The following is a 115343-nucleotide window of genomic DNA, read 5'->3' on the forward strand; positions in this document are numbered from 1 at the left end:
TGATTCCAAGAAAGCTACATTCAAGTCTTTCTTCTATAAAATTTCTCACAAAACAAAAACACCTGTTGTCTACTGACAATCAAGTGTTTTAAGGTATACATATATTCGAAGTTCAATAATACAATGGGAAGTTTCATATTTTTGGATAGTATCAAATTATTATTACTTCAAGATTCCAAATCCGAGCATATCTTTACCTGTATACAAAATTAAAGATTATTATTTTTTATCTCCATAAACCACTCATCAGCAATATGGCTAGCTGTTTTAATTTCATCATTCGTATATACTAAATCATACTTGTATTCGGCTTTGAAGTTTCCACTTTTAACATCATATATTAATTTCATTTCAGTTGGCATGTCACGCTCATATTCTTTGCATAATTCTTCAATTTTCTCAATATTTTCACATATAATGCGCAATACCATAGACTGTCTTTTGGTAGACACATCGTATCTTACGTCTTCATCTTCCAATGCATCATTTACTTTATGACGTTCTACATACTTATTGTTAATGCAATAAAAGAAACTTCCCGAAATAATTCCTTCCTCACGCGAAGCATAAACGTACACTTTATCCGCCCTATCTTCAACATATTCCATACATATAGATATCATATCTGCCTGCAATTCACTAAATTTATCTTCAAATTCTTTCATACTACTTTTTCACTCCTTAAATCAATTTTTAATAACTCTGAAGTCCGCCTTACCATCAATCGAGTAATTAACTATAAATTCCTTCGGACGCATATCATTGCCATGATAAATTATTTCAACATCAACAGTTACTTCTTTGGGAGGTATTTCCTTTAAAGCTGCAGCCCACATATCTTCAATCTTCTTATATTGCTTCAAATTAACATCAGATAATTGCGATACCAAATTATCAATTTTAGGTGACCCTCCAAACCTATCACCTGCCAAATGCCCTGCATGGTCTTGACCTTTTACTTTACCGGGTGTATTTTTGCTGTGTGACAATCTCTCTTTTCTCTCTGTTAATTGTAAATTTTCTGTTTCAAACTTTGAAATCCTTCCTACATTATCTGTTTCATAAAAGTAATCATACTCTCCTGTGTTATATCTAATATCAGGCTTTAACCTATTTTTTCTTCCGTTTGTAAAGTGTTGTCCTTTATCTACTAATGTTTTAACTTCACTTACTCCAGAACTACCTTTACTAGTTCCCTTACTACCTTCACCCTTCGCCGTTATCTTCTGCGCAAGATCCTTTATCGTCGTCTTATCAACCGAGATATTTTTGTAAGTATTTCCAGTTGTATCCGCGACTGTCCTAACCTTAACTCCAGTTGGCACTTCCACTTTCCCGATGGCCTTGCCCATATCCTTGATCGAGTCTTGGGCTTTCTGGACTTGATTTTGCACAAATTCCTTGCTGTAGGGGATGAACTTTGTCCCGTTTGCCATTTTGTCTGCGACCTTGGCTGCCCCGGCAACTCCGGCGATACCAAGGGCGTTCATCAGGCTGTTTTGACGCTGTTCATCAGTGAGTTCGTTTCCGAACATGTCCTTGCCGGTGACAGCTTCGCCGAGACCGTTGGCGGCGGTTAATCCATATAGACCGTATTCGGTTTGCTTGAGGACATCCAGCCCTTTACTAGATTTATAGGCGTCCAATGCATGGTCTGCAGCGTTGAGTCCCTTCACGGTTTTGTAGACGGCACTTCCACCCTTGATCGCACGCCCTGCCCAGCCGACGATGGGGATGAATCCGGCCGCGGCCATCGCGCCCGCGGCGATTCGTTCAGCTTCGGAAAGTTTACGGCCCGTTACGGGATCGACTCCCGTTGTCGCTCTTACTGAATCATAATACCCAGTGATTTCCCCTGTAAAGGTTTTTGTCGTGTCCCAGGCTTTTTCATACCATGGGCGGTTCTCGAGTTCTTCCATTTCCTGTTCGAGTTTCCGCGCTTCCTCTTCTTGCTTCTTGAAGTCCCGGTATCCTTGCATATTCTCGGCCACTTCATCCTTCACTTGATAAGCTTGGCTCGCTTGAAAGGCACTTTGGTTGAAGTTCATCGGGGAAACGGTACCATCCTGACTGGTGGCTTCAAGTAAGGCCTGGAAAAGGCTAATGGCTACACTTTCCTGGGCTTCGGTCACTTGGTATTCTTCTACTAATTTATTATCTACTTCGTGCACTTTCTTGATGGTATCGTTCTTTTCTTTTTCGGCCTTTTCCATTTTCTCATGGAAATCTTCTTGTTTGAACACCGTAAGCGGAAGGATATCATCAATGTTTTGAAAAATCTTCTGAAGATCGTTCGCCTGCTGGTTCACCATGGACTTGGCGTTAGAGAGACCGTGGGTCACTTCCCCCTCTAAAAACGGCACCTCGACCACGGTCTCACCGGATAGGTCGGCGTCTTCCAAGATGGCCGGAATGCCTTTTAGAAAGCTGATCTGTGTCGCGAATAGTTCGATCCAGGCATTGGCCACCTCTACTTGTGCTCGATAAAAGTTCTTGATGGCCGTCGCCCCGGCTCCCGCCAGCTCTTCATCCAAATCGACGATTCCCTGAAATTCCTTTTTCAGTGTCTCTACTTGCCCTTTCAGGTCTTCATATTGCTTGGCCCGTGACTTGACTGCTGACTTCAGAGGTTTGGCTTCGAAGATTGTCATAATGGCTGATACCCCTGTACAGTATGGGTGATGGCTTCATCCTGCTCTTTCAGTAAATCCACGTTGGCCCGGGTGTCTTCCAGATTCTTTTTGACGATCGTCAGGTATTGATTGAAGGTCTTTTCCAGATTGGTCTCCCGTTCTTCCCATTTCGATGTGAAGCTCAGATCGTTATTGCCGAGCTGATCGGCCGGCAGTGCTCCGATTGTCGTCCCATCCACGGCCGTTTTTACCTGGCTTACTTGTTTTGTCACGACTGCATGATTCAGTTTAATTGTCGTCATTTAAAACACCCACTTCTTTAAATCCGATACTTTACTTTCCACTTGGTCAAGGAATTCTTCCCCTTTACTCAACAGTTCGCTCGCTTCACGGGCAGCTTTTTCGGCGGCCGCCATCGCAGCTTTTTGAATCTCCAGGAAGGTGATTTTCTGTTCAATTTTCGCTTGATAGTCATCATACTCATCCTGAACGATTGTCAGCATGACCTTGTATGCACCACTTCTTGACTCGTTAAAATCCGTTGCACGATTACCAGTCCAACTTTTTCCTAACTCGGGTTTTTTTATTTCTTTGATTTCTATAAGACTTGCTTCCTGTTCATTGTTGATTTGTGTTTTCGCCTGCTTCAATCGGCTAATTTGCTCTTCCAAATTAGCTATTCCACTAGAAAATGCCGAGCTATAATCGCTTATTACATCTACAAGTCCCAACAGGATCACCTCATCATTCGTTAACGGCTTTACCATTTGTCATATTTTTCATATTTTCTTATTATAAGGAATATAGTCCGAGAGATAAATAGGGATAAGTATGCTATTTATAGCTCCCGTTAGGAAAATGGATGCACTCATTCCATTTCAAGTTCCAGTCTTTTTACCCTTATTTTACCAATATTAAACAATTAGAGTTTAAAAAAAGTAATGAAGAGCCTATGATCGCGATTTTTAACGGTTTTCCTTCTATTAATATGTAAAAAACGCTAGCCCTCTCGCATACTTGTCCAAACCAATATGCGCAATCCACATAGAATGATTATAACTACTTATATAGAAAGGAATGAAACAAATCATTGTTGGATAAAGATGCTCATGATTCTCCCACTGGCCCAAAAGGGAAAATAATAACTGGTCATACAAAGGAGTTTCAATCAGACACAATTGGTTTTCTTACACGGCTAGCTAAAGAATATGGGGACGTTGCAAAACTTCGGTTGGGGCCTTTCCAAAACGTTTACCTCATTTCAGATCCGGATTTAATTAAACAAATCCTTGTAACCAAACAAAAGTCGTTTTTGAAATCAAAAGACTTCGATAGCTTAAAGCCGCTCATTGGAGAAGGGCTCATTACGAGTGATAAAGATTTTCACATGCGCCAGAGAAGGCTTATTCAACCATCTTTCAAAAAGACCCATATTAGCAATTACGCACAAGATATGATTGATATAACCAAGGAATATATCTCAACCTGGAAAAACGGGGAAGAAAGAATAATCACCGAGGACACGATGAGCCTTGCTCTTGGTATAGTCAGCAAGACCATGTTCAGCACGGAACTCAAAGATGGATATAACCTGATTGGGGAGCCGATAGATGAAGTGATGAAGGTTGCTGTCAAAAGAATGAGGAATCTCTTTCAATTGCCTCTATGGATTCCAACAAAAAGCAACCGGGAATATAAAAAGGTGCTCGAACGACTGGATACCGTGATATATAGCATAATTGAAGGACGTAGAGAAGATGCAAAGAGTCATGAAGATATGTTGGGAATCCTGATGGAAGCCCGAGATGAAGTGGATGGTTTAGGGATGTCAGATCAGCAAGTACGCGATGAAGTAATGACGATCTTCCTTGCCGGTCACGATACGACCGCTACCTTACTTTCCTGGACATTCTACTTACTATCGCAGAATCCTGAAGTGGAAGCTAAGCTTTTCCATGAAATAGATACCGTAATCGGAAACCGCACCCCCACTCCTGATGATTTCATGAAATTATCCTACACGCAGAATATTGTCTGGGAATCGCTTCGCATCTATCCACCACTCTACGTCATATCACGGAAAGCTGCAGAAGATGTGTCCATCGGAAACTACCATTTCAAAAAAGGCGATATGTTTTTGTTAAGTTCCTATGTGATGCATCATAATCCAGAGTATTTCGATCAACCCGATTCTTTTATACCTGAGCGGTTTGAAAACAACTATTTGAAAACCATCCCTCCATTCGCTTACTTTCCATTTGGTGGTGGCCCGAGGGTGTGCATCGGCAATCACTTTGCTGTGATGGAAGCCGTGCTGGTCCTAGCCTCCATTGCCCAGCAATATCGAATCAAACTCGCACCTGACCATCATGAAGTAAAACCCCTGCCCTTGCTTACACTCAGACCAAAGAGTGGATTGAGGATGATCGTGGAGGAAAGAAATAATGGATAAGGAAAGGTCATGTCAACGACAGTTGGATACCATTGTCGGTGATATGACCTTTCGTTTGGACTGCTCCTTATATGAGGACACTTCTGGATTGTTCGTTTTTTGTCGAAAAATCGATATATTGCCGATATCCACAGATAAAAGTTCGGTTTGCGTAGATAAATCGTAGAAACCGAAGATAAAAGTCCGAGATGGGAAGATAAAACACATTATGGATCGAGCCGAATTGTGTGCGGAAGAATTTTTACATAAAACGAGGGCGGGAACTCATGTTAAGATCATCAATGAATGGAAAGAGGCTGTGACAAGATGTCACAGCCTCTTTCCATTCAAAAACTAAATTCCATTAGCTTTCTATGTTTTTCATTTAATCTGGTTACGGTATGTTCATAGTCTTTGATTTTTTTAGATAATGATATCTTACGCTCGTTAATCATTCGTTTTACTTCCGATGGGCTGGGCCCTCCTTGGATGTTGCGGATCTCGACAAAGTATTCTGGAGAGATAATTTTTTTCCACTCAGCATCTGTCAGTCTTACTCCAACGAATTCTTTAATAATTTGATTAATCTCGTCTACTTTCCAGTCATAGAGCTCTTTTTGCTCTGCAATAGTTACCTTGGCGATATGGCTGGCGATCGAATGGGCTTTTCTAAATGAAACTCCATATTCCCTGGAAAGTGTGTCCGCAAGCTCGGTGATTGTAATACTCGATTTAGCGGCCATTTTCTTGGTATATTCGTCATTCACTTTCAATGTTGTAATGACCGCATACATTAGCTTAAACACTCGATTTGCATTGGTGAACGAACGATACAAATGCGGTTGCAGATCATCCTCGGTATCCACAATATCACCAAACGGCGTATTATGAATCATGTTCATTGCGGCAAGGGCATCCCCGTATGCGGAGCTTGCAATGGAACGAGAATGTTCAATCGACACCGGATTACGTTTTTGCGGCATAATGCTGCTCACCTGCACATAAGGATCTGCCACATAAAAGGTGCCAAATTCTCTTGTAACATGCTGAAGGAAATCTTGAATCCAGCGGCCGGTATCAACCATACACGTCATCAAGGCAGTCGCTGTTTCAAGCAGATAATCGGCCCCCCCGATTGCATCATAGGAATTCTCAACAATTCTATCAAACCCAAGTAAATCACATGTTCGATCCCGGTTGATTGGAAAGCCAGTCGTCGTCAGAGCTGCAGCACCAAGTGGAGATTGATTAACATTTTCATAGGCAGACCAGAGACGGCGGATGTCACGCTGTAAAACATCATAAATAGCGAGAAAGTAATGACCAAGCGTTGTCGGCTGTGCCGGTTGCGTATGTGTGTAGCCTGTAATATACGTGGCGTTGTGCTTTTCTGCTTGTGCCAAAATAGCTTCGCTTAGAGAATAGGCACTGCCAAGCAGCTGTATGAAATGATTACGCAGCACAAGGCGGTACATCGCAACCCCCATATCATTCCGGCTCCTGGCAATATGAATTTTGCCCGCCAACTCTACACCAATTTCTTCACCAATCTTCGCTTCCATCATAAAAAACAAATCCTCAAACTGCGGTTCATAAAGCAGCATCCCTACATCCGTCTGTGCAACCTTATTAATTCCTTCCAACATCACTTTCGCTTCACCATCAGGAATGATCGCTTGTTCAGCAAGCATAATGACATGAGCCCGATGAATATCGAACATGACATGAAATAAGAAATCACGTTGATCATTAAAGACTGGCATGAGCAGTTCTTCGACATACGTTTTTCCAGGAAACGTCTGCCCTTCATTCTTTAAAAATTCATCTAGTTTATTCAATGTTTCAACCCCTTTATGTCAAAGATCGTTCAGCTTTCACTCCGAAGAATTTGTTTGAGATAAATAGGACGAGAGCAATTAAGGTAATTTGTATCATCCCATATGCAGCTGCCTGCCCCATATTAAACATCCGAAGTTGATTCATAATTTCAATTGAAATTGGCCGATTCGAGAGGGTATACAATAAGACAGACGTTGGAAACTCACCCACAGATTCAACAAAGGCAAGCAAAGTACCTGATAATACGCCAGGCATAATAATCGGCAGAATCACTTTTCTGAATGTATAAAACCATTTTGCACCAAGACTTCTCGATGCTTCCTCAATCGAATCATCCAACTGCTCAAGCACCGCATTTGTCGAACGAACAACGAGCGGAATATGACGAATAAAATAAGCCAGAGGCAGAATCCAAAACGTGCCGACCAAAATCTGGCCAAAACTGAAAATACTTTTTTCATTAAAGGCGAATACCAAGTTCATCCCGATAACCGTCGCAGGCAATGCCCAAGGTATCATTACCAAGATATCAATGAAGCTTTTCCCGACGAATTTCCGTTTCACCAGTACATACGAAGCAATCACACCAAAAACCAAATTTCCTGCAGTCGCAATCACCGCAAGCAGCAAGCTGTTCTTTAACGGCTTGAAGATATTCGGGTCCTCAAACAACAGACGGAAATTTTCAAAGTTAAAAGTTGACGGGTACGTTTGCCAGGTCCATGTACCATCAGGTACCAATGACAGTAGTAAAATCGTAAAATGCGGCAGCAACAAAATAATGACTCCAATCACTCCAACTGTAGCCATTACCCATTTCATCACCGGGTTTCTCACTTCACTGCGATGCGCCCCTATTCCTTTAGACGCCATTCGATAATCCTTACGATTTTGATACCAGCGCATCAAGAGTAAGAAACCAATCGAAACAACTGAGAGAATCACGGATTGAGTAGCGGCAATTTCCATATCCCCGTTAATTTTCGAGAAATAGATTTGTAAGCTCAATACACGGTACCCACCTGCAAGAAGAAAAGGTGCACTAAACGACGCCATGGAAATCATGAATACCAGTAGTGAGGCACCAACAATTGCCGGTGTCATTAAAGGAAAAGTCACCTTCCAGAATACCTTAATCTTACTTGCACCCAGATTAGATGCAGCCTCTTCGAGAGAAGGATCAATCTTATTAATGGCCGCTGAGACCATCATATAAAAATACACATACATCGTATAAGCATGAACAATCAAGATTCCCGAAACGCCGCCAATCTGGAACGGTACTTTTTCAAGTCCAAATAAATCTTTAACCAAATTGGGAATAAGACCTGATTCACCATATAAAAACATAAAGGCCATTACGCCGACAAGTGACGGCAGTACAATCGGCATAATGGCTGCAGTCGCAAACAGCCCCCTCCCAGGAAATTGATACCTATTAAAAATGATTGCCAGGGGAATTCCAATTAATCCACTAGCTAACACACTTAAGACGGATATATATACCGAGTTCCATAACGCTTCTAAATTTGTTTTGGATTCTTGGCTGAAGAAGTCCTGATAATTTCCTAGCGTCAGACCCCCATCACTTTGCAAACTTTCAAAAAAGGTCCGCAATGATGGATAAAGCACATATGCCACGAGTACCAGGACAACCGGAATCAAAAGCATAAACGTTAAACGATGCTCACGGTTTTTCATCATACGCCGTCACCACTCACAACCGGGAGTACCCGAATATGGGCTGGCGGCAGTTCAACCCACACATCATCCCCTACCTTAAAACCATTTGCACCCTGATTATTCAGCATATTTGCCTGCAGCAACAACTCATTCATCCGAACACTAACGTTAAACGTGGAACCAAAGAACTCAACCTTTTCAATACTTCCTTTAAAAACATTCTCACCGCCGATATCGCTTCTGTGAACAGTAATCGCTTCCGGACGGATTGAGGTTACAAGTCCACTATCGCCAACCTTGAAATTCCCCATCACGTTCAGTCGATTATTATGTACTACGAGTTTCATTTCATTAGAGGATTGAGTTAACCCCACACTCAGTTCTTCCTGATTCATTGCTTCAATCCGAGCCGGTAATAAATTACTTTCACCAATAAAGCTTGCAACAAAATCATTCACCGGCGCATTATAGATTTCGGATGGTGTTCCCACTTGATGGCAAACACCATAATTAAAAACCGCAATACGGTCACTCATCGACAGAGCCTCTGCTTGGTCATGTGTGACATAGATGGTCGTGATTTTATACTCACGCTGGAGTCTAAGAATCTCGCTTCTCATTTCATCGCGAAGTTTTGCATCAAGATTACTTAACGGTTCATCCAGCAAAAGTATTTCCGGTTCAATTACGAGGGCCCGTGCTAATGCTACACGCTGTTGCTGCCCACCGCTCAACTGACTCACTTGACGATCAGAATATTTGTCCAGCCTTACCTTCTGAAGAACATCCTGTACCCGCTTTTTCAATTCAGCTCCAGGTATTTTCCTTACCCTGAGCCCGAAAGCCGCATTTTCAAAGACCGTCATATGAGGAAAAAGGGCATAGTTTTGAAAAACCATGCCTGTATTTCGTTTCTCCGGAGGCACACGCGTCATATCCTTATCACCAAAGCGAACAACACCTTTCGTTGGATAATAGAATCCAGCAATCATCCGAAGCGTTGTCGTTTTACCACATCCGCTTGGGCCAAGAAACGTAAAAAACTCCCCGTCTTTGATTTCCAGATTTAATTGATCCACTGCAATGGTCTTGCCGAACGCCTTTTGGACATTTTCTATTTTTATCGACGCCATACCATTCCACTTCCTATTCTTTAATTTCTTTATCTCCACTCTTAATGTTTTCGTCCCAATATTTCATCCACTCGTCGCTTTTTTCCTGAAAGACCTTCCAGTCAATATCCATGCTTTTGATTTCCGTATCAGTAATCCACTTCGGAAGATCGGTTACATCACTTCTCGTTGGAATCCGGTAGAACTCTTCAGCTAGAATTTTTGCAGCCTCAGGTGAATTCACAAATTCATAAAATGCTTCAGCGGCTTTAGGATGAGGTGCATCTTTCACTACAGCAATTCCTTCTGTTAATACAGGCGTACCGCTTTCTGGAATCACAAAGTCAAACGGGTAGTTTTTATTTTCCATCAGCATGACAACATCTGGCATCGCCCAAACCGACAACGCACCTTCACCTTTGGCGACTTTGTTATACATCATTTCTGGATTGGCTGAATATTCCTTCGTATTTTTATCAAGCTTCGTTAACCATTCATATCCTTTTGTTGGATCATCACTATCTTTAAAATCACGGTAAATCATCGCCGAAAAAATGGTTCTCATTGTTCCAGAAGCAAGCGGGTAACGGATAATAATTTCATCCTTCCACTTTGGATCTAGTAGTTCATCCCAATCCTTTGGAACCTCCTCTACACTCAGTTCTTTGGTGTTGTACATGATTACTTCCGGTGTTTGACTAGTTCCTGACCAATTCCAGTCTGGATCGTAAAAGCTGTCATCCAGATTGGACGCATAACTTGGTTTATAAGGTGCTAATAACGTTTCATCCTTAGCTTGATCGAAGCTCGTTGATGGTGCCCCCCACCAGATATCAGCTTGGGGATTATTTTTCTCCGATCGTACCCGGTCGAGAATTTCCTGAGATCCCATATCGAGCCATTCTACATCTACCCCGCTGTATTTCTCTTCAAATTGTTTCTCGAATTTTGAAAGAATGTCCTTACCGTGCGGGGAATAGACAACGATTTTCTCCTCTAGCTTATCTTTTTTGTCTTCTGTTTTTCCCACTGTTTTTTCATCTGAATTACAGGCACCAAGCACCATTACAGCTGACAATGTCATAGCCGTCAATATCGATTTCTTTTTCATGTTCATCAATAAAAATCCCCCTCATATTGATAATGTAGTATACTGTCATGCTCATGCAAAAATAGTGAAACGGCTCCTAAGACGCCCGCATTTCCCCCCAGTTGTGAAGTTTTCAATGTGACTGTGCTTGGCAAATAATGCGTGATCATGCTTCGCAGCTTCGGCAAGATATAATCTGCGGATTTAAAAACACCACCTCCCAAAATGATCACTTCTGGATTGAGCAAGCTCGCTGCATTGATAATTCCATAAGTCAGATGCTCAATTACTTCTTCGATGACGGCTTGAGCCAGCTTGTCGCCATTTTTCGCTAATGAAAAAGCCTCCTCCCCTGTAAGTTCTTCATTCTGAGCTTGTTCGTAAAGAGGATGGTCGGGTTGTTTCTGAATAGCCTCTGTTAGGTTAAGGCCAATCGATTTCCCGCCAGCCACACTTTCTAAGTATCCATAACGTTGGAAAATGGGTCTAAATGAAGATTTCATATCATTTTTATTCGTCACCATATACCCAATCTCACCAGCCGCACTAGTTGCGCCACGGTACAGCTGATTATTAATAATAATGCCACTGCCAATTCCAGTTCCAACGGCAATAAATAAAACATTCTTCTTATTTTTTGCATTCCCAAGCCACTGCTCACCTAGTGCTGCCGCATTCACATCATTATCAATGTATATTGGAAAAGAAAAATAACGCTTTGCTTCTGTAAGAAAGGGATATTGAACCCAGTTCAAGCTCGGCGCATCAATGATGAGACCGCTCTTTGATTCAGTAATCCCTGGTATACCAACACCCATTCCAAGAATCTCATGCTTTTTAATATTGCTTCTCTGGATCATCTGTTCAATCTCAGAAGCAAGCTGACTGAGTATGCCCGAGTGTAAATAGCGGCTCGTCTTAAACTCACTTTCAGCGATAATCGCCCCTCTTAAATCACATAAAATCGTCTTAACCTTTGTCCCGCCAATATCTGCACCGAGGATATACCATGCTTTTGCATTGAAATACAGCTGTATCGGTTTTCGTCCTCCTTGTGAAGTAGACTCACCGTTTCCTTTCTCGATAACCCACTTTTCAGAGATCAGCTCATCAACCAGCAAAGATGCGGTAGGTTTTGATATCTGAACCTTTACTGCGATTTCTGCTCGTGAGATTGCTTCATGATCGTGGATACATTGAAGGACTCTCTTCTTATTCATCAATTTAAGATTCATAGGTGTTTTATTACTCCTCATCACATCACGGCCTTTAATTTGGTTAGTAAAATTTACTAATTAACTACAATATAAAATAGGTTCCAAAAAATTACAACTAATATTTTAAATATTCTAACTACTTTTAATTTATGCATAAGATATTCCGTTTATTTCATCCGTTACTCATTTACAATATTATCCTTATGTGGTATTAAATTAAATAAGGGGTTATCTTTCGTTAGTTAGGAAGATTTACTAACCTGCTTAATATCAGCAACTTAAGGAGGAGGAAAAATCGGTAGTTAGAAAATTTTTAAAAAATGATTAACAATTGAAAGGGGTGCACGAATGAAGAAGGTTTTCTTGATTATGTTCTCGATTTTGTTGGTTGTTACAATGGCTCCTATTTCCAGTCAGGCGAAGACTGACACACATGATGTTGATTTATGGAATGTTGTTAAACCGTTAGAAACGACGGTTACTTTTTTAAATTCCGGGGCTCATCCAGATGATGAAAGAAGCGATTTCCTAGCCTACCTCTCACGTGGTCTTGGGGTAAAGACATCAAGTTTAATCGCTAACCGTGGGGAAGGTGGACAAAATGAAATCGGCGATGAATTAAACGATGCCCTTGGAATCATCCGCACTCGTGAAATGATTGAAGCAGCGAAGATTAATGGCGTGAAAGCATACCACCTAAGCGAAACTACCTCTGATCCTATCTTCGACTTCGGCTTTTCCAAAACTCCCGAAGAAACGCTGGCTAACTGGGGAGAAGAACTGACCTATGAACGATTGATTGCGTTTATCCGCACCTACCAACCCGATATCGTGATGCCTTCCTTCCGCGATGTTGACACACAGCATGGACACCATCGTACGATGGCCATTCTAACTGAACGTGCCTATAAGGATGCAGCTGATCCTAAGGTTTTTCCTGAACAATTGAAAAAAGGCTTATCTGTTTGGCAAATCAAAAAGCTATATCTACCGGCTGAATCGGCTGCAACCGCCACAACTTCTATTGAAATCGGAATGTTTGATCCAATCTACAACATGACGTACCCACAGCTTGGCGAACAATCACGCTATCTTCATAAAAGTCAGGGGATGGGCTCAGATATCCCGGCCGCTCCTAGGCAAACCCACCTTGAATTAATCCATAGCATAGTCAAAGCAAAGAACAACAATGACCTTTTTGCAGGCGTCCCTTATAACCTGACTGAATGGGCTCAAACGCTGCCTTACAGTGAATACTCAGTCAGAGCCAAGTTAAAATCATTGCAAAAAGAGCTGGATGGCATCGTTGCCGCCTACCCAAATTCCAACAGTGTCTATACAAAATCACAGAAAGCATTAAAAAATCTTACTACTTTAACTAAACTTACTAAAAAATCAAAACTCTCTAAATCCGTAAAGGCAGATTTGCTTCATAAGCTTTCCACAAAAGAAGAACAGCTTCAGCAAGTTAGCTTTGTATCCTCGGGACTTGAAGTAACAGCAAAAGCAGCAGCAAACGTTTGGACCAAAGGGGAAAAAACAACGGTTACGGTCAGCATGAAAAACACTGGCAAACAAACATTGAAAAAGGCGCAAGCCACACTAAAAATCCCAAATGGTTGGAAAGCGACTACCAAAACAAAGCCAACTAATTTAAAGCCAGGCAAATCCTTAGTTTATACGTATACACTGCAAATCCCAGCTAAGGCCAAAGATTATCACGCCTACGATGCTCCTGCGGTCACAGCTTCCATCAGTTATGAATCTGGCAGCACAAAAACCGTTCATATCGAAGAACTTGCAGGCACAACTGCAGTGCTTCCGGATGTTAGCTTGACTCTGTCTCCTGAAGATATTACCGTCAACACAGCAGATGTTCAAAAAGAAATCCCAGTCACACTAAAGGTAAAGAACTATAAACAAGGCAAAACGAAAGCATCAGTTAACTTAAAGGTGCCATCAGGCTGGAGTGTGACTCCGAAAAAGGCAGATGTTTCCTTCACAAAACATGCTGAAGAAAAAAGCGTGAAGTTCAAGCTCGTGCCCCCTTCTGATATTAAAGAAGGCAGCAAGAAAATTTCAGCAGAAGCCCACGTCAATGGAAAAGCATTCAGCTCGACTATTCAAGAAATACACTATGACCATATCGGTACCTTTTATTATCAATACCCGGCACAAGTTAACACCGTAGCGTTTGAGTTATTAAAGCCTGACAATCTAAAAATCGGCTACATTAGCAGCGGATTTGATAAAGTTGATGAGTACCTGACTAATGCAGGTCTTGACATTACAAACCTAAGCGAACGTGATCTCGCAACCGGCGATTTGAGTAAATACGATACGATTGTAACGGGAATTCGCGCCTATCTATCTAGACCTGATTTGAAGTCGAATAATAATCGCCTCATGAAGTATGTAGAAGACGGAGGGCATCTAGTTGTCCAATACCATAAGCCTTCTGACGGCTGGGATGCTAAGACTACCGCACCTTATGAACTTAAACTTGGTGATGTATCGATTAAATGGCGCGTAACCGATGAAAAGGCGAAAGTTACTGTTTTGAAGCCCGACTCTCCGTTGTTCAACTATCCGAACAAAATTACCGACAGCGACTGGGATAACTGGGTTCAGGAACGCGGCCTCTACTACCCAATGAAATGGGACGAACGCTTCGAAACCTTTGTCAGCATGGCTGACCCTAACGAAGCTCCATTTGATGGCGGTATCCTAATGACCAAACACGGAAAAGGTACCTATCTTTATACCAATTTAGTCTTCTACCGCCAAATCCAAAACCAAGTCCCAGGAGGATACCGAATCTTCACGAACCTACTCAGCTACGACGTCAATAAATAAACCAAAGACGACAGACTCCTCATAGGGGAAACTGTCGTCTTTTTTAGTGTTGAAGAACCAGCAGGGGTGTGAAAATACTTCACGTATTAGATCCGAGTGAAGTTTCCAATACCTTTCCATAAGGTCTTTTACCTGTTTACCATTCTCTTTAGACGTCAGCATTTCCAGCAATAGAAAAGAAACATCAAACCGTACCATAATAAGTGGGCATGAAAAAGGCGCTCCCCATAGGAACCGCCCCTCATCGATACTATTGCATTATTTAAAGCTGCGTTTCAGGAATGCTTTCGTCCGGTCATGCTGTGGGTTCGTCAAGACGTCGTCCGGGTAGCCGGATTCGATGATTTCCCCATTGTCCATGAAGATGACCCGATTGGCCACTTCTTTGGCGAATTCCATTTCATGTGTGACGACGACCATCGTCATGTGCTCTTCAGCCAGGTCCTTCATTACTTTCAACACTTCGCCTGTCAATTCAGGATCCAAGGCGGAAGTCGGTTCGTCGAACAGCAGGATTTCAGGGTTCATCATCAGAGCCCGGGCGATCGCCACCCTTTGTTTTTGGCCGCCGGATAGCTGGGCCGGAAGTGCCGACGAACGGTTGGAGAGCCCGACCTTTTCCAATAGCTCCGTGCTTCGTTTCTGGATGACGTCATAGGATTCCTTTTTGGCCATCTTTGGCGCGATTTCAAGATTTTCTTTGACCGTTAAGTGCGGGAACAGGTTGAAATGCTGGAACACCATCCCCATTTTTGAGGTGATTTGCTTGAGTTCTTTCGGATTCGAGTAAACCCCATCCTTCACCATATATTCCCCGGCGACAGCGATGCTGCCACCATTTATTTCTTCAAGATGGACGAGGCTGCGGAGCATCGTGCTTTTCCCGGATCCCGAGGGACCGATCACGGCGACGACATCGTTCTTATTCACATCCAATGTAATCCGTTTTAGTACATCTAGCTTGCCATATGACTTTTTGAGGTTGGACACTTCAAGGATAGCCACATTCACCACTCCTTCTATTCGATTTTGTATCGTTTTTCGAGCCATTTAAAGAACATCGTTAATACGAGTGTGATCAACAGATAAATGATTCCTGCCAAGAAGAACGGAACGATCGTAAAGTCACGGTTCACCGCAGTCTGGGCAAAGTGTAACAATTCCGGTACAGCCACGGCATAGAGCAACGCGGTATCTTTGACCAGTGTCACCGATTCATTCGACACCGCAGGAAGTGCGACACGGAACATTTGCGGCAGGATGATTTTTCTCATCGTTTGCCACCTGTTCAAACCGAGCACTTGAGCCGCTTCGTACTGACCTTTCTCAACAGCCAACAGACCGCCGCGGAAGATTTCGGCATAATACGCTGCGTAGTTCAGGATGAAGCCTAAACAAGCAGCGACGAAACGATCCAATACCATGTATTCGCCAATCACGGGAATCATCGGCAATCCGAAGCAGATGAATAACAATTGTAGCAATAGCGGCGTACCGCGCATCAAGTATATGTACGCCTCAGCAAGCCAGGCGACAGGCTTGAATTTACTCCTGACAAGCAGGGTTAGCAGGAAGCCCAGTGGAATGGAAACGACAATGGCAATCAAAAACAAGAGGACCGTTATTTGGGCCCCTTCCAGCATGGGCTTCAGAATAGAAGTAAGATAATCTATGGACATGAATCGATTCCCCCAAAAACAAAACAGGGTTCCCAAAAGGAAATCCTGTTTGCCTAATATTTGTTCGTTCTTATTTTAATACCTTATTTTCGCCAAACCATTTCTCAGAGATTTTAGCGGCTGTGCCATCTTCATTCATTTCATCCAGTGCTTTTTGAAGGTCTTTCAGAAGATCTTCCTTACCTTTTTTCACGCCTACTCCATATTGCTCCGGAGAAAGTGATTCATCCAGCACCTTGAATGTAGCTTCTTCTTTGGACATATAATAATCAATGACCACTTCATCGATGACGACGGCATCCAAGCGGCCAGCCTTCAGGTCACTTAGGGCCAAAACGTTATCGGAGTATTCCGTGATCGTCTTGACCTCGGATTTAATCGGATTAGCATTCAATGCATCTGATGCGGAAGAAAGCGATTGAAGACCGACCACTTTCCCTTTTAAATCATCAAGTTTAGTCAACTTGGAATCCTCAAGAGTCACGACCACCTGTGCATTTTCCAAATAAGGTTTTGTGAAAAGGACCTTTTCCTTACGCTCATCCGTAATGGTATACCCGTTCCAGATAAGGTCGATACGTCCACTACTTAACTCGGATTCTTTCGTTTTCCAGTCAATTGGTTGAAATTCAGCTTCTACACCCATTTTTTCAGTGGCTGCTTTGGCATAATCGATGTCAAAACCGGTAATTTCATTATCCTCATCACGGAATCCCATCGGGGCAAATTTATCATCAATTCCAATCACTAGCTTGTCTTCTTTTTCCTCGGAATTGGAGGAACAGGCTGCAAGAAGTGAAAACATTGCGATTATCGTTACTATAAAGATACTTGAACGTTTCATTTCAGAAAAACCACCTTTGGCTGATTGTTGTTTTCTACGCTTTAGTTTACTAATGTACTAAAGTTAACATACCCTAAAACTGATTGTCAACGGAATTTTTTAGGATGTTAGTCCCTCCTCGAAACCAAGACCATTCCCCCACTCCTGCCTGATTTCTCTGTATCTTCACGTTCAAAATCTTAAACTTCTTGCAAAAAGTATGGAAAAACGGCAACAAGAGTTTTACTATTATTCTTGGGTATATATTCAATACCTATTTTGATTGAGCTAGATAGGAGAAGAGTGAGCATGAACAGACGCGAAATAATCGTGAAAGAGTTTAAAAACAAGCCGTATAATAAGCAGTATCTCCTTTCTTTCCTAGAATCGTTGGGTTACAAAGACATAGAGGTTACGTTGACGGATGATAAGAAGTATTTGAGATACTATATGAAAGAATCGGAAGAGGCCAGAACTTTATTCATCAAGTGTGACCCGGCTGGAACAATCAACCAGATATCTTTATATAAAGGAAATCTTAAACAGTTTAAATCCGCTCCACTCGGCTATGGGTTATTATTACTCGCCATTGTCGTTGTGGCTATCGGCACATGGCTCTTAATGACGAGATTTTAACCATAAAAAAGGCAGGCACCGATTCAGGAGCCTGCCTTTCTTTTGCATCAATCCACATCCCGGCCGCGAGAGCTGACCCAGATTTCATACCATTGCTGCCTGTCGAGCTTAAGCGATAGGCTATTCACCGCTGATTGAATGCGTTCAATCCGTCCGGATCCCACGATTGGCATGATGCCAGCCGGATGCTCCATCAGCCACGCATACATGACTTCATCTATATCGTTCGCCCCGATCTCAGCCGCGGTTTTCTTCAGCGCGTCTCGCACCCTGATTGCCTTTTCCGTTTCACTGGTGAAGATAAGTCCCTGATTGAGCGGCGACCAGGCCATTGGCGGCATCCTCTTCTCGATGCACTGGTCCAGTACGCCATTCTCGAAGTTGTCTCGGTACATGACGGAAAGCTCTACCTGGTTCGTCACAAGCGGCATGTCCAAGGATGCCTGAAGCATGTTCACCTGTGATGGAAGATAGTTGGATACGCCAAAATGCCTGACTTTCCCTTGATTTTTCAAAAGTGTAAAGGCTTCCGCCACTTCATCGGGATCAAGGAGCACATCCGGGCGGTGCAACAACAGGACATCAATATAGTCCGTGTTCAGTTCCTTTAAGGATCGCTCGGCCGACTCGATGATATGCTCCTTGCTTGAATCATAGTGATTGAGCGAGAAGCCATTTTTTCCATTGGCAAGCTTAATGCCGCACTTCGTCACGATTTCGATTCGGTCCCGAAGGTCGGGTTTTGCCTGCAGCACCTTGCCGAAAAGCCCTTCGCATGTGTAATCACCGTAAATATTCGCGTTATCGAATGTAGTGATGCCCAACTCGAGACATTGCTCGGTCAGAGTTAAGAATTCCTGTGTGGACTTATTCCAGTCCGCCGCCCTCCAGTGCCCGTGGACAATCCTTGAAAAAGACAAACCTTCTTGCAGTGTAACTCGTTCCATAACCGACACCTCTCCCTATTTATTAGCCTTTCACCACTCCGGCCGTCATGCCGGCGATGAAGTACTTTTGCAAAAATACATAGATCATGACCATTGGCGTTTTTGGTGATTTTACCTTTTGCCTTCCATTCAACATTAACTCTTAAGTATTTTTCTTGCAATTCCATGCCTTTCCATCGGGCCGGATAGTTGGATTAGGATTCCTGAATAAAGGGTAATTTCATGGTAAGGTTTACGTAAAGAACATCAATAATCATGAAAAGAGGGATGACGCTGAAATATCTAATCGTACTAACCTTTATGATGGTGATGATGACTGCTTGCGGAAATGAAGAGAAAGAGGCGGTACAAAAACAAAATCCTGAACAAACGGTAGATGTTGAAACAGATAAGAGCCAGACGAAAGATCCAAATACTGAAACAGACAAAGAGCAAACCGATGAGTTAGATACAGAAACAAAAGAAGCGGATAAACCGAATACGAATGTAGCAAGTGACAGCAAAGCTAAAAAAGCAGATTTCCAAAGCATCATTCCAAGTGACTGGGGCATTAAGCTACCAACAGATTTCCCTGCGACCAAAGGAAAACATGTAACGGCTATCGCGTCTTCCACACAGAATAAAGCGACTTTTACATTTTATAACACAGACAAACAACTAGAGATCAACGATCCAAAGATAAAAGAAACGGGTCAATTAGTTGGCAAGTTGGTCATGACTCGATATGAAACGGAAAAAGCAGCAAGTGAGGAAATCGATCAAACCGTTTTCACAGATGGTGAAGCTGTTGATTTAGGGCATGGTATAACGGGGTATCAAGATGCAGGAGCAGGCTCATTATATACAAGTTGGAATGAAGGACGCTGGGCCATTATAGCCCGTTCCACAACGGAAAAGTCGGAAGAAAGCGTAGCGACAGCGAAGGAAACGGTCGAATTTTTGGAAACGCATATGATGCCAGTTCCTAAGAAGTATGGGCAATTGCATGTCGATGCAAACGATACAGGAAGCCTTGCATCATGGCAAAAACAAAAGTTTGTTTATACGCTAACAGATTTTCGTGACAACACGCTTAATTGGCTGGTTACCTTTAAATAAACACACTTCTATTGAACTATAGAAGGCCGCCAATTGGCGGCCTTCTTTGTACGAGACTAAATATAATTTAAAAAGCTGCGGTCCAGCCTGCATCTGCGGTTATGACTGTTCCATTTACGAAGCTTGAGTCGTCCGAACCCAGGAATAGGGCCACTTTCGCAATTTCTTCGGATTGGCCTGCACGGGGGATGACGGATTGCGGGATCTTCGTACGGCTTGAACCAAATTCATTCAGATTTTTCATACCGGCCGTAATATTGGTCATAACGGCTCCGGGTGCGATCGCATTACAGCGAATCCCTTTATTGGCATACATAAAGCCTGTATTTTTTGTGAATCCGACCACCGCGTGCTTTGAAGCCGTATATGCAGCTCCGGCATGCGCTCCATTCAGTCCACCTGTAGAAGCCGTATTGACGATGACACCTTGTCCTTTTTCCAAGAAGATCGGCAAGGCCTTACGGGTGGCACGCATGACCCCTTTTGTGTTGATGTTAAAGATTCGATCCCACTTATCATCATCGATATCACCCGCTGGTTCGAAGCCATCCATGATTCCTGCGTTATTGACCAGGATATCTAATGTGCCATATTCAGATACGGCCGTATCGATCATATGATCAATATCCGCTTGTTCCCCAACATTTACTTTTATCGCTTTAGCCGTTCCGCCATTACTTCCGATGGCATCTGCGACCTTTTTCGCACCATCCATATCAAGGTCTGCGAGAATGACTTTGGCGCCTTCTTTAGCATACAACTCCGCAATTGCTTTCCCCATACCCGATGCTGCACCTGTTACCACGGCTACTTTATCTTGAAGTTTCATATCTATACCTCCTATTAAGTATTCGTTTCACATAAATATCGGAAACGTTTTTCAACCAACAAATGAATGCGTTCATAGCTTTTCCAACCCTCATACTTTTCATGTACTGTACCTCTGGGTAACCAACGAACAATTTTCTCCTATGTAAAAAAGGGGAACCGTCTCCAGTTCCCCAAAAGAATAGAACCTTATTTCTCAGGCATGATTATGCGAGCTGTTCAATCACGATGGATGCACTTAGGACAGCTGCAGATCCTGGACCGCTTATTGTATTGTTCAGTGTAGTACCCCCGTCAATATTACGTAAAGTAAGAACGGTACCAGCAGCTAATGGCACGATAACTTGTCCGCTATATGTTTGGTTACCAGATCCACTGCCATAATTGGAACCAGCTATTTGATCATCTCCAGCGAATAAAGCGAATGCTGACGTACCTTGTTGTGGATTTACTTCATACGTGATGAGGTACGTGCCTGTTTGCGAAATCGTAATCTCTGCGCTCCCCGGAGCATGAACGACAAACCCTGGAGGTACGATGCTTCCGTTTGTATTAAACGTGACTGATTCACCTTCATCAAGAGTTTGAGCTGTTGTGTCATAGATAAAAGCGAAGCCAGGTATTGTTCCCGTTGCTCCTGTTGCTCCTGTTGCTCCTGACGCTCCTGTTGCTCCTGTTGCTCCTGTTGCTCCTGTTGCTCCTGACGCTCCTGTTGCTCCTGTTGCTCCTGACGCTCCTGTTGCTCCTGACGCTCCTGTTGCTCCTGTTGCTCCTGACGCTCCTGTTGCTCCTGTTGCTCCTGTTGCTCCTGACGCTCCTGTTGCTCCTGTTGCTCCTGTTCCTCCACCTGTTGGCCCTGTTGGCCCTGTTGCTCCCGTCGCTCCTGTTGCCCCTACCCCTCCAGAAACACTAACTTTTACATTTTGTTTGATAATTTGTGAGCTTCCTTCACACCGACATTTTTTGTGCCCACAGTCCTTGCACGTTTTTGATTTGCAACGACAAAACCTATGGCCACATTTACTACATTTACTCAATCTCTTCACTCCTTTAATCGTTTCTCACTATCTTATGAGTGAAGTAATCTATTGGATTGGACAAACTTTCTATCTCTTCGTAATAAAGAAAACCCCTCTTTTTGAAAAAAGTAGGGGTTGAGTTAGATCCAAGCTACCCATGCAAACTTCCTTTTAGCCAAGGGCGCCCTCGATGCGGTCCGATTGGGATTTGGATGAGCGTCGTTTTTTCATGCAGTCCTTTTTTATAAATATCGTCACATACGTTCACATCGAACCCAAGCAAAGTATGACCTCCCATATCCAAGGCTGTCGCTACTAGAAGCAAGCGTTGGACGAGCATTCCCGCTTCCATCTGTTGGATGCGGTATCCCCTATAGCCTAGTTCCCTTTTGCGGTGATCCCGATTTCCTGCCACATGCAGGCAGATGGGGACTTGGAGTAAATTTACATTATCCAGTGACATGGCGTATTGCAACCGAATTCGCTGATCACCTTGTTGCACAAGCCGTAATGTATGACTCTCTCTATCATAAACATAAGCGCCATCTGAAATATCTTCCACTTGATTCAAACAAGCATAGATGGAGACGCCGTGTTCTTGCTTCACATCCACATCATTGGTATACGAAAAAGATGCCGACGCCTCTTGCAACAGCGTAGCGAGCTGAACCTTGCTCACCTTCCCTAAAACGAAATCCATCTCCGGAGAAAACCGCTTATGGCAAACAGTAGCCAGGTCGTACGATAGCCGCTCCACTGCCGGCAAATCTATACTCCCCATCCCTTTTCCACTTCTCGCTTCCTTTGCTTCGATTCCCTGAAAGGAACGGGTCGTGTTAATCATGGATGCCTCGTTCATTTGAATCAACATCGGGTACTCAATGATTTTCTGTGACCGTTCGTAGTGGGTATGTGATAGTGCAGGCAGCTCTTTACATAATTCAACCGCCGTGACAGCACGCTTTATTTCCTTTTCAAATGCCACTCCTTTTGTAGCTTCCACAGATAAAAGAATGACGGCATACGTGCTTTCTTCTTGTTCAGATAATCCAAGCAAGTGATTGATCGCCCGGTCCAGGAATTGAAAGGACACGCCAGTCGAGAAGCCGAACTTCTTCGCCACCTCCAATAATTGGCCCATCAGGACACCTGCATCCAATCCTTGCAGGCGATAGGAAAAATCGTGGTACTTATAGAAGTTCTTCCAAAACATCGTCGACACGAAGACCGTCCCAAAGCACGTCGTCATATCGCAACGGCCACCAAGGGCCTGGTCCAGATAGTCATCAAAATTACCTTCCCGCACTAATGCCAAACGATGGTGTGCCACATCATAATGGTACACGCCATCAGGCAACTCCTCGATTTTCAGGTAGATGTACAGTTCGTTTGGATACAATGCTCCTCCTGAAGGGGCAAAACGGCGGAACGACTGCATGAAGTCCATCTGTTCCGGGTCGTTCATGAACTGGCTCACTTGAGCAAGGCCGAATACATACCAAAGAAAGTGACCGATCCCCTTGAAATCAGGCTGGGATGATGGTTGGCAAGCTTCCAATGTCAGCGGCACTTCCGGTGAAAAAGGGAACACAGGCAAGTCGCGGTACAGTTTATAGGAAAGTGGCGCATCCTCCCAATCCACTTCCCAGTCAGGCGGTCTGACCTTCGCTGTGTCAAACTGAAGATTATGCAAAAATTGATCTAGGTTCATCCCCTGCCTCCTTACCACCGCTTATGGAAATGGATGCGGATCTTGATTAAGCTGTTCGATTGTCAGCGGCTGCTTCGCATATCCCAGTTCCACGGGGACCTGCAAAACCCTATCGAGTCCTGTAACGCGGGTCAGATGATGACCGAATGTCATCGGCAGCATGCCCGGTATCAGCACTTTCACGCAATGTAACCCGTTCTTTTTCAGTTCCGGCGTCGTTTGATCCACGACAAGCACATCAAGGCCATGCTGTTGCAACTGTAAAAGCACATCCTGTAGGTCATCCATTAAATCGGCATGCTTCTCCCCGGCCAAGAATTCCTCGTCGAATGTACGCAACGGCCGTCGATCATCCAGCAAAAAGTGCAACCGTCCTTCCGCTTGCCGTAACCCAAACAGCATGCCATGGTCATCCATCTGCTGGACGAGGTAAGGGTCAGCGAGCATCTTCTCATACTCTTCCTGATTGGCCTCGAATTTATCGTCAAGGGTCAGCATCATGCCCGCCAACTCATGAATCGCACTTTTCGCCGCCCGGACCGGATCCAAATGGGCACCACCCGCACAAATGAGGTTCAATCCTTTTCCTTTCCTGTTTTTCGCCATCGCCCAGACACTTGGGATGCCATGTTCCATCGTCGCGTTATACAAATGGATGTCATATCCCGCCGCTGCACGTGCCCGGTCCATCATCAATGCCAGTTCTTCGTCATTCGCCGAATACGGGTCAAGGCGGGGAAGCGGGAGCTTGGCGTACCAGGTCAATAGAAAGGAATCGCGTTCCACCACTTCGAAAATCCCGTACAATATCGCCTCTTCCAAACTGCCTCCTAACGCGCAGCCATTGGACGTTTCATAAACAAACCCCTCCCCACAGCCCAAGCTATAATAAGCCACCAGCTCTGGAACCAAAATGGGACGCTCCTGTAAAAAAGAATAGCTCCAAACCCAGTTGATTGTGGCATCCGGATGAAAACGCTTGAAAGGAAAACCAGGCATTTCATACATTTCATCGGTGTGGACGCCAAGCTTTCTGGGATCCAGGGCCTCATCTTTCAGATTATTGTAGCTGTCATGGACAACGGTCCGCTTTCCCCGGGGTTCAAGGCCACAGTACCGCTCCAATCCTTCCAAAATCGCCGTCATCTCGCTAACCGCGTAGGAATTCGTCCGCCCCGCCGTCCCTTCATCCCCCATGAACAAGGGAAGATTCACACTGACATCGGCAAATGGCGGCACAAGATCGACCATCTTATTATTCAGAAAGCCCATCCGGGGATCGAGATAATCCTTGGCCAGCACCTGACTCAGCTCAGTCATTGAACGGGTTCGGTAGCCATTGGGGTCCACCTTTGGACTTGGTTGTAACGAAATACGGGCTGCCCTTGAAGTATCATCGGGAATGGGACTACAGACCGGGCAGACTGGATCCGCTAAAAAAGGATGCCAGGAAATATTCAGGGTCTTCATGTTGATCAAGGCTACCGCATATTCCGATTGGGCCCCAGTCCCTTCCGTCACCCCCTGCACCTCTTCTCCAATCAGGTAAGCCATTTGTAACAGTCCCATGCGTGATGCCGCAGGGTCTTCTTGCTTCCCCCCATTCTCCCGCAATTGCTTTTGGATGGCCCACATTTCTTTCCGGTCGCGCCCTGCCATGAGATGCCGTAAATCCGCGCATTGCGAGCACCCTTCCTTCTCCATCCGCACTAGTGGCCCAACCATCCCTTCACCAAATGACACAAAGCCCCGTAACCATGGAATGTCGAGGACTTCCTCCGCCTTTAGGTGGGCAGAAGGATCCCAGGCATCCTGCAGCACGAGAGCCAGTTCAGCCGTTTCGGGTATCTCTGTCAAAAAGTCGACCTGGTGAATGATTTCGTATTGGACTGACAATATTCCGTACACCAGGTCCGCCAACACTCCTTCTCCGACCATCAAGATGACAGGCTTCACCTTGATCCCTCCTCTCGCAGCAACACACCAAATACCCCTGCCAGCTCCTCTTTCAAAACAGGTTCCAGTTCCAGTTCGAAGGCCAATAGCCGCTTTTTGTTCCAATCCAGCACTTGCATGGCCTCCTTCAGCACCTCGGATTCCCTTGATTCTTCATACGACGCAATCCTAAGTGTCAACGGTGTCCTTTTTTCCATAAACACGGATGATGCTCTCAACCCCTGTTTCTTGTAGCCCCCCTTTTCGTTCTGAATGGCCATGAGAGCCTGCTGTAGGGCATTCCGTAAAGCCTGCGTACTATTCAGCCCTACACATCCGTACCACTCATCCCCCGTACCGACCCATACGACAGGGAAACCGAACACTTCCTCCCCTAACGCAATCTCGGGGTCACCTGCCATTCTCGTCAACGCCTGCAAGTAATACCGGCAGCGCTCATCGTCTATGACCTCCAACTGAATTCGACCACAGGCGTGCTTTTCGTTGCTTCGCTTGGTTAATTCCTCATCCAAACACTTGTACAACCCCCGGCACATACACTCCGCGAACGTCTCTCCCGTACCAACTCCGACGAATCCTTCTACACCTACTCCATCCCATTGAGGTAAAGTCGGACCAAGATGGCTGACCGTTTCCGAGGCATACACTTCGACTCCCGTTAAGCCCGCTTCCCTCCTCGCTTCTTCATGCAACAATTCCGAGCAAATGATCGCTGGCAACAACTCAGCTGGACCCATAGACATCGGATCAACCACTTGGACACGGCATTGAGCTAACGGCAGTTGCTTCAGCTCTCCTTCTTCCCAGCTATGGAAGATGCCCGATTGGCTGGAAGTCATTCGGCTGAAGGACATAAACAACTTACCCCGTTCGCATTGGCTTGATTGCTGGTTCAGTCTCAAGTCGAAATCCGTCACCCATCTTGCAGCCGCCGTGCCCGTAACAAATGGATGGGGCAAAAAGGTGTGCCAGCTCCCTTCCAAGGTTTCCATATCAAGCAGGTAAAATTGATTGCTCTGATCCGATTCACTCACTCCCGTACTTCTTTTGAATAACTCGAACGCCAATACATTTGCGAGGAGCGCACCCGCCGTGGAGGAAAAAGAGGTAACCTCTTGATCAGTAATCAGGGAAGACTGATGTAAACGGCGCCAGGCAGACTCCCAGCAAGAAAGCGATTCCCCGTTCACCATCGGACCGGCAAGACCGATTTGGTTCAGGCTCAGTGCAGGGAAAAACATCTTCTCTTCTTGCCTGCAGGCCGCGTGCAGCGCCCGCAGTTCCTCCACCTCTCCCTCTTGTGCCACGGACACGATATAATCATATGGCCGGATTATTTCCTGCCAAGCTCTTTCTCCTTCCTGATTCCGGAAAACCTCCTCCACCGCCACATCCTCATCCGTTTGACGGAAATGGGCAACAAGTTCCTTCAATCGATTTCTATTCGTCGATTCCGAATCCTTTATATGAATATGAAAAGCAGGCAATCCAGATTCAAGCAACGCGGATACCAGTGATACGAAAAACGGACCTGAGCCAATCGCCAATACTTTCAGCTGACGATAATCCTGAAAACGACGGGCTCCTGAATCGCCGACACTATCCAAAAATGCAATCTGGGACGCATACTTATCCACAATCCGATCCGTCAATTGGTGTGGGGCATCTTGACTGACATCCCGAACGAACCCGTTCTTGTACAGAACTTCGGCAATCTCCATAACCCGATTCCGGTATGGGCCAGGCAATCCATCCGTCAACTCACTCAATGCATGTTCCCCGTTAAACATGGGGATCAACTGATCAATCCATTGAACGATGGTACGACCTTCCATACGGAATGAACTTACATTATTCCGAAAATACACTCCCCCATTTGGTTCAGGGAGATAAAACGTATCCCTATTCACTTTCAGACGCATAGAAGGGGTCAAATTCTTCATCTCGAACCTCCTAACCAACAAGCTTTACTTAGCTATCCCTCTAATCGTATGTATGACAATTTGTCTCTTATGTCTAATTCCATGGAGAAAAGCCCCTGCAGGCATTCTGCAGGGGTCGGTTCTTCTCTGAAAATCGATTAGCGACCGCAACGACCGCAGCGTCCACACCCTCCGCAACGTCCACATCCGCCACACCCTCCGATGCCTCCGAAGAAAAAGCATCCGAAACAACCAAGGCAACCAAAACACCCTAACGGGATAAGACGGGAATCTTCCATGGAATGCTGATGCTGAAATTGATTCGGATCCCAAGGGACCGGCTGACTGGCCTGGAATTGTGGGTCGACATTCAACATTTGAAGCTGATTTTGAAACTCATTCATGTATAAAACCTCCATATTTAAATTAATCAAAAATAACGAAGGAGTACGGAAAAAATGGCCTATAGATTTTCCCTATCCTCCAAGTACTCTCTCCACACAAAATATGTACTCGGAATGGGTATTGCTACTGATTCAGATGCCCATTTTCATGCGTTCCCCCGAAATCTTCACGGAATATTTACTTATCAAAGGCGAACAGCAAAGTAGTGCACGAGCCATCAACGAATCTATTTATCTCGAATTCATTGACCCACTTTTGTTAAATCTTTACAATGATTCAAGAAAGATATTTTGCACTTGATAGAGAAAGGAAAATGAGAAGATGCGAAAAAGACATAAGATAATTAGTTTCATACTGACCATACTGCTCGTCCTGACAAGTGTTTCCGGAGTTGTGACGGGAAACGAACAGGAGTCAAGGAAACTGGATCCTTCCGCTATTGATGAGTTTATGGCAAATGAAATCGAGCGGCTCAAGATTCCGGGAGCTTCATTGGCCATCGTAGAGGGAGATCGGGTGGAATACGTGCAAGGATATGGTGTGGCCAACCAAAATGGAACTGAAATGACTTTGGAAACCCCCATCGTTCTTGGGTCCGTCAGTAAATCATTTACGGCACTTGCCCTTATGCAGGTAGTGGATCAGGGAAAAATACGAGTACAAGATCCCGTGCAATTGTATATCCCCTGGTTTCATCTTGCCGATAAGGAGGCTTCTGGGAAAATCACGATTCAGCACTTACTGAATCATACGAGCGGTCTTTCCACATATGACGGCCAAGTGGCGATCTCACAGGGAGATAAGACATTGAAAGAACATGTCAAAGGCTTGGCAGACATTGAATTGAAGCACCCTGCCGGTGACCGCTATGAATATTCGAATCTAAATTATGACATCTTAGGTTTAGTCATCGAGGAAGTGACAAATCTATCATATAAAGACTATCTAAATGAATTCGTATTCAAGCCGCTTGAAATGAAGAATACCTACGCTGACCCTAAGGATGTTCCAAACCATGCCATAGCGGGCGGTTATCAGACGGTATTTGGATGGAAGCTACCGACCAAGCAATTGAAACACGAGGGATCGGTTCCTTCCGGTTACATCATTTCTAGTGCGGAAGATATGGCAAATTATATGATCGCCCAATTGAATCATGGCACATTCAATGGAAACCGCATTTTATCGAAGAATGGCATGAACACCTTGCATCAGCCATCATCATACATAGGGGATGATACGTACTACGCAATGGGATGGGAAGCGAAGGACGATGAAATCTCCCATAACGGATGGACAGAAAACACCTATTCAAAAGTGATTGTAGACGGGCAGTATGGCATCAGCCTGCAGATTAATTCAATGGATTATTTCAACCTCAATGAATATGATTCAATCATAAGCGGAGTGAACAAGCTCGTACATCATGAAGAACCCCCTAGCCCCACTGACCATCCATTTATGAAATATGCAGTGATTGATCTGATTATATTGGGGTTCGTGACCCTGATTGTGTGGTCGATCTATAGAATATTCAAACCTATACCACGAGAAGTACACGGATTCCTGCGTATTCTCCATATGATGTTCCTCGTCATGGTGTACTGGCTGCTTCCGTTAAGTATTTTGATCGGATTCCCTTATCTATTCGGTCCTTTATCTACGGTCACACTATTTGCTCCTGGGATCGGTCACCTATTATTTGGACTGCCTTTGCTCCTCTTGATCGTGGGAATCGTTACGTTGGGGAAAGGCATACGAGCTGCACGGAAAACCACTTTGAATGCATGAAAAACGATGGTTGGGATTCACACCATCGTTCCACAAAAAACCTTTCGTACTAATAATATATATCAAAGTAAAAAATTTCCGTTATCCGAAAGGTTCGTGATATAATCATTTATCGCTAAAAAGCCAAATAAACTGATGGATTTTTCCGAAAATTCATTCATTGAGGGAGTGAACGACATGGAGAACAAAGAACAGACGATTTTTGCCCATAAGGGAAACACGATTGAAACAGAAGATAGAGAGATTACGATCCTTACTAGATTAGAAGAACCGCTCATCGCCGTTTTGGGGAATGTGTTAAGTGACGAAGAGTGTGATGAATTAATCAGTTTGTCCAAAGATAAACTGAACCGTTCCAAAATCGGGGATACACGCGAAGTAAATGAGATGCGGACAAGCAGTAGCATGTACTTTCAAGACAAAGAAAATGACCTCATCACGACCATTGAAAAAAGAGTTTCTTCTATTATGAATGTACCCGTTGAACATGGGGATGGTATTCAAATTTTAAAGTATACCCCTGGTCAAGAGTATAAGGCCCATTATGATTTTTTCGCCTCTTCCAGTAAAGCCGCGAAAAATAATAGGATCAGCACGATCATCATGTACTTGAATGATGTGGAGGAAGGCGGGGAAACGTTCTTCCCTAAACTAAATCTCTCCGTATCCCCCCAAAAGGGAATGGCCGTGTACTTCGAGTATTTCTATAATGATCAACATATAAATGAACAAACCTTACACGGTGGAGCACCGGTCATAACAGGAGAAAAATGGGTAGCGACACAATGGATGAGAAAACAGAAACAGAACTAGACAAAAACATCCATGCCAGTGTGCCTTCAAGCTGTAAGTAGAGGTAAAAGGTAGGCTTTTGGGGAAAGCATCCTCCCAAAAGCTGAGAACAAACCCCTCTCTTCAGTCTTTTTTTATTTTGGTTCTATTACCGATGAACGAACGGTAATAAAAGAAGGGATCAATATTACATGGGTTGCTGTTGGAGCAATCGAAATTAGAGAGGAGAACATTCCTATTATTTTAAAGAGAAAACTATTGACTGCTTTTCTTAGTAGTTTGTTATTTGCATTGGTCCTTTCATCGCTTGGTGGCTTTGATTTGAATGCATTTATGAATTTATATTATTTAAATCTTATGATTGTCATTATCTACGGAGTGATCACTTCCTTCTTTAGTGACTGGCTGAGTAGGCAGATTTCTAAAAAGGCTTACACTCGTGAAATTCTCTCCTTCTTATTTCACTGTTTATTCGGATTCGTCTTACAAATCCTAAGTCTTGTTTCTGCCATCTCATTCTTTATTGTTGACCGCCTATTAGCAAAAGTGAAAATTGGATGGCTATCCGTTATCATAGCCTTTGTCATCGTCGTGCTAGTATTTATCCTTATGATGAATAGGTAGACCACTGACCTGGCTAGTCGGTAAAACGATGACTTTCCCTAACGAAGGCATTCGTTCCATAGGATTCATCAAAGAGGACCACTTATTCGGTGATCTTTTTTATTTGTTCAAAAATCCCCTTGTGTTCCGAATCGTCCACTCCTTCGAGAATCATTTATGACTTGTGTGCTGTTCCTCCTTCACATCCATCACCAATGTATCGAATAATTCACCATCCGAATAAACCAAAATGGCCCATTCACCCGCATCCGGCAACATGACATTCGAAGATACACTCCCATCGGCTCCATTCACGGCACTACTCCCCGTCAAGCTTCTGGACCACTCTCCATCAATTAATATGGAATGGATGGTTGACGTGTTCCGATGATATCCGACGAATGTCGCTACGCCCTTATCCATTCCCCAAAAGTGCCACAACCATTTCTCCACTTTATTTGCCTTTAATTCAGGCCCTATGATGCCAAGCCTGTTTTCGTTACCGATTACCTTGGCGTTTGTCGATGTACGAAATTCGACAGCTTTCCGCTCCCAGTCAATTTGATCTAGGTCTTTATCCGTTACGAAACTTGGAGTCTCATCAATCACGCTTACCTCGTCTGTTTTCTCCGGTTCTTGCACCTTGGATGAGGTACATCCACTAATCACGAGTAAACACACTAAACAAGCTATATAAGCGATTTTACTTTTCAAAAAAGCTCCCCCTACCCGAAATATTTTACATATAATACCATTATACACAAAAGCGAAACAGTAACCATACTGTAAAAACCAGACTTACATACATATACACTCATGCTTAGCACCAGCCACATAATGGAGACTTTCCTAATGTTTAGTATCGTAATTTTTTATTGACTTTAAAAAAGGATTCGAGTAGACTGATGAAGCGGTTCAATTAAAGTACTCAAATTAAAGTAGTTAAACCAGAATACATTTAAAGAAGGATGGATGCAACAAATGAAGTTTAAATATAAACATTTCTTAAAGACACAAGGTTCCATTGCTGCCATTTTCATGGGGATTTTCTATGGCCTTTGTATGCTAGGCATTTTCTTACCTGGTTATTCGGCCATTCCAGGAAATATCGATCAATTGCCGGTTGCCATCGTCAATGATGATGCTGGTGAATACGGAGACAAGATTGCCAGCCAATTGAAAGAAAACTTACCGTTTAAAGAAATCGAAACAGATGTAACAAATAAACAAGCGTTAAAAGATCTAAATAAGAACGATTTAGCGCTAGTCGTACACATCCCGAAAACATTCTCTGCGGATATGCAAAATGGCGAAACGTCATCAAGCATTGACTTTACAGTGAATGAAGCAGGACCAACCGTTGTTTCCTCAACTATGACTTCCGTCGTAACGGAAATTAACAATCAGTTGAGCGCACAATTCTCACAACAAACCGCTCAAGGCGTATTGATGAACTTCAATTTACCGGAAGAAAAAGCGGCTGAAATGGCGAAACAAATCGAAACGGCGTATTCAGGAAACATCGTCACGATCAATGAAGTGCCAGATGGCATGCACCACAATATGTTACCGATGTTCTTGACGATGGCAGGATATGTAGGTGCCATGATCGGTGCGATGCAATTAGTGACCTCATTCAGACAGAGCCGTGGAAAAGCGAGCAAGACACGACTATTCATGTATGTACAAATGACTGCCTTATTGGTTGCCGTTGTTTCATCATTCGTTGCCCTAGGCATCACTTATTTAGTGAATGAACCAAGTGGAGATCTATTCCTCAGCACGCTAGGTCAACAAATCTTGAACTATATGGTATGTTTCAACTTTACAGCCATTTTGGTATTCTTGGTTGGAGATGGTGGTATGGTGTTAAACATCCCGATCTTATTAACACAAACCATCGCAAATGGTGCCACCGTGTCACGTGATATGATGTATGCGCCGTATGAATGGATGAGCCACATTTCACCTATGTATTACTCAGTGCAAGCATACTTTGCCAACCTATATAGCACCACGAGTCCAAGTCCGTTTATTTGGTCCATGGTAGCCGTCGGTCTGGGTGCCATGTTCATCAACATGCTCATCGTGGCCTTTGTCCACAAAAAAGTCCCAATGGATAATCAAGTGGTACAACCGGAAACGGAAGCTGCAAAGACCGCTTAAATTCCCGCTTCGTTTGCTATAATAAGGATAACCATTTTCTGAAGGAGCTTAGAGATGCCCATTCAAGTTTTCATATTGAGCAAACTGATGAAGGATAATAATTATCCATATAAATTAAAAAAGCAGCTGTCTGAACCCATCCCTTTCGATCAACTGGGTGGGCTGACGGAAAGTAAGCTGTATTACCATTTTGATTCGCTAGTCAAACAAGGCTTAATCGAGATAGTCGAAATCATTAAAGAAGATCATCGACCTGATAAACAAGTATTCGGGATTACGGCTAAAGGCCGTGAAGAACTTCCGAAGAAAATCTACAAGTTGTTTGAAAATGCCAGTTCCATTAGTGATATGGTGGTGGGACTTGCATACCTCAAATATGTAGACCGTGATAAGGTAGTCGAAATCCTGAAAAACAACAAAAAGAAGTTCCTTGCAAAGTGGGAACAAATTGCGGATTTTGAAAAACAGATCAAGATGGAAAAAGACCATGATAAAGAAAAGCTAGTGGAATATTTAGGTGAATACTTTTCATCCAGATCAGATCACACCATTTACTGGCTTGATGAGGTAATTAAACGGATTCAACAAGGGGAATTATAAAGAAAAAACTGTACCTTCATTGTTAGACACACCTAACAATCGGAGGTACAGTTTTTTTTTCATTGAACAAGCCGTGCGCTCCTTTCAAGGAGTACGCACGGCTTCTTTTATTTCTTCGGCAAATCTACATTCGTGAACTGATCGACGGGAACAATCTCTTCTTCCATGTCCATCACGTTCAAGATGACCCGGTCTCCTACCTTGGTCAAGACTACATCGGACAATCCTTGAACGGAAGGATCAATCGAGAACCTTTTGCTGCTGCCCTCTACGATAAGATAGAACACATACCCACTCGAAAGATTGGCATCGTTGATTCTGATGACTTTCCCTTTGACCTCTTTCATTTCAAATCCTTTTTGGGGCGTCACTCCATTGACTTTCCCTAAGGAGGCGATCAGTTTCTTATAGTTCCGGAATGCTTCATCTTTGTTCTTCCCGAAAGCTACTTGAGGATTGTCGCTATTGGCATACACGATGGCCACCCCTTGGAACTTGCTTCCTTTTGTAACGGGGATTACATAGGTCGGTGCCCCGTATATCGTATAGAACACGCCATTGGTCGCTTTCCATCCTGGATATTTGGATAAGAATTCACTCGCATTGGCATTCGATTTTGCTTCTTTACCGGTTAAAACGGATGTCACGCCTTTATAATATGTCATTTCACCCGTCTTGGCGTTGAACACACCGTAACCTACCAGCGTTTTCGAGTTCCCTTTTGATTTGGCCCTCGTGAAATCGACGACATAAATCAACTCGCCTTTATCATTAAAGGTGACTTGCATATTTTCCTCATTCGGAATCAAGACATCTTTTTTCGGACCGATGAGTGATTGGTTTTTCCACCCGTGAACATATTTTCCCCAATAGCTCCAATATTCCAGAGCCGTTTCCTCAGTGAAGGTTCTGTCCACCCATTTCGGTTCTTTTCCTAATGGATAGAAGGTCGTGTCACCCGTTTCCGGATTCACCACTACCACCCCATCCACGACGGACCCACTTCTGTATTTCAAGTAATGGCCAACCGAAGCTACAAAGAAAGGCTTGCCTTCTTCATCTGGCTCCAGGTATGAATCGTAGATGACTTTGGTTGGATACGCCTTATGAATCTGTCTATCTACATCATAATCCAAATACTGTGACGGGGCATACAGCATCTTCCCTTTCACCGTGCTCGCACCTTTATCGGTCGCTATGGCCGAAATCAAGTTATATCCTGGCGTGTATTCGGCTTTTCCAGCTTTCAGGAATCCGTCCATTTCAATGGGAGAAGTATACGTCAATTCGCCATTGATATTGGTCAGGCGGTATTCGCCTTCCGTGAAATATGAGGCATTCTGGATTTTATTAATGGCAGCATCGCCCTTTGCATCGGCCATCTTCACCGTCACGAGTGGCATCGTTTTAATATCTTGGACTTCCTCTAGTTTATTCTTCTTTACGACATCGGCCAATCCATGAAGGTTCCCGGCAATCGTAAGGGGATAAAACAGCATGATCACCCAAGTGGCAATCAGCAATAAACCGATGATATACATGGCATGGACATTCCAAGGCGTCCTCACTCGCTTCGAAACACCTTGTTTCCGGTCACGTCTTTTTAGGGAAGGTTCTTTATCCCTCGATAGATACAAGCTTGCATCCACGATAAGGAACAACCCAAATACTATGGCCAAGTTGGAAAAGAACGCTTCAACCGTTTGGTCTAGTAGATTAATATCGATGATGAAAAATAAAATGATAGCCGCCAGTAATAGTCGCAGCACCTGTTCAGTGAAAAAGAGCCAATCCTTTTTCCTGATGGCTATGGACCACCTTTGCGGAATGAGGGAAAGTCCCAATAAAGCAAACGGAAGCTTCGTCACGATCCCTTTTAAGATGAATACGAGTAATGAAAATATCATGATTGCAAAAAAACTCCCTTTATCTATTTTTCTAATTCTACCTAATTTTAACACAACCAATCACCCCCCTTTCGCCTCTCCCCCACAAACCTATCTATTTTCGGAAAAAATATTTTTAGAGCATGCTACTTTTTCCTTTTTAAAGTTTATATAGACGGTGAAGTGGTCCTTTTCGAACGCTTCCATATGAAAGGTATATCATACCCTCTGCCCCATGGATGAAGGCGGATACTAAAAGGAGACGGAACCGGATGATTTATGAAGAAACGTACCACTACTTATTGAAGCATGTATCCTCCACTGAATTCGATGCGTGTTTGTACGCTTTGCTGCATAGTGATTGGGATGGGGTCATTCAGAGCCCGCTTCATGCAATGGCAGGCAGTTTGGGGACATCGGAAAAATATCTGAAGCAGATCATCAGGAAATTCACGTCACCAAAAGGGGACCTTCCGCAGGTTTTCGTACCCGTTCAACAAGATGGGGACACTTTATATAAGTTCAACCTTGGACCGACAAGTAACCTTGGCTTTAACTGGAAGACCGATCGTTATTGCAAGAAATACCGTTTCTTTTATCATGAGGCTTTCAAAGGGTTGACGATTTCGGCAAAACGTCTGTTGCTGATGGCCGCTTACCGGATGTCGGTTTCAAAATCGGAAGAAGTGATGTTCGATTATCATGAATTCGTTTCGGACTCCACTTCCCTATTCACAAGACAGCGCCTGTTCGAAGCGATGGATGCCATCTATGAAGCAGGCTTAGGCGATCTCGTTACGATTGCTTTCACAAGCAAGGCTTTCTCCAAGAAAGAAGTGATAATGTTTACCTTTAAGGAAGGGACGCTTGGAGAGTATCGCGAAAACCGTGGCGAGCGGGCAGGACTGCGCCGGACCATTTTCAATGCGGGCTTTCCTGGCCATATCAGCGATGCCGTCTGCATGGAGTTGGAACGGGTCGGGAAGTACATTTTCCGCTCGTTTCTTAAAGATGCAAAAAAAGCGGAAACTCCGAGCGATACGCAAAAGGAACTGCTGACCCTTGCGCGATTCGTCTATTCACAAGCACTCAAGAAATTCGGCAAGGCCTTGCATGCCAACAAACCATTGCTCACTGAACCAAAACAGGCATCGGCTTATTTAAGCACGATTGTTTATAATGAAACATTAGAACAAATGGCGAAGTATGCCCACCAGGCCGAGTCCATCAAGTCCCTGCTTGACCGTGAACATTTTCATAAAGAGATTTCAGAGAAGGCACTTGGACGGGAAGTGAACTATATGGAAGTGAACCAACACATCGAACCGATCCGCCTCAAATTTCAGCAAGCGGACTTCATCTATTCCATACTGAACGGCTGGTGCGAAGAGTGGCTCATATCCCGCGTGAAGACGGCGACCGAGACAATCGAAACAGAAGAGGAAATGACTGCACCGACAACCAACCCGGTACCCACAAGGACCGCTTCGGAATATATCATAGCGCTTAGAAATGATACATATGATCAATTGGACAAACTGCTCGCTTTAATCGGAAAGTTCGGCAACGCGGCGGTATCACCGTCCAACCAGCAATATACACTAAAGCGGAAAAAGGAAACCATCCAATCCTATTTCGCCATACAACGTGATCGGCTCGATGCTTTTGCTCTATCCTCTTCTTAACAACACACTACCTTCTAAAGCTAGTGTTTTTTCCCCTGCCCTTTTTAAATCCCTTAAAGCATTCCAACGCATACTCTTTTGCCCGCAAATACATACTCGATTTCACACGCAAAGTGGATGGGAATGGAAGGTACGAGACTCCTGCGGGAAATGCGCGTCTAGGGGAGACACCACAGGCGAAGCCGAGGAGGCTCCCCGACCGCCCGCGGAAAGCGAGTGCCTGAAGTGGAAATCAACGTTCACATCGAACAAGCCACAAAATAAACAAACATATTCATCGAGTTTGTTTACAGTTTAAAGAGAGCAGATCCGCTCTCTTTTTTGTGTCTTCTAAAGCATCTGTGGATAAAAGCAATTGGCTGTGAATTAAAGAATTTCGCCTGTGGATTGTGGATATCAACCTGTGGATGTCGGCTGATAGGATGTGAGTTGTAGGTGGTAGATGTGGATGGTGAATAGGTAGCTGTAAATGATAAAAGAAGTGGTCTCAAAACCCAGTGATACCAAGGGCATTTGCATGCAAGTTATCTAAGGGTCTAAAGAATGGGTCTGAAAAGAAAGAACTGAAAAAGATCCTGAATAATCGTTTGAATAAGGAGATGATCTCGTTCCATCACTTAGGACAAAATGAATGTCCTTTTATCCTTTCTTTTTTATTAAGAATGTTAAAAGCGCGTCGATAGAATCAACGCGCCCGAACATTTTAATGTAACATGATGGATCCACCGTCTACCATCAACGTTTGACCAGTGATATATTTACTATCATCGGAAGCCAAGAATACAGCCACGCGACCGATGTCTTCCTCGGGATCACCCAAGCGTCCCACCGGAATACCTGCCAGCATCCCTTCATACATATCGGGATGCGCTTTGGCCCAAGCTTGCACACCTTCCGAGTTGGCTATCGGAGAAATTAGATTGATGGTGATGCCAAATCCGCCAAGCTCATTGGCCGTGACACGGGTAAGACCACGAATCGCTTCTTTTGCCGCTGCATAGGCCGCTTGTGTCGGCTGCCCTTTAATCCCCGCTCCTGAAGCGAAGTTGATAATATTCCCCTTCGTTTCTTTTAGATGGGGAACGGCCGCCTGCATTAAATAGAAAGTTGGATAAAATCCGGTATTGAATGATAGATCCAAATTCTCTCTAGTCGTTTCCATAAAGGGAATTTGTCTCGATACATGGGCATTATTAACGAGCACATTCAGCTTTCCGTATTTCTCCACAACCTGGTCCACTAACCCTTTTAGCTCATCGTGCTTCGTCAAATCGAATCGAATGAACATCGAATCAGGTGAGTGTTGTTGCAACGAGGCTTCCACTTTCCTGCCTGTTTCTTCATTCACATCGACAATGACTACGTTTGCGCCCTCTTTCGCCATCGCATGTGCCATACCAGCACCGATTCCACCAGCACCACCAGTAATCAAGACCACTTTATCTTCTAATTTTTTCATATAAACACCTTCCTTCACCATGATTATTGCTTTTTCTAGTAATAAAATCAAAAATTTGTCTCTATATAATTAAACTACCCTTAAAACATATCCCTTATCAATCCCACGACCATGGGATTAAGTCGATGCACACGTTGTTTTCTCAACTGGCATCCTCTATTGATTGTTTATCGTTAAAAAATCCAACAAAAAAACGCTGAATCAGATCAACGTTTTTTTTGTTGGATTTCATGATGAATATTATTCTAAATGGTCCACAGCATATTGAGCTTCTTCAAAATAGGTCCTTCTCCACTACTAAAAAAGGCATTCGAGTCGAAGCTCAAATGCCTTTTTTTGATTTTTCCTCTATATTATTATGCTTCAACAGCCATTTCCACTAAGCGTTGTGCGGAAGCTTTTACTTCTTCCAACCCTGCAGAAATGATTTCTTGTGCTTTATCAGGCATTGCATTGTGTCCTTCGATGATGACCTCATCGATGATTTCCATGCCGAAGATGCCGCCAAATACGTTGCGCATGTAGTTAACAGCCATTTCCATTGGAGCCGCTTCCGGTGTTGAGTAAACTCCGCCACGAGCGTTTAGGAAGATTGCTTTTTTGTCTGTCATTAATTGAACCATGTTCCCATTTGCATCATATTTGAATGCGAATCCTGCCGCAAAGACATAGTCAATGAACGTATGCAATTTAGCCGGGATGGTTAAGTTCCATAATGGGAACGCGAATACCACTACGTCCGCTGCAGTGATTGCGTCCATCGCTTTTTGTTTAGCAGCCAAAAGACGTGATTCCACATCCGTTAACTCTCCGCCTGTTTGCACTTTACCGAACGCGTTGAAAATTTCTTGTCCGAAGTACGGTGTATCTTCTTCATACACATCATACGTTGTTACGTTTACGTCTTTGCCTTCTAATGAAGCCATGAACGTTTCGTACATTTTGCTTGAGATTCCTTCTGTTGCCGGACGATTATTGGCTTTCACTACTAATACATTCATTATTCATTCTCCTCATTTATCTTATATATAGTTATTTTTAAATAATGTATCTTTATTTCAAGATAATTATATTTTGTCCCATTAACCTTGTTCTGTCAATTAATTAGATTGGTTTTCATTATACTTTTATTATATTTTAAATAATAATATCTTCATGTATGCACCACTTCTGCAAACCAATATATTTTGAGCATGACCGATTGAAAATCGCCCTATTAGAATCCCAAATATTAAAAACCGCTCGGCCTTTAAGGCTAAGCGGTTCTGTTCTAATCTTGACTTTGGCCAGGATGGCTTCGCTTACGTCTTTCCGCAGAATATTCTTTGCCGTGTGCTTCATGTTCGGCAATGATGGCTTCTTCTGGAATGTGGTTATTCTTCTTCGGTGAACTGATGCGATTACGATGCTTTTTCCCCATGATCATCCCCCCTTTAAGTAAAGGATAAGCATATCTTGTCCGGTAATTAGAAAAACATGTATAGGGCAGGATTCCTCTTCTCAAGGTCGAATAACAAAAACGGAAGGGGATGATTCAGATGTTTCCGATACTCGAGACAGAAAGGCTGACCTTAAGGGAAATTACCGAAAGCGATAGCCAAGAAATCTACCGGTGCTTTTCCAATGATGACCTTACGCGTTTTTACGGGCAAGATTCATTCGAAAGTATCGAACAGGCAAGGGAAATCATTGAAAAATTCGCTGAGAACTATAAGGAGAAACGGGCCATCCGTTGGGGAATCGAAAGAAAAGGGATACCTGGACTGATTGGGACGATCGGATTTCACGCCTACCTTCCGAAAAACAGAAGAGCGGAAATTGGCTATGAACTCCATCCGGATCATTGGCATCAAGGGTATATGACGGAGGCGCTCAAAGAAATACTAGCCTTCGGTTTCAATGAGCTTGGTCTAACGCGAATCGGTGCGGTGGTGTTTACGGAAAATGTTCCATCCAGTCAAGTATTGAAAAAGGCAGGCTTTGCCGAGGAAGGGATCCTTCGGAAGTACATGTATCAAAACGGGGTCCCGCACGATACGTATATGTATTCTTTGATCAAGTAGGGGATGCACAAAGAGACTGCCCTAAGCTTGATCTTGGGCAGCCTCTGATTTCCTGCCTCTCGTTGGACTCCATCGATAACGGCATTTCCACCATGTAGAACTTGTTTTTTCTCCGTAATCCCGATCAAAATATAACCGATATGGAGAGATTCCTTCGTCTTGACTTATATGATTAAATAATCCTGCAAGGCCTGTTGTAACGTTCCTTTTGTTTCCGCTTTATTCCCAAAACATACACCAGCTCGTACCATTTTCGTGACGATTTCAGGACGTAGGCCAGTGATGACCGCTTTACATCCCATCATCGCCGTCCCATCCAGAATGTTCATTAACTTTCTTAGGACGGAAATTTCCATATCGATAATTCCCGATAAATCCAAAATCAGAACTTCTATCCCCAGTTTGCCTATCTCGATCAATACTTTTTCCTCGATGATATACATGCGTGATTCTTCCATATCCCCAATCAAGGGCAAGATGCAAATGCTTGGTGTAATCGGAATGATGGGGACGGATAAGTTCTCCACCAAGTGCTGTTGCGATAGGATCAAACGATCTTTATAATCCGAATATCGAATGAAGAAAGCTTTAAGAAATTGGTCGACCTGTTCATTCACTTTCTTCTCTAAATCGAAAAACACTTCCACGTTATTGAAGGTATCTTGTAATTGTTCATATTCATAAAGGAAATTCCATAGCGTTCTGCGAATGGCCTGAACCCATTCCAACTTGAATGAAAGTGTCAAGGAATGCGTAGCCCACGCTTCTCCTTCCTGTTCAGCAAAAGCGATGATGGCTTCTTCATTCTGTTCCACAATGTATCGAACCAGCTTATGCGCATTATTAAGAAGGTCCACATTCCCAATCAGCAGGATCTCCTCGATTTTCTCTCTAACATTGACTGCCTCTTCCAAAATTCGGTACTCGAAATCTTCCTTTTTATCTAGGAGGAACTCCATGATTTTGTCTTCTTCGTTAATGGGAAAACTCAACATACCCACTCCTTTTTCGTCACATCTGTACTCCTAGATTTCTCTGTGACAGGAGGTTTTTCCTGCTAAATACTAATAAAAAGTGGCTATCGGACAAAGAAAAAGTCGAATGGCTGTAGTGAACTTGTCCTACACGGGTGATATTTCGACCTCATTTTTAATGCCTCCTCCCCTTTTGTGATCAATTCGACCACGGAATCCCTTTATTCGACCACGTTTTGCGTTAATTCGACCACGGCCCCCGTTTATTCAACCATAAACAAAAAATAAGCATAACTTTTCAGCTATGCTTACATGCACATCCCTATTTATTCGGTCGTTTCTTTTTCGTCTTCCTCATTATTGTCATCACGATAGATTTCCGAGATGCCATTCATCCCGTTCAAAAGCTGTTGCATCGTAAAATCTTCCCCGCCGACTAAATTATCTTCACGCTTTTGCTTTTCATCTTTTTTCAAATTTGATTGATCCATATGATATCACCTCCATGATATAGGGTGTCTTATCATGGAAGGAGTATGCATGAGTAGCCCCGTATATAAAAAAGCCGCCATCATAAACATGCTGGCTGACTCATATCTTACTTTCCTGTCGATTTCACTGCTTTCACTTCATATAATCCGCCTTCTGAGCTGACGATATAATCAGGCTTTGGCTTGCCAAGATTGGCTTTATGTCCAGCAATGTGTGCGTCGCTCTTCTCCCACTGCTTCCAGTATTCCTCTGATTCCCAGCGAATCATGATGATTACTTCCTCATCGCCCCGTCGCACTTTTTTGACCAATACACTTAGATCGACGAACCCTTCCTGCTTTTCAATCAAACCTTCTCTACTGAACTTTTGCACGATTTGATCAGCATGGCCTTCTGTTACTACTGTTTTTTTCATTTGCACGAACATCATGTATCGCCTTCTCTCTGTTATCTATTAACCAGTTTAATCAATAATGATTCTCACTGTCAATCAATAGTTCCATCAAGATGCTCATATTTTTTTAATGGATTGAATCCCTATGAGGAAATCACCACCCGTTACAATCAAAGTGAGTGCACAAAAAAATCGAAACCCCAGCGGGATTCCGATTTTTCCTACGTACTGTACCATCAATTCGTAATATCCTTTTTTTGAAAGAAGAAAAAGGTTAGCGCTAAAAATAGGAAATAATAGACGGCGAGCACACCTATAGAGAATCCAAGGGATGCCCCATCGAACATGTTCACCGTCTCAGAGATATATCCTCTTAAATCGAGATGCGGGAACAGGACAAACTTTAACCACTCATTTTTTTCTATGAACGACTGAATGATTGCAGTCAACGTAGAAGAAGCAAATAAAATGAAGATAGCAATCCCCACTGCAAGGGCTTGGCTTTTAAATAATGTGCTTAACATGAAGGCGATGGCTGTGATCACCAAGAATCCCGGAATCCAATAGACCATCATATTCACAACATATTCGCCAACTAAAACAGGAGCGAATCCAAAAGAAGTCGGATCCATGATTTTATCTGTATAAGAACCACTTCCAAAGAATAAAAGACCAATTAGATAGCTGAATGCGAGTAAAATCACAAGTAATAGTGCCGCAAATAATAGGGAAGTAATGTATTTGGAAAGTAGGATCTTCCAACGTTTATAAGGCCTGATCAACAACTGCTTAATCGTTCCATCCGAAAACTCGGAGGACACCAGGGAACTACAAACGATCACGACAAATAAAGTAATGAATGAAGTGATGGATGTCGTCCATTCCGCCATATACGTCCAGTTCGTTTGAAGGTCTGGGTTTATGTTTTCCTTGAGAAGTTGTTCGTTAACTTCCATTTGTTCCTTGAAGAATTCCTTGTCTTCATCATCAAATTCCGGACTTTTCATTTGTTTTTCTTGCTCTTTTATATCTGCGCGCACATCTTGCTTCCAGTCTGCATCTTTATCGACTGGGTTCAGTTTACTTTCTATAAACGCCGAGCCGATTACCATTAATAGAAGGAAACCAATAAACACATAGCTCGATTTTTTTTGAAAAATCTTCATCCATTCATTGCGTATCAAGGACATCATACCGTTTCCCTCATTCCCTGCTGTGTTATTTCAAAGAACTTATCTTCTAGCGATTTTCTAGTAACCACGATTTCATAGACATCGATTTGATTCTTTATGAAACTACTATTTATACGGGCCGTCTGTCCACGTGTCGCTGATACGGAAATGGATTCCGCACTATGCTTGATCACTGGAAGACTAGGAAACTCTTCTAGCAGAATCGTTTTTGCCCGCTCCCCATCGTTAACCGTAAAGGCCACTTCATGAATGTCCTCTTGTTTTTCTTCTGTTCTCTTTTCTTCCGTATGTATCAATTTACCCTTTTCGATAATGGCAAAGGTATCACACATTAACTGCATTTCTGAAAGGAGATGCGAAGAAATCAACACGCCCACTCCCTCACTTGCCAGCAACTTCAAGTGATCACGGAATTCACGTATTCCTTGTGGATCCAAGCCATTGGTCGGTTCATCAAAAATCAATAAAGATGGTTTATGTAAGATGGCCTGTGCTACACCAAGTCTTTGACGCATGCCCAATGAATAGGTTTTCACCTTTTTATCGATGGCCTCTTCCAATTTTACGATCTTGATCACTTCTTCGATTCGCTCAGGGGAAATCTTATTATGTGACATGTGGGCATAATGCATGATGTTCTTTCTGCCCGTCATATATTTATAGAACTCTGGATTTTCGACAATGGCCCCTAGTTGGTTCATCGCCCCTTCAAAATCCTTATCAAGATCATGCCCCTTGATCATGACACTGCCGCCCGTGCGATTAATAAGACCCGTGATCATCCGGATAATCGTCGTTTTCCCCGCTCCATTCGGACCAAGCAAACCGAATATTTCATTGCTTTTGATTTCAAAGCTCACATCATCGACGATGACGTTTTTCCCAATTTTTTTCTTCAAGGATTGAACCTTAAGAACTGTTTCCGACATAGTATACCTACCTTTTTTTGAATTTGACCTATAAGTCACCAGTATAAACGTATCATAATATCCACTTATTTTCCATCTGGTTTGTAATTGCGCCTTTATTTTAAAAGGCCAAGTTCAAGGGAAAGAGAGGTCGAGGTGATTCCTTTTTTTATCCAATCATTGGGTATTTATGTTAAAATAAATAGGGTTGTGCAGACTTTAACGGGACAGGTTAATGAAAAAATTGAAAAGCGTGGGAGTATAGTGAAAAAAAAGATGATGCTAATTTTATTGATAGTCAGCCTAGGAGTAAATTTATATATTGTTGGTAAATGGGTCCTGTTTGAACGTGGATATGAGCCTACTCCAGAAGAAGCAATCATTATGAGTGAGATGGTTCAAAAAACCGTTGAGAGTGAGGATTATAAGGACCTAGCAAAAAAAGAGAAAATCATTGCTATCGAGAGAGATATTGATAAATATAAAGGTGGAGCATTTCCTTACAATATGGAGGTGAGTGTTCGTACAGACAATCAGACCTATCTATTCTTTTGTAATGATGCTCAATGTTCAAAAATGGTAAACGAAGGGTGGACGTATTCCATCTACCAAGACGAAAATCCGCGACTTCCATTTAAAAAATAGAAATGTTAATGAAGGACTCCTTTAAAAACTAAATAAAGAGCCATACTTATTAGATCTATTGAATAAGTATGGCTCTTTTATCTTTTTAGGTGGAATAAGGATCTTTCGTATTTAATCGTAAAAACTAGCATACTTTGTGAATCGAATTGTAGTTTAAGATTACAGGTTAGAAAAAAATTTATTGAATAGAAACATTCCCCAACATCTATATGTATTCGATTTTCATCTACCTCTCATTTATTACACCCTACCTCCTTTACTCCATTCCTCCAAGGACATCATAGGAAAATCCTCTTCGACATCCAATCGTAAAGGGGTGATCAATTCGAGGGAGTTACCATCGGGATCTTGAAAGTATATGGCTGCGTGGGCATGGGGGTTATTCGGTAAAACAAGGGGTTGCCTATCGGGTGGAAAGTCGAAAGCCGTTTTTATCTGAATCCCCTTATCCCCCAGCCATTCTTTCGCATGCTCGATATCCTTCTTGTCCACATGTAAGGCGACATGCCTCAGCGAAGGGTGATAAGGGGTTTGCACTTGATCCGTTTCCCATAAGCCTAACCAACTACGACCCTTTTCGATCCAGAAGAAAGCTAGAATATCATTTTGAAAGGCTAATTCCAACTCCAGCTTTTTATAGAATTCGATGGATCGAGCAAGGTTTGACACAGGTAAATGAGCTTCATATAGGCCTTTGATCATGGGTTGGCCCTCCTCTTCTTTTCATATAAGAAAGGGGTGTCCCCCTTCAACTCTTCGTTTTATCGATGATGCGGATCGGGTTTCCCGAGCGATCTTGAAAGATGGCGTACCTACCTGGTGGGATATCACATGGTTCCTTCACAAAATCCAATGTGCTGTTTTCATGGTAAAACCGGTCCACACTGTCCACGATAAAAACGCCACCAGCCGAGTATCCTTCCTCATCATCTTCAAGCATTAACTGTACATCGCTACCCGGCAGTTTCAACGCAACCGTATGCTCCCCTTCCTGCCAAGCCTCTTCAAATCCCAACACTTCCCGATAGTAACGGGATGAACCTTTTAAATATTTGACTGGATGACATAAAAAAGCTAATTTCATTTTCTCGCCTCCCACATTTTTTTCATTTCTTAGGATCTTTATTTCTTCAGGACAATGACAATCGAGGGATTCAATTTCTTTAATTCTTCAAGGAACTTTTCTCGATTTTCCGGGGAAATGAGCACCATTTTTCCATTCCCATATAGTATTTCCAACCGATCGAGTGAAAGCGCTGGCGAAGAAAGTGGATTAAATGTTCTTCTTATCGATTTGATTTCATAGACCGGGATGATTTTATGAATGAATGCAGACCGAACGACCAAACTATTTCTTTCAATGACATAATAGGTCGTAAACCATATCCATAGAATCAAACCGGCTACCGGCACACCTATATATATACTTGTCAGATCTTGATCCGTAAATAGCGGGATGAAGACTGCGATGATGATCCCGAAGAAGACGGGGTAAGTCCACCAATCTTTCTTTGAGTGAAATTTCATTAAGACTCTCCTTTTACTCGTTTTGGGATGGTCAAACTCTCCCAGGCATCCCCCTTTTGCAGCTTGGCTATATAAACAATCTGGCCGATATGGTAGGAATAGTGATACAGTTGTCGCTCAAGGGCCTCAATCAAGGTATGGGGTTCTTTTCTAATGAATATGTCTCGAAGCAGATGTTCCTTCTTGATGGCATGCAAGGAATAAAGAAGGACATTCCATCCCTTTTCCCAAACCTCGATTAACTCTTTTCGACTGGTGATGGCGGGCTCGAATTCCGCATCTCGGTCCCTGGACGTTTTCTCCCCATCTGTATATAAAAAGTCCGTCCACCGGGAAACCATATTCCCGCTCATATGCTTCACGATGATGGCAATGCTATTGGATTGCTCATTCGGTGACCAAAAAAGCATCTCCTCATCAAGCTGCTCCATCGCCTTATCCGCTGTATATTTCATATCCTTAAACCGCCATTTAAACACCCTAATATATTCAGAAGAAACATCGTTTGACATCTCACCATCCCCTTTGTATGTATTTCTCTATCAAAGGGGGATTTCCTTCTCTTAAACGCTGATTGAATGGGATAAGTTTAAGGTGGCTTAGGAGTAAAAACTGGAACTACATCAAATAATAAGCCAGTATTTCATCTTAAATAAAGGAGATGTTTTTAATTAAAAACCTGTTCATGAAGGTAACGTTATTGATTATGTCATTCACCTTAGTTTTCTTTCCTCTACATACGGAAGCCAAAGGTAAAGCAAATCCTTCGAGGCAATGTATGGAAGAAACGTCGGTTCAACTACAAAGTGCTTTACGGAAACTTTGGATTGATCATATCATCTGGACAAAAAGCTATATTGTCAGTGCCATCTCAGACCTGGATGACCAAGAACAAGTATTAGCAAGGTTATTACAAAACCAGGATGATATCGGGAATGCCATTAAGCCCTATTATGGGGAGGAAGCCGGTAACAAGCTGGCCCAACTGTTAAGGGAACATATCCTTATAGCAGGAAAAGTGGTGGAGGCAGCAAAAAGCGGAAACCAAAATAACTTCAAGAAATACAATACGGAATGGTATAAAAACGCTGATGATATCGCCCTCTTTCTCAGCAAAGCCAATCCAAATTGGAGCAATGAAGAATTAAAGGAACTGTTATATATGCATCTGCAATTGTTGACAGACCAAGTGAGTGCCCGACTTAAAAAGGACACAGAGGCTGAAATTGTTGCTTTTGATAAAGGAGAAGACCATATTATTATATTGGCGGATGTTTTAACCAAAGGGATTATCAAGCAGTTTCCTAAGAAGTTTTAGATTTTGAACGAAGTATTTCATAGCAATAGCAATGGTAAAATAGCATTCTTTCATTGAATGCTATTTTTTCTGTATCTTTTTAAATTTTTCTATATAATGGTAATAACTAATAGAACAAGAGGTGATAAAATGGAGAATCCATTCGAAAATTTCCCTACTTTAGAAACGGAACGACTAATCCTGAGGAAAATAACGTGGGAAGATGCTGAAGATATTCATGTTTACGGTTCTGATGAAGAAGTGACAAAATACGTCACGTGGGATAACCATAAGACACTGGCTGATACTAGAGATTTTATTGACTTTGCCATGGCACAATATGAGAATAAGCATGTCGCTCCATGGGGAATCCAGTATAAAGAGACTGGGAAGATCATCGGAACCATTGATTTTGTCTCGTGGCTGGTCGGGCATCGTGTAGCCGAAATCGGTTATGTACTTTCTCAAGATTATTGGGGAAAAGGAATCATGACTGAAGCTGCCAATGAAGTGATTGCCTTTGGCTTTAACCGGATGAATGTCGTTCGAATTCAAGCAAGATGTTTCGTGGAGAATACAGGATCCGCACGGGTGATGGAGAAAATAGGGATGTCATTTGAAGGAACCTTGAGAAAAAGCATCTTCGCAAAAGGAAAACATCGAGATCTTAACATGTACTCCATACTACAAGAGGAGTTCTCCCCGCTTCATCAGCCCAAAATGGAAAATAACATTTAAGCAGCTTGTCCTTTCAAGCTGCTTTAGTTGAAGGAATGATCGATGAATACCTTGTAAATTTCATTTCTGTCATAACCAATATCCACTCGTTATACTTCTCATAAACTCCTCCCCTTTTTTTAACGCATCAAATAAATTTATGATATCCTCTAAAACCGTAATCATTACAATTTTCACATATGGTTTGAATTTTAGTCGCTTCTAGTCCATCCATTACAGGTATTTAAATATCCATTTGGATCATATCAGGCATTAATTCTTCGGTACGTTTAATCGCTTCTTCTCCATTTTCCCCTTCTCCTATAATAAGAAAGTCTTCAATTCTTCTAAGATTCCTCGAATTCCTTCTCTTGCCTTCTCTTTCACTAGAATGATCATCATATTATTTAATCTTTTCATTCTGTCTATACTAATGTTATGAACATTTACACTTCAAGGAAATGTTGTCTGTACACCATGATCATGGTTGGTATTCTCATTAAATTTATACATTTATTAGCTAGACTAAAGTGTGAATCCATTCGAGAGCGAGGAGACTAAAGAAGTGAAAATAATGTATTATATCTTGTTTCTCCTCTTATTATCATTTTGCTTGCCAGCTGTATCAGAAGCCACAGGCACTTTACAATCTAAAATTGATGAAGCTCCAAACGGTGCCACGATTAAAATAGAGGAGGGAGAGTATGAGGAGACAGTAATAATCTCCAAGCCAGTAACCCTAGAAGGAACAGGTAAAGTCCTTCTTCGCTCTTGTGAGGATAAACCGGTAGTTACCATTCTCAACAAGGGTGTTACTCTAAAAAATATGATGGTGGAACATTGTGGGAGTGATAAAGAAGACACAGCTATTTATGTTACTGGTTCTCATCATATTCTGGAAAGACTTAATATTGAGACTAAACATTTGGGCATTATACTGGACCATGCAAATGACATGACCATCCAAGACAGCGAGATTATTGGCATAAATCGAGGGAATGGAATCGATTTATGGAAATCTAACCGAAATAAGTTTGAAAACCTTACTATAACGAATGTTTCTGATGGGATTTATTTAGAGCAAAGCGACAAGAATATCTTACGCAGAAATAACATCCAAAAATCCCGTTACGGTATGCATCTCATGTTCTCCAATGATAATATACTTGACGAAAATGTATCTACATTAAATACAACAGGCACGGAGTTAATGGAATCAAAACGGACAGTCGTTAGTAATAATCAGTTTTCTTCTAATAATAATAGTGTGAATGCTCAAGGACTGTTACTATATTTAGCTTCTGATACTGTAGTGACCGGAAATGAGTTTATATCCAATCGAGTAGGCATTTTTATCGAAAAAGCTGAAAACAATCGATTGAAATCCAATAAAATCATGGACAATTTTACTGGAATACAGTTTTTAAAATCGAATGGAAATAAGGCAATGAATAATACATTCGTCGGAAACGTCAACGATGCCCAGGCAATAGAAAGCTCAAACAATCAAGTGGACGGCAATTATTGGGACGCTGCCAGTAAGGTTGATTTAGATGGGAATGGCAAGAGTGATATTGTCTATACTGCCGACCCCTATTTTCTTACCTTAACAGCGGAAGTTCCGGAATATCAACTGTTTTTCCAAGCACCGGGAATTATCATGTTACAAAACATGTTGAAAAGTCCATTTGAACAGTTATTAATAGACTCGGCCCCATTAATGGACATGACCATGGAAGTAAAAAAAGAACAATCATCTAGTTTTAGTTTATGGTGTATGAGTGCAGTGATGATTGTAGCAAGTTGTAGTTTATTTATAGTTGGGAGGAAAAAACGATGAAGAAAAAACTATTTAGTTTTCTTGCATTGGCAGGAATAATCATGAGTATCACAGCATGTGGGAAGGATGAGGTTAAACCTGTTGCAATTAACGAAGCGACGGACACTTGTGAAACATGTAATATGGCGGTTATTAACGATCAACATGCTACCCAAATTATTTTAGAAAGCGGTAAATCCATGGTTTTTGATGATATAGGCTGTATGTATGATTGGATTCATGCTAATGAGAATAAAAAAATTGATGCTCAATTTGTCCGGGATTACAACGATAAAGAATGGGTCTTAGGAAAAGATGCAACTTATGTATACAATCCATCCGTTAAAACACCAATGGCCTATAATGTACTATCATTCAAAGATAAAGCTTCCGCTGAAGAGTTTGCCAATGCAAATGAAGACAGTCAGCTAATGTCTGCAAACGATTTAGCTAACCATGGGTGGGAGCAAAACCATGAAATGATGAAGAAACATAATATGAAGGACCATTCACATTCAGACGGTGAAGAAGATAGTGGTTCTCATTAAAGAATAGGGGCCAGTTCCATTTTCGGGCTGCCCCTATTTCTTTATCAGGTATCTAGGTATCTGACCGTTATATATTGAGATGATTGGTGAACTACATGTTAGACATATAAGATACTGAGGTAGAAGATTGTTCGAAAAGAGGAATGAAGATGTGGAATATTTGGCTTTCTGAACTGCGCATGACCGTACGGCAGCGATCGTATTATTCTTTTTTGGGCTTGTGGGTCGCTGTATTGTCTCTCTTATTTTTATTGCAAAGCAGCTCCCCTTCCTTAACTGGTTATACCAATACGACCGGTACTATAATCAACGTCGCTTTATATATCATCCCCCTTTTCATGTTAATCATTGGTTCCTTTTCAATCGCCAATGAGATGGAAAATGGACAATGGCGGTTATTGAATACCTATCCGTTATTTACTTTGTCGTACATAGTGGGCAAAATAGGTGGTCAATTCACCGCTCAAGTGATTGTATTCACGTTCAGTTATGGAATTAGCTTGGCCATAGGGATAGTGAGTGGGAGCATTTTTTCCAGCGACTGGCTTTTATCCATTTACTTTTTCTCTATTACTTTAATTTTTTTCTTTCTCATCCTTGGGATAACCATAGGGTGTATCGTATCGACAAGGTGGCAGGCATTATCCCTTTCCGTCATTATCTGGTTTTTTCTAATCATGATTTGGCCGACTGCATTGATTGCTATCTTGGGTTTGCTCCCTTATCCATGGATCGCCCCCATGATGAAGTTTTTCTTATTTGCCAATCCCGCTGAAATCATTCGGGTGTCATTTGTCATGTCACTTGATGCAGGGGCAGTTTTTGGTCAAGCTTATGATTCACTTATGACTTTCTTAGACTCTCCTTTCGGAATCATTATCTACATATTATATGTCATTGGGTTTTTGTCACTGACGTTATTATTTTCAATGCTCATGCTGGAATGGAGGAAAAGGCGATGACAGGATTAAAAGTGGACGGTGTCTCGAAGGTTTATAAGAAAAAGACGGCATTATATCCATGTTCTTTTGAAGTAACAGAGGGAACTTGTATCGTATTATGCGGTGGAAATGGTGCTGGCAAAAGTACATTATTACAAATAATTGCGGGTCTTCTATATCCATCTAGTGGTACAACTTCTATTAACGGAAAAGTCATTAAATATGATCGCGAGAACTATTTAAAAGAAATCGGTTTCATGCCTGATGACTTCCAAGCCCAGGAAATGATGACAGTTGAAGAGTTCCTTAGTTTTTATGGATCTTTACGGAAAGTGAAAAGCGAAAGGATTAATGAAGTAATCGAGTTGATAGGTCTTGTTGATAAGAAACGTGAACTAGTAAAAAGTTTGTCTAAGGGCATGCGGCAACGATTATTGTTCGGGCAATCCATTTTAGCCAAACCGAATGTTTTGCTACTGGATGAGCCCACTAATGGATTGGATCCCTACTGGGTTAATCAGTTCGTTGAAATTCTTAATCAGATTAAAAAAAATGGTACAATCATCGTTTTTTCTACCCATATGATGGATGTAGCAGCCGAGACGGGAGACATTATTCTATTTATGAAACAGGGGGAAATCATTCAGATAATCAAGAATGAGAACAGATTAGAAGAGACGACAATGAAATTGTTGAAGCTTCATCGCCAATAGGATTCCTTGCTTTTCTTTACGTGTAACGGATTAAATGCAACAAACTTCATCTCATTTTCTTTTAAAATGTGAGCTAAGCTCAGCCAATATTGCCCGGTAGGCTCCATGACTATCATCACTTTTCCCATACAATCTAACTCATTCCAACATTTACACAAGAAAAGAGACACAATGCCTTATAAGGAATATTCTTGCTAAAATTAATCAACTTGCGAATCAGTCGATAAATTTTACAAAAATCACATGAATGAAAATGGATAAGAGAATGCGGGCCACTTAACTATAATTAGGTGGCTTTTTGCTGTATGCCTTGATTTTGGGACATTTTTTATCATTTCACTAGCAAACTAGCTTATGATTTTAAAAGATAATGACTCTTTTTCATCAATACCTTTTACATTCCATTCATTTATCGGTCAAATTGCAGGTTTTATCGGTCAAACTCGCCGATTTATCGGTCAATCTTGGCCTTTTATCGGTCAAATGCCGGGAACAAGATGAAATCACGCAATTTTTCACATTTTTTTATACAAAAACAACCAAATCCCATGAAACAAGGGATTTGTAATCACATCGAACCTCCCCGTTTTCTCAGATTCCGTTACATGTATTAACAGTTCTTTGGTCCCTTTGCGGTGTTTTTCCGTTCCCTGCACGAAAGAATCGGTAGCCAAACGAATTGTATACGTGAGATACAACAAGGAGGACAAACATGAAGAACATTATATGCATGATCATCACGGTTTCGATATTCATGATAGGATTAGCGATGCCGACTAAAGGTGAAGCGGCCCTTGGAAATCGCACGCTATCGCAAGGTACAAGCCATAGTGATGTAAAAGAATTACAAGAATTATTGCTGACAAAAGGGGTCTATCCCTATCATGAGGCAACAGGGTACTACGGTTCCATTACAAAAGAATCCGTGAAGGAATTCCAGGAAAAATCGAACCTGAAAGCCGATGGAATAGCAGGTTTACAAACGAATCAAAAAATACAGGTTCTTCGCACGGGGGACATCGGTAAGCATGTGGCCGATTTGCAAAAATTATTGAAGGTGTGGGATGTATACACATCAACGGTTGATGGTATATTCGGCAGCGGTACAAAACAAGCCGTCTCCACATTTCAAAGACAAAAAGGATTGACCGCCGACGGAATTGCCGGGGCAAAAACCATGAGTAAGCTAGAAACGAAAGCTAATTCAGTTAGTAACAGCTCAAAGACATTGACCGTTTCAAGTACCGCTTACACGGCTAGCTGTGAAGGGTGTTCGGGTATTACGAGAATGGGCGTAGATTTGAAGAAATATGATGATGCAAAAGTAATTGCCGTCGATCCAAATGTGATTCCATTAGGTTCAACAGTGGAAGTGGAAGGCTATGGGAAAGCACTGGCCGTCGATACTGGTGGAGCGATCAAAGGGAATAAAATCGATGTATTCATCCCTAAACAAGCGGATGCTTTAATCTGGGGTAAAAAACAAGTCAAAGTGACAATAGTAGATTAATAGTACTTCTAATAGAACAAAGGCAAAAAGAGCATGCTGACAAACACATGCTCTTTTTACTTTTCATTGTTTACTAGTTTGTCAGAGATTCAAGAAACTAACTCGCTTTTTTCAAATCCTTGGTTTGCGCTGAACCCCAAATTTCGTTGGCCCATTCAGGATGGTCGATGAATGGATTACGATTGTGCTGCCATTTTTCATAAATGACATCATTGCGGTTGCTCTCGAATTCATCAACTGGATCGAGTTCATTCCACTCCAAAAGCGTTGATAACTTTCCATGAAGCGGCTTTGGATACGTATTGACCGTATCGGAAAGTTCCAAGTCAAGCTCACCGTTACCCTCATAGCGAACGGCCATGTAAAACAGCATGCGGGCGACATCGCCTTTTACATTGTCAGGTGGCTCCCATGAATCCGAATCAACCTTACAGTCACATCCGCTATAGCCTTGGCCTCCATTGTCGAAATCCAGATGCCCTCGTTTACTATTCACCGACACATCTTCCGGACGAAGGTGATGAAGATCTGTCCCAGGACCTACGCTTGTCCCAAAATTCCCATGGGATTTAGCCCAAACATGCTCACGGTTCCACTGTCCCGAATTCCCTCCATTTGAACCTTTCGAAATGGATTTTCCAGAGTACAGCAAGATGACGTTTTTAGGATTATTGGGATCTTCATCTGCATCCTTAATGCCATCCCATACTTGTGCGTACGTCAATTTTTTCTGACTTTTAATGATGGTGTGGAGCGTCGTTTTCAATTCGTTGCCCGTTTTTCCGGACGCTTTTTGGTAATATGCTTCGAGTGGTTTATCCTCTGATACTTTCAGGCTGAAACTAGCAATCACTTCTGAAGACTTGTCCTTTGCTGTTACAGCGACAATATAATTTCCCACTTTATCGGTTGGAAGGGTCAATGTAGAGCCTACAATTGAACCGAATGTAGACGAAAAAGTAAGTGAATCGTTATCGGGATCCTCAAAGTACTCACGTAAATTAAGAGTAACCGTCGAACCCACTTTTACATCTACATTTTCTATTTTCTTCTTTACAACTGGGGCTTTATTCTCCTTTGAAGCGAAAGGAGAAGCAATCGCTTCCCCTTTTGCATTCAAGAACTTGATTCCAGACGTATTGACACCTTTTTTGGTCGTCCATTTCTGGACATTTTCGGCGCCTCTGATTTCTTTGATATAGTCGTTATCAATGATGACTTCTTTTACCTCTGCACCACTGAAGTCAATGATTGCACCTGCTTTGGTCGGCTCAAGGTTCACTTTGGTATTTTTCAAACCGGAACCCTGCAGTTTGGCCAAGTCACTCTTGATGAAGATGCCCTCTTCGATGGTAGAGTCCCCATCAAGATCGATCAAAACGCTCGGTGAAGCAATCGTAAGTTTTTTTGTTTTGAACTTTGATAGATGATACGTCTTTGCTGGAACGATAGGTTCTACTGCTCCTGACGCCGTTAAGTCCGTCTGAATCAATACAGGGTCATGATCGCTTGCCCGTCCATGGGTTTCCATGAAAGAGGAGTTAATATGGACGATGTCCACTTCTGTGGATTCTGCCATATTGTTGGATACAAGAATATGATCGAGTACTTGGGAGTTTCCTTGGTATGTGTAAGAGTAACGTTGTTCAAACGGTACTTTCTCAATCATATTGGTTAATTCTTTACCCTTTAACTCTTTAAGTGGTGCTGAGAATTCAAAGTCATTAAAGTCGCCGAGCAATACAATATGTTCATCAGGATTTTCTTCCGTGATCCCTTTGACAAATTGATTGACGATGGACGCAATTTTCATCCTTTGAACCTCACTTGATAGGACAGGTGGCTGATTTTTCCCGAATAAAGGTTGGTCACCGCCCTTGGAATTGAAATGGTTGGCGACGACGACTACACTTTCCCCTTTAAATTCAAACTGGGTAGCCAATGGCTTCCTGCTTGAAGCAAAGGCAGAATTAGTAGGATCGATTCTCCCAGGATTCAAGGTAAGCTTATCTCCTTTATACGCAACGGATTCCGTCGGCTTCCCTTTTGTTCCCTCAACTAATTTCACTCGGTCTGTATTATACAAAAAGCCTACGCGGATATTTCCACCAGGTGCCCCGCCATCCGCTTTATCTTCTGGAGCAATATCAATATATTGATAGGTTGGTCCACCTGATGCCTTGATTTTGTCGATAACTTTCTGTGCACTTTGGCTGGCATCCGTCGTTCCGCTATCTGTTGCCCCGTCATTATCCTGCATTTCTGTCACGCCGATAATATCTGGCGCTTTTAGATTAGTTACAATGGAATTTGCTATTATAGTAACCTTTGAATCAGCCGTTTGTGTCGAGAAATTCTCGATGTTATAAGACGCGATCGATAGTTTATCAGACTCTGCTGATAACGACGTCACTTCCCGGGCTGTTCCGCCATCCTGTAATGTTGGCAGCTTATTTTTATCCGTCAGCACCCTATAGTTGCTATAGCCGTAGCTGATTACCCCGGTAACATTACTAGTAAAGAAATCTCCTGTTTTTGCGACGAATTTTTCATCATCCATATCCAGGGTGATTCTTTCTGGGTTGTAGTCTTCTTCCGTTACTTTGACTCCGCCCACTGCCGTGTTTGTTTTCATATCTCCCGGAATCACAACCAGTTCACCATAATCTTGGGGAGCTACCACTTTCGGTTGATAGACTTCTACAAGCATTCCTTCTAAACTCTCATAAAAATCAATTCCGTCTTCTGTCGGTTCGAAATCAGTCAGTTGATCATCATCGATATTTTCAGAAGGTGGGATGACATCTTTGCCTATAACGATTGGTTTCGGAAGGGCTTGAGTACCCGTCTTTTTAATAGTCGTATTGGTCAATTCAGTCGTTGGCAGATCCGTCGTTTTCATTTCAGCATAGCCTTCGACATACCATTCCACGATTTTACCATCCACCGAGATGGAATCTCCCGCTTTCAACCCATGCGCTTTGTTGTAGACAAGGATTCCTTCTGACGTCGTCAAATCATCGTCCGGATTAGGGTCTTGCATGTAAAAGTTATTGGCATCCTTTACATACGTGACGACACCTTCGACATTTGAGACGAGCTGATTTTCATACGGTGAAAAATGATTCATTCCTTGGATGTCACGAATCTTCAAGTCATTCGTTTTCGTGACGATATAGGAAAATGTGAATACTTCAGATGTTTTGTCGTTCACGGCGATTGCCTTGATGTCTGTATCTTTCGTTAACGTTATCGGTCCTGTATATAACGTGCTTGAAGATGTCGGAATAGAACCATCTAACGTATAATGAATCTTCGCCCCTTCCCAGCCAGATTCAAGGGATATTTTTGTATTTTCACTGACCGTACCAGGATAAATATCCGTATACACAGCTGGTTTGTTCACCAATTCATAGTCTTCAAGCCCTCTTGGCTTAAGCTGATACGCATCATTGAATTGTGAAGCGATTCCAGTGACGGAAATGAGGTCTCCTTCTTTAAAGCTCTTCAGGAAATCCTCATAACTCGAACCATTCCGGTTATCATGGCGAACGAGTACGGATTGACCTTTCTCATCTTTTGCTTTAAATTCGAATGTTCCGTATGTGCCAGAAGCAGCCAATTCAGTGATGGTCGCCTTTTCGATCTTGACCAGCTCTCCTTGTGTGGCATCATTGACTCCTGCCGCATCGATTCGTTGTGTTTCAGGAAGGGCATTCCCAGAAGAAACCACTTCAAGGGTCGTAGGTTGGATTTGTAATTCGTTACTATAAGCAGAGACCTTTCCGATTAATCGAACCTTATCTCCCTGCTTCACATCCGTTGTCCATGAAGTTCCATACACATAAAGTCCAGCGGTTTGGTCTTGGATGTAAAAGCCTTTTCCTCCCCAATAGCCAACTCCCGTCGTAACGATTCCTTCAATCTGCACCACATCTTCCGTATTCGTGCGTGCTTCTGCAAGCGAATCCAAAATCTTCACATCAGGTTGCTCTGGCGGGTTGCCACCATCGCTAATGAGTGTGTAAGCGGTTGGAGATTTCAAACCAGGAACACTGAAATAGGCTTCCAGTGACCCGGTAATCGTCACCTGTTTCTTGAGTAGCTCCGGGTGATCCACTAAATTCAGGGATGACCGAATGTTCCCGCTAGGTAGCTGAACCGGTATGATTTTTTTACTGTCGGTTTCATCCGGACTATCCGCGATTCCTATATTGGTATTTACGGTAAACGGTGCTTTTTGGACATAGCTTGTACCACTAGAAGCTGTTCCAACGATATATCCTTTCACCGTTTTACCTTTCCCACTGTTATTCGCGATGGCTTCTGCTACAGATAGGAACTCTTCCGCTTTTGCGACCGCTGCATATGGCAAAATCGTTGATAGAACTAATAATATGGCAAAGAAAATCTTACTTATCCCATTCTTCTTCAAGTACTCAACCCCTCCAGTTTTTTATTAAACCTTGGCGATGTTACCTGTCAGTGAGTCAGAAGTTCCTCTTCCTATCTATTAAAAAGTGGTGTCTCCCTTGACTGTGACGCCCGTCAGATTTACGCTTTTCCCATTCAGCCCTGATACATCCAAATCCCCTTCGACCGTCACATCCGAAACCGTAAACGTATCAGAAGGAATTCCAGTCAAAGTTAAATTGCCTTTGACTACTATATTTTTCAAAGATGAGAGGTTCGTGATATCCAATTTGGTATCACCCTCGTATGTTTTGGTTGGATCTTCCGGTGTACCTGGTGTGCCTGGGTCCGGTGTGCCTGGGTCAGGATTTGGAGTAATTCCAGAAACGTCCTTAATCCGTCCCTCGATGGTTGGGTTGACCGTTTTTAACTGGCTTACATAATCCGCAAGGTTCTCCCAATCAGGAAGGCCGATGTCCGTCACTCTTCCTTCTGCATAAGCTTTTGCAAAGACTGTAAAGCCATCTCCACCTTTGGCTGTAAAGGCATTGGTGGCTACTGTATATTGCTTGGTTTTATCCAATTCGCTATACGTTCCATCTTGTCCTTTCACTTCAACCTTTTGTACGCGTTGACCCGCATCCTTTGTGCTGTCATATGTGAATTTCATGCCGGATACATGTAGGAAACCGCCACTCTCTCTCGGTGCTTGGCTCACGCTATGTTCCAATGCTTGCGTTATTTCCGCACCAGTTAGTTTCATCGTCGCCAGTGTATTGCCAAACGGTAAAACAGTAAGGATATCCCCTAATGTGATGTCACCTTGATCGATACCGGCACGGATGCCTCCACCATTTTGGAAAGCTATGACCGTATCTTTATTAAATTCCTTCGCTTTCATCAGCATGGCATCGGTGATCAAATTGCCTAATTCCGTTTCATTTTTACGGACACTTGGTTTCGTAACGTCACCTGAATCACGCGGACTTTCCATTGCCTTCACTGCAGTTGCGCCCGTTTTGCTTTCTTTTACTTCCTGAATCTTCTTGGAGTAGGTTTCCAACTTCTTGGCCGCTTCTGCATCATCCTGTTTGTCGGCAAGCTTGATTAACTGCCCTGCTTGTCCAATGATTTTCCCCTTACTATCAAATTCCACATCAAGCGTACCTAGATAATCACTATATTGATAAGCTTGGACAACGACAGTCGGGTCTTTCGTTTGTCCTTTTTCATCCTCACTGATCACAACTGGACCGTCTAACTGCGTATGGCTATGTCCACCGACGATCACATCAATCCCTTTTACCTTAGATGCCAGTGTTAAATCATTATCATATTCGGCATTGTCATCATACCCAAGATGGGAGATGGCGACGATTTTATTCACGCCCATGCCTTCGAAAGCTTTCACGGCCTTTTCTGCTTCTTCCAGATAGTTCTCGAATACGATGCTGTCAGGGCTTGAAATGTCTTTCGTTTCTTCAGTCGTCAGGCCAAAGAACCCGACCTTCTCACCATCGATATCCTTCACGATGCCGTTGTAGATTTTTCCTTGTTCAGGTTCACTCGAATATAGATCCGAGAATAACCCTTTAAATTTATCGTCTTTGGAAAAGTCTACATTCGAACTGACAAATGGGAACTTGGCGCCTTTAATAAAGTCTGCCAAGGCTTGATGGCCTTCTTCACTTGACCCTAAATCAAACTCATGATTTCCAAATGTCATCACGTCATATTTCATTAAATTCATGAATTGTAAATCAGCCTGACCCTTGAATTCATTGAAATACAAGGTTCCTGAGAATACGTCACCCGCATCGATCAAAAGCGCTTTTGGCTTACTTTCCCTTACTTCCTTAACGGCAGTCACCCGTTTGGCCACGTTATCCAAATGAGCATGCGTGTCATTCGTATGCATCAAAGATAGGGTGAATTGAAGCCCTTCTTCAGCTGTTGCAACCAACTTATCCGCTGCTGCAATCCTTGCTTGGAAAGCCTTCTTATCCGCTTTATTGATTCCAGTTAAATCAATAGCCGCTTTCGCATGTTTAGCCGCGTTGATCTGTGCTTTCGTCTTAAGCGGTCCCTTTGCCAGCTTTTCATACGCACTTACTTTCTTTTCTACTGCTTTTTTCTTTTCGGTATAAAGGGCCGCTTCATATTTTCCGTTTACTTTCTTAGCGTAAGCATGAATGGCCTTACCGAGTTTGGATGTTTTGCTTACCTTTTTCAACTGGCCTGAAACGACGTCCATCCGTTTGGCAGCTGTTTTCAAGTCCCCGTTTGCGATCCAATACTCGGCCTTATCATAGTAATACGGCACTTTAAGATCCCCGTTTAAGGATTTTTTCGTTCCTTTGGTGAACTTATCGTATAGAAGGGCTTCAATCTTGGCGCCGTACACGGTATCTTTAATGTCCTTTTCGGTCTTTTTCACAGCGGAATCCAACGCGTTATATTTTTTCTTAACCTCCGTCGGTTTTTGGGCAATGACGGAATTCGTCAGAGACTTAAGTGCTTTATCATGGGCTACCTTAGCCTTTTCCGCCTTTTGATAGCCTTTCACATAACCCTCTGCCCGTGTTATGTATTTATCATAGGCCTTGATTTCCTTTAGTTTTTCATCTTTTTGTTTTTTCGTTAAGGTTGATTTTTTAATCGAAGCGGTTATGTCTTTTTTCGCCTGTTTTGCAGCTTTGGTTTGTTTCTTGATGGTGGATACGGAAGCGAGTTTAGAAGAGTAGAAGTACGTGTCGAATGGCTTTTTGATGGTGGCCTTCGCTATCTTGATTTTACTGTTTAAGCTTGTTGTTGCAGCATCCGTTGGCACCGGTGCCACTGCGACGATAGTTGATGCGGCCAGTACGGTGGCTGACGCAAATTGAATCATTTTCTTTTTCCCCATAAAAAATAATTCCTCCCCATTCTTTTTCTATGCCGAAATAAGGTTTTATTAGCATGCCCACCGAGGACTCAAGGCAAAACATGCTTTCATAAAACAGAAAATCTCAGCATATCCCATTATCACAAATCCATTTTTCTAGATATGTGTATAACCTATAATACAACAGAATATTCCAAATTTATATCAAATCCATGATTTTTTACACAATATTGACATTTTTATAACTTGACAAATGTTGTTCTCTAGCATCTTTCTACATCACTTTACAAAATCCAGCTCCCTCTGCCATAAAAATCTCTATAGTAAAAAAGCGATTCCTCTTCATGAAGAATCACCCGTTAAATCTGTACCTATTATAGAACCGCTTCCATGACCCTCCAGTTAGCAAGAAGCAGACAAATGACGATGCCCGTTTTGATGATATTCACCATCAGCCTATTGTACGTTACCTCCTTGTCTTTATCTTCACTTTTATAGATTCGTAAGTTGATGGAATCAGGATACCTTTCAACAAGGCTAAACATACCAAAAGCCAATAGCCCGATTAATGGCAGACCTAAAATGCTTTTCTTATCTCCCCATTGGGATACGGCACCCGATGGATCAAAACTCATAGGGATGCTATTCGGTAGAACCGGCCACTTTAAAAATATGTATACAAACATCATGATAAGTAGAATCATCGAAACACTATCTAATAAACTCTCAACGAATGTTTTTTTAGTTGTTACTTGTTGCTTTACCATGTTCTCCTCACCTTCTTAACATAGCCAATTCCTTTGCCAGGATGGAAGGACGGAATTTCTTTTGATGAAAGAACTCCCTTAACTCTTCCGGAGTCTGATAGGAAAGCCTGATATGGTAGTAATTGATATGTTCAATGATGGCGAATGCATAAAGAAAGATGAACCAATAATGACCGACCGAAAAAAAGATGAATTGATAAACGGCTACGAGTAATCCTATCAAGATCAGAACAATGTTAATCTTTTTAAACGCACGGAAAATACGTAGTTGCGCAGAAGGCAGCCCGACGAACTTCTTTTGCTTCGCTTGTTTCCATTTCAGAAACCAATAGAGGCTCCCTTGAAGCAGGATGAACTCCAGCACAACAAAGGCATAGATAGGGGGAAATGAAATCAAGTAAGGATCCGCCCATTTCTGTTGCTGAATGAATAACAACCACAAAGCGGCAAAAAGGACCGTTGCCGTCAACTCCCCCGTCCATAAACTGTATAATTTCCGGTTCGCTTTTTTTTGCATCTAATTCCCCCTGTATACATTCGAATATTTTTTTCTATCAATTCTCTCTTCATACTTCTCTAAAAAACAAAATAATCCTTCCAGGCATCCCTCATGACTACCAATTTCATATGGGTATCCTTGAGCCTTTTATTAAAAAACCATGACAAATCGATAAGCTAACTTGTCCGAAGTCGCATTAACTATATAAACCAGTAGAAAAGAGGTGAATTACATGTCTGATTCTGTGTCCATTCCTAGACCTCCTGATGTAGTGACGATACTATGGGAAAGAAATCCTTTAAGGCCTCACTCTTCTCGTACAATTGTAGAAGCTACAGTCATTGGAAACGCTGATTCCTGCAAGCTATCAACAGGTAAGTCCTACCGGAAAGCTGTAAATTGTCTACTATCAAATGATTTTGTAAGGGTTTCGAATACCTGTTTGGGAGTTTTCGGGGTTTCCGTCTACGTCCGAAAATTCTAGTATATTTTATATAAGAGAGACGATATTGGACTGAAGTGGATAGGTAAAAGGTTCAGGCCAAGCGTGATAACCTGAACCTTTTCCTACTTATATTACTGAAGAATTTTGTCGAAAAATCGATATAATGGCAAAATCCGAAGATATAACCGCTCTTTCCGAAGATATATGAGACGATTTCGAAGATAAAATTGCCTTTTCTTAGATAAATGTTGAAATAAGCTATATAGCGTAAAAACCACATGAACCTAATCATGTGGTTTTTACGATATTATTTATATTTTGGAATTTCAATGTTTAGATTATAGGAATCTAATAAACTATATAGATTATAAATCTGTTTTACTTGCTTCACGGCCCAGCCGATATCTGTTGCATATTGGTGTGTGGCATATCCATAACTGCTAGCCCCAGCAGGATTCCATCTCATTTTATATAAGGTGTCCTGACCTGTGGAGATATAGCCTTTGGCGATGAATTCTGCACCGCCGATGATGGCCGCTTCCGGAGTGAACCAGCCTGCATTATAGGCATATTGCGCGCCGCTGCTTACTGCCGTTCCATCATACGCGCCGATTCCATACATATTATAGACCGTCTTTCCATTCACCATAACGCCTGTTGCTAATGGTGAAGTCCCTTTGCCCGTTTCCAATAATGCGTGTGAAATAAGATAAATATCATTGACTCCATATTTATCCCCTGCCGTCATGAAGGTGGCTGCTTGTCCTTCTAAAATCCCTTTGCCGGATAGGATTCTACTATTCACTTCGGCAGCATTCAGGTTCGCACTTTGAGAGAGTTTAACAAATTGAAACGAGTTAACTGGATCATCCACGAAATTATCTGGATTCAGATGATATTTCACATCTTCTGGACTCGCATTGACCCAGGTTTTATTAATATCGACTTCATACCAGTAATAACCGTCAGAGCCTTTCACCTTCGATTTGATTGTAAGGGACTGATTATTGCTGACCGAACCGACTACCCAGTTATCCGGACCAGCTCCTCCCCGTACTCGCCAGCCCGATCCATTGACCGTACCTTTCGTGGAAGAGGTCAAAATAATACCGTCTTCACGTATGTAGGTTTGGTAGCTTTTATCCGTTTGGGCATTGACGGCCATCTGCAAATCTACCATCTTGTCGATCGTCAGGCCATATTCTGTATAATTCTTAATGACCGTTCCAGGAGCATTGCCAGGAGTTTCTGCAGCTGTGTTAACTAAATACTGTGAGCTCACATATCCCGTTTTCCCATTTGCTGAAACCTTTGCCCAACCATCAGATTCAGAATACACCGTTACCGCCGTATTATTGGCAAGCATAGCCACGATAGAGGCAGACGTCGAGGCGGCAGATCGCATATTGAGATTAGATCCATCGTTCACCTTCACGAATTTAATGAGCGTGTTTTCTTCAATTGGAGGGGTAGGTTCCGGCTTTTCCTCTATTGAAGTCGGTTTGGTCGTTGAAAGATATTTTGTATTCACATAGCCTTCCTTATTATTTGCTTTGATCTTTGCCCAGCCATTGGACTCCGAATATACCGTTACCTTCGTCCCTTTCGTTAGCTCGGTGACGATTGCCGCGCTTGCGGAACCACTTTTCCTCATATTCAGCGTGCCTGAACTTACATCCACATATTTCGTCGTCGTCTTAACCGGAGTGGACGCTGGTTTTGCCGTTACGGGTTTCTTTGTCGAAAGGTAGCTTGTATTCACATAACCTTCCTTATTGTTCGCCTTGATTTTTGCCCAGCCATTGGACTCCGAATACACCGTGACCTTCGTCCCTTTCGTTAGCTCGGTGACGATTGCCGCGCTTGCGGAACCACTTTTCCTCATATTCAGCGTACCTGAACTTACATTCACGTATTTTGTCGTCGTCTTAACCGGAGTGGACGCTGGTTTGGCCGTGACTGGTTTCGTTGTGGAAAGATAGGCCGTATTCACATAGCCTTCCTTATTGTTCGCTTTGATCTTCGCCCAGCCTTTTGACTCTGAATACACCGTTACTTTGGTGCCTTTGGTTAATTCCGTGACAATTTTCGCGCTCGCGGATCCACTTTTCCGCATATTCAGCGTACCTGAGCTCACATTCACGTATTTTGTCGTCGTCTTAACCGGAGTGGACGCTGGTTTGGCCGTGACTGGTTTCGTTGTGGAAAGGTAGGCTGTATTCACATAGCCTTCCTTATTGTTCGCTTTGATCTTCGCCCAGCCTTTTGACTCTGAATACACCGTGACTTTAGTGCCTTTGGTTAATTCGGTGACAATTTTCGCACTTGCCGAACCACTTTTCCTCATATTCAGCGTGCCTGAACTTACATTCACGTATTTTGTCGTCGTCTTAACGGTGGTGGAAGCCTTTGTTGCCGTGGCGGGTTTCTTTGTGGAAAGGTAGGTTGTATTCACATAGCCTTCCTTATTGTTCGCTTTGATTTTCGCCCAGCCTTTTGACTCCGAGTACACCGTTACCTTCGTGCCCTTGCTTAGTGTCGTGACAATTTTCGCGCTCGCGGAACCACTTTTCCGCATATTCAGCGACCCTGAGCTCACATTCACGTATTTTGTCGTCGTTTTGACGGTGGCAGTCACTGCTTGCTTAACCGCTCCTGGCTTCTTTGTCGAAAGGTAGGTTGTATTCACATAGCCTTCCTTATTGTTCGCTTTGATCTTTGCCCAGCCTTTTGACTCCGAATACACCGTTACCTTGGTACCCTTGCTTAGCGTCGTGACTATTTTCGCACTCGCGGAACCACTTTTCCTCATATTCAGCGTACCTGAACTTACATTCACGTATTTTGTCGTCGCTTTGACGGTTGCGGTCACTGCTTGCTTAACCGCTCCTGGTTTTTTTGTTGAAAGGTAAGCGGTACTCACGTATCCTTCTTTTCCATTTGCCTTGACCTTAGCCCAGCCCTTGGATTCCGAATACACCGTAACCTTCGTGCCTTTACTTAGCTTCGCCACTACGGCTGCGCTTTCCTTACCGCTTTTTCGCATATTCAGCGACCCTGAGCTCACATTCACATATTTTATCGTTTCTATCGTTTTTTGTTCGGCTGATAGTGGAGCTGCAGATATATGTTCTTCAAAAGCAACAGTACTCAATACTGCGAAACAGAAAGTCGGTATAAGTAACTTTTTCATATCATTCTCCCTACTAAAGTATTATTTTTATTACATTATTTTAAATATCGGTTAGAATTAGTATTCTGATATAGGTATTTTAAACTATTTTTATGACATAATTGTGTATTTACCTAAGATTATGACTATTGTTAAGTTCTCTTAATCTAATAGTAAAATAATTAATATTTATGTAACATAATTGAAATGATAGGATTTTCAGGAATATACTTTATCCTTCAAAAAGGAATGTCATGTAAGCAAGGTTTTTGAAAATATTTGTAGAATAATAAGTTGAGGAAAGAAAAAAGATTTCCATTAATAGGGGGGTTGCATATGAAAAAGATCATCCTTTTTTTAAGCGTAGTAGCAGTATTGGCTGCTTGTTCGAATAGTGAGGTGAAGTACGATGGAGCACCTTTGAACATTGCAGTAATTGGCGAAACACCTGAATTTAAAAATAATAGTATTTCTGTTGAATCGCTATCATTAGACAAATTAAGTAAAGATATTGCAAGAATCGAAGCGGACTTTGATGCCGTTCTGTTAGCACCCGACGTTTTTGAAGGAGCATCAGACGATAAATTTGTGAACGTTTATAGAAGTTCAGACATTCCGATTGTCTTCTTCGATTCTAGTAAAAAGCACGATCCCTTTATAACGGAGGGCCTTACTTATGAAACGGCCCATGATTCTTTAACGAATGGTTCTCATACGACCATTTATTTACATGATGATCATGCAAATAAAGAGGATGCTTGGTATTTTTATTTAGATGATAAAAAGAACATTGACCAACTTTATACCGATCTCTTCAAAAAAATTGAGGAGTTATAAACAAAAGAAAAATTCCCCTTTAGTGGGGGACATTTTAATTCGTTACATCGACTATATCTAGTTGAATGTCTGAAATTTTGTATACTGCGTAACTATTTACTCCTATTCACATAAACGAAAAATAACCCCCACATGACATCATGCGAGGGTAGGTTCCGTGCTTATTATTATAGGTTATTTAAAAACTCATTCACTTGATCAGGAGTTTTAGCGTTCGCACTGTGCAGGTGGGCGATTTTTTCACCATTCTTGAATACCAATAATGAAGGGATTCCCATGACAGTCTGTTCTTCCGCGATTTCCGGGAATTCGTCTTTATCGATGGTGAACCAATTCTTGTCTTGGTGTTCTGCTGTGATGTCACCGATGAACATATCCAGACGTTTGCAATCCGGGCACCATGTTGTCGTGAAAATCCCGACCGTTAATTCATCTTGTTTGATTTGTTCACGATATTCTTGTTCTGTACTAATCGTTTTCATATTCTTCTCCTCCGAGCTCTTCTTAAAATAGCCTATGTCGCATATGTGACTCAGTGATAAATATATAGCTATTTCCTTCATTATTCAAATTCTAGCTACAAGTCATCGGCCAGATTCGTTATTGTGCCCATCATTAGAGAATTCTACGACTTATTCGATCGATGTCGTTTCTAAATAGCGCCACCCACCCGTATACGAAATATCCAATGCTTGCCCGATTGCATCTGGCTCACAAATAAATCCTAGAACTTCAAGACCGTTCGCTAGCTCGACCTTTCCCATTCCAAGCGGTGCGGGAATCCGTTGCATGAAGGCACCAAGCTGGGCAATCGGCATATCCCATACTTCGACTTCTATGGCGACACCATCTGCACTCCGAACCAACCCGGGTTTAGCTGGCTGTGTAGCTAATTGATATAATCGGTAGGTAGAAGCGGTTGTTGTTTGATAGGCAAAGGTAGCCTGGCATTCAAGCATTTGTTGCTCTAACGCAAAGCCGCGCATATGAAGGCCGCATACGGCAATGGGTGTTGTGTGGCCACGCTCGATAGTAGTGGCCAGTCCTTTTAATAAATGTTCTTCATCGAAGCGGCTAAATAGCGTAATGCCAAAAGGAACATCCGTGGTTGCATGATCTGCCGGAACAGTAATCGCTGCCAAATCGAGCAAATTGCAATGATTCGTATACAAGCCCAATTGTTGATTTGTGGAAATCGGGTCTTCTTTTGCCTGTTGAATCGTCCACGTACCACCTGTTGTTGGCAAAACAAGCACCGCGTTCTCTAAATCTAGCATCGCACGTTTCTTTAATGCTTGTAAACGATGCATTGCCTGAAATAGCTCTGTGGCACGATACGTTTGATTTTCGCTTTCACGTAGTAATTGGCGCGTAACATCGAAGATTTCATCAGGATGCTCCTCTACAAAATCCCCAATCGCAGACCAGCGCTCCGCAATCCATGGACCGTCGTATAAAATGGCTGCCGCTTCTTGTAAGTACGTCACATCTATATAACGGATCGGCGCGTTCCCATTTTCCAGACGTTGCACCGTGCGATTCCAGGCCGCTTTATATTCCTGCGCATATGGGCCAAAAAACGTTAAGTCGTTTTTCGGCAAACACACAACAGATGGATTTGCAGCGGGGGCTAATGGTACGGCACGGCTCCAGATATCAGCTGCATCTTCCCCGCGCACAACGGCATCTACTGAATAGACATCTTGCAGTTCAGTCGCAAACACCGTCACACAATCTAAACTTTCGCATGCCGGTACTACACCTTTCACGGGCCAAGCACCTAGACTTGGTTTCAAACCATACAACTCATTTAATGCTGCTGGTACGCGACCCGACCCCGCTGTATCTGTACCAAGACCAAAGCTCGCAAATCCTAGTGCCACTGCGACTGCCGAACCCGAGCTGGAGCCCCCGCTGATCAGTTCTTCGTTCAAGGCGTTCTTCACGACACCATATGGACTACGCGTGCCGATCAGCCCCGTTGCAAACTGGTCTAAATTGGTTTTGCCAATTGGAATAGCACCAGCATCAATTAAACGTTGGACAACAGTCGCACTTTCAGTAGGTGTATAGGCATAGGTTGGGCAAGCCGCAGTCGTGTCGACATCAACCCAATCAATATTATCCTTAATGACAAATGGAATTCCATATAACGGAAAGTCCTGCATATTGACTCGTTCCAATTTTTCAACATAAGGCGTCAGTCGTTCCCATGTCGGGGGAACAATAAATACCGTACTCGCCGTATAGTCTTCCACACGCTGTAAAATATCGGTGACTACTTGCCGTGGCGTCAAGCTACCATCTGCATAAGCTTGTTGTAAATTATTGATAGATAATAATGGATTCATCATCTTTTACCTCCACTTCTATGGGTTCTAGGGCTACCATTAATTGATTGGCTTGTACTTCGTCTCCAGGAGAAACATAAATTTGTTTCACAATGCCATCAAATGGGGCAACCTGCGGAAACTCCATTTTCATACTTTCTTCAACTAGCAATACATCCCCTTTTCTTACATACATGCCTGCTTCAACAAGTACTTTCCATATGCTCCCCGGTAATGTACAGCGGATGGCCTCGCTATTTTCGGGCACATCGCTATCGACATTCACCGCTTCATGATGCTCTGCTACATATTCGTCTAATCCAAGGTCGCGCCAACGCTCACGCTCTGTATCAAACGCTTGCTGTTGAGTTTGTTTAAAGCTTTGCGTTTCGACTTTAACCTCTTCCAAAAATCTGATATAGTCACGGAGTTTGAATGTTGTCTCTTCAATCTTGACCTCAAATTGACCACGTAAAAATTGTTGGCGTTTTATTCCTAATTCTTCTTCTGTTACTGGATAGAAGCGAATTTGATCGAAGAAGCGTAATAACCATGGCTTTCCTTCTGTAAAACTTTTTGTTGCTCTAAGGCGATTCCACATTTGGACCGTACGGCCAACGAATTGATAGCCACCAGGTCCCTCCATGCCATACACGCACATATATGCGCCACCAATCCCAACCGCATTTTCAGGCGTCCACGTCCGCGCAGGATTGTACTTTGTCGTTACGAGACGGTGCCGCGGATCGAGTGGTGTGGCAACGGGTGCCCCAAGATATACATCGCCAAGACCCATCACTAAATAATTGGCATCAAACACGATACGACGAACATCATCAATTGCTCCAAGACCGTTCATACGGCGGATGAATTCGATATTACTCGGACACCAAGGTGCATCCGGGCGGACATTTTTTTGATAACGCTCGATGGCTAATTGTGTCGAAGGATCGTCCCATGACAATGGTAAATGGACGATTCGCGAAGGTACCTCAACCTCTTCCAACACAGGTAATGCTTGATTTAGCTCGTCTATAATACGGCATACTTCCATTAGCGTCATTTTCGTTGAATCAATATGCACTTGCAGGGAGCGGATACCTGGTGTGAGGTCAATCACCGGAATATCAGTGCGCTCTTTAATCGCCTCCATTAACAGATGGGCTTGGAAACGCAATAGTAAATCCAGAACCATATCGCCATATTCCACAAGCAAATTTTCATCCCCATCTGCACGGATAACCATCGGGAAGCGGCCTTTCTCGCTTCTGAATAGAATCGCCGTTTCTGGATCAGCTTGTTCCATATATTTTACATCGTTCATCTCTTCAAACGATGTGACCGTTAATTCCTCTAAAAATTGCTCTTGATTTTTACGTAGAGCATTGGCCTCGTCTACTGATAATAATTTAAAGCGTACCGTATCACCCGCGTGCAACTGACCGATCTTCCAAAACTCTGCCGAAGCCGTCGTCACTGGACAAACAAAACCGCCGAGGCTCGGTCCATCCGGGCCTAGTAAAATCGGCATATCACCTGTTAAATCCAGGGTACCAATCGCATAGGCATTGTCGTGAATATTCGATGGATGCAAGCCTGCCTCGCCTCCATCTTTACGTGTCCACTTCGGTGTGGGACCAATGAGCCGCACCCCTGTCCGGGAGCTATTAAAATGCACTTCAAAGTTTGTTGCCGTCAGCTCTTCTAAGTAGGCTGCTTCTAAATATTCCTTCGTGCAATGAGGACCAGCAATAACACCAATTTCCCACTCATGTGTATAGTGTTGCTGAGCTTCGACTTGTAAGGCGCGCGGTACAACGGGTTCTGCCGCATTAACGCGTAACACATCACCTGTATGTAGTGGTCGGCCATTGTGTCCTCCAAAGCCACCAAGCGTAAACGTCGAGGCACTGCCTAGATACTTCGGCATATCAAGTCCCCCTGCCACGAGCAAGTAACTGCGCATGCCTTCTTCTGCCTCTTTTAGTGACAGTACTTGTTGCGCAGCTACTTGAATCGTTTCGTAACGTGCAACTGGCACCCCATCGAGCGTCGCTTTCATATCGGCCCCTGTTAAACAAATAGTCATCGGTGCACGGAAGCGATAACGACCGCCACGCAGTGTCAATTCTAAGCCTGGTGCATCGAAGGCATTGCCAAGTAACTGATTGCCGATGCGGAATGCATAGCTATCCATCGGACCACATGGCGGCACTCCGACGTTCCAATGTCCTGTTCGCCCCGGAAAATCTTGTACCGTCGTTTGAATGCCACCATCTAACACTTCAATACTTGCTTCCTCTGGTAAAAAAGATTCCAATAGCTTCGTATAAACGGCCCCTGACCGCACCGATTCTTCCATTAATACTTGCTCTAAATATTGCAGGTTTGTCGTCACACCATATACACGCATTTCAGATAATGCTTGCTGTAACTTTGTAATGGCATCCTTACGCGTATCGGCATGGACAATCACTTTGGCAACCATTGGATCATAATACGTTGAGATGGAACCGCCTTTTTGGATGCCAGTTTCGATGCGGACACCCGCTGGCCATACGATATCATCTATCGTCCCGACACTTGGCTGAAACTGGTTGAAACAATCTTCCGCATAAATGCGAACTTGCATGCTATGACCTTGTGGCGATGATAGGAGTGTGGAAAGATTCGCTAACTCCCCGGCTGCCTCTTTAATCATCCATTCCACTAAATCTACACCTGTAACTTCTTCCGTGACACCATGCTCTACTTGTAAACGCGTGTTCACTTCCAAGAAATAAAACTGATCACTCACAGGATCGTATAAATATTCCACCGTACCAGCACTACGATAGCCTACTAGTTTCGCTAAACGTATGGAAGCTTCCAACATCTTTTCACGAATCGCTTCATTCAATAGAGGTGCGGGTGTCTCTTCCACTACTTTTTGGTTGCGGCGCTGCAATGAGCAATCCCGTTCGCCCAATGCCACAATTTCCGTCTCTGTACCAAAGACCTGCACTTCTACATGGCGTGCACTTGCAATATATTTTTCAACAAATACACCACCATTATTGAAGTTCTTCTCTGCTAAATGCGTCACTGCTTCAAACGCCTCACGCAATGCTTGCTCATCCTCACACACTTTCATGCCAATGCCACCGCCACCAGCCGTACTTTTTAAGATCACTGGATAGCCAATCCTTGTAGAGGATGCTAGTGCTTCTTCGATATCCTCAATCAAATGCGTACCGGGCAATAACGGTACTTGCGCCTCTTCAGCAAGTTGACGTGCTGAATGCTTTAGGCCAAATTGTTCGATTTGTTCAGGTTTAGGTCCTACAAAAGCAATGCCACTCGCCATACAATCACGTGCAAATTCGGCATTTTCACTTAAAAAGCCATAGCCTGGATGAATCGCTTCAGCACCAACGGCACGCGCCTTTTCTAAAATTAAATCCGCATTGAGATAGCTTTCTTTTGCAGGCCCATCGCCGATGAAAATGGCTTCGTCTGCCTCAGCTACATACGTATTGTCCTGATCGGCCGTTGTATAAACGACGACAGATTGTACATTCATTTTCTTTAATGTTCGAACGATTCGTGCAGCAATTGCACCTCGGTTAGCAATCAATACTTTTTTGAACATCTTATTCACCCTTCCCAAATTAGTAGTTGAATTGGTGTTGGATTATACGCATTACATGGATTGTTGAGCTGTGGACAGTTGCTAATGAGCACCACTGTACGTGTGATGGCACGCATCTCCACATATTTACCTGGAGCGGAAACTCCATCATCAAATTTCAGGCCGCCCTCAAGTGTGACAGGCACATTCATGAAGAAGTTTACATTAGGGGATAAATCACGTTTTTGCATGTGTTGATATTGATCGCTTTTCGCTAACTGCAACATATATGTGTCACGGCAATTGTGCATGGGTAACGTTTCGTGGGCATAACGTACTGTATTGCTTTGGGCTGAGCATGAGCCCCCTAGTGTATCGTGACGCCCACACGTATCGGCGACAATTTCAACTAGTTCTGTACCCATCTCGGACAGTAAAACGGAGCCTGTTGATAGATAGATATTTTTTTGTTTCTGAATCGTTTTAATCGCGCTATAGTGATCTGTCGGTACCTCTGCATTGAAAAATAATGTATCTGCTGCTTGATTGCCTTCTAGGTCCACGATGCGTAATACTTGGCCCGGTTCTAATGTATGTAACCAGCCATCGCCCGCTAACAACCTTTTCGAATAAATGGCCTTCGCCTCTTGTCGTTCACTTTCAACATTATTAAATACAGCCATTAGAGAACGCCTCCTTGTGTAAGTTGTACATATTCCCACGTATTCTCATATGCGCGCTTATTTTCATCGCGGTGAAGGACGCATGGATCATCTCCGGTTGCCGGCATCGTATCCTTTACTTCCACGGTTACTTCCGCTTGTGGATAAGTGGTCGCTTCCGATAATGGATGGGGCGTATTCGACAGAGCCATGAAAACATCCATCTCCGTCCGTAATGTCACTGTATCTCCAGCTTTTACATGATCGGGTGCTAGATGCATATAGCCTGCATCATCACAGGATACTTTTGAAAATAAGTTGACAACAGGTCCTAAATCTTGGCGGCTTAAGCCATTACGGAACAATTCGATAAGCAAGTTATCTTCTCCATTACGATAGCGTTCATTGCGTGATTCTTGATACGTTGTTTCGCCGAATTGTGCGTCAATTTGCGCTTTTGTCGAATAACCGCCGATGGTGTCATGCCAGCCGACAGAATCTTCGGTAATGCTCGCTAGAACACGGCCTTGGTCACTCATCAATACATTATGCTTCGTAAAATAGGCAGTATATTGAGCCTTTAGTGAATCCGGCATATTGTAGCGTTCTGCCAAATCATGTGCGTTAAAAAGCAGCAAGGATACATTCGCTTGTTCCGCTGACACGGTAAAGGTGATTTCTTTGCCACGTTTGATGAATGCAGACCATTTGCCCCCTGCTGGAATGATTTTTGATACGATCACACTTGTCTGTTGCATAAAACCGCCTCCTATAGATTGAATATTCTGATTTTTAAACCAACTTTTTATCTAAATTCCTTAAACTCGGTGTCGTGATTCTATTTTTCAAAAATAAGTAGACAAATCCAAAGGCGACCCATGCTCCCCCAATCCATAAAGTATGAGGATCGAGTAGCGTCCATAACCATCCGATGAACAACACCCCAACACTTGGGAAAACCAGATAGAAGAAGGTGGCTTTGACCCCTCGATTCCGCTCCTTGATATAGTAGTGGGAAATAACGCTTAAATTAACAAAGATAAAACCGGTCAAAGCGCCAAAGCTGACGAACAATACTGCCGTATCCAGGTTGATGAAAATGGCTGATAAGGAGATTGTCGATACAAACAAAATGTTAAGAATGGGTGTACGTAGTTTTGGATGTAATGAAGTAAATACCTTTTTCGGTAAAACGGATGCTTCCCCTAATGCATAGAGAAAACGTGTTACACTGGTCATGGAAGACAAGCCTTGTGTGAATGTCGCAATAATCAGCACCATGATGAAGAGGGTACTAAACAAATTGCCGCCGACCATTTGAATCAAGCTATACGCTGCATTGTCTGGATCTGCAAAGCTGAATGCCGGGAATGCAATAGCTGTTAAAAACGAGATCATCGCGTACAAAGTGATTGCGATGAAAATAATATAAAAGATGGCTCTGGGAATCGTCTTTTCCGAATCAATTGTTTCTTCTGCCATTGTTGTAACCGCATCAAAACCTAAGAAGCAGAAACAAATCAGTGACGCACCGGAAAAAACTGATACAACTGAACCCTCACCAACCAGCAATGGTTCTAGCGTGAATAAGGCACCCGCACCTTGATTAAGGACAATGTCTTTAGCTGTCAATAAACAGAAGATGAGGATGAACCCGATCTGGACCAACACGGAAAAGCCACTAATGCGTGCCGCTGATCCAATTCCGATAATATTCACAACCGCCAGCACAATGTTCATCAAGATAATCCAAACGAATATTGGAATGCTTGGAAACTCAGCGTGCATAAAAATCCCAAATGTTAAAATGGCGATAATCGGCGAAAATAGGTAATCGATCAATAAGGCCCACCCTACCAAAAACCCAGCCTTTGGGTGAATCGCTTTACTCGTATAGGTATACGCAGAACCTCCGGTCGGGTACACTTTAACCATTCGACTGTAACTATAAGCAGTAAATACAATGGCAAGAAACGCCACGATATAAGCGGGGGTCATTAAACCATCGGCTGTTTCGAATACCACACCATATACCGTAAAATAAATCATCGGTGTCATCCATGCTAACCCCATAACAACAATTTGTGATGTCTTCAAACTTCTCTTAAATTGTACGGTGCTGATAAGCATCTACCCCTTTCCATTACTATAAAAAAAGATAAAAGCCCGGGTGAACTTTACTAAGTTCTCCCGGGCTTTTATCCCTCCGTGTATATAGCAGTATGATTGCTATACTCTTTCTCTCGGTCCAGACTTCAATAGGGATTGAACGGAACCCTAGAAAGATATTTTATGATGTTGTGATTTGTTTTAATAACCCAATTATAGTCAGAATGTTATGAAAAGTCAACACGAGATGTTACATTTTCTAACATCACCTGAATTTTTCTATATTTAGAGTGGATTTTCAAGAAAAAAATCGACTCCAGCCAAGATGAACCAAATAAATCGTTTCTCTCGTGGATATGGGGATGGTCTCATTTCATTTCTTTTAGGAAGACTCCCATTCTATTAATCCTTTCCAAAAATAAAAGGACCCCATTTGGTCCTTTAAGATGTTTTCTTATTCAACTGACTCACCTGTCGGGTTAATAACAAATTAAGAGTTGAAATATGTTTAATAAATGATCCGATTTTTCTAGTTAGTTTGTTCGTTGATTATTTTATGATTAATATATAAATAGATTGCAATGCCACCAAATGTGATAATGGTTGACAGAATTGATCTTGTATCGGGATTAACATGGATGTATTTAAATAGAAAATCTGGTAATACAAGCAGAGCCAAAATAATTGGTACAACCCATGTCTTTGCCCACAAGGAAACTCCAATTAAAAAGGTAAGGGCCAATATTACAGCGATAATTATACCAATACTCCCAAAGTGGAACATAGGCGTTTCTATAAGACGGTCTACATACATGAATCCTACAAATAGAACTATTAGTAACACACTAATCAAAGAATAAAGTGCGTATTCTTTTTTTCTTGATAAACTATTTACAGCAACAAATTTAAAAACACTTCCTATTGCAATCATACAAATTAAGCTAACGATAAAAAATCCAATGATTTCAAATAGGGAGTACGACAAGTGTCCTTTAACAGCATTTGTTAAGATGGAAAAGGCGAGAGCACCAAATACAATCAGTAACATGAATTTAAACAAGCTCCTTCTGTTTGTGGTCATCTCATTCGATAGCTGCTTCATATATTGTTCAGGAGACTCTCCGACAATGTCATCTACTGTTTTCCCTCTCGCTTCAGCCTCAATTAAATGATCTTTCAATTCTTCAACAATTGCATCAACATCATCATCTTCTTTACCACTGGAAAATAGATAGACCTTTAAGTTTTCTAAAAATGATTGGCTTTTTTTTGATAAATCTTGTTTTATTTTCACTAGGGTTTTCATCTCCTTAACGTAATTATTTTCATTTCATACGTAAAACTGAGTTTACGGAACTTTGGATCTTATCCCATCTCTGGATGAATTGTTGTAATTCCTCTTCTCCTTTTTGAGTAAGTGAATAATACTTTCGTTTTGGACCGGCTGTAGATTTTTTTAACGTTGATGTAACCAATTCTTCTTTTTGGAACCGTATGAGAAGCGGATAAATCGTCCCTTCACTAAAGGAATCAAAGCCATATTGCTCAAGTTTTTCCGCAAGTTCATACCCATAAACTTCTTTCTCATGGATGATTGCCAATATGCATCCATCTATAAGGCCCTTTAACATTTGAGTTGTAGACAAAAAATATTCACCTCTCACTTACCCTTGCATTGCAAGGTATTAAATCCTACACTATCACGGAATACCTTGCAATACAAGATATTGGTAAATAAAATCATGTTAAAATTTCTTGTTCAATTATCTCCCCTGATAATCGAACAAGAAAGATTTATATCTCTAATATGAATATAAGACTATGTTAAGAATCATACATTGAAAAGACCGCTAATTAGCGGTCTTCTTATGCTACTAACGTACCGTTACTTTAAATACAATTTTTCACAAACTAGAACTACACTTTCATTTAGTACAGGAATGCTGCCCCGATAGTAAAAAAGCTCCTCTTTTTTTCTTCCACAATCGCGCCCGATTGTGGAAGATTAGGAAAGAACATCTCCTTTTATTTTTCAAATTCAAAATGAAACAAGTCGTCAATTGAAGCATCTAATTCTATTGCAATTCGAACGGCTAATTCCAAAGAAGGGTTATATTTTGCATTTTCTAGACGCATAATTGTTTCTCTACGAACACCTACACGTTGTGCAAGTTCCTCCTGGGTTAAATCTTTTAAAAGACGATATTTTTTTAGCTGTGTTGTAAAAACTGTCATCATTACTCACCCATATCATATTTATAAGTCAAAAACGCCCATAAATTCGTTCCTAGAGCGAAGGTTAGAGCTAAGATAATTAATTCCAATCGATATAATAATTCATAATCTTGCGAAATAAAACTTAATAGCAAGCTGCTCAAAAATCCAAAACAGAAGGCGAAGCGAAAAGCTATTGATCCTGCAAGATTGCGATTTTTGATTAAACGTTCATCTTCCTCGGTACCTAATTTATTCCACCAATAATATTGAAATCCTCCAAAAAAGGCAAAGAATAAATACATCGCTGGTGTTCCTTCAATGCCATAAAAGCCTAATAATCCTAAGAATCCAATGAGCCAACTCTTGTTAGTTAATGTTCGTTTCAACAGTTACCCCTCCAAAAAAGTGATATATTTGTATCTTTATGAGATAAATATATCACTTAATGTGGATCTTTGTAAATAGTAAAATGGCTGCAGGACGAGCAGCAGCTAAATCACGTGGGCGCCTTTGTGGACGTCCTGAAAAATTTGGACCGAAAGATATTGAAATGTTCCTCAATTAAATTACGTTAAAAATAGAACCTTATTTATAAGCTATAATAAAAGATAGAAAGTGGTTAATGCCAATTGGCAGCTTTTCATGGTGCAAACGTACACGAATTATCATATCTAATGCTTTATGAAATTTTTGAGATTCATTTTGCATGGCAGTAATTAGGCGACGTTCATCTTCATACATAATAACCTCCATAAAATAGGAACAGCTTTTTATAGATTCGATTAAATTTAGCATAGTGTATAATTATTAAGAATTGCACGTTAAAAAGGCCGCCAAATGGCGGCCCTTTTATGGAGCTAAGCACCCGTAAACTTAACAATGAAGACATTAGAAAGGCCATTCATTTAGTTTTATCGGCGTTACTTCTTTATTTTCCCAATCCCTTCTAATGATTGCATAGCAAACCGAGTCTGAAATACTCCCATCGTTATTTTCCCAAGCATCCCGTAAGTATCCTTCTTTAACAAATCCGCATTTGTTACATGTCTTTCTCATAGCTAGGTTGTCACTACGTGTATAGGCTTCTATCCTAATCTTCCGATCTGGCAAACCAAAAAGATAGTCTACGATCCAGTTAACAGCTAGCGTTCCAATCCCTTTTCCTCTAACACTTTTGTCTAAACGAATGTCGAAGGATGGGATGGTGTCGTGTATATCATGCAGCATAATCAATCCGATTTTTTCATTGTCTTTTTCTATCCAGATAGTTTCCTTATCTTCTTGATACCACCCCTTATGGTACGCTTCGACAATTTGTTCGCCAGAAGGTTGTGGATCCGAGTGATAGGGCCACGTATTATTTGTCAGTAGGGAAATTAAATCATGTAACTCATTTTCAAATTTGACCATTTTAATTCTGTCCATTATTCCCTCCCTCTACTCCCTTTCCTTTTGCCTTCGATATACTACTGTTATAGTAATTAAAAATATGAGAATATTCAATAAATTATGTTAGAATGCTAATGGGACATGTACAGGAGGTAGAGGAAAAATGACAATGAAAAAAGTTTCGATTATTGGACTGGGTGCATTAGGGATTCTGTTTGGACATCACTTGTCCAAGAAGATGAAACCAGAGGATTTACGGATCATAGCTGATTCCGATCGCTTAATGCGTTACGAAAACGATAAGCTTTTTAGCAATGGAGAACCGTGCCACTTTCACTACGTTACACCTGAAGAAGACTGCGGTCCGGCAGATTTGTTGATCATCTCCGTTAAATATAATGGGTTGGAAAATGCCATCGAATCGGTAAAGAATCATGTCGGGGAAAATACCATCATTCTTTCCCTACTGAATGGCATTACAAGCGAAACCATTATTGGTGAAACGTACGGAATGGATAAAGTATTGTATTGCGTGGCACAAGGCATGGATGCAGTAAAGGTCGGCAATGAACTAACCTACGAACATATGGGCATGCTCTGCTTTGGTTCAAGGGAGCCCGGTGGCATTTCAACACAAGCAAAAAAGCTGGCAGAATTCTTTGAACAGATGGATGTGCCTTTTGAGGTGGATACGGATATGTATAGAAGACAATGGGGGAAATTCATGCTGAATGTAGGGGTCAATCAAACGGTTGCTATCTATCAAAGCAATTATGGCGAAATTCAGCGAGAAGGAAAAGCCAGAGACATGATGATTGCAGCCATGAGAGAAGTAATTGCTTTGTCGGAAAAAGAAGGTGTCCATTTAACGGAAAAGGATCTGGGGTATTGGCTGAAAGTATTAGGGACATTAAGTCCAAATGGCAAACCCTCCATGGCTCAAGATGTAGAGGCGCAACGAATCAGTGAAGTCGAATTATTTGCAGGAACAGTAATTGAACTAGGGGAAAAGTATCAAATCTCTACCCCTATCAATCAAGAACTATATGAGAAGATCAAAACGATGGAAAGGCACTATTCCGTTCAGTGATGGTGAACTCCGACGGAAATTGACTGCCATTTTAAGTTTTAGAAAAAAGGATGAACGAAACAGCTTTGCTGGCTAAGCCTTTTTTATGATATTCATAGGCTTAACAACTTTCAAAGAATTGGAAAACCTCTACCCTGGCCACCAATCGATTGGCAAGAGTAGAGGTTTCGGTCTCATTTCACAAGGCTCACTTTGATAGTGTCGAGTTGTATTCCATCTCTACGTCACTATTCTTTTGAGACTTATTTTTAAAGAGCATACCCACGATAAAGCCGATGATGCCGGTAATGATCCAGCCTGCGCCATTCGTGAAAAATGGAATGAAAGAGAAGATGTCATTAATGGTTGAGGTAGCTAGATTCGCATCTTTTAGTGCATCCAAAATGGCGACAAATGTAACGCCCACGATGGTTCCGATATAAACCGATTGAGCCCCGCCAAATAGTTTGTCTAAGAAAACTAAAGCAATTAATGCGATAGCAATCGGATATAACAACATTAAGACCGGGGATGCCATGTTAAGAATCGTATTCAAGCCAAAGTTCGTGATGACCAAGCTCACGGCAGAAATCAGAATCAACCATTTTTTGTAGGAAATCGATGGAATGATCCGTTCAAAGTATTCCGCCACGGCCGCAAGACAAGCAACATTGGTCGTAATGCCTGTCAGGAAAATGACCACACCGATTAAGTACAGGCCCACTTGCCCAAACAAAGACTTAGACGCCAATGCAATCAGTTCACCGCCATTTTGTTTATATCCGATGGCATCGACACTGGACGCACCGATCCAAGCCATGGAAACCTGCAATAAAATCAGGCCTATCAACGTGACGACCCCCGCTTTAATGAAGACCGAGGAAACTTCCTTAGCTGACTTCACACCTAAAGCATCGACTGATTTGATGAAGATGCCGCTAAAACGTCCATTGTGAAATAGCCTTGCGTAAAGCCTTTTAAAAAGGCAGCGGTTGACGTTTCATACCCAGCACCTGTTGCAGGGGCATGAATCGAACCCATGGGCGTGAAGATGGATTTACCAACCAAGATCACAAGCAGGACCCCAAAGACGGGTGTGATCATTTTACCGAGTCGATCCACGAATTTGGAAGTTTCCCAGGATAAATAGATGGTTAGGCCAATGAAGATGATAGAGAAACCCAGTAAGAAAAATACGTGCATAGTAGATTGAGGAATCAACTGGCGAATGCCGATTTCATACACGACACTCGTTGTTCGGGGAATGACATATAAGGGCCCTAACGCTAGAAACAGAAGGACACTAAATACTAGAGCGAACTTGGGGTGCACCCGGCTCGCCAATTTTTCGACGGTCCCGCCCCCTTTCGTTAAAGCAATGATTGCGAGAATGACCAAACCAACACCCGTGATGAGAAATCCACCCATCGCAATGACGGTGTTCGTACCGGCTTCTTGACCAAGAACCGGGGCGAAGATGACATTCCCAGCACCTAAAAACATAGCGAAAAGCATGAACCCAATGATAATAATCTGATAGTTTGATACCGATTTCATGGAAGCGCCTCCAATTATGTTATTGTAATAAAATTAAATAGAGAATCCTGTTTCATACACATCATGGTTCTGTAATACAAAAAGGTGTTCCCCAGTAATCCATGCTGATCCTGTAATCTCGGGGGTCACAGCTTCAATACCCGCTACTTCTGTATGCTCGACTACCGTCCCCTTGAACTTCGATCCGATAATGCTTTCCTGAATGATTGATTCGCCCGCTTCCAGGTCCAAGGTTGCCATTTTCGCACAAGTTCCTGTCCCACAAGGTGATCGGTCTATTTGCCCATCACCGAATATGACAACATTCCGATAATGGTTAGGCCCTACCTTTTCGCTGATTTCTATTAAATCGACCGTATTGATTTCCGGCTTCAACGGATGTTCGATGGATAACTGACTGTTCAATTTATCGCGAATTTCCAAAGCCTTATGTATCATTTCATTTTTATTTTCCAGTGAGATCTCTATTCCTAAATCTTGAGCATTCACTATTCCAAAAAAACTTCCCCCAAATGCCACATCCACGTTTACGTGTCGATCATCTGACAGGTGAACAGGGGTTTCCTTGTAGAGAACGAATGACGAAACGTTTTGGAATGACACGCTTTCGACAACGTTATCTTTATACGTAATCAAGCACTCTATCAAACCTGCAGGCGTATCAATGAACACTCTATCTTTTTTAGGTATGAGCGCTTTCGTTAGACACATGGTTACAGTCCCTATCGTTCCGTGGCCACACATGTTCAAGTAAGATCCGCTGTCCATGAAGATGACGCCTAGATCCGCCTTGGGATGTGTCGGTTTTGTTAGAATGGCTCCGAACATATCTTTGTGTCCACGCGGCTCATTCATCAGCAACTTGCGGAAATCATCAAAATGATCTCGCACATAATTCTTTTTATCCATCATGGTTTCCCCCATGATTTCAGGGAATCCATCGATGACAATTCGTGTAGCTTCCCCCATCGTATGCGTGTCGATTGTTTGAATTTGTACGTTATAATTCTCCATCGCTACCCCCTATATTTTACAAACATGAAATTAATACACATCATAATTCATAAATAGTTTTTTGAAAAGACAGAAAATAAAGATGTTTATATTTTTAATACCTGGAAAATATTTATTTTTCCTTGAAAACCCTTTATTACCAAAGCTTATTTTCAAAGTTTCACAGAAAAAGAAAAAAAACGATTTGATTTTCTTGAAAAAATATTATAATCTTCAAATAATTTCATAATTTAGGGGGCAATCACATGATTTTACGTGATTTTTTTATTCATCTGTCAGAAAATAAAACCTTGAACAGCGCTGCACAACGGTATGGGTTAAAGCTTGGGGCACAAAGTGTGGTCGCAGGGACGAACATTGAAGAAACGATCCATACCATCAAACATTTAAATCAACAAGGTATTTCCTGTACAGTAGATAACCTTGGTGAATTTGTATTCGAAAAAAGCGAAGCGACGGCAGCAAAGGAACAAATCATCAAGGTAATCGAAGCCATTCATGAAAACCAGGCAGATGCACATATATCCCTCAAACCATCACAGCTTGGTTTAGATATTGATTATGATTTTTGTCTTCAGAATTTATTAGAAATCGCTGAAAAAGCGAAGGAATATAATATTTTCATCAATTTCGATATGGAAAATTATGAACGCTTACATCCCTCATTCGATTTGATGGAAACGGTCCAAGAACACTTTGGTAACGTAGGGACCGTCATTCAGGCTTACTTCCACGAATCGATGGAGAATATCGAGCGATTCAAGGATTACCGTTTACGAATTGTAAAAGGAGCCTACAAAGAACCTGAAACGATTGCGTATCAAAGTAAAGAGGAAATCGATAAGCACTATATCGACCTGATTGAATACCACTTATTGCATGGAAAATTCACATCGATTGCGACACATGATCATCGTGTCATCAACCATGTTAAGAAGTTCGTCATCCAAAATAATATCCCTAAAGAGAAATTCGAATTCCAAATGCTTTATGGATTCCGTAAAGAATTGCAGCTAGAGCTTGCAAAAGAAGGATATAATTTCTGTACATATGTCCCATTTGGCGCCGATTGGTATGGATACTTCATGAGACGATTGGCCGAAAGACCTCAAAACCTGACATTGGTCACAAAGCAAGTCTTCAACAAGAAAACAAATATCGGGATCAGCGTAGCGACCGGAGCATTTATACTGGGCCGACTTTCGAAAAGACGTGTAGTTAAGCAAAAAACACGATAAGGCAAACTGGATGATTCCCGTTGTTTTCGGGAGTCATTTTTTTATACAGAAAACCCGAATGACCATCATTCGGGTTTTCCTGTTACTCATTGAATTTTTTGAGGCGGTATTGCAGGCTTTGCCTCCGAAGGCCAAGTGCTTTTGCCGTTTGCGAAACGTTGCCATCGAACATTTTCAAGGCATTTTGGATATAGTACTCTTCGACTTCGTTCATGAATACGCTTAATGGACGAATATCTTTTTCATTTTCCGCTACAAACATGTTCCCCGTCGTATCGGAAAGCTCCTCGCTTTGGATCTTCCACCTGAAATAAATCGGCAGCATATCAAAATCAATGGATGTTTCATTCGTCATCGTACTGGTTATATCATCCAGCAATACTTCTAGCTCTTTTAAATTTCCTGGCCAATCATAATCGAGAAAGATCTGTTCCACTTTAGCTGAAAGCCCTTGGATCCGGCTTCCGGTATTATTGCGATAGCGCTTAAAGTAGTCCGATATAAATGGCTTAATATCTTCTTTTCGATCACTTAATGCGGGGACATTTATACAAACCGATGCAAAGAAGTAATATAAATCCTTGGAAAGCTGCCCTTTCTCGATCAAATCAATCGGGTCTTTTCCGACGCTTGCTATAAAAACATGACTCTCCAGATGTTCCTTGAACAGATTCAGGATCCTTTCCTGGCCTTCAAGGGAAAGGTATTCCACACGCTCGCAAAAAATCGTGACTTGTTCATTTTTATCGATTTGCTGCTTCAGCTGGTCGATCAACGCTTGTTCGTCATTCCGGCAAATCAGTGTAATGAAATGATCATTTTCAGGATTCAAATCATGATGGATCCCTTCTGCAATCATGTCCTTTCCCGTCCCGGACTCCCCATAAAGCAAAACAGGCATCCTCGTTTTGGCAGCCATCTTGGCCCGTTCGATCACCCCTGCCATAAGTGGGGAAACCGCTGTAATGATATCGAATGTGAGGGGTTGCCCATACCGCCGCAATGGTTGATAGGCCATTAACTCCCTCTCGGTAATATCCTTCGATATCTCGACAGCGCCAATCAATTCATCGTCTTTTTTAATCGGCAGGATATCGGAAATCGTCACAATTTCCTGACCGACACGATTCCAGAAATTCATTTTGTAGTTTTTGATCGGCTCGCATGTTTTCAGGACCTGATAAAGATGGCTATCATTAATTTTAGCGATCATTTCTTGCTCGAATTGATCTTCCTCAAGCGAATGAATCCCTTTTAGCTCCCGCATTTTTGCATTATAGATCACGGTTTTCCCCTGAGCATCCACGGCGTGTATCCCTGCTGAAATATTGTCCGTGATATATTTATAAATCTCGTGCAAATCTTGCTGTTTCATTGGAACACCCCTTTTGAACTTTTGTAAATTTTCGGAAAAGTTATTGTAATATGCCAAAAAATGTTGCATTATATATATATTAACAATAACATAAGTGCACAATTATTTGGCACCCGTGATTATAAGGAGGATATTAAATTGATTCCATACACAACTGAACAACTAACTGACTTTTCAAAAAAGGAAAACCAACAAGCTTACACTGAGGCCATTCAAAAGGTTCAAAGTGAACTTGGAAAAGATTATCCATTAGTTATTGGTGGGGAACGCATTACTACTCATGATAAAATCACTTCTTACAATCCGGCTAAAAAAACCGAAGTCGTGGGCACTGTATCTAAGGCAAACAAAGAACTGGCTGAAAAAGCGATGCAAGTTGCCGATCAAACATTCAAAACTTGGAGCAAAGTAAAACCTGAAGTTCGGGCTGACATTCTATTTAAAGCAGCTGCGATTACAAGACGCCGTCGTCATGAAATGTCTGCGATCATGACAATCGAAGCAGGTAAACCATGGGTGGAAGCAGATGCTGACACAGCGGAAGCCATTGACTTCATGGAATATTATGCACGTCAAATGCTCGAATTGAAAGACGGAAAACCAGTAAAAAGCCTTCCAGGCGAATATAATAAATTTGGCTATATCCCACTAGGTGTCGGCGTCATCATTTCACCATGGAACTTCCCATTTGCGATCATGGCCGGGACAGCCGTGGCAGCAGTGGTGACAGGGAACACCATCTTACTGAAACCGGCATCCACAACACCAATCATTGCGTATAAATTCATCGAAATCCTTGAAGAGGCCGGCCTTCCAGCTGGTGTCGTGAACTACATCCCAGGACCTGGTGGTGAGGTTGGCGATTACTTAGTCGATCACCCACGTACTCGCTTCATTAGCTTCACCGGTTCACGCGATGTCGGTTTGCGCATTAACCAACGCGCGGCAGCCGTAAACGAAGGACAAATATGGATCAAGCGCGTCATTGCCGAAATGGGCGGGAAAGATACCATCGTCGTCGACAAAGAGGCAGACCTTGAATTGGCTGCACAGTCCATCGTTAAATCCGCGTTCGGCTTCAGTGGCCAAAAGTGTTCTGCATGCTCACGGGCCATCATCGTCGAAGATGTTTACGATACTGTGTTGGACCGGGTGGTTGAATTGACAAAAGAATTAACCGTCGGAGATCCGACCGACCATAACAACTTCATGGCTACTGTCATTGATGATAAAGCCTTTAAAAAAGTGACAAGCTACTTTGACGTCGCAAAAGAAGAAGGACGCATCCTAACGGGTGGTGAAGCGGATGATTCAATCGGCTACTTCATTCAACCAACTGTTGTCGCAGATGTAGCACCAAGAGCTCGCTTGATGCAAGAAGAAATCTTCGGCCCAATCGTCGCCATTTCCAAAGCAAAAGACTTTGACGAAGCTCTAGAAATCGCCAATAACACAGAATACGGTTTAACGGGTGCCGTCATTTCAACAAACCGTGACCATATCGAACAGGCACGCGAAGACTTCTTCGTAGGGAACCTATACTTTAATCGTGGCTGTACAGGAGCAATCGTTGGGTACCAACCGTTCGGAGGGTACAATATGTCCGGAACTTGTTCAAAAGCAGGCGGCCCTGACTTCTTGACGTTGCATATGCAATCCAAATCAGTATCTGAAAAATTGTAAGAGACTCTAGTCCATGTCGAGTTTCTTCCTATTATATAGGAAAGATATAATCATGAATCACAAAAAAGGAACAGCCCTATTAATGCGGGCTGTTCCTTTTTTGTGGCTCATATATTCAGATTCATAGAGTACCTATAACTAAGCCACTCTTTTGGATGTGGGTGTCCATTTAAAGTAGTACAACATTCCGACCAAGATGGACACTATACCCACGATTAGAGAAATCCCCTTGAAGAAATGGCCCCCAACCGTCGGGGAACTCCAAATCAAACCGCTCATGAGCAGCAATAAAACGCCTAGCCCAGAAAGAAAGCCGATTTTTTCTGGCTTCCTTTACTTACTCTAAGTCCCGTTAGCGTGACTAAGTATAATAGTGTCATCATCATAAGTACCGGGAACAACGGCCTGAACTTGGCCGCGTACACAAAATAATCCAGATTGGAAATATCCTCCGGGCCTTCAACTTGAGTGTGTAATAGCTCCGAAAAAGGCGTCGAATATTCCCACTCCCATGGATTGTCCAAGATTTCGCTTCCTTCATACCACGCACAAAACGTGAAAATCATAAGGAACAGCATCGCCATTATGACCTGTATTGCACCCTTCATCGTCATGTCCCCTTCCCTCTTACATGGTCGTATACATATAAACCAATAAGAACCAAACCAACGCATATCCGAAATCAAGCAGATAGACTTTCCTTTTTTCCTTTTGTAAATAGCTTTCCATTCCATCTATAATCGAACTTATACCCGCTAATAGGAAAATCAGCTTTAAGTAAAAGAAATCTTTTCCGTTGATGATTGCCATCACTAAAAGGATGATCATCGCTACCGCAATCATCGTATGAAGGATCATATTCGCTTTTGTTCTTTTCGCATTTCCTCTCTTTATAAAAAATATCCCCATTTGAACCCCCGCCTACATGGTTAATAACATTCTTATTTTTTATTAAAAGGTAAATAACTCCTCATCCAGTTTAACATAAACATCCAAATTATATGATATTCCCCATCGTTCACCTGTACATAAATGTACTTCCCGGAATACCATAAGGTAACTTCTTGTAAGGGGCGTTCGGACTATGGGTACAAGCGGAGAAGACCTCCTTATCACGGGAGCTTGGTTATTGGGGATCGGCACGGTTGTTGAAGCCATCGGGCAAACCCAGCAAACATTGACAGGCACGGATTTGGGCAAGGATTTGATTATTAAGGGGAATGGAATCGAGGCGGTCGGCAATTCACTTCAGGCAATCGCTAGGACAAAATTGTTCAACCCCGAGGAGTATCCGCTATCGCAACTATATTATATCTTCGGCGAATGGGTTGAAGCCGCGGGAAATACGGCAAATTCTGTAGGTATCAGTATTGAACTGAGTGGTGAAGAGGAAGAAGGCTTAAAAATCGATACACTCGGTAGTGGCATCCAAGGCCTCGGTGCTGCTTTCGAGGCAGTCGCAGCATACATTGCCGAAGAATCGTCATTCAAGTCTCTCGATATTACAGGAAATAGCCTCGTATCATTAGGCTCATTCCTCGACGCCATCGGCAATATTTTCATTTTACAGGATAGCAGGGAAATCGGTGAAATGATTCTATTGGTCGGTGCCTGGCTCCAAGTTATCGGTGCCGTTATTCTGATTCGTGCCGTCACGATGGAAGTGGAAGCGGATAATGCCCCCGAAAATGGAGGCGATAATCCTTATTCGTATCACCACTATCATTTTGCCCATCCCTAAAGGGATTCAACAGGAGCAACTAATTCCACTTTCAATCTATCGGGATCCTCGAAGAATACAGCATAATGGTCCTTCCCACCAGCGAACGGATGCCTGTCGGGATAAAGAATGCGCATTCCCTGCTGTTTTAATTTATGTGTCATCTCATCCACTTCCTGGCGTGAGCTTGCATGAAAGGCTAGATGATTAAGCCCCACTCTTCCCCTATGAAAGGGAATTTCGAGAAAACGCTTCTCTGCTTGGACAAACACCACATACAGATCATCGATTCTCCAGCTCCTCCCCCCATCCCATTCCTGGAAAGGACGATACCCTAGCTCTTCCAAAAACCAACTCCAAAATGTCACGGTTCTTTCCAAGTCGGATACATTTATTTCGATATGATGAATGAAACCATTTGACATGTGCCCACCTCCTTTGTTTTATATCGAAAACGGGTTCATTTTGATATACTACCAGTAACTGGTTTATTTTAGCATAAAAGAAAAGAATAGATGCTTGCAACAGATTTAAACCAGCCGTGAATAAGGAGGCGAACAACATGAAAGACCAACCTAAACACTTCTTTGATAACCAATGGGACGATAGCCATCGTTCATGGCCATTGCCACGATTACCCTGGACGATGAAACAGACATGGAATGATCTATTGTTTGCCCATTATCCAATAAAATAGAAGCCTTACAAAAGTTAGTACCTGCCGTACTGCCTTTAGATTCCTTTGACGGCATGGGGTGGATAGGCGTCGTTCCGTTTCATATGACTGACATCCGCTTAAGAGGGCTCCCTCCCGTTCCAGGCACGGATCGATTTCCTGAACTCAACGTCCGGACTTATGTCACGGTGGATGGAAAACCAGGGGTGTACTTCTTTAGCCTGGATGCGTCCAATATGCTTGCGGTCAAGACTGCCCAAACTGTATACCACTTGCCATATAAGTTTGCCGATATGAATGTGCAGCGCAGCGGTGATGTCATCGATTATATTAGCAAGAGAAGAAACGGCAATCAAACATTCGAGTGTACATACAAACCAACCTCAGAACCGTATCTTGCCGAAAAAGGTTCTTTCGATGAATGGCTTACAGAGCGTTATTGCCTATATACACTAAACAATAAAGGAGTGCCGCTTCGCTGCGATATCCTGCATAAACCATGGCCGCTCCAGCATGCTGAAGCGGATATCAGACAGAACACGATGCTGGCCAATCAAGGCATTCAAGTTGAAAGCGACAAGCCCATCTTGCATTTTGCAAAAACATTGGAAGTCCGGATGTGGCCATTAGTCCGTGCGACCGACTAAATGATTGGATATAGCCATTATATCGGTCAATGTTGAGCATATATCGGTCAAAATTGGAATATATCGGTCAATTGCCCCTATTTATCGGTCAAAATCGGCATTTTATCAGTCTACAAACGGAGGGGTCATGATGAAAAAATGGATAGGGATGTTGGCATGCAGTTTATTCCTTGCCTCTTGTAATGCCCAAGAAATTGACATTGAGTGGGTCGATTTCGTTAAAATAAATGGCAAACAGTATGAAGGGGTCCATTCCGCTATCCTCGCCGATTCCACTTCTATCGGTGAAAAGATAGGAGAAGTGAAGTTCAAAGTCGCGGATCATGTATTCGATGTCAATTACAAGACGAAAGAAGGTGACGCCGCATTCTGGGAAAAGGGTACGGAGGTCTTTTCCGTACAAGGCAAGCCTGAATTTGCTGCTATTCAGTCAAAAGACGAGATCAATGGGTATGCAATCTATCATGAAGTTACGAAGAATCAAACATTTCGGGGCAAATACGAAGACATCGATGAAGAATCGATCAATCGAATAGATATATATAAAGAGGATAAAGATTTTCATCCTGTACTGACCCATTTATTATCGGATAAACATGAGATACAAGCTATGACCCTGATACTTAACGAAGGAAAGACGAACGCCAGCTTTAATCCGAATACCAGCCAAGGAGACCCGACTGGCTATCAACTCGCATTCTATACCGAAGAACCGATCGCCTATACGTTCCCCTTATTTTTCGATGGGGAACAATGGTATTGGATACCATGGGATACCGTTCTTTTATCAGATAATGTTGAGAGACTCATAATCAAAAAATAGATGAACTCCAAACATAAAACTCCCCTTCTTCAAGGGGAGTCTCGGTCAAAAGATTTATTTGATGTAAATATCATGCAATTGAATGATATGATTCTTATCTTTCTTCTGGTCATCAGAATCAATCACCAATTCTCCTTTATAAAGCGTCTTTCCCGTTTTCGCATCGACAATCAGCAATTCATCTGCGGTAATGGCAAAGATGCGTCCATCCTTTATCTCAGTGAAATCAACAGATCCCGGTTTGTAGTCATTGATTACTTTCTGTTTATCGATATCGAAGGTGAGGATGCGCCTCATCTCTTCCTCCCACCCTGTCATGTAGAGAGTCTCCTCATCATAGAAAAAGTCACTTTCCACAGATTCAAAGGTGATATTCTCTTCATTTGGAATCTTGATTTTTTCCAGTTTCTTTGTGTCGTAATGATACGCGTAAAGAGAGCTCTCCCCTTTTTTCTCCTTGAATCCTTCCTCTTCAATGTACCTGCCTTTTACTAACGCCAGGAAGAATACATCATTTGCCTTCCCTCCATCGACTTTTGACGGCATGGCGAAATGTCCTTCATTGGATGAATCAAACGTTTCGGATAAGATCGTTTCATCGCTCACGATTTTTTGACCAGCTAAATCAATGGTGTAGTGGTGTATCTCAACCGTATCTTTTTCATCCTTCGTAATCACATCATTTTGAGTGATGACTTGTAATTTGGATTGAGCGAATTGAATATCCCTTACTGTGATATCATCATATTTTTCTTGTTCTGGCACATCTATTTCATACGACTTTTCATCTTTGTTTTTCTTTTCTAAACTATCAATATTGAAGTACGAGCTAAATTTTCTATTCTCATAATCCACATTCATGGTTACGAACGTCAGGTTATCTCGATCTTCATAATACGTTTCGATATACTCTTTATCCCTCATGAAGGAACGATACTCATTCACCAACCGTTTATAGTTAGGGTCATAGAAATCAAAAAGATTTTCAAAATAAGACTGTTCTTTTGCATATTTCAATTGATTGGATTCAACACGAAAATGTTCACTTAGGCTACCCTCTTCATAATATCCTTCCAAGGCAACCGATTGTAATTCCTTTTCATTACCTTCTATCGTTTTAAATGTAAGTTTGGGAAGGTTTGAAGCGTAAGAAGTTACTTGAGCATAATACGTTCCGATGCTAAATAGACTAACGACGACGATGAGGATGCTGCTGATATATCTTTTCACCCTGTTCACTCTCCTTATATTAGTAGTTGGGACATTATACGGTTACACGTTTCTTTAACAACCAAGAGCCAAGCCAGATGGAGACGGCTGTAATGATAATCCCCAAAGCGATTAAACTACCGAAGATTTCTGACGGATAAAGAGAGATTCCGTTAGAACCATTCAGCCAAATAGGCGATAGGAACAATGAGCCCGCAAGTACGGAATAGATAATGCCTAGCACAATCCCCTTGATCCGGTAACTTCTTTCCAACATGATGGCTGTAAATAAGACAAACAGGATCATCAGCCCGATTCCATAGGAAATGATAAATTGAGTGAACGAGTTAGGAATGATGAGCGCTAACACTGGTTTGGATTCAAGGATGGTCATCACACTCATTTTTGCGGTTAGGAACACTTCCGGCATCATGGAATTGAACAGAGCATTCTCCATCGGCAGGATGATCAATTGTAAGGCAATCAGTCCTAATACCATTAAGAAAATCGCTGTAGCTTTGGATAAATAGAGAGATAATCTCGTAGTCGGCAGCATCAACAGGCGATAAATAAAAGTATTTTTCCCGAACCAATCACGGTACCAAATTAGAAAGATGTAGAATATAAGGGCTACGGCACACAACGCAATCGGTCCTATAAACCAGAGCGACCCTGAAATCAAGTTAAAGTTCACTCCGCCAAAAGTTTCTATATAAGTGGCTTCGGTCAATTTATCTTCTAACATGGTTTGGTTCGCATCATTTAAGAATCCTTGTACTTTAATGATCACGCCTACAAATTGCGAAAGAATCGTGATCAACAACAATGAAAAATAGATTTTACTAAAGCGGTTGATTTCGAAATTGACTAGCTTCATATAACGCATCATCCTTGATACACCTCTCTCATTACATCGACTACTGATTTCCCTTCCTCTTCACGCATATCTTCCGTATTGAACTCTTTCACTACATTTCCGTTTCCAAGTAAGATGACCTTATCGATTAAATGTTCAATATCACCGATTTCATGGGTCGTGATGATGACTCCCCTGTCCTCGATCAAGTGACTGGCAAAGACGTCGGCAATTTGTTCCCGGCTAAACATATCGATGCCGGAAAATGGTTCATCCATTAGCACGTAATCCACATCAAGCGACAGACCCAGCATCAGGTTGACTTTCGCCGTGTTCCCTTTTGATAAATCGGATATCCTTGTATTTTCCTCCAGTTTGAAAAAATCCAGCAACTCATTGGCTCTTGACTGGTTCCATGTTGTATAGAAATCGTTCATGAAGGCCATTGCCTGCTTGATCGTCATTTGCGGAAGCATAATCGGAGCGTCCGGAATGAAGGTGATCTTTTCATATCGGTCTGTATCCAGTTTTTCATTATCGATCAGAATTTCCCCACGATACGGCGTCAATCCCATAATTGCCTTCAACGTCGTGGTTTTCCCTACACCGTTTATCCCGATCAGGCAGGTGATCTCCCCTTTATTCGCGGTAAAAGACATCCCATCCAAGATTTTCTTTCGGCCGTACTTCTTAGAGATTTGCTTCACTTCGATCATTTCTCTTCCCCCTCTTTTGCATATTTATCTTTCACGATCTGAAGTAGCTCATCAACCGGTACATGAATGGGACGAATGGCCTCTACAAAAGAATCGACCGCGGCAAGAATAAGCTCTTGTCGGACAGCGTGTAGCATCTCTTCATCCGTAGTGATTCGACTTGGGAAATTTCTTTCAGTATGAATCAAACCTTGTTCCTCCATTTCTTTATACGCCTTTTGGGCCGTATTCGGATTAATATTCAATGTTGCCGCCAATTCCCGGCGTGAAGGGATTTCCTGTCCCGCAACTAACTCTCCAATGGCCATCTGTTCTTTGAAATGCCTCACCACTTGCAAATAAACCGGCTCACGGGCATTAAACGAAACGTTCATTAAACCACCCCTATATTTAATAAAAGATCTGATATTTACACTTGGTTCCAAGTGTATGTATTAAGTGGTTCATACACCTTATGTATGTACTATACCCGTAATACACTTCTGCTGTCAATATCGTTTTAAAAAATATTTCCATTTTATTATGAAGACGATTCCTCCAAAAATACTCTATAGATAAATGGAAGGCGATTGACAAATCACTACTATGTGATACTATATACTAGTAGTAAGTAATACTAAATAGCGTAAAAAATCCAACAACAAACATATGGGGTGAATTCTTTTGGAGAATCTGACAGAAATGCTGAAAGGGGTGCTTGAAGGTTGTGTGCTTGAAATCATCAGCCAGGGCGAAACATATGGCTATGACATTACACAGAAACTACACAAACTTGGCTTCGTTGATGTAGTGGAGGGCACGGTTTATACGATTACGATGAGGCTTGAGAAGAACAATCTGGTAGACATCGAGAAAAAGCCATCCACGATGGGACCACCAAGGAAATTTTACACCCTCAATGCAGCGGGTCAAGAAAAGCTTCAAGTTTTCTGGACAAAATGGGCATTCATTTCAAGTAAACTGAATGAACTTAAAAACTTACCGATTGAAAGGGGAGACGCAAAATGAGTTTTTTTGAAAAAATAATGGGAAGTTTTGATGAAAAGAGAGAATGGAAAGCGATGGAGGCGCGTGCGAAGGCTCTTCCAAGTGAATACCATAACGCTTATAAAGCGATCCAAAAGTATATGTGGACTGCTGGCGACAGCCCCACCGATTGGGAGGGTACCAATCGTATTTTTTCCGGTATTCTCGACCTTTTCGAGGAAGGTGCAGCGGAAAGCAAAAAAGTCACCGACCTGACAGGTGAGGACGTGGCTGCCTTCTGTGACGAACTAGTGAAGGATGAGCAAACTTGGAAGGATAAGTATCGTAAGAAATTGAACGATACCATCGGACGTATTGATTGAATCTATTTGAAGGATAAGAAGCAAACAATTTTAAAGAGCCTCGCTACGTAAACTGTAGAAGGCTCTTATTATTTTCGAAAAGTGTCAGCAAACCCAATGGGCCTGCTGACTTTCCGTTCAGCTTGGATCATTTTCATCCAATGAAAGTGTGACGACTTTTGTATAGTCTCCTTTTGCCACCTCTTCCGGAGTGGCGCTTTCATCCAGCTCCTCCTGCGTCGTGATTCCATCGGCTACGATCGGCTCTTCTTCATGATTTTCGCGCTTTTTCATGGGCTACACCCCTTTCATTGATAGAATATCCAGGAGTGGCTTTTTCATTCTTGAATCAGTTTGCATAAAAAAATGCCCGCTCCATTTTACTGAGACGGGCATCTTTCTTTAAGTACGCTTAATGGAATTTCCCAGTTAATCTAAAACTAATTTCTGCAACAACCGTTGAAAGGACAAACGTTCCTGTATAAACAACTAGAGAAATGACAACGATTCGCCACCCTAATTGTTTGAATTCCTTTAAATCTTTACCGAAGGATAGACCCGCATATGCCAAAATGGGAGTGGCCAGCGCCATGAAATTCACATGTTCCGTTACCTTGATGATTTCTGCATTTCCGGGAAAAATGGGCGTTGTAATCAGCAGCGCTAACATCGAAACCCAAATGACGATGGGTAGTTTTATAGGGATGACTTTAGCCAAAAAGAACCCTACGATCGTAACGGCAACAATGATCAACATGCCTGGTAGTGCATCTATAGGTGAAACATCGTATCCAATCCAATTTCCCATAAGGGCTATTATTCCAATGATTATAAAAGTCAATATCTTATCTTTCATATAACCTCTCCCCTTTAAGTCCTGCACTGCCTTATTTTTCAATCACTTTTGACTTACGCCCCAAAACGGGTTCTAATTTTTTGTATAAAAAGTTTGTAAAAGGAAGGGAGAAGAATACACATATGTATGTCCCTAAGATTGTTGTAATTAAGTTAGCCGCACCGGCAAATACAGCAATATCCTTTGCGGATTCCGGGAATATTACCGCTAGCGCTCCAGACATGGCAGCCATCATGCTACCTGATCCCACTCCTGCACCCATGGCAAGGGAAATCGGATGGAACCAACCAGTTTGAGCCAAAAAGCTCGCTAACACGGAAAGGTATAATGCTCCAAACAAAGTCCCGCACACATATACGCCCAGTGCTCCCCTGCCTTCAGGTGAATCCGATCCATATTTTTCAGCGATGATGGCTAAGTTTGGTTCTCTATCAATCGAAAAAGTGGCACCGACTGCTTCTCTTTTCATGCCAAGTAACAATGCAATCGGTAAACCTAATAGGATCGTCCCTGCGAAATGCCCCAATTCCTGCAAGCCTAAAGCAAGGCCGGCATCAAATATCTGTGGCAAGGATGGTCCCATTAACATGCCTAATTTGGCTACAAAAAGCATGAATGAAATCCCTAAAATATTGGCCGCCACATTCATTTCCTTCGGTTTTAAGACTTTCAAAGAAGGTAAACTAATGACCGCACCGATGATCAATGCATACAACATGGGAAATAAGGCAATGGCCCCAATACCGATATTAAAGGTTTTTACACCGATGAATTCTGTTATACACACTAATATCAAAACAAAAAAATGAATTTTCCAACTACGCAGAGAATTTTCTTGCACATTCATCACTCCTTTTTTGTCTACGATTGGTACGGACTTCAAAAAGGAAAGCCCGTACGATCCATGTTTGCGATGTTATTTATTGAATTTTCTCAGTCGTATGTAAAGCTATGCCCACGATAAGTGAAATCCCCTGAATCATGGCTTTCTCATCTGGCAGAAACACGTCGCTATGTAACTTCATAGGGTCATCCGGGTTTTCCGCTACACCTAAGAAGACAAACGTACCCGGAACTTTTTCTAAATAGAAAGCGAAGTCTTCACTTGCCATACTTGGTTTACTCAACCATTGAACGGACTCTTCCCCAAATAAGTCCACGGCAATCGCAGCAGCATGTTCATTAAATGTTGAATCATTTATGGTAACAGGGTAGCCCACTGAAAAGTTAAAATTGATTTCCACTTCTAGTTTAAGAGCCGAAGCCACACCTTCAACGATCCGCTGAATACTGTCAGCCACTTTCTTACGGGTATCGGCATTAAGAGTACGCACCGTTCCTCTAAAACTAGCTTTTTCAGGGATGATATTATAGCCATCTCCTGCTTCTATCGTTCCGATTGTCAGAACGACGGAGTCAACCGGATCCGTTTCCCTGCTAACTATCGTTTGGAGGGCCGTTACGATATGAGCAGCCCCGACGATTGCATCCACCCCTTGATGAGGTGCTGCCCCATGGCCCTGTTTGCCTTTTAGCACAACATCAAAGGAATCCATGCTTGCCATGATGGCTCCATTTCTAAACCCATATGTTCCAGTAGCTAACTCAGGCCAAACATGAAAAGCAAAGGCATGGTCAACTGCAGGATTACTAAGAACTCCTTCATCGACCATTACACCTCCCCCGCCCTTCATCTCTTCAGCGGGTTGGAAAATGAATTTTATCGTACCGGATATATGTTGCTTATTTTGGGATAAAACATGGGCGGCAGCCAGTAACATCGCGGTATGCATATCATGTCCGCACGCATGCATCACACCGGGATTTTGAGATTGATAGGGCACACCCGTTTTCTCCTGAATCGGTAACGCATCAATGTCGGCCCGTAACGCAAGTACTGGCCCCTCTTTATCGCCATGAAGAAGACCCACAACTCCCGTTTTCGCTACTCCTGTAGTCACTTCGATTCCAAGCCCTTTCAAATAATCCGCAATCATTTCAGCGGTTTTTGTCTCTTCAAATCCAAGTTCAGGATTTTCATGGATCATTCTTCTTATTCTCACAGCTTCTTCATAGATCCCTGATGCCTTCTCCACGATTTCAGTTGCCGTCAAAGAACTTGTAACGCTTTTTATACTCACAATCCTCATCCCCCATACTACTTTGTACATACTATTAAAATAATAATTGCCACAATTATATTTAAATTACATATTTAACCTCAATATCCATCAGTACTTTTATACTACCATTTCAAATATCACCTGTACATATCAGAAAATACCAATAATTCTGCATATTCATAGAATTATGGTCTTCTAAATAGAGTTAATTTAGGCAATGAAAGAGCTGATTTTATTGAGTTCACAAGGTTAATAGGATCGGGCATCAGCTTATATCTTCTATATACCTTTATTTTAATTTTCAGAAAAATTTCTTTCTTACAATATTATTTTTTCTAAAAAGCGAAAAAGAAATGTTATATCTATATAAAAAAATAAGCCTTCGCCCTTACTTTCTTGGGATCGACGACTTATCATATACTCAAGCTACGGCTCTTTGGATGGAAAAAGGCCTCACATTCTTCCTCGCTTATCTTTTTATCGGGCGTTCCAACGTCAATATTTCATCTTCCATGGAAGAAAACTGTTGTTCCACGACATGTTTAACGTCTTGGACGGCTGCGTTATAGAAATGGGGGGCAAGTGTCTCCTTGACGAAATCCAATACTCTCTCCGCTGCAAATTCCGTGATTTCCTCCTCTCTTTCTTGTGAGAAGAAATACTGAATATCGGAAATCATTAATTGCTGTTGGTCTTTTGTAAGTTTTATAAACAAAATCGAACACCCCTTCATGGATAGTACATGTAATTATAAATGGTGATGGTCCCCATTTATAGCCTGTTTTTTCATAGAAGAATATGTACAGCAAAAAAGTAAAAAAAAAACGACCAACAAAGCGAAAGGCTTCGTTGGTCATTTCCGGTTTATTATGCTTGTACAGCCATTTCTACCAAGCGCTGTGCAGAAGCTTTTACTTCTTCCAACCCTGCAGTAATGATTTCTTGTGCTTTATCAGGCATTGCATTGTGACCTTCGATGATGACTTCATCAATGATTTTCATGCCGAATACGCCACCGAATACATTGCGCATGTAGTTCACTGCCATTTCCATTGGAGCCGCTTCCGGAGTTGAGTAAATTCCGCCGCGAGCGTTTAGGAAGATCGCTTTTTTGTCCGTCATTAATTGAACCATGTTCCCATTTGCATCATATTTGAATGCGAATCCTGCCGCATACACATAATCGATGAATGTTTGCAATTTAGCCGGGATTGTTAAGTTCCATAATGGGAATGCGAATACCACTACGTCAGCTGCAGTGATTGCATCCATTGCTTTTTGTTTAGCAGCCAAAAGACGTGATTCAATATCCGTTAACTCTCCACCTGTTTGCACTTTGCCGAATGCGTTGAAAATTTCTTGACCAAAGTATGGTGTATCTTCTTCAAACACATCGTAAGTCGTTACGTTTACATCTTTACCTTCTAATGAAGCCATGAACGTTTCGTACATTTTGCTTGAGATACCTTCTGTTGCCGGACGGTTGTTTGCTTTCACTACTAATACATTCATTATATAAAATCTCCTCGTATTAAAATATTTTGATTTAAATTATCTTTAATTCAAGATATTTATATCTTACAAGAAAGCATGCATATTTGTCAACACACTTGTTTGGAAATTGTTTGAACTTTTATCCAGATTATTGATAATTAGATCATTATCCTCATTCTCTTTCTTTTAAGTGTTCCGCAAATCTTAATAAATAACCGTCAGGATCCATGATTAAAAACTCTTTTTGCCCGAGTAAAAGATCATCTGCCCGATACCAATTCTCCTGAATCTCCATCTTAATGGGATACTGATGTTCCATTATACGCCGGTATAACTCATCGATATCCCTGACTTGTATTTGAAAATTAATCCCTCTTCCAAATGGGTAAATCAATTCTCCTGTCTTCCAGTGTTCATTCGTTTCTTCCAACATCATTTGGCAATCTTCTAGGGAAATCATCGCGAATTTATCCTCTGGACGTTGGTAGTCCATCTTGAATGGGAGAATGTTCAAATAAAATGATAGACTATGGTTTAAATCTGACACCGACAACTCAGGTACACATGCTTGTCGTTTTATCACTGTTTCCCACCTCCATTTGGTTCTTATAAAAGATTCCTTATAATTTCATGTGAGAAAACGACCATTGCATTTATCACTTTTCATAAGCCCCACCCTGGCGGTCATAGATACCTAACCCTGTAAAATCACAGCTATCCCCTTTTGATTTTTGTTCTACACGAATCGTTTTGCCGACTGTTTTGAAAGTAGCTTTACAATCTTTACTGTTAAAAGAGGCTTTCGTTGTGGATGTTACTTTTGCTTTTCCATAATAATTATTGAATTTCCAAGGCATATCTGCCCCTGAAAGGTTCCCTGTTGGATCGTAACGATACCCTGTTTGTGACACAAAGTAAATGTAGTGATCTGTTTTTTTATACAAATATAAATCAGTTATTACGCCACTTCCTGAATAATAAGAGTTGTAATAACTACCTATCCAGCGTTCATTTGGTTTTACTTCCTCTGCATAGTCCATTGAGACATAGGCTTTTTTCCCTTTGTATATGACTTCGTAGAAGCCCTTATTGTAGTTAACAGTTCGCATATTCGCGGTTTGATTTTTCTTTAGCTTGCCTACTATTTTGGAGGATGTGGATGGTTTTTCCCTAACATTCAATACGCTTGTTGTTGATTTAACTTTGAGCGTATACGTCTTTCCCTTTGCTTGAACATCATCACTATGCGATACTCCAAAAACCATCACAAAACATAACACAATTCCAACTATGCATTTATTCATAATTAATCCTCCTAATCCATTAATATCCAATTTAGTATATCAATATAATCTGAAACTTTCACCTGTTTATTTAAATGAAAAGGATTAACTCTATATAATCTTTAAAGTTTGAGGTAAGAGTAAAGGAACAGTTCACAAAAATGAACGAAAAACAAAAAACCGGGCAGAATCGCCCGGCCTTACTGGTTACACGGTTTCTATAATCTTGTTGACCAACGTGTTGGCTGGCCGATTCAGTCCTAAGTTTCCGCGTAAGGTATCTTCTGTGTATTCGGTACGGAATATGCCACGTTTTTGCAATTCAGGGATGACATGATCGACGAAGTCTTCAAGGCCGCCCGGTAAATAAGGAGGCATGATGTTGAATCCGTCCGCCGCTCCATTTTCGAACCATTCTTGCAATTGGTCTGCGATTTGTTCCGGTGTTCCTTTGATTTCACGATGGCCTCTGGCACCGGCTGTTCTTTGATATAGCTGGCGTATGGTCAGGTTTTCACGTTCAGCCAGGTCCTTCAATAATGTAAAACGGCTTTTCCCTCCATTGATTTGTTCTAGTTCCGGCAGGTCTGGCAGTGGTCCATCAACGGGATACCCTCTTAAATCCACACTGATCATCGCCGACAAAAGTGCAACGCCTGCTTCCTCTGGGATAAGTTCTTCAAATAATTGCTTTTTCTCATCTGCTTCTTCTTCTGTTGCCCCAATGATGGGGAAGACACCCGGCATGATTTTCAGTTCCTCAGGGGAACGGCCATATTTCGCCATCCTTCCTTTCACATCCGCATAGAAGCTTTGCGCTTCTTCGATTGTTTGCCACGCTGTGAAAATCACTTCCGCCGTTCGTGCCGCCAGCTCTTTTCCAGCTTCGGATGATCCCGCTTGAACCACAACGGGATGGCCTTGGACCGGACGGGAAATATTCAAGGGTCCTTCTACGGAGAACCATTCACCCTTATGATTGATGGCATGGATTTTCGAGCCATCGGCAAATTGCGCGGATTCCTTATCCATGATCAACGCCTCATCTTCCCAGCTATCCCAAAGCTTTTCTACAACGTCCACAAATTCCTCGGCCCGTTCATAACGCCTTTCATGTAAAAGATGATGGTCCGAGTTAAAGTTCTTTGCTTCGGCATCCGTATTGGAAGTGACGACGTTCCACCCTGCACGACCATTGCTTAAGTGGTCGAGCGATGCAAACTTACGGGCTACATGATAGGGTTCGTTGTACGTCGTGGACACCGTGCCGACCAGCCCGATTTTTTCCGTTACCGCTGAAAGTGCTGATAACAGGGTGAACGGTTCAAAACTAATTCCCGCTCTTTGGACGTTTTTAGCACCGTTATGTTGCAAAGCATTGACATCCGCCACAAACAGCATATCGAATTTGCCGCGCTCTGCTGTTTGGGCCAGTCTTTTTAGAAAATCAAAATTCAATATATTATGAGTTTCAGCCTCGGGATGGCGCCAACCGGCCACGTGGTGTCCAGGAATCATGAAAAAAGCGCCTAATTTCATTTCTTTTTTATTCGTACTCATCTAATCTCCTTCTTTCTACTATTCTATTTTCAACACTTATATATGAGCGCCCGCCACTTTTTCAAGGAGAGTGTTTTTCGGACGTTGTAATCCCAAATTTTCACGCAATGTGCTGCCTGAATACTCCGTTTTGTATATGTTCCGCCTTTGCAATTCAGGAATGACTTGATCGACAAAATCATCTAACCCGCCCGGTAAATAGGGAGGCATGACATTAAATCCGTCTGCCGCTCCATTTTCAAACCATTCTTGAAGTTGATCAGCAATTTGCACGGGTGTCCCTTTAATTTCACGATGCCCGCGAGCACCTGCAATATGTTGATATAGCTGACGGATTGTATACCCTTCACGGTTCGCCACATCCTTCAATAACTGAAAGCGGCTTTTTGTTCCATTGACTTCTTCTAAATCAGGAAGTTCAGGCAAGGGACCATCCAATGGGTAACCACTCAAATCGACATTGACCATCTTCGATAAAAGAGACACACCGGCTCCTTCTGGAATCAGATCGACCAATGCTTGTTTCTTCTCATTTGCTTCCTCTTCCGTATTCCCGATGACGGGAAATACTCCAGGCATGATTTTCAGTTCCTCAGGGGCACGACCATATTTCGCCATCCGCCCTTTTACATCCGCATAGAATGCTTGTGCTTCCTCTAATGTTTGCCAAGCAGTGAAAATCACTTCGGCCGTTCGCGCCGCCAGTTCTTTTCCGGCTTCGGAAGATCCGGCTTGAACTACAACCGGATGACCTTGAACAGGACGGGAAATATTCAGTGGTCCTGCAACGGAGAACCATTCCCCTTTATGATTGACGGCATGGATCTTTGAACCATCCGCAAATTGCGCCGATTCCTTATCCATGACCAGCGCCTCATCTTCCCAGCTATCCCAAAGCTTTTGAGCGACATTCACAAACTCTTCAGCACGCTCATACCGCTTTTCATGAAGGGGATGTGCGTCGAGATTAAAGTTACGAGCTTCTGAATCAGAGCCTGATGTGACAACATTCCATCCTGCTCGCCCATTGCTCAGATGGTCCAAAGAAGCAAACTTACGGGCGACATGGTAAGGTTCGTTATACGTCGTCGATACGGTACCAACCAGCCCGATGTTTTTCGTTACCGCTGAAAGCGCCGATAACAAGGTAAATGGTTCAAAGCGTGTATTTACGGTTTGCCCTAATACTTGTTCATCCTGCGTGTTGAGTGATACATGATCGGCAAGGAACAGTAAATCGAATTTTCCGCGCTCTGCAGTTTGGGCCAGCTTTTTTATAAAATCAAAGTTCATGATATCCCTTACCTCTGCTTCTGGATGACGCCAAGCTGCCACGTGATGACCTGGAATCATGAAGAAGGCACCTAACTTCATTTCTCGTTTATTATTCGTCATCAAACCACCCCTTCTACCTTCGATTATTGATTGACTTTCCAAGCCGAGAATCGTTTTTCCAGAGATACTAAAACATAATTCAATAACAATCCAAGCAAAGAAATCGTTATGATTCCGGCGTACATTTCAGCGATTTGGAAATTCATCTGCGCATAATTGATCAAGTAACCTAAGCCTTCTTTGGCTCCTACCATTTCAGCTGCAATTAACACGAGAATCGATGCCGTCCCTGCCATCCGTATTCCGGTAAAAATAGTCGGAATAGAAGCCGGCAAAATAACCTTATAGAATAATTTCTGAGAGGATAATCCCATTGATTTAGCTGACTTGATGAGCAATGGATCGACATTTTGAACGGCATTGATGGTATTTAAAAGAATCGGAAACGTACAAGCGAACAGGACAATCGCTATTTTGGATACTTCCCCAATCCCAAGCAATAGGATAAAAACGGGCAATAAGGCCAACGCGGCTGTATTGCGGAATAACTCCAATACGGGGTTCAAAAAATCTTTGGCCAAAGGAAACCAGCCGATGATCAGACCTAAAGGAATCGCAATCAATAAGGCTAACCCGAACCCAATGAACGAACGGAAGAAGCTTGCTTTGAAATGGGCGAATAATTCTCCTGATGTCACCAATCCCCACCATCCTGCAACCACTGCCGAGAAAGGGGGGAAGAATACGGAATCCACCAATCCAATTCGTGGTGCAATCTCCCAAATGGCTAGTAACAGGACGATCACGGCTGTCTGCTTCACAAGTTTTTGAAGCCAGGTAAACGATAAACGGATAGGCCGCTTTCTTTCAATAGGTACAGCAATAGCTTTTTCTAAACTGGACATCTATGAACCACTCCTTTTTTTATGAATTAAATGGAAGCCGCTTGATAGACCTTTTCATGAAGAAGGCTCCATATATGATGTCGTGCTTTTACAAAGTCTTCATGTGATCGAATGTCCACTTCGTTCAAACGTGAATCCAAGGGGATATCCACCATGTACTTGACCGTCCCTGGATTTGTGGACATTACTGCGACTCGCTGCCCTAAGTAAACAGCTTCATCGATGCCATGCGTGATGAAGATGATCGTTTTCTTCGTCTTCTCCCAAATCCGTACCAATTCACTCTGCAAGGTTTCTCGCGTCTGCGCATCCAATGCGGCAAACGGCTCATCCATCAGTAGCACATCCGGATTATAAGCTAGACTCCTAGCGATGGCGACGCGCTGCTTCATCCCACCTGACAATTCATGAGGAAAACGATCTTCAAACCCCTCCAACCCGACCAAAGATAAGTAATATTGCGTCAGTTCATATCGTTCTTTCTTCGGAACTCCCTTAGCTTCAAGACCAAAATCGACATTGCCTCGAGCTGTCTTCCAAGGAAACAAAGCATATTGCTGAAACACGATTCCGCGGTCCAATCCAGGTCCCGTAATTTCCTTTCCATCAAGGAGGATACGGCCTGAAGTCGGTTTCGTTAAACCACCAAGTAGATCCAACAACGTGGATTTCCCGCACCCACTTGGACCGACCAGCGTTAAAAATTCACCATCTTTCACGGAGAAGTTCAAATCCCTTACCGCCGTGAACTCCTTCTTCGAGCCTTTTCCCTTTTCGGTATCCCGTACAGTAAACACCTTTGTCACTTGATCAAATCGAATTTTATCCGCCATATCCACACCCCATTCATTTAGTTTCAAGCTCTTTCGTATATGGATTATATTCATTCGTATATAAGTCATCCAACTTCACTTGGCCCTTTTTGATTTCCCCGTTGGCTTCTAGCCAATCCGCCCATACTTGGAATTCGGATTCTTTTATATAGCCACCTTTTGCGGCTACGCCCGGACTTTTCCAATATTGAACCGTTTCCGAATCTTCTTTTCTACCTCGTTTCTCTATGATCGATTCAAAGCGGGCAATCACTTCTTCACGAGGTGTTGTACGTGACCATTCAATCGCTTTTGCAGTTGCTTCCACAAATTTTTTCACGGTATTTGGGTTTTCCTTTATGAACTTATCCGTAAAGACATAACTTCCTGCCGTAAAGGTTCCAAATAGATCATAATCACTAAATAATTTACTGATGCCTCCATTATCCAGTGCCCTGTCACGTGCCGCTCCATTTAAAGCCACGACATCGATTTGCTTTTGGCGTAACGTTTGTTCACCATTCCCCGTTGGCACCACCACTAACGTAACCTGTTTGATTTCATCATCCGTGAGGCCATTTTTCTTTAAATATTCCTTTAGAACCAATTCAAGATGGGCTCCAAGCGTATTCACCCCGACTTTTTTACCGATTAAATCACGTGCATCTTTTATCGGGCTGCCTTCTAATGTATAAAAGCCGACGAAGGTGTCTTCATCACTCCCATAATAGCCAATGACCGATTTAATGGGGGCGCCGCTTGATTTCAATTTGATGATGGCTCCATTAAAGGCGCCACCGAAATCCGTTTGACCCGTCGCGGCCGTTTGAATATCCTGAGGTCCGCCATTCACATTTCCCACCCAATCTAGCTTAATCGGATCTAAATAACCTAAATCCTCCGCCAGTTCTGGATAGAGTACCGATCCAGCATATCCCTGATACTTCAGTTCCACTTTTTCATAGCCATCCTGGTTTTTCTCCACTGCTTTCCCTGAAGAACAACCAACTATCACAAGTAATGCACCAATCCATACTAAAAATAAGGCCTGTCGAGTCATTTTCATTTTTTACTCTCCTTTATTTACGGGGCTCTTAAACACAAAAGACCCTCGATTAATTTTCCAATTAAACGAAGGCCTCCAGAAGTCTAGTCAGCCACACTATTCAATTATGATTCAGGGACCACATGAACATCCCTTTGAAGATTCTTCCCATTAGCGCTCCTTGCATTGGATCAATATGTATATATCTGAAACGCAAATCCCCCCTTTCTTAAACAAAAGAGGCCCCCATTTTCACCATGTGGTGAACGTAGGGGCCTCCGGTTAACCAGTAAGCCAATTCATTTAATTCCAATAAAGTTTATAGGTTTAATATATTTACTTTTTCAGAAAATGTCAATCGTTTTCTGAAAGTTCTTTCTTTTTACCTATATTTTATGTAAAGATAATTCGCTATTTAATTTAGATTAGACAGGATACAGAATGGTGCAGCATTCATTCACCAACAGGAATCACTGTGGGCAGGTCACTTCTTCAACAATCGATTCCCCCTCACTCTGATCACGATCTGACCACTTCCACTTTTCCTGCAACCGGATTCTCCCATCCGATAGGAACTCAGGTGTGGAAAAGCATTGCCCGCCTCTGATCTCCTGCTGAACATTTACATGGTTATACCTAAACTGGATGCAGCCATTTTCCTGTACAATCCCGATCATGGTCCCTTTTAGGATGTCCCCTCCGCTATAGGTGGCGAAAAGAATATTCCCTTCTTGATGATAGTTAAAAATGGTTTTCGAAGAAACCTCTCCATTTGCTGTATTATCAGTCGATAAAAAAGTACGTCCATCGTAATTAATCATAGATAAAGGCTCCTTTTTGTTTGTCCTCTTGACCTGTGTACTGCCAGGCCCAAATAAATTTTTCTCTCTCAATCAACCAATATTTATATAGATATAAAATTGTTTAATCACCGTTCATTTCCTTACAAGCCTCCCCTCTATCATTGTGTTAAAATTTGGTTATAAAGGATAGAAAGAGGTTTGTACATGAATAAAATGATGTTTTACTTTTGGATAGTGGGTATCGCCATTATTGCCTTTTTTACAGGGGAAATTGCTACGGTCATGATGCTCTACTTAATCTTGATTGCCCTACATGCCATCCATTCAACACTTAAAGATTTTTATGATGATTGGAAAAGTAAGCAGTAAATGATGTTCGAATGTTTGATTTCTTAGAAAGGAAGAAATGCTTGTACAATAATTATAACCAGAGGTGAAGATATGAGGAAAATAGTAGTTGGCTTCTTAATAGTTTGTCTATATTGTTTCCCATTTGTCTATTTTTCGATGTACCAAGACTTTAATAACCGTTCCATGCTTGGCTATTTATTAATGATTGTAACAACTTCGATTCTTGCCTTTTTCGGCAAATTATATAGTAACTCAATCCCTATTATTTCGGGTAATACAGTATCTGCAATCATATCGTTTTATTTTATCAGTGAAATGGCAGGAAACGAACATTGGGGTGGCTATTTTAAACCACTTACTCCATATCAATTACTTATATTTGTTGCTCTTGTGAATTTAATTCCTCAGTTTTTCACTATGAAGTTAGCAAATACATATAAAAATAAAGCTTAACTAGTTGGATGGGTAACTTTTTTAAAGTTACTCATTTCTTGAAAATATCAACAATCTTCATACATTGCAAAGATTAATATATTGGTGGATTGGTAAGCGACCCCGATGGTTCACTCACTCTTCACCCTCAAAGTTCAAATAGGTGACGTCTTCTTTTTTAACCACCGTAAATACTTCGTTATCCTTTGCATACAACACGGTAGCTCCATAGCTATGTTCTCCATGATCAAAGGAAATGCCAAATTTATTATTTTCCGGATAGCCATATATGTAACAAACGACTTCCCCCTCTTTCATGAATACGATTTGATTCATGCCCTCGTTGACCGTTTCCTTAATTCTATCCCACTTATATCCGACCGTCTCATACACATCTTCTTTTGTATAATAAGCGGGAAATGAATAGACTTTATCCCATTCAAATGGAGTAAACTCCGTCAAATTCACAGGTTCGTCCGGTATCTCCATCGTCAGAATCTTATCTTCGAGCAGCTTTGCACTCGTATCCCAAATCTCCTTTTTAAATGGATTCGCCCATATGAAGACAATGAGAATCGTCAAGAATACCGAAGCTATCATATACCTTTTCTTAATATTCATATGACCTCCTCCTTACGTTGTTTTTTAAAAGTAATCCGGGATTTCAACAGGGATGTGATCTCTATCATTATCTTTTGAGTAGTACATACAAATGCAATCCTTATACTTTTGCCTAGCAGGTGGCAACTCAGTAAATTCCAACTTGTTATAGAATTCCATTCCGATATCGCTATACAGGAAAAAATCCGTGCACTTTTCATTTCGCTCTAACTCCTGTATGACTTGTTGGATCAGGGCAGACGCGTAGCCTCTATTCCTTAATGTAAAGGGGGTGGCAATTGATCCAATTCCCCTACTGGTTCTATCTTCAGATGAAGATAGTTCGTATACGATAAGAGAACTTATTACCTCTTTCGTTTCTGGATTTTCTAAAACATACCATGTGCCCTTCTTGTACTTACTAGATTGGTTACACATCGTTATATATTCGTCAGAAGGCATGTTATCTCCCCAAACATCGTACCCCATCATATACACTGACTCCATGTCCTCACTTGTGGCTTTTCTGATCTTCATCATATACCGACTCCCTGTTTTTACTTGGTCCCTACCGGATTTTCATGTAAAATGACTCAAACGAGGTTACGGAAATGGAACTACATTTGCCTAAACGTATCCTAATATCTTTAACAATTGGCATCTTCCACTCTATGACTTAATGAACTTGAAGTTTCGGCAAACAGCCGTCATAGATTTCTCGTCATTATTTCTTCCTTTTCTTCAAAATATTGTGCTTTAGAAGGGGTGAAGATGGTCAGACAAAGGGCCCCGGCCAGTACAATTCCTAATAGGCAAAAACCGATACAAACCATTTGCAACGAAAACCAGTCGGCCATTAACCCGAGTAACAACGTCAAAACAATTTGTACGATGCCTTGAACCATTTCTGCCATGCTGCCAAATCTCCCCATAATCGCAACCGGTACATTGTTTTGGAAAAAGGTGGCGTATCCCGCGTTCGCAAAGGACATGACGAAACCTAAAAACACGAAGGCTGACGTCGCCGTTATAAAGTCCACGGATGCATAAAATAACAGGTATCCGATTGTTGATAGGAACAATCCCCCTCCTACAAAGTATCGAAGTGGCAGTTTCTTGGAAACCGCAGCCGCAACAGCCGCACCTCCCAATGCCCCAGCACCCGTGAGACTTGTAATGAAGCCATATTCCTTATCCGTCAATTCCAAGTGCTGTTTAATGAAGGTGACTTCTTGTGAATCCAAGGCATAACCGATGAGCACGGCCCCTTGAAACAAGATGTATACCGTTATGAAGAACTTGGCTCCCTTCGTGAATTCCCTGACCACTTTCCAATCGCTCAGGAGCGTTTTCAAGGAAACGGGGGCTCTTTCCGCATTTCCTAAATCTCCGTCCACATCCGGAAGAAGGTAGATGAAAAAAACACAAACGAAGAACGTTATGGCATTGATCACAATACATAAATCGGTCCCTACCGACATAATGAGGATTCCTGAAATGGCGGGTCCCAATAAGAACGCACCTGAACTGGTCAAACTCATGATGGAGTTAAAACGCTTTCGCTGTTCAGGAGGAACGAGCTTCGTTATGTAGACCGATGAACTTGGACCAAAAAAGGCGCCCACAATATTAATCAATAAAAGCAACGCATAGATCGACCATAATGATCCGATAAAAGGAATCAAGAATATCAAGATCCCTCTTACGACATCAATGGACATCATCAACCGGCGTTTATTGACCCGATCAATGACACTCCCCGACCAGGTATTCGTGATCAATGTCGCTAATGGCCTGATCATATACAGTCCAGCCACCGCTGCCGCTGAACCGGTCAAGTTCAAGATGGAAACATTAAGGGCAATTAAGTAAATCCAGTTTCCTAGATACGAAACCCCTATTCCTGATAGTAATAGAATGGGGTTCTTCCAACTCTTCATTCACTCACCCCTTTACTATCGAAGAATTGTTATCCAGTGACTCTATAAAAGTATGTAGCGTTCGTGAATATAATTCGGGCTGGTCTCTGTGCACCAAATGTCCCGCGAATGGAATGATGGAAACGTGGATATCCGAATTCAATTGCTTATAGGTTACGGCCGCTGAAATTTCGTTTTTTTCTGCTTCGCCGACCATACACAAAGCCGGAACAGCAAGGTTAGAAACATCGCCCGTTTCGTCGAACGGATAAAAATCGTCTCCTTGAAAAGAGCGGAGTAACGCTTTCCAGTCATTGTTTCCATGCATTCCATCCAAAATCGAAACCACTTCTTCATTTTCAAATAGTTGTTCGTGATGCTCTGCTTCCTGTTTCGAAAGCTCCTTCCAATTATCCGGCTCAATGGGGAAAATTCCGGAGAAGGTTAAGGATGACACTTGCTCGGGATATTTCTTAGCAAACAATAAAGCGGCTATGCCGCCAAGGGAAACTCCGGCAATATGGCACTTTTCAATCCGCAATGCCTTCAATGTGTCATGGATGTCGTCTGCGCAATGACTGAAATAATGATCAATCGGACCCTCCGATTGACCATGGCCCCTTAAATCAGGACGAATCACTTTGAAATTCCTCTCTGAAAAATAATCGCTTTGTTCTTCATACTCCGTTAATCCCGTCATACGCCTGAATGAATCAATACAAGCGGGAACCCTTCTCCTGAAATGCTTGTATGTAAGATCATCCCCATCTCTCCAATCATTCTATAAGTTTTCATTTATTATACTATTAATCATACATATTTTTACATAATATTCAGATAAAAACAGGTAGCTCGGCAACCCTATAACCTTAGCCTTATCATGATCTCCCTCTAGTCAGGCATTCTTGTACAATAGGTTGCTTCAAACGAACGAGATTGATTCTCCTACTCACATTGAGACTGACTATCTCGTTCCATGATCACCTACTACGAGAATACTGGATAGGTAGTAACAAAAAAAACACCTCAAAGCGTTATGCTTCAAGGTGCTTACTAAGTAGCTACTTTCATCCCTATATAAGGATTTTATTAATAAGTTGTCCAACCGCCATCAGCTGTAACGACTTGTCCATTGATGAAGCTAGCATCTTCGGATCCTAAGAAGATAGCCAATTTAGCAATTTCTTCTGCTTGGCCGACACGCGGGTTAAGGGCCATTCCCAACCCTTGACGAGCTACACCCACTTCAGAAACGCTAGTCATCGATGAAGTGATGTTCGTCAAGACAGCACCTGGTGCGATGCCATTGCAACGAATGTTTTTGTCAGCGAACATGAATGCCGTGTTTTTAGTTAAACCGACCACCGCATGTTTAGAAGCTGTGTAAGCTGCACCTGCTCGTCCGCCATGTAGGCCGCCCGCAGAAATGTTATTCACGATGACTCCGTGCCCTTGCTCTAGGAATAGTTTTGTCGCGATGCGCATGGATTTCATGACAGCTGTCGTGTTTACGGCAAAGATCATATCCCAACGGTCATCTGAAATTTCGTTGACAGGCTCCATGCCGTCCATGATGCCAGCATTATTCACTAAAATATCCAGTTTGCCGTATGTTTTTACCGTTTCATCGAGTAAGCGCTCTAAATCTTCAGCCTTCGTTACATTCGTATCGATAGCGAATGCCGTTCCGCCTTCAGCCACGATCGCTTCAGCAACAGCTTTAGCACCTTCTAAGTTCATATCCGAAACCACTACTTTCGCCCCTTCAGTTGCATAACCTTCCGCAATGGCTTTCCCCATACCTGACGCTGCACCTGTGACGATTGCTATTTTATCTTGTAATTTCATTAAATACTCCCCCTTACACACACCATTTTTATTGAACACTTGTTCAATAAAAATTATAATGAAAAGAATGAATATGTACAATCGACAAAAATGGTAGAATGTGTTCATAAATAGACAGATTTAGGATGATGTGTCCGTTAAAGGAGAAATACAATGAAAAAAGATTTAAGGGTGATCAAAACAAAGAAGAATTTGCAAACGGCCTTATTGACCTTGCTTGAGGAAAAACCACTGGAAAAGATCTCGATTGCGGAACTTTGCAGAGAAGCAAACGTGAACCGGGGGACATTTTATTTACATTTTCAGGATGTACCGGAGTTGTTTGAAATGTACTTTGAAGAAATCACGATTGATTTGAAGAAAGCCTATTATGAGCCCTTTCATTTAACAAACAATCATATTGCGAATTTAGAACCACATATGGTCCGTATCTTTCATCATGTAAAGACGTTCGATACCTTTTATTCCATTGTTTTCAACAGAAAGGCGCCACTGATGTATTACTATACGTTATTTGACATCATCCGCGTTTATTTAAAGGATTCCATCGAGGAAAACATCCTCCATCCAGATGACTTTCATTCGGATTATACGGCAAGTTATCAGGCCAACGCCATCTTGGGGATGGTCATCGAATGGGTATCCAGGGGATTCAAGGAAACACCTGAATATTTAAGCGAACAATTACTTCGTATGAACAAGAATAATCGATAAATGGAAGAATTACCTGTAACTTTACGAGATGATTTCACACAATAGAAAACCCAGTAACCATAAGATCTGCTACTGAGTTTCTTATATCTATATTACGTTGCTGACATTATCCCTATTCGAACTGGATATGTATCGAAACAATTTCGGAGCGTGTACCAATCCTAATCGGCGGCCCCCAAAAGCCAAACCCCGATGTCACAATGGAATGCATCTGTTCCTTTTGCAAGTAACCCCGATCATTTTCATAAATGGCATCAGTAATGAGGTTGCCCGGGAAGACCTGCCCGCCATGGGTATGACCTGACAGCATCAAGTCAACGCCTGCCTGCTGTGCTTTATCAAGTTCATATGGTTGATGATCCAGTAAAATAGTAGGTCTTGTAAGGTTCACACCATTCATCAGTGAGTCTAACGGTCGCCTGTCGTGATCGATTCGGTCTTTGCGCCCGACGAGCGTGAATTGCCCTTGAACGTCTACGATCTCATCATAGAGGATAGTGATTCCGCCCTGTTCCAAAGCTTCGATTAATTCCTTTATCGTACCATCATGCCTATCGTGATTTCCAAGCGATGCATAGACTCCGTACGAGGCATGGAGCTTGGATAATGTCTGATCGATTTTTTGATCAAGGAAAGGCTGAATATCATCATCGAAGAGATCGCCGGGCAACAGGATGATATCTGGGTGGAGCGCGTTCATTTCCTTAACCAAACGCTCCGCGTGGTTTTTACCTGACAGCAGACCAAAGTGTGTATCTGCCGCCATCGCAATATGAAGGTTATCAAGAGTCGAGGAGTCTTTTTCCATCTTGATATCATAGTTGCGAACAACGGGGCTGTATGCGTTATATGTCCCGTATACTAGAAAAAAAACAACCAAGCCTATAGTGACAATGCCCGCCCATTTATGTGTTATGTGCCTTGGTAGCCGAGTGAGGCGCAAGAGGATTACCGTAATATGGGCAAGGGGAACGAGCAGTAACAGCAAATAAAAGCATGCCATCCAATAAGCACCCACAATATTTATGAAGGTGAGCCCAGACATGCGGCCGACAATAAGCGAACTGGCTGCCAGCACGAGGACGAGGCTATAAAGTATCTTGAAACGCCGGCTTGATGATTCCGGGCGGAGCCAGCGATATCCCCGCCACCCGATATAATAGACGAGACCGCCATAAAGCAGCAAGGCGATGATTAGAATGAGGATGAGCATATGGATTCTCCTAACGTTTTATTTTTCAATCTCCTTTTTATACTTTTTTATCTCTGCAAATGAGCTAATTTCCGCTTTCATTATAATTGTAAGAATCATACATCAAATGGCTACAAAATTCCTTTTAAATGTTTTTAACTAGATTGCGAGAAGCGTACGCTTGGTGAGATGAAATCTCATTATTAAAGATTCAAAGT

108 protein-coding genes, 5 pseudogenes and 1 riboswitch are annotated in these 115343 nt (G+C 42.2%); of the genes and pseudogenes, 32 read left to right on the top strand and 81 right to left on the bottom strand.

Translation table 11 applies throughout. The features are described from left to right. Positions 1–209 precede the first annotated feature (209 nt). From AC503W_RS16610 to AC503W_RS16625, 4 genes are read right to left on the bottom strand one after another with little or no spacing between them, the layout of a single operon-like run. On the bottom strand, positions 210–665 hold the full coding sequence (locus AC503W_RS16610) for a DUF600 domain-containing protein (RefSeq protein ID WP_427687568.1): 456 nt from the start codon (positions 663–665) through the stop codon (positions 210–212). A 21-nt stretch (positions 666–686) separates the two neighbouring features. Then, complete coding sequence (locus tag AC503W_RS16615) at positions 687–2651, bottom strand: T7SS effector LXG polymorphic toxin (RefSeq protein WP_494915050.1); 1965 nt, start codon at positions 2649–2651, stop codon at positions 687–689. Continuing rightward, complete coding sequence (locus AC503W_RS16620) at positions 2648–2935, bottom strand: YwqI/YxiC family protein (protein WP_427687572.1); 288 nt, start codon at positions 2933–2935, stop codon at positions 2648–2650. Before AC503W_RS16620 ends, AC503W_RS16615 begins: the two co-directional genes overlap by 4 nt. After that, positions 2936–3400: a YwqH-like family protein gene (locus AC503W_RS16625; RefSeq protein ID WP_494915052.1), complete on the bottom strand. Its 465-nt coding sequence runs from the start codon at positions 3398–3400 to the stop codon at positions 2936–2938. A 323-nt stretch (positions 3401–3723) separates the two neighbouring features. Here AC503W_RS16625 and AC503W_RS16630 point away from each other — a divergent pair, with 323 nt between their 5' ends. Continuing rightward, the gene (locus AC503W_RS16630) at positions 3724–5085 is read left to right on the top strand and encodes a cytochrome P450 (RefSeq protein ID WP_403122569.1); all 1362 of its coding nucleotides are present in this window, start codon (positions 3724–3726) and stop codon (positions 5083–5085) included. A 326-nt stretch (positions 5086–5411) separates the two neighbouring features. On the opposite strand, the gene argH is transcribed toward AC503W_RS16630, so the two are convergent. The 5 genes from argH to AC503W_RS16655 are packed head-to-tail and all read right to left on the bottom strand — an operon-like array spanning position 5412 to position 12044. Further along, positions 5412–6902 (bottom strand): argininosuccinate lyase, encoded by a 1491-nt coding sequence (gene argH / locus AC503W_RS16635; RefSeq protein ID WP_494915055.1) that lies wholly within the window; start codon positions 6900–6902, stop codon positions 5412–5414. A gap of 13 nt (positions 6903–6915) precedes the next feature. After that, on the bottom strand, positions 6916–8607 hold the full coding sequence (locus AC503W_RS16640) for an ABC transporter permease (protein ID WP_494915056.1): 1692 nt from the start codon (positions 8605–8607) through the stop codon (positions 6916–6918). Next, entirely contained in the window at positions 8604–9719 is a 1116-nt protein-coding gene (locus AC503W_RS16645) for an ABC transporter ATP-binding protein (protein ID WP_494915057.1), read from the bottom strand. Before AC503W_RS16645 ends, AC503W_RS16640 begins: the two co-directional genes overlap by 4 nt. 13 nt (positions 9720–9732) lie before the next feature. Further along, positions 9733–10815, bottom strand: coding sequence for an extracellular solute-binding protein (locus AC503W_RS16650; protein WP_402874303.1), 1083 nt, complete (start codon positions 10813–10815; stop codon positions 9733–9735). Beyond that, positions 10815–12044 (bottom strand): ROK family transcriptional regulator, encoded by a 1230-nt coding sequence (locus AC503W_RS16655; protein ID WP_494915059.1) that lies wholly within the window; start codon positions 12042–12044, stop codon positions 10815–10817. The genes AC503W_RS16650 and AC503W_RS16655 overlap by 1 nt, the downstream gene beginning before the upstream one ends. A gap of 309 nt (positions 12045–12353) precedes the next feature. On the opposite strand from AC503W_RS16655, the gene AC503W_RS16660 reads away from it, so the two are divergent. After that, positions 12354–14861: an NEW3 domain-containing protein gene (locus AC503W_RS16660; protein ID WP_494915061.1), complete on the top strand. Its 2508-nt coding sequence runs from the start codon at positions 12354–12356 to the stop codon at positions 14859–14861. 258 nt (positions 14862–15119) lie between these two features. On the opposite strand, the gene AC503W_RS16665 is transcribed toward AC503W_RS16660, so the two are convergent. The 3 genes from AC503W_RS16665 to AC503W_RS16675 all read right to left on the bottom strand — a co-directional run bounded on the left by AC503W_RS16665 (position 15120) and on the right by AC503W_RS16675 (position 17384). Then, the gene (locus AC503W_RS16665) at positions 15120–15866 is read right to left on the bottom strand and encodes an amino acid ABC transporter ATP-binding protein (protein ID WP_494917391.1); all 747 of its coding nucleotides are present in this window, start codon (positions 15864–15866) and stop codon (positions 15120–15122) included. Between the two features lie 14 nt (positions 15867–15880). After that, positions 15881–16540 (bottom strand): amino acid ABC transporter permease, encoded by a 660-nt coding sequence (locus tag AC503W_RS16670; protein WP_494915063.1) that lies wholly within the window; start codon positions 16538–16540, stop codon positions 15881–15883. Between the two features lie 70 nt (positions 16541–16610). Further along, positions 16611–17384, bottom strand: a complete 774-nt coding sequence (locus AC503W_RS16675; RefSeq protein WP_494915067.1) for an amino acid ABC transporter substrate-binding protein — start codon at positions 17382–17384, stop codon at positions 16611–16613. Positions 17385–17672: 288 nt separating this feature from the next. On the opposite strand from AC503W_RS16675, the gene AC503W_RS16680 reads away from it, so the two are divergent. Further along, on the top strand, positions 17673–17999 hold the full coding sequence (locus AC503W_RS16680) for a hypothetical protein (RefSeq protein WP_494915071.1): 327 nt from the start codon (positions 17673–17675) through the stop codon (positions 17997–17999). Positions 18000–18046: 47 nt separating this feature from the next. Here the strand turns inward: AC503W_RS16680 and AC503W_RS16685 are convergent, their stop codons facing one another. Beyond that, the gene (locus AC503W_RS16685) at positions 18047–18946 is read right to left on the bottom strand and encodes an aldo/keto reductase (RefSeq protein ID WP_494915073.1); all 900 of its coding nucleotides are present in this window, start codon (positions 18944–18946) and stop codon (positions 18047–18049) included. A gap of 267 nt (positions 18947–19213) precedes the next feature. Here AC503W_RS16685 and AC503W_RS16690 point away from each other — a divergent pair, with 267 nt between their 5' ends. Then, complete coding sequence (locus AC503W_RS16690) at positions 19214–20044, top strand: hypothetical protein (RefSeq protein WP_494915075.1); 831 nt, start codon at positions 19214–19216, stop codon at positions 20042–20044. Positions 20045–20111: 67 nt separating this feature from the next. Here AC503W_RS16690 and AC503W_RS16695 read toward each other — a convergent pair whose 3' ends face one another. The 6 genes from AC503W_RS16695 to AC503W_RS16720 form a co-directional block, all read right to left on the bottom strand. Continuing rightward, entirely contained in the window at positions 20112–20873 is a 762-nt protein-coding gene (locus AC503W_RS16695; RefSeq protein WP_494915077.1) for an SDR family oxidoreductase, read from the bottom strand. A 205-nt stretch (positions 20874–21078) separates the two neighbouring features. Further along, positions 21079–21909 carry a BclA C-terminal domain-containing protein gene (locus AC503W_RS16700; RefSeq protein ID WP_494915079.1) on the bottom strand — a complete coding sequence of 277 codons (831 nt, stop codon included), beginning with the start codon at positions 21907–21909 and terminating at the stop codon, positions 21079–21081. A gap of 133 nt (positions 21910–22042) precedes the next feature. Beyond that, on the bottom strand, positions 22043–23602 hold the full coding sequence (locus AC503W_RS16705; RefSeq protein WP_494915081.1) for a SagB family peptide dehydrogenase: 1560 nt from the start codon (positions 23600–23602) through the stop codon (positions 22043–22045). 21 nt (positions 23603–23623) lie between these two features. Next, the gene (locus AC503W_RS16710; protein ID WP_494915083.1) at positions 23624–25558 is read right to left on the bottom strand and encodes a TOMM precursor leader peptide-binding protein; all 1935 of its coding nucleotides are present in this window, start codon (positions 25556–25558) and stop codon (positions 23624–23626) included. Continuing rightward, the gene (locus AC503W_RS16715) at positions 25555–27501 is read right to left on the bottom strand and encodes a putative thiazole-containing bacteriocin maturation protein (RefSeq protein WP_494915085.1); all 1947 of its coding nucleotides are present in this window, start codon (positions 27499–27501) and stop codon (positions 25555–25557) included. Before AC503W_RS16715 ends, AC503W_RS16710 begins: the two co-directional genes overlap by 4 nt. 137 nt (positions 27502–27638) lie before the next feature. Next, the gene (locus tag AC503W_RS16720; protein WP_402874214.1) at positions 27639–27884 is read right to left on the bottom strand and encodes a hypothetical protein; all 246 of its coding nucleotides are present in this window, start codon (positions 27882–27884) and stop codon (positions 27639–27641) included. A gap of 322 nt (positions 27885–28206) precedes the next feature. Between AC503W_RS16720 and AC503W_RS16725 the strand changes: the two genes are divergently transcribed. From AC503W_RS16725 to AC503W_RS16735, 3 genes are all read left to right on the top strand, one after another. Beyond that, positions 28207–29676, top strand: coding sequence for a serine hydrolase domain-containing protein (locus AC503W_RS16725; RefSeq protein WP_494915087.1), 1470 nt, complete (start codon positions 28207–28209; stop codon positions 29674–29676). 177 nt (positions 29677–29853) lie between these two features. Continuing rightward, the gene (locus AC503W_RS16730) at positions 29854–30489 is read left to right on the top strand and encodes a 2OG-Fe(II) oxygenase (protein WP_494915089.1); all 636 of its coding nucleotides are present in this window, start codon (positions 29854–29856) and stop codon (positions 30487–30489) included. Between the two features lie 237 nt (positions 30490–30726). Continuing rightward, a complete protein-coding gene (locus AC503W_RS16735; RefSeq protein WP_402874205.1) occupies positions 30727–31092 on the top strand; it encodes a hypothetical protein in 366 nt (121 codons plus the stop codon). Between the two features lie 150 nt (positions 31093–31242). On the opposite strand, the gene AC503W_RS16740 is transcribed toward AC503W_RS16735, so the two are convergent. Beyond that, a complete protein-coding gene (locus AC503W_RS16740) occupies positions 31243–31785 on the bottom strand; it encodes a DUF4871 domain-containing protein (protein WP_494915091.1) in 543 nt (180 codons plus the stop codon). 267 nt (positions 31786–32052) lie between these two features. On the opposite strand from AC503W_RS16740, the gene AC503W_RS16745 reads away from it, so the two are divergent. Both AC503W_RS16745 and AC503W_RS16750 read left to right on the top strand, forming a co-directional pair. Continuing rightward, positions 32053–33237: a YhgE/Pip domain-containing protein gene (locus AC503W_RS16745; RefSeq protein ID WP_494915093.1), complete on the top strand. Its 1185-nt coding sequence runs from the start codon at positions 32053–32055 to the stop codon at positions 33235–33237. A 54-nt stretch (positions 33238–33291) separates the two neighbouring features. After that, positions 33292–33837 (top strand): PadR family transcriptional regulator, encoded by a 546-nt coding sequence (locus tag AC503W_RS16750; protein ID WP_494915098.1) that lies wholly within the window; start codon positions 33292–33294, stop codon positions 33835–33837. 107 nt (positions 33838–33944) lie between these two features. Here AC503W_RS16750 and AC503W_RS16755 read toward each other — a convergent pair whose 3' ends face one another. After that, positions 33945–35798 (bottom strand): hypothetical protein, encoded by a 1854-nt coding sequence (locus AC503W_RS16755; RefSeq protein ID WP_494915101.1) that lies wholly within the window; start codon positions 35796–35798, stop codon positions 33945–33947. A 197-nt stretch (positions 35799–35995) separates the two neighbouring features. Here AC503W_RS16755 and AC503W_RS16760 point away from each other — a divergent pair, with 197 nt between their 5' ends. Beyond that, complete coding sequence (locus tag AC503W_RS16760; RefSeq protein ID WP_494915103.1) at positions 35996–37408, top strand: hypothetical protein; 1413 nt, start codon at positions 35996–35998, stop codon at positions 37406–37408. Between the two features lie 703 nt (positions 37409–38111). On the opposite strand, the gene AC503W_RS16765 is transcribed toward AC503W_RS16760, so the two are convergent. The 3 genes from AC503W_RS16765 to AC503W_RS16775 form a co-directional block, all read right to left on the bottom strand. Continuing rightward, complete coding sequence (locus AC503W_RS16765) at positions 38112–38867, bottom strand: SDR family NAD(P)-dependent oxidoreductase (protein WP_427687609.1); 756 nt, start codon at positions 38865–38867, stop codon at positions 38112–38114. A 356-nt stretch (positions 38868–39223) separates the two neighbouring features. Continuing rightward, on the bottom strand, positions 39224–39868 hold the full coding sequence (locus tag AC503W_RS16770) for an FMN-dependent NADH-azoreductase (protein ID WP_494915105.1): 645 nt from the start codon (positions 39866–39868) through the stop codon (positions 39224–39226). A gap of 269 nt (positions 39869–40137) precedes the next feature. Further along, positions 40138–40287, bottom strand: a complete 150-nt coding sequence (locus AC503W_RS16775) for a hypothetical protein (RefSeq protein WP_494915107.1) — start codon at positions 40285–40287, stop codon at positions 40138–40140. A gap of 118 nt (positions 40288–40405) precedes the next feature. On the opposite strand from AC503W_RS16775, the gene AC503W_RS16780 reads away from it, so the two are divergent. Further along, entirely contained in the window at positions 40406–40930 is a 525-nt protein-coding gene (locus AC503W_RS16780) for a GNAT family N-acetyltransferase (protein WP_494915109.1), read from the top strand. A 164-nt stretch (positions 40931–41094) separates the two neighbouring features. Here AC503W_RS16780 and AC503W_RS16785 read toward each other — a convergent pair whose 3' ends face one another. The 5 genes from AC503W_RS16785 to AC503W_RS16805 form a co-directional block, all read right to left on the bottom strand. Further along, entirely contained in the window at positions 41095–41925 is an 831-nt protein-coding gene (locus AC503W_RS16785; RefSeq protein WP_494915111.1) for an STAS domain-containing protein, read from the bottom strand. A 305-nt stretch (positions 41926–42230) separates the two neighbouring features. Continuing rightward, on the bottom strand, positions 42231–42395 hold the full coding sequence (locus AC503W_RS16790) for a hypothetical protein (RefSeq protein ID WP_427687619.1): 165 nt from the start codon (positions 42393–42395) through the stop codon (positions 42231–42233). 107 nt (positions 42396–42502) lie between these two features. Beyond that, a complete protein-coding gene (locus AC503W_RS16795) occupies positions 42503–42823 on the bottom strand; it encodes an antibiotic biosynthesis monooxygenase family protein (RefSeq protein ID WP_402874169.1) in 321 nt (106 codons plus the stop codon). A gap of 203 nt (positions 42824–43026) precedes the next feature. Next, positions 43027–43983, bottom strand: coding sequence for an ABC transporter permease (locus AC503W_RS16800; protein WP_402874165.1), 957 nt, complete (start codon positions 43981–43983; stop codon positions 43027–43029). Next, positions 43980–44912: an ABC transporter ATP-binding protein gene (locus AC503W_RS16805; protein ID WP_403080459.1), complete on the bottom strand. Its 933-nt coding sequence runs from the start codon at positions 44910–44912 to the stop codon at positions 43980–43982. Before AC503W_RS16805 ends, AC503W_RS16800 begins: the two co-directional genes overlap by 4 nt. Positions 44913–45047: 135 nt before the next feature. Between AC503W_RS16805 and AC503W_RS16810 the strand changes: the two genes are divergently transcribed. Next, positions 45048–45536, top strand: coding sequence for a hypothetical protein (locus tag AC503W_RS16810; RefSeq protein WP_494915113.1), 489 nt, complete (start codon positions 45048–45050; stop codon positions 45534–45536). A 240-nt stretch (positions 45537–45776) separates the two neighbouring features. On the opposite strand, the gene AC503W_RS16815 is transcribed toward AC503W_RS16810, so the two are convergent. Genes AC503W_RS16815 through AC503W_RS16830 form a run of 4 tightly spaced genes read right to left on the bottom strand, consistent with a single transcriptional unit; the run spans position 45777 to position 47575 of the window. After that, complete coding sequence (locus tag AC503W_RS16815) at positions 45777–46238, bottom strand: VOC family protein (RefSeq protein WP_494915114.1); 462 nt, start codon at positions 46236–46238, stop codon at positions 45777–45779. A gap of 46 nt (positions 46239–46284) precedes the next feature. Continuing rightward, positions 46285–46620: a VOC family protein gene (locus tag AC503W_RS16820; RefSeq protein WP_402874153.1), complete on the bottom strand. Its 336-nt coding sequence runs from the start codon at positions 46618–46620 to the stop codon at positions 46285–46287. 38 nt (positions 46621–46658) lie between these two features. Continuing rightward, positions 46659–47063 (bottom strand): PH domain-containing protein, encoded by a 405-nt coding sequence (locus AC503W_RS16825; protein ID WP_494915116.1) that lies wholly within the window; start codon positions 47061–47063, stop codon positions 46659–46661. Further along, positions 47063–47575, bottom strand: a complete 513-nt coding sequence (locus AC503W_RS16830) for a DUF1572 family protein (RefSeq protein ID WP_494915118.1) — start codon at positions 47573–47575, stop codon at positions 47063–47065. The genes AC503W_RS16825 and AC503W_RS16830 overlap by 1 nt, the downstream gene beginning before the upstream one ends. A gap of 158 nt (positions 47576–47733) precedes the next feature. Here AC503W_RS16830 and AC503W_RS16835 point away from each other — a divergent pair, with 158 nt between their 5' ends. The 6 genes from AC503W_RS16835 (at position 47734) to AC503W_RS16860 (ending at position 53098) form a co-directional block, all read left to right on the top strand. Continuing rightward, positions 47734–48381 (top strand): glycosyltransferase, encoded by a 648-nt coding sequence (locus AC503W_RS16835; protein WP_494917392.1) that lies wholly within the window; start codon positions 47734–47736, stop codon positions 48379–48381. A gap of 129 nt (positions 48382–48510) precedes the next feature. Continuing rightward, positions 48511–49098, top strand: coding sequence for a GNAT family N-acetyltransferase (locus AC503W_RS16840; protein WP_494915120.1), 588 nt, complete (start codon positions 48511–48513; stop codon positions 49096–49098). Positions 49099–49651: 553 nt separating this feature from the next. Next, on the top strand, positions 49652–50917 hold the full coding sequence (locus AC503W_RS16845; RefSeq protein WP_494917394.1) for a right-handed parallel beta-helix repeat-containing protein: 1266 nt from the start codon (positions 49652–49654) through the stop codon (positions 50915–50917). Continuing rightward, positions 50914–51444 (top strand): nitrous oxide reductase accessory protein NosL, encoded by a 531-nt coding sequence (locus tag AC503W_RS16850; protein WP_494915122.1) that lies wholly within the window; start codon positions 50914–50916, stop codon positions 51442–51444. Before AC503W_RS16845 ends, AC503W_RS16850 begins: the two co-directional genes overlap by 4 nt. A gap of 149 nt (positions 51445–51593) precedes the next feature. Beyond that, on the top strand, positions 51594–52406 hold the full coding sequence (locus AC503W_RS16855; protein WP_494915124.1) for an ABC transporter permease: 813 nt from the start codon (positions 51594–51596) through the stop codon (positions 52404–52406). Beyond that, complete coding sequence (locus AC503W_RS16860; RefSeq protein ID WP_402874135.1) at positions 52403–53098, top strand: ABC transporter ATP-binding protein; 696 nt, start codon at positions 52403–52405, stop codon at positions 53096–53098. The genes AC503W_RS16855 and AC503W_RS16860 overlap by 4 nt, the downstream gene beginning before the upstream one ends. Before the next feature lie 2 nt (positions 53099–53100). On the opposite strand, the pseudogene AC503W_RS16865 reads toward AC503W_RS16860, so the two are convergent. Further along, positions 53101–53226 (bottom strand): annotated as a pseudogene (locus AC503W_RS16865) (hypothetical protein); the annotation flags it as partial. A 584-nt stretch (positions 53227–53810) separates the two neighbouring features. On the opposite strand from AC503W_RS16865, the gene AC503W_RS16870 reads away from it, so the two are divergent. Continuing rightward, positions 53811–54608 (top strand): peptidoglycan-binding protein, encoded by a 798-nt coding sequence (locus AC503W_RS16870; RefSeq protein WP_494915126.1) that lies wholly within the window; start codon positions 53811–53813, stop codon positions 54606–54608. Between the two features lie 97 nt (positions 54609–54705). On the opposite strand, the gene AC503W_RS16875 is transcribed toward AC503W_RS16870, so the two are convergent. From AC503W_RS16875 to AC503W_RS16895, 5 genes are all read right to left on the bottom strand, one after another. After that, positions 54706–59043 (bottom strand): endonuclease, encoded by a 4338-nt coding sequence (locus AC503W_RS16875; RefSeq protein WP_494915127.1) that lies wholly within the window; start codon positions 59041–59043, stop codon positions 54706–54708. Between the two features lie 78 nt (positions 59044–59121). Continuing rightward, on the bottom strand, positions 59122–61926 hold the full coding sequence (locus AC503W_RS16880; RefSeq protein WP_494915129.1) for a 5'-nucleotidase C-terminal domain-containing protein: 2805 nt from the start codon (positions 61924–61926) through the stop codon (positions 59122–59124). Positions 61927–62279: 353 nt separating this feature from the next. Continuing rightward, entirely contained in the window at positions 62280–62672 is a 393-nt protein-coding gene (locus AC503W_RS16885; RefSeq protein WP_494915131.1) for a DUF1648 domain-containing protein, read from the bottom strand. A 7-nt stretch (positions 62673–62679) separates the two neighbouring features. Beyond that, positions 62680–63189, bottom strand: a complete 510-nt coding sequence (locus AC503W_RS16890; RefSeq protein WP_427687650.1) for a hypothetical protein — start codon at positions 63187–63189, stop codon at positions 62680–62682. A 734-nt stretch (positions 63190–63923) separates the two neighbouring features. Continuing rightward, a complete protein-coding gene (locus AC503W_RS16895; protein ID WP_494915133.1) occupies positions 63924–66809 on the bottom strand; it encodes an SH3 domain-containing protein in 2886 nt (961 codons plus the stop codon). A gap of 315 nt (positions 66810–67124) precedes the next feature. Here AC503W_RS16895 and AC503W_RS16900 point away from each other — a divergent pair, with 315 nt between their 5' ends. After that, positions 67125–67625 carry a membrane lipoprotein lipid attachment site-containing protein gene (locus AC503W_RS16900; protein WP_494915135.1) on the top strand — a complete coding sequence of 167 codons (501 nt, stop codon included), beginning with the start codon at positions 67125–67127 and terminating at the stop codon, positions 67623–67625. 167 nt (positions 67626–67792) lie between these two features. Here the strand turns inward: AC503W_RS16900 and AC503W_RS16905 are convergent, their stop codons facing one another. The 10 genes from AC503W_RS16905 to AC503W_RS16950 all read right to left on the bottom strand — a co-directional run bounded on the left by AC503W_RS16905 (position 67793) and on the right by AC503W_RS16950 (position 78939). Further along, on the bottom strand, positions 67793–68107 hold the full coding sequence (locus tag AC503W_RS16905; protein WP_402874112.1) for a thioredoxin family protein: 315 nt from the start codon (positions 68105–68107) through the stop codon (positions 67793–67795). A 150-nt stretch (positions 68108–68257) separates the two neighbouring features. After that, the gene (atzF, locus tag AC503W_RS16910) at positions 68258–69979 is read right to left on the bottom strand and encodes an allophanate hydrolase (protein ID WP_494915137.1); all 1722 of its coding nucleotides are present in this window, start codon (positions 69977–69979) and stop codon (positions 68258–68260) included. Continuing rightward, positions 69951–73586 carry an urea carboxylase gene (gene uca / locus AC503W_RS16915; RefSeq protein WP_494915138.1) on the bottom strand — a complete coding sequence of 1212 codons (3636 nt, stop codon included), beginning with the start codon at positions 73584–73586 and terminating at the stop codon, positions 69951–69953. The genes atzF and uca overlap by 29 nt, the downstream gene beginning before the upstream one ends. 5 nt (positions 73587–73591) lie before the next feature. Further along, positions 73592–74248 (bottom strand): urea amidolyase associated protein UAAP2, encoded by a 657-nt coding sequence (locus tag AC503W_RS16920; RefSeq protein ID WP_494915140.1) that lies wholly within the window; start codon positions 74246–74248, stop codon positions 73592–73594. Next, entirely contained in the window at positions 74248–74985 is a 738-nt protein-coding gene (locus AC503W_RS16925; RefSeq protein ID WP_427687662.1) for an urea amidolyase associated protein UAAP1, read from the bottom strand. The genes AC503W_RS16920 and AC503W_RS16925 overlap by 1 nt, the downstream gene beginning before the upstream one ends. A gap of 34 nt (positions 74986–75019) precedes the next feature. Continuing rightward, positions 75020–76357: an APC family permease gene (locus tag AC503W_RS16930; RefSeq protein WP_494915141.1), complete on the bottom strand. Its 1338-nt coding sequence runs from the start codon at positions 76355–76357 to the stop codon at positions 75020–75022. Positions 76358–76412: 55 nt separating this feature from the next. After that, positions 76413–76519, bottom strand: a riboswitch (guanidine-I (ykkC/yxkD leader). A gap of 346 nt (positions 76520–76865) precedes the next feature. Next, positions 76866–77630: a DUF1129 family protein gene (locus AC503W_RS16935; RefSeq protein ID WP_494915142.1), complete on the bottom strand. Its 765-nt coding sequence runs from the start codon at positions 77628–77630 to the stop codon at positions 76866–76868. Positions 77631–77661: 31 nt separating this feature from the next. Continuing rightward, a complete protein-coding gene (locus tag AC503W_RS16940; protein ID WP_427590888.1) occupies positions 77662–77982 on the bottom strand; it encodes a PadR family transcriptional regulator in 321 nt (106 codons plus the stop codon). A gap of 379 nt (positions 77983–78361) precedes the next feature. Continuing rightward, positions 78362–78571 (bottom strand): helix-turn-helix transcriptional regulator, encoded by a 210-nt coding sequence (locus AC503W_RS16945; RefSeq protein ID WP_427590889.1) that lies wholly within the window; start codon positions 78569–78571, stop codon positions 78362–78364. Positions 78572–78573: 2 nt separating this feature from the next. Further along, positions 78574–78939, bottom strand: a complete 366-nt coding sequence (locus AC503W_RS16950) for a hypothetical protein (protein WP_494915144.1) — start codon at positions 78937–78939, stop codon at positions 78574–78576. Positions 78940–79022: 83 nt separating this feature from the next. Here AC503W_RS16950 and AC503W_RS16955 point away from each other — a divergent pair. Further along, positions 79023–79106, top strand: a pseudogene (locus AC503W_RS16955) (recombinase family protein); the annotation flags it as partial. Between the two features lie 32 nt (positions 79107–79138). Here the strand turns inward: AC503W_RS16955 and AC503W_RS16960 are convergent. Further along, complete coding sequence (locus tag AC503W_RS16960; protein ID WP_494915146.1) at positions 79139–79294, bottom strand: hypothetical protein; 156 nt, start codon at positions 79292–79294, stop codon at positions 79139–79141. 147 nt (positions 79295–79441) lie between these two features. Beyond that, positions 79442–79978, bottom strand: a complete 537-nt coding sequence (locus AC503W_RS16965) for a GNAT family N-acetyltransferase (protein ID WP_494915148.1) — start codon at positions 79976–79978, stop codon at positions 79442–79444. Positions 79979–80105: 127 nt separating this feature from the next. On the opposite strand from AC503W_RS16965, the gene AC503W_RS16970 reads away from it, so the two are divergent. Next, a complete protein-coding gene (locus AC503W_RS16970; protein WP_494915149.1) occupies positions 80106–81032 on the top strand; it encodes a ketopantoate reductase family protein in 927 nt (308 codons plus the stop codon). A gap of 187 nt (positions 81033–81219) precedes the next feature. Here AC503W_RS16970 and brnQ read toward each other — a convergent pair. Beyond that, positions 81220–82568 (bottom strand): annotated as a pseudogene (gene brnQ, locus AC503W_RS16975) (branched-chain amino acid transport system II carrier protein). 33 nt (positions 82569–82601) lie between these two features. After that, positions 82602–83582: a proline racemase family protein gene (locus tag AC503W_RS16980; protein WP_494915150.1), complete on the bottom strand. Its 981-nt coding sequence runs from the start codon at positions 83580–83582 to the stop codon at positions 82602–82604. 245 nt (positions 83583–83827) lie between these two features. Here AC503W_RS16980 and AC503W_RS16985 point away from each other — a divergent pair, with 245 nt between their 5' ends. Then, the gene (locus AC503W_RS16985; protein WP_494915152.1) at positions 83828–84820 is read left to right on the top strand and encodes a proline dehydrogenase family protein; all 993 of its coding nucleotides are present in this window, start codon (positions 83828–83830) and stop codon (positions 84818–84820) included. A gap of 82 nt (positions 84821–84902) precedes the next feature. Here the strand turns inward: AC503W_RS16985 and AC503W_RS16990 are convergent, their stop codons facing one another. Continuing rightward, positions 84903–86195, bottom strand: a complete 1293-nt coding sequence (locus AC503W_RS16990; RefSeq protein WP_494915154.1) for an AAA-type ATPase lid domain-containing protein — start codon at positions 86193–86195, stop codon at positions 84903–84905. Between the two features lie 138 nt (positions 86196–86333). Between AC503W_RS16990 and pruA the strand changes: the two genes are divergently transcribed. Continuing rightward, a complete protein-coding gene (pruA, locus tag AC503W_RS16995) occupies positions 86334–87878 on the top strand; it encodes an L-glutamate gamma-semialdehyde dehydrogenase (RefSeq protein WP_494915155.1) in 1545 nt (514 codons plus the stop codon). Positions 87879–88174: 296 nt separating this feature from the next. On the opposite strand, the gene AC503W_RS17000 is transcribed toward pruA, so the two are convergent. Continuing rightward, a complete protein-coding gene (locus AC503W_RS17000; RefSeq protein ID WP_494915157.1) occupies positions 88175–88486 on the bottom strand; it encodes a YjdJ family protein in 312 nt (103 codons plus the stop codon). A 19-nt stretch (positions 88487–88505) separates the two neighbouring features. Then, on the bottom strand, positions 88506–88787 hold the full coding sequence (locus AC503W_RS17005) for a hypothetical protein (protein ID WP_402874078.1): 282 nt from the start codon (positions 88785–88787) through the stop codon (positions 88506–88508). A 175-nt stretch (positions 88788–88962) separates the two neighbouring features. Here AC503W_RS17005 and AC503W_RS17010 point away from each other — a divergent pair, with 175 nt between their 5' ends. Beyond that, on the top strand, positions 88963–89619 hold the full coding sequence (locus tag AC503W_RS17010) for a DUF6944 family repetitive protein (RefSeq protein WP_494915159.1): 657 nt from the start codon (positions 88963–88965) through the stop codon (positions 89617–89619). Here the strand turns inward: AC503W_RS17010 and AC503W_RS17015 are convergent. Further along, a complete protein-coding gene (locus tag AC503W_RS17015; protein ID WP_494915160.1) occupies positions 89616–90023 on the bottom strand; it encodes a VOC family protein in 408 nt (135 codons plus the stop codon). The two genes, AC503W_RS17010 and AC503W_RS17015, sit on opposite strands and share 4 nt — an antisense overlap. A 221-nt stretch (positions 90024–90244) precedes the next feature. Here AC503W_RS17015 and AC503W_RS17020 point away from each other — a divergent pair. Together AC503W_RS17020 and AC503W_RS17025 are read left to right on the top strand one after the other, a co-directional pair. After that, a pseudogene (locus AC503W_RS17020) lies at positions 90245–90921 on the top strand (YqjF family protein). Positions 90922–91048: 127 nt separating this feature from the next. Further along, a complete protein-coding gene (locus AC503W_RS17025) occupies positions 91049–91744 on the top strand; it encodes a hypothetical protein (protein ID WP_494915163.1) in 696 nt (231 codons plus the stop codon). Between the two features lie 54 nt (positions 91745–91798). Here AC503W_RS17025 and AC503W_RS17030 read toward each other — a convergent pair whose 3' ends face one another. From AC503W_RS17030 to AC503W_RS17045, 4 genes are read right to left on the bottom strand one after another with little or no spacing between them, the layout of a single operon-like run. Then, positions 91799–92974, bottom strand: a complete 1176-nt coding sequence (locus AC503W_RS17030; RefSeq protein ID WP_494915165.1) for a hypothetical protein — start codon at positions 92972–92974, stop codon at positions 91799–91801. 34 nt (positions 92975–93008) lie between these two features. Then, on the bottom strand, positions 93009–93830 hold the full coding sequence (locus AC503W_RS17035) for a hypothetical protein (RefSeq protein WP_494915167.1): 822 nt from the start codon (positions 93828–93830) through the stop codon (positions 93009–93011). An 8-nt stretch (positions 93831–93838) separates the two neighbouring features. Next, positions 93839–94525 carry an ABC transporter ATP-binding protein gene (locus AC503W_RS17040; RefSeq protein WP_494915169.1) on the bottom strand — a complete coding sequence of 229 codons (687 nt, stop codon included), beginning with the start codon at positions 94523–94525 and terminating at the stop codon, positions 93839–93841. Then, a complete protein-coding gene (locus AC503W_RS17045) occupies positions 94522–94899 on the bottom strand; it encodes a GntR family transcriptional regulator (protein WP_402874058.1) in 378 nt (125 codons plus the stop codon). The genes AC503W_RS17040 and AC503W_RS17045 overlap by 4 nt, the downstream gene beginning before the upstream one ends. Positions 94900–95188: 289 nt before the next feature. Here AC503W_RS17045 and AC503W_RS17050 point away from each other — a divergent pair, with 289 nt between their 5' ends. Together AC503W_RS17050 and AC503W_RS17055 are read left to right on the top strand one after the other, a co-directional pair. After that, entirely contained in the window at positions 95189–95533 is a 345-nt protein-coding gene (locus AC503W_RS17050) for a PadR family transcriptional regulator (RefSeq protein WP_494915171.1), read from the top strand. Beyond that, positions 95530–95874 carry a DUF1048 domain-containing protein gene (locus AC503W_RS17055; protein WP_402957263.1) on the top strand — a complete coding sequence of 115 codons (345 nt, stop codon included), beginning with the start codon at positions 95530–95532 and terminating at the stop codon, positions 95872–95874. Before AC503W_RS17050 ends, AC503W_RS17055 begins: the two co-directional genes overlap by 4 nt. Before the next feature lie 117 nt (positions 95875–95991). On the opposite strand, the gene AC503W_RS17060 is transcribed toward AC503W_RS17055, so the two are convergent. The 14 genes from AC503W_RS17060 to AC503W_RS17125 all read right to left on the bottom strand — a co-directional run bounded on the left by AC503W_RS17060 (position 95992) and on the right by AC503W_RS17125 (position 108087). Then, a complete protein-coding gene (locus AC503W_RS17060) occupies positions 95992–96147 on the bottom strand; it encodes a hypothetical protein (RefSeq protein WP_402957261.1) in 156 nt (51 codons plus the stop codon). 118 nt (positions 96148–96265) lie between these two features. Then, the gene (locus AC503W_RS17065) at positions 96266–96709 is read right to left on the bottom strand and encodes a hypothetical protein (protein WP_402874046.1); all 444 of its coding nucleotides are present in this window, start codon (positions 96707–96709) and stop codon (positions 96266–96268) included. A gap of 31 nt (positions 96710–96740) precedes the next feature. Then, on the bottom strand, positions 96741–97556 hold the full coding sequence (locus AC503W_RS17070) for a DUF3100 domain-containing protein (protein ID WP_402874041.1): 816 nt from the start codon (positions 97554–97556) through the stop codon (positions 96741–96743). A 73-nt stretch (positions 97557–97629) separates the two neighbouring features. Further along, positions 97630–98850, bottom strand: a complete 1221-nt coding sequence (locus AC503W_RS17075) for a M20 metallopeptidase family protein (RefSeq protein WP_494915178.1) — start codon at positions 98848–98850, stop codon at positions 97630–97632. A 451-nt stretch (positions 98851–99301) separates the two neighbouring features. Further along, positions 99302–99547, bottom strand: a complete 246-nt coding sequence (locus AC503W_RS17080) for a DUF2164 domain-containing protein (RefSeq protein ID WP_494915181.1) — start codon at positions 99545–99547, stop codon at positions 99302–99304. 152 nt (positions 99548–99699) lie between these two features. Continuing rightward, positions 99700–100344, bottom strand: a complete 645-nt coding sequence (locus AC503W_RS17085; RefSeq protein ID WP_494915182.1) for an FMN-dependent NADH-azoreductase — start codon at positions 100342–100344, stop codon at positions 99700–99702. Between the two features lie 154 nt (positions 100345–100498). Next, a complete protein-coding gene (locus AC503W_RS17090; protein WP_494915183.1) occupies positions 100499–100909 on the bottom strand; it encodes a bleomycin resistance protein in 411 nt (136 codons plus the stop codon). A gap of 73 nt (positions 100910–100982) precedes the next feature. Beyond that, complete coding sequence (locus AC503W_RS17095) at positions 100983–101630, bottom strand: SH3 domain-containing protein (RefSeq protein WP_427687699.1); 648 nt, start codon at positions 101628–101630, stop codon at positions 100983–100985. A 186-nt stretch (positions 101631–101816) separates the two neighbouring features. Further along, positions 101817–103169: an LLM class flavin-dependent oxidoreductase gene (locus AC503W_RS17100; RefSeq protein ID WP_494915184.1), complete on the bottom strand. Its 1353-nt coding sequence runs from the start codon at positions 103167–103169 to the stop codon at positions 101817–101819. Between the two features lie 36 nt (positions 103170–103205). Then, a complete protein-coding gene (locus AC503W_RS17105; RefSeq protein ID WP_494915185.1) occupies positions 103206–104564 on the bottom strand; it encodes an LLM class flavin-dependent oxidoreductase in 1359 nt (452 codons plus the stop codon). A gap of 23 nt (positions 104565–104587) precedes the next feature. Further along, a complete protein-coding gene (locus AC503W_RS17110) occupies positions 104588–105409 on the bottom strand; it encodes an ABC transporter permease (RefSeq protein WP_402873991.1) in 822 nt (273 codons plus the stop codon). A gap of 26 nt (positions 105410–105435) precedes the next feature. Then, complete coding sequence (locus tag AC503W_RS17115) at positions 105436–106242, bottom strand: ABC transporter ATP-binding protein (RefSeq protein ID WP_407406188.1); 807 nt, start codon at positions 106240–106242, stop codon at positions 105436–105438. Positions 106243–106255: 13 nt separating this feature from the next. After that, positions 106256–107287 carry an ABC transporter substrate-binding protein gene (locus AC503W_RS17120; protein ID WP_402873989.1) on the bottom strand — a complete coding sequence of 344 codons (1032 nt, stop codon included), beginning with the start codon at positions 107285–107287 and terminating at the stop codon, positions 106256–106258. Positions 107288–107736: 449 nt separating this feature from the next. Beyond that, on the bottom strand, positions 107737–108087 hold the full coding sequence (locus AC503W_RS17125; RefSeq protein WP_407406185.1) for an avidin-fold protein: 351 nt from the start codon (positions 108085–108087) through the stop codon (positions 107737–107739). A 186-nt stretch (positions 108088–108273) separates the two neighbouring features. On the opposite strand from AC503W_RS17125, the gene AC503W_RS17130 reads away from it, so the two are divergent. Both AC503W_RS17130 and AC503W_RS17135 read left to right on the top strand, forming a co-directional pair. Next, a complete protein-coding gene (locus tag AC503W_RS17130; RefSeq protein WP_402873984.1) occupies positions 108274–108438 on the top strand; it encodes a hypothetical protein in 165 nt (54 codons plus the stop codon). 72 nt (positions 108439–108510) lie between these two features. Continuing rightward, entirely contained in the window at positions 108511–108873 is a 363-nt protein-coding gene (locus AC503W_RS17135) for a hypothetical protein (RefSeq protein WP_402873981.1), read from the top strand. 114 nt (positions 108874–108987) lie between these two features. On the opposite strand, the gene AC503W_RS17140 is transcribed toward AC503W_RS17135, so the two are convergent. The 5 genes and pseudogenes from AC503W_RS17140 to AC503W_RS17160 all read right to left on the bottom strand — a co-directional run bounded on the left by AC503W_RS17140 (position 108988) and on the right by AC503W_RS17160 (position 113219). After that, the gene (locus AC503W_RS17140) at positions 108988–109473 is read right to left on the bottom strand and encodes a hypothetical protein (RefSeq protein WP_494915189.1); all 486 of its coding nucleotides are present in this window, start codon (positions 109471–109473) and stop codon (positions 108988–108990) included. 24 nt (positions 109474–109497) lie between these two features. Next, positions 109498–109992 (bottom strand): GNAT family N-acetyltransferase, encoded by a 495-nt coding sequence (locus AC503W_RS17145; protein ID WP_494915191.1) that lies wholly within the window; start codon positions 109990–109992, stop codon positions 109498–109500. A gap of 167 nt (positions 109993–110159) precedes the next feature. Then, the gene (locus tag AC503W_RS17150; RefSeq protein ID WP_494915192.1) at positions 110160–111392 is read right to left on the bottom strand and encodes an MFS transporter; all 1233 of its coding nucleotides are present in this window, start codon (positions 111390–111392) and stop codon (positions 110160–110162) included. A 4-nt stretch (positions 111393–111396) separates the two neighbouring features. Further along, a pseudogene (locus AC503W_RS17155) lies at positions 111397–112133 on the bottom strand (alpha/beta fold hydrolase). A gap of 327 nt (positions 112134–112460) precedes the next feature. Further along, entirely contained in the window at positions 112461–113219 is a 759-nt protein-coding gene (locus AC503W_RS17160; protein WP_494915194.1) for an SDR family oxidoreductase, read from the bottom strand. A 153-nt stretch (positions 113220–113372) separates the two neighbouring features. Between AC503W_RS17160 and AC503W_RS17165 the strand changes: the two genes are divergently transcribed. Continuing rightward, positions 113373–113933 (top strand): TetR/AcrR family transcriptional regulator, encoded by a 561-nt coding sequence (locus AC503W_RS17165; protein WP_402987222.1) that lies wholly within the window; start codon positions 113373–113375, stop codon positions 113931–113933. A 112-nt stretch (positions 113934–114045) separates the two neighbouring features. Here the strand turns inward: AC503W_RS17165 and AC503W_RS17170 are convergent, their stop codons facing one another. After that, positions 114046–115146, bottom strand: a complete 1101-nt coding sequence (locus AC503W_RS17170; RefSeq protein WP_494915195.1) for a metallophosphoesterase — start codon at positions 115144–115146, stop codon at positions 114046–114048. Positions 115147–115343: the final 197 nt, after the last annotated feature.

Source organism: Peribacillus suis (assembly GCF_059384845.1).

Coding starts and splice junctions, on each gene's coding strand:
- AC503W_RS16870 (WP_494915126.1), top strand. CDS start 53,811: ATGAAGAACATTATATGCATGATCATCACGGTTTCGATATTCATGATA.
- AC503W_RS16880 (WP_494915129.1), bottom strand. CDS start 61,926: ATGGGGAAAAAGAAAATGATTCAATTTGCGTCAGCCACCGTACTGGCC.
- AC503W_RS16690 (WP_494915075.1), top strand. CDS start 19,214: ATGACGCTGAAATATCTAATCGTACTAACCTTTATGATGGTGATGATG.
- AC503W_RS16930 (WP_494915141.1), bottom strand. CDS start 76,357: ATGCTTATCAGCACCGTACAATTTAAGAGAAGTTTGAAGACATCACAA.
- AC503W_RS16945 (WP_427590889.1), bottom strand. CDS start 78,571: ATGACAGTTTTTACAACACAGCTAAAAAAATATCGTCTTTTAAAAGAT.
- AC503W_RS17165 (WP_402987222.1), top strand. CDS start 113,373: ATGAAAAAAGATTTAAGGGTGATCAAAACAAAGAAGAATTTGCAAACG.
- AC503W_RS16885 (WP_494915131.1), bottom strand. CDS start 62,672: ATGGTAAAGCAACAAGTAACAACTAAAAAAACATTCGTTGAGAGTTTA.
- AC503W_RS17135 (WP_402873981.1), top strand. CDS start 108,511: ATGAGGAAAATAGTAGTTGGCTTCTTAATAGTTTGTCTATATTGTTTC.
- AC503W_RS17140 (WP_494915189.1), bottom strand. CDS start 109,473: ATGAATATTAAGAAAAGGTATATGATAGCTTCGGTATTCTTGACGATT.
- AC503W_RS16900 (WP_494915135.1), top strand. CDS start 67,125: ATGAAAAAGATCATCCTTTTTTTAAGCGTAGTAGCAGTATTGGCTGCT.
- AC503W_RS17045 (WP_402874058.1), bottom strand. CDS start 94,899: ATGAACGTTTCGTTTAATGCCCGTGAGCCGGTTTATTTGCAAGTGGTG.
- AC503W_RS16765 (WP_427687609.1), bottom strand. CDS start 38,867: ATGAAAAAATTAGAAGATAAAGTGGTCTTGATTACTGGTGGTGCTGGT.
- AC503W_RS16840 (WP_494915120.1), top strand. CDS start 48,511: ATGGAGAATCCATTCGAAAATTTCCCTACTTTAGAAACGGAACGACTA.
- AC503W_RS16855 (WP_494915124.1), top strand. CDS start 51,594: ATGTGGAATATTTGGCTTTCTGAACTGCGCATGACCGTACGGCAGCGA.
- AC503W_RS16780 (WP_494915109.1), top strand. CDS start 40,406: ATGTTTCCGATACTCGAGACAGAAAGGCTGACCTTAAGGGAAATTACC.
- AC503W_RS16645 (WP_494915057.1), bottom strand. CDS start 9,719: ATGGCGTCGATAAAAATAGAAAATGTCCAAAAGGCGTTCGGCAAGACC.
- AC503W_RS16770 (WP_494915105.1), bottom strand. CDS start 39,868: ATGAATGTATTAGTAGTGAAAGCCAATAATCGTCCGGCAACAGAAGGA.
- AC503W_RS16980 (WP_494915150.1), bottom strand. CDS start 83,582: ATGGAGAATTATAACGTACAAATTCAAACAATCGACACGCATACGATG.
- AC503W_RS17070 (WP_402874041.1), bottom strand. CDS start 97,556: ATGAATGTGCAAGAAAATTCTCTGCGTAGTTGGAAAATTCATTTTTTT.
- AC503W_RS17010 (WP_494915159.1), top strand. CDS start 88,963: ATGGGTACAAGCGGAGAAGACCTCCTTATCACGGGAGCTTGGTTATTG.
- AC503W_RS17160 (WP_494915194.1), bottom strand. CDS start 113,219: ATGAAATTACAAGATAAAATAGCAATCGTCACAGGTGCAGCGTCAGGT.
- AC503W_RS17125 (WP_407406185.1), bottom strand. CDS start 108,087: ATGATTAATTACGATGGACGTACTTTTTTATCGACTGATAATACAGCA.
- AC503W_RS16695 (WP_494915077.1), bottom strand. CDS start 20,873: ATGAAACTTCAAGATAAAGTAGCCGTGGTAACAGGTGCAGCATCGGGT.
- AC503W_RS16655 (WP_494915059.1), bottom strand. CDS start 12,044: ATGAGGAGTAATAAAACACCTATGAATCTTAAATTGATGAATAAGAAG.
- AC503W_RS17120 (WP_402873989.1), bottom strand. CDS start 107,287: ATGAAAATGACTCGACAGGCCTTATTTTTAGTATGGATTGGTGCATTA.
- atzF (WP_494915137.1), bottom strand. CDS start 69,979: ATGATGAATCCATTATTATCTATCAATAATTTACAACAAGCTTATGCA.
- AC503W_RS16795 (WP_402874169.1), bottom strand. CDS start 42,823: ATGTTCGTGCAAATGAAAAAAACAGTAGTAACAGAAGGCCATGCTGAT.
- AC503W_RS16675 (WP_494915067.1), bottom strand. CDS start 17,384: ATGAAACGTTCAAGTATCTTTATAGTAACGATAATCGCAATGTTTTCA.
- AC503W_RS17035 (WP_494915167.1), bottom strand. CDS start 93,830: ATGAAGCTAGTCAATTTCGAAATCAACCGCTTTAGTAAAATCTATTTT.
- AC503W_RS16825 (WP_494915116.1), bottom strand. CDS start 47,063: ATGAAATTTCACTCAAAGAAAGATTGGTGGACTTACCCCGTCTTCTTC.
- AC503W_RS16680 (WP_494915071.1), top strand. CDS start 17,673: ATGAACAGACGCGAAATAATCGTGAAAGAGTTTAAAAACAAGCCGTAT.
- AC503W_RS17065 (WP_402874046.1), bottom strand. CDS start 96,709: ATGAAAGATAAGATATTGACTTTTATAATCATTGGAATAATAGCCCTT.
- AC503W_RS16705 (WP_494915081.1), bottom strand. CDS start 23,602: ATGAACCTAGATCAATTTTTGCATAATCTTCAGTTTGACACAGCGAAG.
- AC503W_RS16730 (WP_494915089.1), top strand. CDS start 29,854: ATGGAGAACAAAGAACAGACGATTTTTGCCCATAAGGGAAACACGATT.
- AC503W_RS17150 (WP_494915192.1), bottom strand. CDS start 111,392: ATGAAGAGTTGGAAGAACCCCATTCTATTACTATCAGGAATAGGGGTT.
- AC503W_RS17085 (WP_494915182.1), bottom strand. CDS start 100,344: ATGAATGTATTAGTAGTGAAAGCAAACAACCGTCCGGCAACAGAAGGT.
- AC503W_RS17110 (WP_402873991.1), bottom strand. CDS start 105,409: ATGTCCAGTTTAGAAAAAGCTATTGCTGTACCTATTGAAAGAAAGCGG.
- AC503W_RS16845 (WP_494917394.1), top strand. CDS start 49,652: ATGTATTATATCTTGTTTCTCCTCTTATTATCATTTTGCTTGCCAGCT.
- AC503W_RS17000 (WP_494915157.1), bottom strand. CDS start 88,486: ATGAAGGGTGCAATACAGGTCATAATGGCGATGCTGTTCCTTATGATT.
- AC503W_RS16725 (WP_494915087.1), top strand. CDS start 28,207: ATGCGAAAAAGACATAAGATAATTAGTTTCATACTGACCATACTGCTC.
- AC503W_RS17100 (WP_494915184.1), bottom strand. CDS start 103,169: ATGAGTACGAATAAAAAAGAAATGAAATTAGGCGCTTTTTTCATGATT.
- AC503W_RS16625 (WP_494915052.1), bottom strand. CDS start 3,400: ATGGTAAAGCCGTTAACGAATGATGAGGTGATCCTGTTGGGACTTGTA.
- AC503W_RS16640 (WP_494915056.1), bottom strand. CDS start 8,607: ATGATGAAAAACCGTGAGCATCGTTTAACGTTTATGCTTTTGATTCCG.
- AC503W_RS16775 (WP_494915107.1), bottom strand. CDS start 40,287: ATGGGGAAAAAGCATCGTAATCGCATCAGTTCACCGAAGAAGAATAAC.
- AC503W_RS16920 (WP_494915140.1), bottom strand. CDS start 74,248: ATGGCTGTATTTAATAATGTTGAAAGTGAACGACAAGAGGCGAAGGCC.
- AC503W_RS16985 (WP_494915152.1), top strand. CDS start 83,828: ATGATTTTACGTGATTTTTTTATTCATCTGTCAGAAAATAAAACCTTG.
- AC503W_RS16970 (WP_494915149.1), top strand. CDS start 80,106: ATGACAATGAAAAAAGTTTCGATTATTGGACTGGGTGCATTAGGGATT.
- AC503W_RS16965 (WP_494915148.1), bottom strand. CDS start 79,978: ATGGACAGAATTAAAATGGTCAAATTTGAAAATGAGTTACATGATTTA.
- AC503W_RS16650 (WP_402874303.1), bottom strand. CDS start 10,815: ATGAACATGAAAAAGAAATCGATATTGACGGCTATGACATTGTCAGCT.
- AC503W_RS16960 (WP_494915146.1), bottom strand. CDS start 79,294: ATGTATGAAGATGAACGTCGCCTAATTACTGCCATGCAAAATGAATCT.
- AC503W_RS16805 (WP_403080459.1), bottom strand. CDS start 44,912: ATGTCGGAAACAGTTCTTAAGGTTCAATCCTTGAAGAAAAAAATTGGG.
- AC503W_RS17005 (WP_402874078.1), bottom strand. CDS start 88,787: ATGGGGATATTTTTTATAAAGAGAGGAAATGCGAAAAGAACAAAAGCG.
- AC503W_RS16830 (WP_494915118.1), bottom strand. CDS start 47,575: ATGTCAAACGATGTTTCTTCTGAATATATTAGGGTGTTTAAATGGCGG.
- AC503W_RS16800 (WP_402874165.1), bottom strand. CDS start 43,983: ATGATGTCCTTGATACGCAATGAATGGATGAAGATTTTTCAAAAAAAA.
- AC503W_RS16715 (WP_494915085.1), bottom strand. CDS start 27,501: ATGAAGAATTTGACCCCTTCTATGCGTCTGAAAGTGAATAGGGATACG.
- AC503W_RS17115 (WP_407406188.1), bottom strand. CDS start 106,242: ATGGCGGATAAAATTCGATTTGATCAAGTGACAAAGGTGTTTACTGTA.
- AC503W_RS16895 (WP_494915133.1), bottom strand. CDS start 66,809: ATGAAAAAGTTACTTATACCGACTTTCTGTTTCGCAGTATTGAGTACT.
- AC503W_RS17130 (WP_402873984.1), top strand. CDS start 108,274: ATGAATAAAATGATGTTTTACTTTTGGATAGTGGGTATCGCCATTATT.
- AC503W_RS17145 (WP_494915191.1), bottom strand. CDS start 109,992: ATGATGAAGATCAGAAAAGCCACAAGTGAGGACATGGAGTCAGTGTAT.
- AC503W_RS16890 (WP_427687650.1), bottom strand. CDS start 63,189: ATGCAAAAAAAAGCGAACCGGAAATTATACAGTTTATGGACGGGGGAG.
- AC503W_RS16790 (WP_427687619.1), bottom strand. CDS start 42,395: ATGGATCAATCAAATTTGAAAAAAGATGAAAAGCAAAAGCGTGAAGAT.
- AC503W_RS16760 (WP_494915103.1), top strand. CDS start 35,996: ATGATTTATGAAGAAACGTACCACTACTTATTGAAGCATGTATCCTCC.
- AC503W_RS17170 (WP_494915195.1), bottom strand. CDS start 115,146: ATGCTCATCCTCATTCTAATCATCGCCTTGCTGCTTTATGGCGGTCTC.
- AC503W_RS16785 (WP_494915111.1), bottom strand. CDS start 41,925: ATGTTGAGTTTTCCCATTAACGAAGAAGACAAAATCATGGAGTTCCTC.
- AC503W_RS16860 (WP_402874135.1), top strand. CDS start 52,403: ATGACAGGATTAAAAGTGGACGGTGTCTCGAAGGTTTATAAGAAAAAG.
- AC503W_RS17015 (WP_494915160.1), bottom strand. CDS start 90,023: ATGTCAAATGGTTTCATTCATCATATCGAAATAAATGTATCCGACTTG.
- AC503W_RS17025 (WP_494915163.1), top strand. CDS start 91,049: ATGATGAAAAAATGGATAGGGATGTTGGCATGCAGTTTATTCCTTGCC.
- AC503W_RS16620 (WP_427687572.1), bottom strand. CDS start 2,935: ATGACGACAATTAAACTGAATCATGCAGTCGTGACAAAACAAGTAAGC.
- AC503W_RS16685 (WP_494915073.1), bottom strand. CDS start 18,946: ATGGAACGAGTTACACTGCAAGAAGGTTTGTCTTTTTCAAGGATTGTC.
- AC503W_RS17060 (WP_402957261.1), bottom strand. CDS start 96,147: ATGAAAAAGCGCGAAAATCATGAAGAAGAGCCGATCGTAGCCGATGGA.
- uca (WP_494915138.1), bottom strand. CDS start 73,586: ATGTTCAAAAAAGTATTGATTGCTAACCGAGGTGCAATTGCTGCACGA.
- AC503W_RS17095 (WP_427687699.1), bottom strand. CDS start 101,630: ATGAATAAATGCATAGTTGGAATTGTGTTATGTTTTGTGATGGTTTTT.
- AC503W_RS16745 (WP_494915093.1), top strand. CDS start 32,053: ATGAAGTTTAAATATAAACATTTCTTAAAGACACAAGGTTCCATTGCT.
- AC503W_RS16610 (WP_427687568.1), bottom strand. CDS start 665: ATGAAAGAATTTGAAGATAAATTTAGTGAATTGCAGGCAGATATGATA.
- AC503W_RS16925 (WP_427687662.1), bottom strand. CDS start 74,985: ATGCAACAGACAAGTGTGATCGTATCAAAAATCATTCCAGCAGGGGGC.
- AC503W_RS17105 (WP_494915185.1), bottom strand. CDS start 104,564: ATGACGAATAATAAACGAGAAATGAAGTTAGGTGCCTTCTTCATGATT.
- AC503W_RS16660 (WP_494915061.1), top strand. CDS start 12,354: ATGAAGAAGGTTTTCTTGATTATGTTCTCGATTTTGTTGGTTGTTACA.
- AC503W_RS16615 (WP_494915050.1), bottom strand. CDS start 2,651: ATGACAATCTTCGAAGCCAAACCTCTGAAGTCAGCAGTCAAGTCACGG.
- AC503W_RS16850 (WP_494915122.1), top strand. CDS start 50,914: ATGAAGAAAAAACTATTTAGTTTTCTTGCATTGGCAGGAATAATCATG.
- AC503W_RS17055 (WP_402957263.1), top strand. CDS start 95,530: ATGAGTTTTTTTGAAAAAATAATGGGAAGTTTTGATGAAAAGAGAGAA.
- AC503W_RS16670 (WP_494915063.1), bottom strand. CDS start 16,540: ATGTCCATAGATTATCTTACTTCTATTCTGAAGCCCATGCTGGAAGGG.
- AC503W_RS16720 (WP_402874214.1), bottom strand. CDS start 27,884: ATGAATGAGTTTCAAAATCAGCTTCAAATGTTGAATGTCGACCCACAA.
- AC503W_RS17040 (WP_494915169.1), bottom strand. CDS start 94,525: ATGATCGAAGTGAAGCAAATCTCTAAGAAGTACGGCCGAAAGAAAATC.
- AC503W_RS16905 (WP_402874112.1), bottom strand. CDS start 68,107: ATGAAAACGATTAGTACAGAACAAGAATATCGTGAACAAATCAAACAA.
- AC503W_RS16820 (WP_402874153.1), bottom strand. CDS start 46,620: ATGAAATTAGCTTTTTTATGTCATCCAGTCAAATATTTAAAAGGTTCA.
- AC503W_RS16990 (WP_494915154.1), bottom strand. CDS start 86,195: ATGAAACAGCAAGATTTGCACGAGATTTATAAATATATCACGGACAAT.
- AC503W_RS16750 (WP_494915098.1), top strand. CDS start 33,292: ATGCCCATTCAAGTTTTCATATTGAGCAAACTGATGAAGGATAATAAT.
- AC503W_RS16815 (WP_494915114.1), bottom strand. CDS start 46,238: ATGATCAAAGGCCTATATGAAGCTCATTTACCTGTGTCAAACCTTGCT.